Below are 114440 nucleotides of genomic sequence, written 5' to 3' on the forward strand. Positions count from 1 at the left end.
TTTTTTGTTTGTCCAATACTTCACTGTATAGCTCTAAAAGAATGAATTAATCAAATCCAAACAGAGTCAGTCGTTCGCAAATAGTCTATTTTTCTTGAAAAAATAGGCTTTTTTTCTAAAAATCTCTAGTCAAGCGCTTTATTTTTTTGTATAATAGAACTAGCAAAGTATAGATAAGAAGAGAAAAGCATGATTACACTATTTCTATCACCGAGCTGTACTTCATGTCGTAAGGCAAAGGCCTGGTTAGAAAAACATAAGGTTCCCTTTGAGGAACACAATATTATGACCAGTCCTTTAACAAGAAAAGAATTGCAACACATTCTTTCCTTGACCGAAAATGGTACTGATGACATCATTTCAACTCGTTCAAAAATTTTTCAAAAATTAGATATTGATGTAGAAAGTATTTCGGTATCAGAATTGCTTCATTTGATTGAGCAGTATCCTAGTCTTTTGCGTCGTCCAATTATTATCGATGCCAAACGTATGCAGATCGGTTTTAATGAAGATGAGATTCGTGCTTTTCTCCCTCGTAGTTACCGTAAGCAAGAACTAAAAGAAGCAAGAATGAGAGCTGGTATTAGTTAATGAACAAACAGTATAGTTACCCACTAGATTTGTCGTGGAGCACTGAAGAACTTGCTTCAGTGCTTTCTTTTTTTAATGATGTTGAAGCTGCCTATGAGGGCAAGGTAGAGGCTAAAAAGTTACTGGACTCCTATAAGGGATTCAAAGCGGTCGTGCCAAGCAAGAGCGAAGAAAAACGTTTGGGCCGAGAATTTGAAACAGTTAGTGGCTATTCGCTTTATCGAGCAGTTCAGGCGGCTAAGGAAAAAGGGGAAGGAAAGATTTCTCTTGGAAAGTAAATTTGAATTTGCTAAAGAGCTTGTTAAGAAAGCGGGTCAGTACATCCTTGACCATATGCAGGAAGATTTGCAAGTTGAGACCAAAACCTCTCCGACAGACTTGGTGACCAGACTGGACAAGGAAGTTCAGGAGCTCTTGGTGAGTGAGATTTTATCTCGTTATCCTGAGGATAAGATTTGTGCTGAAGAAGGTTGTCTGCGAGCCTCGGTTCAAGAGGGCAAGGTTTGGGTCATTGATCCCATTGATGGTACCAATAATTTTGTAGCCCAGCAGGAAGATTTTGCTGTCATGATGGCTTATTTTGAAAATGGTCAGGGACAGTTTGGTCTGATTTATGATGTGGTCAAAGGGGATTGTTATCACGGTGGTGGAGCCTTTCCAGTTTGTCTAAATGATAGGCCCCTAGCTCCCTTTAAAGCAAAACCACTTGGAGATTTCCTTATTGCAGGGAATAGTGGTATGCTGGAAACCAATGAATGGGGGCTGGCTGATTTGAGTCGAGCCGTACTAGGTGTTCGTGTCTATGGGAGTGCGGCTATTAGTTTTGCCAAGATTTTGTCAGGGCGTTTGTTGACCTATGTCACCTATCTGCAACCATGGGATTATGCTGCGGCTAGTATTTTAGGAGAAAGTCTGGGCTATCGGGTGGTGACCCTTTCTGGTGAAACTCCTGATTTTCAAACCAGACAGCCGGTCATGATGGTGCCTCTTGAGATGCAGGAGGAGATTCAGTCCTATATTTACGAAAGGAAAAGAACTTAAATGCAATTTCCAGAAGGATTTGTTGAAAAATATGCAGAGATACTAGGAGATGAGGCAAGAGATTTTCTTGCCTCTTTTGAGGAGGAAGCGGTTTCGGCCTTTCGGGTCAATCCTTTAAAAGAAGCGCCAGTTTCTTTTCCTGATGCCATTCCTCAAACTCCTTGGGGACATTATGGGAAGGTTTCAGGGAAATCACCTGAGCATGCTACTGGTTTGGTTTATTCGCAAGAACCCGCTGCCCAGATGGTTGCTCAGGTAGCCCAGCCCAGTCCTGGTATGAAGGTCTTGGATTTGGCTGCTGCACCGGGTGGAAAATCCACTCAACTAGCAGCCTATCTAGCAGGGGAGGGGATACTTGTTTCCAATGAAATTTCAAGCAAACGGGCTAAGATTTTGGTTGAAAACATGGAGCGCTTTGGAGCGACAAATGTCGTGGTAACCAATGAATCTGCTGACCGCTTGGCCAAGGTTTTTAAGGGCTATTTTGACCTAATCGTTCTTGATGCCCCTTGCTCTGGTGAAGGAATGTTCCGTAAGCAACCAGATGCTATGGATTATTGGAGCTTAGATTATCCAAGTCAATGTGCTAGCTTGCAAAGAGAAATTCTGGAGGATGCAGTGACCATGCTAGCTGAAGGTGGTCGCTTGGTTTATTCAACCTGTACCTGGGCCCCCGAGGAAAACGAAGAGATTGTCAATTGGCTACTGGAGGAGTATGATTTTGATTTGTTACCAGTAGAGCATATCAATGGAATGGTAGCTGGTATTGACCTGCCAGAAACGGCTCGGATGTATCCTCATCATTTTAAGGGAGAGGGGCAGTTTGTCGCTCATTTACAATTTAAAGGTGACAATTCAGCTCCTAAATGTAAGGCAAGTAAGAGCAATCTCAGCCGAGAACAAGTTACTTTGTGGCAGGAATTTGCCCAAAAACACTTGAAAATCAATCTAAGGGGAATCTTGCAGACTTTTGGTGACCAACTTTATCTCTTGCCAGAATTCTTGCCAGATTTAGGGAAGCTCAAGATTGCTCGCAATGGACTGAATTTGGGTACTTTTAAGAAGAAACGTTTTGAGCCTAGTTTTGCTCTTGGTCTAGCCTTGAAACCGAGTCAGGTCAAGCAGTCGGTTGAAATTGATCAAGAGGAATTTGTAAAGTATGTGGCTGGAGAAACCGTTCAGCTGGCGGAAAGTCTGCCAAATGGTTGGTACCAAGTTTTGGTTCAAGGAAATGGTTTGGGCTTTGGAAAGGTGACTGGAAATGTTTTGAAAAACTATTTTCCAAAAGGTCTCAGATTCAAGTGAAAATGCTAGTCAAAGTAGCTTGTCTATGTTATAGTGGAAGTATGGATTTTTTTCAAATTGTCTTTCATTTTAAGTCAAAATTGGTGGAGACGGCAACTGAGCAAATTTCTAGTAAAATTAAGCTATCAACTTCAGTTTGCTCTCAATTTTAAAAAAGAAAAACATAAATAAATAGTTGAAAAAATTCACAGCATTCACCATTATTTTCAAGGAGAAAAACAGTGAAAAAAAGGAAAAAACTCGCTCTATCCCTTGCGGCTCTTTTGCTAGCAGGTTCTTTGGCGGGATGTGCTAGCTGGATTGATCGTGGGGAATCCATGACAGCTGTTGGCTCAACGGCTCTTCAGCCTTTGGTCGAAGCAGCAGCAGATGAATTTGGCTCTATGCACGTTGGAAAAACAGTCAACGTCCAAGGTGGAGGATCTGGTACAGGTTTGTCTCAGGTTCAGTCTGGAGCCGTTGATGTAGGAAATTCAGACGTATTTGCCGAGGAAAAAGACGGTATCAACGCATCCGCTCTAGTGGACCATAAGGTTGCTGTAGCGGGCTTGGCAGTCATTGTAAACAAGGAAGTTGATGTTGAAAATCTGACAACTGAACAACTCCGTAGCATCTTCACAGGTCAAGTGACCAACTGGAAAGAAGTCGGTGGGAAAGACCTAGCCATTTCCATTATCAATCGTGCGGCAAGTTCGGGTTCACGTGCAACCTTTGATAGTGTTATCATGGATGGTCAATCGGCCGTGCAGAGTCAAGAACAGGATTCAAATGGGATGGTTAAAAACATTGTTTCCCAGACACCAGGAGCCATTTCTTATCTAGCCTTTGCCTATGTGGATGACTCAGTGAAACGTATGAAGTTGAATGGCTATGAGCCGATTGCAGAAAATGTTACAAGCAATAACTGGCCTTTGTGGTCTTATGAACACATGTACACCCTAGGTCAGCCAAACGAATTGGTGGCAGAATTCCTCAACTTTGTCCTCTCTGATGAAGCGCAAAGCGGAATCGTTAAGGGGATGGGCTATATTTCTGTTAAGGAAATGAAGGTTGAAAAAGATGCTGTAGGAACGGTGACAGCACTAGAAGGGAGTCAATAATGAATCAAGAAGAATTAGCTAAAAAATTACTTTCTCCCTCAAAGAACTATCGTCTAGAGAAATTAGGAAAAGGCTTGACCTTTGCCTGCCTGTCTTTGATTGTCATCATTGTGGCCATGATTTTGATTTTCGTAGCCCAAAAAGGCTTGTCGACCTTCTTTGTCAATGGGGTCAACATCTTTGATTTTCTCTTTGGACAAACTTGGAATCCTTCAGGTAAACAATTTGGTGCCCTTCCCATGATTTTGGGTTCCTTTATTGTCACAATCCTATCAGCCCTTATCGCAACTCCTTTTGCCATTGGTGCAGCTGTCTTTATGACCGAGGTCTCACCAAAAGGTGCTAGAATCTTGCAACCAGCCATTGAATTGCTAGTCGGGATTCCTTCAGTCGTCTATGGATTTATTGGTTTGCAGGTCGTAGTTCCTTTTGTCCGTAGTGTCTTTGGTGGAACTGGTTTTGGGATCTTGTCAGGGATTTTCGTTCTCTTTGTCATGATTTTACCGACGGTAACCTTTATGACAACCGATAGTTTGCGTGCGGTGCCTCGTCACTACCGTGAAGCTAGTTTGGCTATGGGAGCCACTCGCTGGCAAACCATCTGGCGCGTGACCTTGAAGGCGGCGCGTTCAGGGATTTTTACTGCGGTGGTCTTTGGGATGGCTCGTGCCTTTGGTGAGGCCTTGGCCATTCAGATGGTGGTCGGAAACTCAGCCGTTGTCCCAACTTCATTGACAACACCTGCTGCGACCTTGACCTCTGTTTTGACCATGGGTATCGGAAATACCGTTATGGGAACAGTTGACAATAACGTTCTCTGGTCATTGGCCTTAGTCTTGCTCTTGATGAGTTTGGCCTTCAATAGTGTGATTAAATTGATTACGAAAGAAAGAGGAAAGAAAAACTATGCACGCTAAGAAATTAGATAAACTTGCAACAGCTGTCCTCTACTCGATTGCAGGAATTATTGTTGCCATCCTGGCATCCTTGATTCTTTATATCTTGGTTCGTGGTTTGCCCCACATCTCTTGGTCTTTCTTGACTGGCAAATCATCTTCTTACCAAGCAGGCGGAGGGATTGGAATTCAGCTCTATAATTCCTTTTTCCTATTAGTTATTACCTTGATTATCTCTGTGCCTTTATCTATGGGAGCTGGGATTTTCCTAGCTGAATATGCTAAAAAAGGTCCTGTGACCAATTTTGTCAGAACCTGTATTGAAATCTTATCTTCACTCCCATCAGTGGTTGTAGGTCTCTTTGGTTACTTGATCTTTGTAGTTCAGTTTGAGTATGGATTTTCAATTATTTCAGGTGCCTTGGCCTTGACAGTCTTTAACTTGCCTCAGATGACTCGTAATGTCGAGGACAGTTTGAAACATGTTCACCATACGCAACGTGAAGCTGGTCTGGCCCTTGGGATTTCTCGTTGGGAGACTGTGGTCCATGTGGTTATTCCAGAAGCCCTACCAGGTATTGTGACGGGTGTTGTCTTGGCCTCTGGTCGTATCTTTGGTGAGGCTGCTGCTTTGATTTATACAGCAGGACAATCCGCTCCAGCCCTTGACTGGTCAAACTGGAACATTCTCAGTGTGACTAGCCCAATCTCCATCTTCCGTCAAGCAGAAACCTTGGCTGTCCACATTTGGAAAGTCAACAGTGAAGGTACCATTCCTGATGGAACTATCGTATCAGCAGGTTCTGCGGCCGTGCTCCTCATCTTTATCCTCATCTTTAACTTTGGAGCCCGCAAACTCGGAAGCTATCTACATAAGAAATTAACCGCTGCCTAAAGGAGAAGCCATGTCAAAATATAATTGGGATGAAAAGTATATCATCACCTTTCCTGAAGAGAAAGTGGCCCTCTCTACTAAGGATTTACATGTTTACTACGGTAAAAATGAATCTATTAAGGGCATCGATATGCAATTTGAAAAAAATAAAATCACAGCCTTAATTGGACCATCTGGATCAGGAAAATCAACCTACCTCCGCAGCCTCAATCGGATGAATGATACGATTGATATTGCCAAGGTAACAGGTCAAATCCTCTACCAAGGGATTGATGTCAACCGTCCAGAAATCAACGTCTATGAGATGCGTAAGCACATTGGAATGGTCTTCCAACGCCCAAATCCCTTTGCCAAGTCTATCTATCGCAATATCACTTTTGCCCATGAACGTGCAGGAGTTAAGGATAAGCAAGTCTTGGATGAAATTGTAGAAACCTCTCTTCGCCAGGCTGCCCTTTGGGATCAGGTAAAAGACGATTTACACAAATCAGCCTTGACTCTATCAGGTGGTCAGCAACAACGTCTCTGTATTGCTCGTGCTATCTCTGTTAAACCAGACATCCTCTTGATGGATGAGCCGGCGTCTGCCTTGGATCCGATTGCGACAGCCCAGCTGGAAGAAACCATGTTGGAATTGAAGAAGGACTTTACCATCATCATCGTGACCCACAGTATGCAGCAGGCTGCGCGTGCTAGTGACTACACAGGATTTTTCTACTTGGGTGACTTGATTGAGTACGATAAGACCTCTAATATTTTCCAAAATGCCAAACTACAGTCAACCAATGACTACGTAACAGGACACTTTGGATAGAAAGGAAACAGTATGAAAGAAGCGATTTTACAGGTATCAGACCTGTCCGTTTACTATAATCAAAAAAAGGCCTTGAATAGTGTTTCCCTATCTTTCCAACCTAAGGAAATTACAGCCTTGATTGGTCCATCTGGATCAGGGAAGTCAACCCTCCTCAAGGCTATCAACCGCATGGGGGATCTCAATCCAGAAGTGACCACAACTGGTTCGGTGGTTTACAACGGCCACAACATTTACAGCCCACGTACAGATACAGTTGAATTGCGGAAGGAAATCGGTATGGTCTTTCAACAACCGAACCCTTTCCCTATGTCTATCTACGAAAATGTTGTTTACGGGCTTCGTATCAATGGAGTTAAGGATAAGCAGGTTCTGGATGAAGCAGTAGAAAAAGCCTTGCAACGAGCTTCTATCTGGGATGAGGTCAAGGATCGCCTGCATGATTCAGCTATCGGGCTTTCAGGTGGACAACAACAACGTGTCTGTGTTGCTCGTGTCTTGGCAACCAGTCCTAAAATCATTCTCTTGGATGAACCGACTTCAGCTCTGGACCCTATCTCGGCTGGTAAGATTGAGGAAACCTTGTATGGTTTAAAAGATAAATACACCATGCTCTTGGTTACGCGTTCCATGCAACAAGCCTCTCGTATTTCTGACAAGACAGGATTTTTCCTAGATGGAGATCTGATCGAGTTTAACGATACCAAGAAGATGTTCCTCAACCCACAACACAAGGAAACAGAAGATTATATTTCAGGAAAATTTGGATAAGGAGATAAATGATGTTACGTTCTCAATTTGAGGAAGATTTAGAGAAATTGCACAACCAGTTCTATGCTATGGGACAAGAAGTGCTATCCCAAATCAATCGGACAGTGCGTGCCTTTGTTACGCATGACCGTGATTTGGCCAAAGAAGTCATCGAAGACGATGCAGAAGTGAACGAATACGAAGTGAAATTGGAGAAGAAATCATTTGAAATGATTGCCCTTCAACAACCGGTTTCTCAAGACTTGCGTACTGTTTTGACAGTCTTGAAGGCTGTATCTGACTTGGAACGTATGGGTGACCATGCCGTTTCCATTGCAAGAGCGGCAATTCGTATGAAAGGGGAGCAACGCATTCCAGCTGTTGAAGAAGAAATCAAGAGAATGGGTCGCGATGTCAAGAACTTCGTCGAAGCAGCCCTTGAACTCTACCTGAATGGTTCAGTTGATCAGGCCTATGAAGTAGCAGCTATGGACGAAAAAATCAACCATTACTTTGATAGCATTCGTGATTTGGCTACAGAAGAAATCAAGAAAAATCCAGATGCTATCGTTACAGGTCGTGATTATTTCCAAGTGATTGCCTTCTTGGAACGTATTGGAGACTATGCCAAGAATATCTGTGAATGGGTTGTTTACTTTGAAACAGGTAAGATTGTCGAACTATAAAGTATTCAAAGGATAAAATTATTGTGAAAGCTTACTTTTTAATACAGTAAGCTTTCATTGTATAGATAGTTTACTTTGTCAGAGGTGAATAATGAACTACATACAGAATATCAGAAAAAAAGTTGGAAAAGATAAAATTATTTTAAATTTTACCTGTGGAATATTAAGTCAATCAGGAAAAATTTTATTACAAAAACGAGCAGATAAAGGAACGTGGGGATTACCAGGTGGTGCTCTTGAATTAGGAGAATCGGCTTTAGAAGCTTTAGTGCGAGAGTTTTATGAAGAAACAGGAGTCGAAGTGAGGGTGGAAAAACTCTTAAATGTTTATACAAAATATTCAGACAGTTATCCGAATGGTGATGAGGCTCAAGTTCTTACAATCTTGTATTTAGTTTCATCTGAAACTTCTATCTCTACAAATTTTTTTACAAGTGATGAAACTTTAGAATTAGGATTTTTTGATCATAGTGACATACAAAATATTGCAATTGTAAACCAGCAGCATCAAGATATGATAAATGATTTTTTTGAAAATAAGTTCCCAATAGATAGATAAACTAACCACTGTATTTCTATTTTTTAGTAAATATATTTTATGAAAATGTAAGAAAAATACTTGACAAGCAACTTGGATAGCGTTATAATTATACAAAATTAACAGAGAGGTTGTTTATTTATGAAATCAAAAAAATGGATATTTGTTTTATGTAGTTTTCTTGCAAGTTTCTTCTTAGTAGCTTGTCAGTCGGGTTCTAATGAGTCTCAGTCAGCTGTTGAGGCCATTAAGCAAAAGGGGAAATTAGTTGTGGCGACTAGTCCTGACTATGCACCTTTTGAATTTCAGTCTTTAGTTGACGGGAAAAATCAGGTAGTCGGTGCGGATATTGACATGGCCCAAGCTATCGCAGATGAACTTGGGGTGAAGTTGGAAATTTCAAGCATGAGTTTTGACAATGTCTTGACCAGTCTTCAAACTGGGAAGGCTGACCTAGCGGTTGCAGGAATTAGCGCTACTGATGAGAGAAAAGAAGTCTTTGATTTTTCAATCCCTTACTATGAAAACAAGATTAGTTTCTTGGTTCGTAAGTCTGATGTAGAAAAATACAAGGATTTAACTAGCCTTGAAAGTGCTAATATTGCAGCCCAAAAAGGGACTGTTCCAGAGTCTATGGTCAAGGAACAATTGCCAAAAGCTCAGCTGACTTCTCTAACTAATATGGGTGAAGCTGTTAATGAATTACAGGCTGGAAAAGTAGATGCTGTTCACATGGATGAGCCTGTTGCCCTTAGCTATGCCGCTAAAAATGCAGACCTAGCTGTCGCAACTGTCAGCTTGAAGATGAAGGACGGCGAAGCCAATGCCGTTGCCCTTAGAAAAAATAGTGCTGATTTGAAAGAAGTGGTGGACAAGGTCATCCAAAAACTTAAGGATGAAGGAACTTACCAAAGTTATCTTGAAAAAGCGGCAACCTTAACAGAAGTTGAACAATAAGAAAAAAGCAGAGTTGGAAGTCATTCCAATTCTGCTTTTAAATAGTTTAAAACATTTTCTAGGTTCTCTAAGGACACCTTGGTAAATTGATAAGGGCAGGTATCCAAGTAAGCTTTCTCAAAGAAGTCCAATTTCAGTTGACTGTGTTTGAGGCTGGCGATTTTAGGATACTGTCTCAGGTCTAGCAATAAACCATCGTGTAGGGGAAAATGAGGAAGGGGACAAGGTGTTTTAGCTAGTCTTTCCTCGATTTGTTTTTGGTAAGCTTCCTGATTGGATAAGCGAGCTAGCCGATTTTTCTCAAATAATTGACTGTCAATATAGAGTGACAGGGCCTTTTGCATGATGAGGTTGCTATCGTAATCTAGGATATTTTTGTAGGCCACAAAGGCTTCCTTGATAGCATTTGGAAGGATGAGTGCTGTTATCCGCAGGGCTGGAAAGAGGCTGGTTGAGAAGGACTTGATATAAATGACGCGCTCCTCTGTATCTAGATAGTGGAAGGTCTGGCCCTTTTTAGAGTCCAAATCCCCCAGATAGTCGTCCTCTACGATATAGACCCCATATTTGGCAGCTAAGTCAAGAATAGCCCGTTTGTCCTGCTCTGAATAGGAATGTCCCAGAGGATAGTGAAAACGAGGAATGGTATAGAAAAACTTAATTTGTCCTGTTTTGAAGTGGCCTTCCAGTTCCTCCAAGTCAATTCCATCAATGCCTCGTTCAATCGTTTGATAGTCCAGACCTTGAGCAATCAAGAGGCGATTCATCCGATGGTAGGTCGGCTGTTCCACCAAGATTTCCTTGGCTTGACTAGGAAAGGAAATTTGAGAGAGGATAAACAAGGCTTGTTGGGTTCCAGAAGTCAATACCAGTTGGTCAGCCTTGCAGTAGAGAGCTTGGTCAAAGAGGAGTTTATGAATGGATTGTCTTAGGTCTTCTAATCCTTCTTGGTTGTCATAGTAGTTAAAAAGGTAGTTTTCCCGGCCAATCAAGGTTTCATTGATACAGAGTCGGAAATCGTCATAGGCACTGGCATGTTCGTCAGTGACTTCGATTTCTAGATCCTGGTGTTGCCCTTGTTCTAGGACATAGTAACCACTCTGGGGCTTAGCATAGAGGTATTGTTCGTGCCGTAATTCCAGCAGGGCTCGTTGGACAGTATCCTTGCTACAGTGAAAGTCAAGGCTCAGTTGACGGATAGAAGGCAGGCGGCTACCCGTCGGAAAGCGTCCAGACTCAATACCGTTTTTCAGATAGGAAACGACCTCTTGGTACTTGCTTTGTTTCTTCATTCCAGACCTCCCTTGATTTTGTTACATTGTACCTTTTTTTTTCCTTCTTGGCAATGTCTAGAGTGTTTCTCTCGTTCACATCTAGGGGCAAATGTGGTATACTTAGGAGTAACATTTATAGAATAATACTCTTCGAAAATCTCTTCAAACCACGTCAGCTTCGCCTTGCCGTAGATATATGTAACTGACTTCGTCAGTCTTATCTACAACCTCAAAGCAGTGCTTTGAGCAGCCTGCGGCTCGCTTCCTAGTTTGCTCTTTGATTTTCATTGAGTATAACAGACAAGAAAGAGAATGGATAAGAACGTGCAGGAACCAGTGAAATTATTTCAATACAATACCCTTGGAGCCTTGATGGCAGGCCTTTATGGTGGTACCATGACAGTAGGAGAATTGCTAGAGCATGGTGACCTTGGTTTGGGAACCTTGGATTCCATTGATGGGGAATTGATTGTTTTGGATGGCAAGGCTTATCAAGCCAAAGGCTCAGGAGAGCAACCGGAAATTGTAGAAGTGTCACCAGATGCCCTTATTCCTTATGCAGCAATAGTACCGCACCAGGCAGAGGTCATTTTCCGCCAGCGGTTTGAGATGACAGACAAGGAATTGGAAGAACGAATCGAGTCTTATTATGATGGGGAAAATCTTTTCCGCTCTATCAAGATTCGTGGGGAATTTTCGCATATGCATGTGCGCATGATTCCCAAGTCGACACCAGATACCAAGTTTGCTGAGGTCGCAACCCATCAACCGGAATATAGTCGTGACAATGTCGCAGGAACCATCGTTGGTTTCTGGACGCCAGAGATTTTTCATGGAGTTAGTGTGGCAGGCTACCATCTGCACTTCATCTCAGATGACTTGACCTTCGGTGGGCATGTCATGGATTTTGTCATAAAAGAAGGAATCATCGAAGTGGGGGCAGTTGACCAATTAGACCAACGTTTCCCAGTTCAAGACCGCCAATACTTGTTTGCCAAGTTCAATGTTGATGAGATGAAAAAAGATATTGAAAAGGCAGAATAGGAGAAGAAAATGAACATTCATATCATTATTACCATTGTGTTTTTGCTGACTTTTCTAATAGGGAGCATTTGGTATGCCAAAAAGAAATACCAGATTAATCTAGCTGTCTTGGGCTTGGGGGCTGTTGCCTTCTTTGTCTCTTCACAGATTTTGGAAAAACTGGTGCATATCTTGGTTTTACATCCTCAAAAAGACGGTAGTATTGCCCTCATGCAAGACCATCCGCTTGTCTATATCATCTATGGCCTAGCCATGGCAGCATTTTTTGAGGAAACTGCTCGTCTTATTTTCTTCAAATGGTTGGAGAAAAAGAGAAGTTTGGAAAAGGCAGATGCCTTGGCTTATGGATTGGGGCATGGTGGCTTGGAGTTGATTTTCCTAGGTCTTACTAGTTTGATTAATCTCTACATCGTTCTCTCAGCAGTTCAAACTCAGAATCCACAGGTTATGCAATTGCTGTCTGAAAATATGTTGAAAACTATCCAGTCGCTATCAGTCTGGCAGATTTATTTGCTTGGTTTTGAGAGAATCTTGGCGCTAGGTTTCCAATTACTCTTGACTGTTTGGGTTTACCAAGCTGTTCGCAAGAAGAAATGGATTTATCTCCTAGCGGCCTATGGACTACATGCCTTCTTTGACCTGGCACCATCTCTTGCCCAAGTTGGCTGGTTGACTAATCCAGTCTTGGTTGAAGTTGTCCTAGCACTTGAACTTGTTCTAGTCGCCTATGGAACCAAGGCAATCTTTTGCAAAAAATCATAAAAAGAGGGGAAACCTCTTTTTTTGTTTAAAATAAGCCCAAGATTTTTTTAGGGTCGTCAAATGGTCTTAAAAATGGTATAATGGAATGAATTTTGTAAAAGGAAGAGTGTCATGTCAGTAAAAGAAAAAATGCTTGAAATCTTAGAAGGGATTGATATCCGTTTCAAGGAACCCTTGCATAGCTATAGTTATACAAAAGTAGGTGGAGAGGCTGATTATCTGGTCTTTCCACGAAATCGTTTTGAGTTGGCTCGCGTTGTTAAATTTGCCAATCAAGAAGACATCCCTTGGATGGTTCTTGGAAATGCCAGCAACATCATTGTTCGTGATGGTGGAATTCGTGGATTTGTCATCTTGTGTGACAAGCTCAATAATGTTTCTGTTGATGGCTATACCATTGAAGCTGAAGCTGGTGCTAACTTGATTGAAACGACACGCATTGCCCTTCGTCATAGTTTGACTGGCTTTGAGTTTGCTTGTGGCATTCCAGGGAGCGTCGGTGGTGCTGTCTTTATGAATGCTGGTGCCTATGGTGGCGAGATTGCCCACATCTTGCAGTCTTGTAAGGTCTTGACCAAGGATGGAGAAATCGAGACCCTGTCTGCCAAAGATTTGGCTTTTGGTTACCGCCAATCAGCCATTCAAGAATCTGGTGCAGTTGTCTTGTCAGCTAAATTTGCCCTTGCTCCAGGAAGCCATCAGGTTATCAAGCAAGAAATGGATCGCTTGACGCATCTACGTGAACTCAAGCAACCTTTAGAATATCCATCTTGTGGTTCGGTCTTTAAGCGTCCAGTAGGTCATTTTGCAGGTCAATTAATTTCAGAAGCTGGCTTAAAAGGCTATCGTATCGGTGGTGTTGAAGTGTCTGAAAAACACGCAGGTTTTATGATTAATGTTGCTGACGGAACGGCTAAAGACTACGAGGACTTGATTGAGTCTGTTATCGAAAAAGTAAAGGAACACTCTGGCGTTACTCTTGAGAGAGAAGTTCGTATCTTGGGTGAAAGCAAGTAGGAAGCTGTATTTGAAAAGCTGCTGCTATGTCATGGAAAGGGGGTGAAAGCCTATCGTTAGTGCAGAAGAATGTAGGCAGTTCAATCTCCTACACGAGGTAGTAGCGGCCTGACAGAGCCTTGATCTGTTAATCTATGAAAAAGAAGGAATAAATGACAATTGAAAAAACCAATTATTGAATTCAAAAACGTCTCTAAAGTTTTTGAAGACAGCAACACCAAGGTTCTCAAAGACATCAACTTTGAGTTGGAAGAAGGGAAGTTCTATACCCTTCTAGGAGCATCTGGGTCAGGAAAATCAACCATCCTAAATATCATTGCTGGTTTACTGGATGCAACGACAGGAGATATTTTACTGGACGGTGTCCGCATCAACGACATCCCAACCAACAAGCGAGACGTCCATACGGTCTTCCAATCCTATGCCTTGTTTCCACATATGAATGTGTTTGAAAATGTTGCCTTTCCACTTCGCTTGCGTAAGATCGACAAGAAAGAAATCGAGAAACGCGTAGCGGAAGTTCTCAAGATGGTTCAGTTGGAAGGGTATGAAAAACGTTCCATCCGCAAACTTTCTGGAGGACAACGCCAGCGTGTGGCTATTGCCCGCGCCATCATTAACCAACCCCGTGTGGTTTTGTTGGACGAGCCTCTGTCAGCGCTGGACTTGAAATTAAGAACAGACATGCAGTACGAACTGCGTGAACTACAACAACGATTGGGTATTACCTTTGTCTTTGTCACTCACGATCAGGAAGAAGCCCTGGCCATGAGTGACTGGATTTTTGTCATGAATGATGGCGAGATTGTCCAGTCTGGAACACCAGTAGATATCTACGATGAGCCGATTAACCACTTTGTTGCCACCTTTATCGGTGAGTCAAATATCTTGCCAGGAACCATGATTGAGGACTACTTAGTTGAGTTTAACGGCAAACGCTTTGAAGCGGTCGATGGCGGGATGAAGCCAAATGAGCCTGTTGAGGTTGTTATTCGTCCAGAGGACTTGCGCATTACTCTTCCTGAAGAAGGCAAGCTCCAAGTTAAGGTCGATACCCAGCTCTTCCGTGGAGTTCACTATGAAATTATCGCCTATGACGAGCTTGGGAATGAATGGATGATCCACTCAACTCGTAAGGCCATCGTGGGTGAGGAAATCGGTCTGGACTTTGAGCCAGAAGACATCCATATCATGCGTCTCAACGAAACCGAAGAAGAGTTCGATGCTCGTATCGAAGAATACGTGGAAATCGAAGAGCAAGAAGCAGGTCTGATCAATGCAATCGAGGAGGAAAGAGATGAAGAAAACAAGCTCTAAACTCTTTGTAGTGCCCTACATGCTCTGGATTGCCCTCTTTGTGTTGGCACCCTTGGTCCTGATTTTCGGTCAATCCTTTTTCAACATTGAAGGCCAGTTTAGTTTAGAAAACTATAAATCTTACTTTGCGTCACAAAACTTGACCTACCTAAAAATGAGTTTCAACTCTGTACTATATGCAGGAATTGTGACCTTTGTGACCTTGCTTATCAGCTATCCAACAGCCCTCTTTTTGACCCGTCTCAAGCACCGTCAACTCTGGCTCATGCTGATTATCCTGCCAACTTGGATCAATTTGCTCCTCAAGGCCTATGCCTTTATCGGAATTTTTGGTCAAAATGGCTCTATTAACCAATTTTTGGAATTTATCGGAATCGGTTCGCAACAGTTGCTCTTTACTGATTTCTCCTTTATTTTTGTCGCAAGCTACATCGAGCTTCCCTTTATGATTTTGCCCATTTTCAATGTCTTGGACGATATGGATAATAACCTCATCAATGCCAGCTACGATCTGGGTGCGACCAAGTGGGAGACCTTCCGCCATGTCATCTTCCCTCTATCGATGAACGGCGTGCGAAGTGGAGTTCAGTCGGTCTTTATTCCAAGCTTGAGTCTCTTCATGCTGACCCGTTTGATTGGTGGGAACCGCGTTATCACCTTGGGGACAGCCATTGAGCAGAACTTCCTGACAAATGACAACTACGGTATGGGTTCTACCATCGGTGTGATTCTCATCCTGACCATGTTCATCACCATGTGGGTGACCAAGGAAAGGAGAGAACGATGAAAAAAATTGCCAATCTTTATCTGGGACTAGTCTTTCTTGTCCTCTACCTGCCGATTTTTTACCTGATTGGCTACGCCTTTAATGCAGGCAACGACATGAATAGCTTTACAGGCTTTAGTTTGAGTCATTTTAAAACCATGTTTAGCGATGGTCGCCTTATGTTAATTGTGACCCAGACCTTTTTCTTGGCCTTTCTGTCAGCATTGATAGCGACCATTATCGGGACTTTCGGTGCTATTTACATCTACCAGTCTCGTAAGAAATACCAAGAAGCCTTTCTATCGCTCAATAATATCCTTATGGTTGCGCCTGACGTTATGATTGGTGCCAGCTTCTTGATTCTCTTTACCCAACTCAAGTTTTCACTTGGCTTTTTGACCGTTCTATCTAGTCACGTGGCGTTTTCCATCCCTATCGTGGTCTTGATGGTCTTGCCTCGTCTTAAGGAAATGAACGGTGACATGATTCATGCGGCCTATGACCTTGGTGCCAGTCAATTTCAGATGTTCAAGGAAATCATGCTTCCTTACCTGACACCGTCTATCATTGCAGGTTATTTCATGGCCTTCACCTATTCGCTAGATGACTTTGCCGTGACCTTCTTTGTAACGGGAAATGGCTTTTCAACCCTGTCAGTCGAGATTTACTCTCGTGCTCGCAAGGGGATTTCGCTAGAGATCAATGCCCTGTCTGCCCTTGTCTTTCTCTTTAGTATTATCCTAGTTGTTGGATATTACTTTATCTCACGTGAGAAGGAGGAGCAAGCATGAAAAAACTCTATTCATTTTTAGCAGGAATTGTAGCCATTATCCTGGTCTTGTGGGGAATTGCGACGCATCTAGACAGTAAAATCAATAGTCGAGATAGTCAAAAACTGGTAATCTACAACTGGGGGGACTATATCGATCCTGAACTCTTGGAGAAATTCACAGAAGAAACAGGAATCCAAGTCCAGTATGAGACTTTTGACTCCAATGAAGCCATGTATACCAAGATCAAGCAGGGTGGAACGACCTACGATATCGCCATCCCTAGTGAATACATGATTAACAAGATGAAGGACGAAGACCTCTTGGTTCCGCTTGACTATTCAAAACTTGAAGGTCTTGAAAATATCGGACCAGAGTTCCTTAACCAGTCCTTTGACCCAGGCAATAAATTCTCTATCCCATATTTCTGGGGAACCTTGGGAATTATTTACAATGAAACCATGGTTGATGAAGCACCTGAGCATTGGGATGACCTCTGGAAGCCAGAGTATAAGAACTCTATCATGCTCTTTGATGGGGCGCGTGAGGTGCTGGGATTGGGGCTCAACTCCCTAGGCTACAGCCTTAACTCCAAGGATCCACAGCAGTTAGAAGAGACAGTGGACAAACTCTATAAGTTGACTCCAAATATCAAGGCCATCGTTGCGGACGAGATGAAGGGCTATATGATTCAGAATAATGCTGCTATCGGCGTGACCTTCTCTGGTGAAGCCAGCCAAATGCTAGAAAAAAATGAAAATCTACGCTATGTGGTACCGACAGAGGCCAGCAACCTTTGGTTTGACAATATGGTCATTCCCAAAACAGTCAAAAACCAAGACGCAGCCTATGCCTTTATCAACTTTATGTTGAAACCCGAAAATGCTCTTAAAAATGCAGAGTATGTCGGCTATTCAACACCAAACCTACCAGCTAAGGAACTGCTCCCAGAGGAGAAAAAAGAAGATAAGGCCTTCTATCCTGATGATGAAACTATGAAACACCTAGAAGTTTATGAAAAATTTGACCATAAATGGACAGGCAAATATAGCGATCTCTTCCTACAGTTTAAAATGTATCGGAAGTAGGAGTTAGCAGTCACGAAACGAATCAGTCAAGCTGGTTCGTTTTTTATGTAAAAGGCAATTTTTGTAATGGTATCTTTTTCTATTCTAGTTGCTTATTTTCTTGCCTAGTAGTATACTAAGCTTAACCTTACAGAAAGCGGTAACAAATCATGAAAATGTCTACTTTTTTCAAAAAAAGTTATTGGCCAACCTTTTTGATTGTTAACGAAACATATATACTATTCTATCTAAAGGATGGTTTGGATCGAAAATACCTAACAACTGAGTCTATATATTTGGTGATAGGAAACTTTATATTTTGGAATATTTTCGTAGCTATTTTTAGCAATTCGAAAATGTGGGATAAAAGTTGGGATAAAAAGAAAAATGGCAGTAAGAAAAAATATATCCTGAAAAAGTAATCGGAGATGTAGGGAATTGGTCTGATTCAATGGAGATCATTTCCAGTTGACGCAAGCTTAAAAAAACGATATAATAAGAAAGTTGAGATTTGATTTTCAGTTGTCTTAGTCCAGAGAAATGGCGGTGCTGCGAGCCATCTAAGCTAGAAAGTCATGCTACTCAATCATACAATTGCATAAGAATAAGAGAATGACAAGTTCATTGAATGAAGGTGGTACCGCGGTTTTTCGCCCTTCGTGATATGAGCTTGTCTTTTAATTTTTGGAGGTGTTGATGAAAACATTTCTTGTCAAACAAAAGTTTCGTCTTGGAGGCGAACGCTTCGCTATCAAGGATGACAGGGGAGAAATCGCCTATCAGGTAGAGGGATCATTTTTTTAAGATTCCCAAAACTTTTACCATCTATGATGCGACTGGTGAACAAGTTAGTCAGATCAGTAAAGAAATCTTGACCTTGCTTCCTCGTTTTGAGATTCAGCTTCGGGATGGCTCGAGTTTTGTCATTCGCAAGAAGTTGACCTTCTGGCGAGATAAGTATGAGTTTGATAATCTGGGGCTTCGTATCGAGGGCAATATCTGGGATTTGAATTTCAAATTGCTGGATGATCGCGATCAGCTGATTGCGGAAATTAAGAAGGAACTCTTCCATCTGACTTCTACCTACACTGTAACGGTTCTTGAAGACGCTTATGCAGACCTAGTCATTTCCCTCTGTGTCGCCATTGACTATGTGGAAATGCTGGAAAGCCAATCACATTAAAGAAGTAAATAAGGAGACAATATGAAACAACTATCTAGTGCACAAGTACGCCAAATGTGGCTTGATTTCTGGGCGACCAAAGGTCACTCTGTAGAACCATCAGTGAGCTTGGTTCCTGTAAATGATCCAACTCTTTTGTGGATCAACTCTGGGGTAGCAACCCTTAAGAAATACTTTGACGGAACCATAATCCCTGAAAATCCACGTATTACCAATGCCCAAAAGGCTATCCGTACCAACGATATTGAAAACGTAGGGAAGACTGCACGTCACCATACCATGTTTGAAATGTTGGGGAACTTCTCTATCGGAGATTACTTCCGTGACGAAGCCATCACTTGGGCTTATGAGCTTTTGACAAGCCCTGAATGGTTTGACTTCCCAGCTGAAAAACTTTACATGACCTACTATCCAGATGATAAAGATTCTTATAACCGCTGGATTGAAGTGGGAGTGGACCCAAGCCACTTAATTCCAATCGAAGATAACTTCTGGGAAATCGGTGCAGGACCTTCTGGACCAGATACAGAGATTTTCTTTGACCGTGGAGAAGCATTTGACCCAGAAAACATCGGTATTCGCTTGCTTGCAGAAGATATCGAAAACGACCGTTATATCGAAATCTGGAATATCGTTTTGTCACAATTTAACGCAGACCCTGCTGTTCCTCGTAGTGAATACAAGGAATTGCCACACAAGAACATTGATACGGGCGCTGGTTTGGAGCGTTTGGTGGCGGTTATCCAAGGGGCTAAGACAAACTTTGAAACTGACCTCTTTATGCCGATTATCCGTGAAGTTGAGAAATTGTCTGGTAAGGTTTATGACCAAGATGGCGACAACATGAGCTTCAAGGTCATCGCTGACCACATCCGTTCTCTTTCATTTGCCATCGGTGATGGTGCCCTTCCAGGAAATGAGGGTCGTGGTTACGTCCTTCGTCGTCTCCTTCGTCGTGCGTCTATGCATGGTCAAAAATTGGGAATCAACGAACCTTTCCTTTACAAATTGGTTCCAACTGTTGGTAAAATCATGGAAAGCTACTACCCAGAAGTGCTTGAAAAACGTGACTTTATCGAAAAAATCGTTAAGAGCGAAGAAGAATCATTTGCTCGTACCCTTCACTCTGGTCAACACTTTGCCCAAGGCATCGTAGCAGACTTGAAAGAAAAAGGACAATCTGTCATTGCTGGTTCAGATGTATTTAAACTTTACGACACTTATGGATTCCCAGTTGAATTGACTGAAGAAATCGCTGAAGAAGCGGGCATGACTGTAGACCGTGAAGGTTTTGAAGCAGCTATGAAAGAACAGCAAGAACGCGCGCGTGCCTCAGCTGTCAAGGGTGGCTCAATGGGTATGCAAAATGAAACCCTTCAAAACATCACAGTGGAAAGTGTCTTCAACTACAATGCTAGCCAATTATCTTCTAAATTGGTGGCTATCGTGGCTGACAATGCAGAAGTAGAAGCTGTATCAGAAGGAACTGCCTCTCTTATCTTTGCGGAAACGCCATTCTATGCTGAAATGGGTGGACAGGTAGCTGACCATGGACAAATCTTGTATGGGTCAGGCAAGGTTGTAGCTACTGTGACAAATGTTCAAAAAGCACCAAACGGACAAGCACTTCACACGGTTGAAGTTCTTGCACCGCTTGCCTTGAACCAAGAATATACCTTGGCAATTGATACAAATCGTCGTCACCGTGTCATGAAAAACCACACTGCGACTCACTTGCTTCACGCTGCCCTTCACAATATCCTTGGAAGCCATGCAACTCAGGCAGGATCTCTTAATGAAGTTGAATTCCTTCGCTTTGACTTTACCCACTTCCAAGCTGTAACTGCTGAAGAATTGCGTGCGATTGAGCAGCAAGTCAACGAAAAAATCTGGGAAGCTCTTGAGGTTAAGACAGTTGAAACGGATATTGACACTGCCAAAGAAATGGGAGCTATGGCTCTCTTTGGTGAGAAATACGGCAAAGAAGTCCGTGTTGTTACTATCGGTGACTACTCTATCGAGCTTTGTGGTGGTACCCACGTTGGCAATACTTCTGAAATTGGCCTCTTCAAGATTGTCAAAGAAGAAGGGATTGGATCAGGAACTCGCCGTATCTTGGCAGTGACTGGTAAGGAAGCCTTTGAAGCCTACCGTGAACAAGAGGACGCTCTTAAAGCTGTCGCAGCGACCTTGAAAGCACCTCAAGTCAAGGAAGTACCTCACAAGGTAGAAGGACTTCAAGAACAACTTCGTCAACTTCAAAAAGAAAATGCTGAATTGAAAGAAAAAGCCGCAGCTGCAGCCGCAGGCGATATCTTCAAGGATGTGAAGGAAGTCAATGGTCACCGTTACATTGCTAGTCAAGTGTCTGTATCAGATGCAGGTGCCCTTCGTACCTTTGCAGATAACTGGAAACAAAAAGACTACTCTGATCTTCTTGTCCTAGTTGCTGCTATCGGTGACAAAGTCAATGTTCTTGTAGCTAGCAAGACAAAAGACCTTCATGCAGGAAACCTTGTCAAAGAATTAGCACCAATCGTCGATGGACGTGGTGGTGGTAAACCAGACATGGCCATGGCAGGAGGAAGCAATCAAGCTAAAATTCAAGAACTCTTGGATGCAGTATCAGGTAAATTGTAAGAAAACAAAGATCTATCCATTAGGGTAGGTTTTTTTTGTGAATACAAAAAAGCCAAATCCGATTGAACCTGGCTTGATAATCATTGGCAATTAGATTGTATTGGCTGCCCAGACACTTACCGAAGCAGTTGAGACTGGAAATTGTCCATAACCTTCCTCATCAATTGTAACTTGACCTAGGTGGTTTTCAAGTAAATCTACAAAGGTTTGGTTAGCCCATTCTTGGCCGACAAACATTGATTTGCTGTTTTCTTGGTCATTTGAAATCAAGACTGCGATTGGGGATTGATTTTCAGCACCTGAGCGTACCCAACCAATACAGTTAGGATCATCAAAGTAGTCATTTTGTTCTCCATAAGCCAAATCTTTTCGGATAGCTAGGAGGCGGTCAAGGACTTCTTTGAAATCTTGCTGAGCATACTGCCCTGAAATACCATAGTAGTCTCCGTAAAAGACACATGGAAGGCCGTCTTGGCGTAATAGAATGAGGGCATAGGCTGCTGGTTTGAACCATTCTTCAACAGTAGACTCAAGAGCCTGACCACGTTGGGTATCGTGGTTGTCGACAAAGGTTACAGCCTTGTAAGGTTTGTCGACAACCAAGCTATCTGTGAAAATACCACGAAGGTCATAGTTTGCGCCAGCTTGACTGGCTTCAAAGAGATTCTGGTGGAGACGAACATCAACAAGGTCGAATCGTTCTTCCGTTTTTTCAAGATAGTCCAGATTGGCTTCCTTGTCAGGATTCCAGAATTCACCAAAAACATAGAAATCCTCACCGTATTTTTCCTTCATATCACGGATAAAATTGCTCATGAAGAAAGAGTCAATGTGTTTAACGGCATCCAAGCGGAAACCAGCTACACCAGTCGTTTCCATGAACCAGTCAGCCCAGTCATAGATATTTTGGATGACTTCAGGATGTTTAAAGTCTAGGTCGGCATACATGAGGTAGTCATAGTTACCGTTTTCATTATCGACCAATTCCTCATTTGCCCACCCCTTGTTGTCTCCTTGAATCAGATAAATCCCAGACTTGCGACGTTTGGCATCATAGTCTGTACCGGTGAAGTGGTACCAGTGCCAGTGGAAGTCATTGTAGGTATCTTGGCGACCATCGAAGGTAAAGCTAGTCCAGCCATTGATGGTGAAGGGTTCCCCAAGTTCAACTGTACGGTCTACAGGATCTACTTCAATAACCTGAAAGGCTTCCATGTGATCAGCAGCAGCCTTGTGATTGAGCACCACATCGGCCATAGGTTGAATTCCCTGTTCTTTTAGAGCTTGAATGGCTTGAAGATAGTCTTCTTTAAAACCATACTTGGTGCGGACAGTACCTTTTTGATTAAACTCTCCTAAGTCGAATAAGTCATAGACCCCATAGCCGACATCTTTTTCATTGGTAGCCTTGAAGGCTGGTGGCATCCAGACATGGCTGATACCGAGATCAGCTAGGTGTGGAGCATCTTCAGCCAGACGCGTCCAGTGCTGGCCGTCATGGGGCAGATACCATTCAAAGTATTGCATGAGTGTTTGATTTTGCATGATGTTTCCTCTTACTTGTCAATCTTGTTCTTTATTCTATCATAAAGTATCGGTTAGCTCAAACGTTTGCGTAAAACTGAATAATAAGTTTTTGACTATTTTATATAAAATGTTGATTTTTAAAATGAAAGCGCTATAATTATAGTAAATTACATAGATAAAGAGAGGAGATTTCTCATGATTGAATTTCAAAATGTTAGTAAGTTGTATGGTGATAAAGAGGCCTTGAGCAATCTCAATCTGCAGATTGAAAATGGGGAGATTATGGGCTTGATTGGCCATAATGGGGCTGGAAAATCAACCACTATAAAATCCTTAGTTAGTATTATTTCACCCAGCAGTGGTCGTATTTTGGTAGATGGTCAGGATTTATCGGAAAATCGTTTAGCTATTAAACGAAAAATTGGCTACGTAGCAGACTCGCCTGACTTATTTTTACGCTTAACAGCCAATGAATTTTGGGAATTGATTGCTTCATCCTATGATCTGACTAGCTCTGACTTGGAAGCTAGTCTAGCTAGGCTATTGAAAATTTTTGATTTTGCTGAAAACCGCTATCAGGTCATTGAAACTTTTTCTCACGGAATGCGTCAGAAAGTCTTTGTCATCGGGGCACTCTTGTCTGATCCTGATATTTGGGTCTTGGACGAACCCTTGACTGGTTTAGATCCCCAGGCTGCCTTTGATTTGAAGCAAATGATGAAGGAACATGCACAAAAAGGCAAGACGGTCTTGTTTTCAACCCATGTTCTAGAGGTGGCCGAGCAAGTCTGTGATCGGATTGCCATTTTGAAAAAAGGGCATTTGATTTATTGTGGTAGCGTAGAGGACTTGAGAAAAGACCATCCAGACCAGTCTTTGGAAAGTATTTACCTTAGCCTTGCTGGTAGAAAAGAGGAGGTTTCAGATGCGTCTCAAGGTCATTAAAAAATTAGTGGATATCAATATCCTCTATTCATCTCAAGAAGCTAATCTGGCTAACCTACGAAAGAAGCAAGCTAAAAATCCTGGGAAAAAAGTAAATGTTTCCGCTAGAGTCCTAGGTTCTTACATTTTTTCCAGTCTCTTGATGCTCATCATGTTTATAAATATAGCCAATCATTTTCCTTTTGATGAAATGCCTGTTTATTTTAGTTTTATGGTTGCTATTTTACTAGTGATTGCCTTTTCAACTTCTTTAACTGCCTTTTACAATGTCTTTTATGAGAGTAAGGACTTGGTATCGTATAGGCCTTATGCCTTTAAAGAATCAGAGATTATAATTGCTAAAGGACTGTCTGTCCTCTTGCCAGCTCTGCCTGGAATTGTACCAATCCTAGCTTATTTTCTAGTCCTCTACATTAGGCTAGCACCTTCTCTTTGGCTGGGCTTGCCTTTGATGCTACTGTCCTTGGCTCTATTATTTGTTTCTGTGGCTCTAGTGATGGTAGTGGCAGTGCATTTCTTGGCTCAAACTGCGCTTTTTAGAAAGTATCAGTCTATTTTTTCGAATGTGATGATTGGGATAGGAGTTCTCACACCTTTAATATTTGTCTTCTTTCTACAGTCGACTTCTAGAGGTATAGGTGATCAGACTAAAGAAATTCCACCTCTTCTTTATCCTATTCATATCTTTTACAAAATAGCAGTGGAGCCTTTTTCGATAGAAGCCATACTGGGTCTACTCGCTTGGATAGCTTTAACTGTTTTCTTGCTTTACCTGACCCAAAAGAAGGTTTTTCCTCATTTTTATGACGTGATTCTTCTTAACAGTGAGGAGAAGGTCAAGAAAGAACGTCGCAGTAAGGAGGGGCTTTCAACTACTAAAAAGGGCTTTTTCCGTATGGTTTTACGCTACCACCTCACCCTTTTGGGACAGGGGACTGGCGTGATTACAGTGCTTTTTACAAGTGCTTTCCTTCCTTATCTCATGATGATCGGTCTGATTTCCAACATCCGAGATTCTCAGATAGTTCCAGACATTCATCCTCCATACTGGTTACCCTTGTTTTTTATAGCTCTCTTTATAGCAGTTGTCAATAACAATATTACCAGCCTGCATTCAATTGCCTTGTCCTTGGAGAGGGAAAATGTTGAGTTTCTTAAGAGTTTACCCTTTGACTTTGCTCGTTATGTGAAAGTGAAATTTTGGATTATATTTGCTGTCCAGTCCTTTTTACCAATTCTGACTTTACTTGGTTTTTCTCTATATCTAGGCTTGCCCATCCTTTCGATGATTTACCTTCTTGTAGTCTGGACCCTTGCCAGTGTCATCCTTTCTTGTCACCATTATTTTAAGGATGTGAAGAATCTGTCAACCAATTGGAGTAGTATTACTGACCTAGTGAATCGTTCAAATGGTATAGTCAAAATTGTTTTACTCTTAATTTATTGTGGTATCTTGTCGATTTCAGCCCTTGTGAGCATATTCTTGGTTCGGTCTCTATCTACTATCCTTGCCATCAGCTTGGGAGTAGGAGCTCTTATCCTCTTACTTGGTCTTGCTATATTTAGCTATCATTACTACCTGTCACGCATATTAGCAGAAGTAGAAAAAAGATGAGCTAGTTGGTCGCTTGCTTGATAAATTTTTAAAAAGAAATGCTCCTCCAAGACGGAAGAGCATTTTTTATTGTGATTTTGATTCGGTTTCTGCCGACTCTGGATGGAGTTCTTGGTAACTTGGTGCCTTGAAAAGGTCAGTACTGGTCTTACCTTGTCGTTGGCTAAAGAGACTGGTTGATTGACTACCTTTTTCCTGCTCAATCTTTTGAAGAATTGGTAAAGAATTGAGGTAAGAAATACTTTCTGTATCAACTTTTCCAAGATGATCTGCTTGGTAGAAACGTATCAAATCGCCAGTTTGAATCTGGTCGCTGATTTTTAGCTGTTGGCTGGCTGCCTGCCGAACGATTTCTAGTTCAGTCTGAGCTTGTTCATCAAGATTACTGATTTCAAGACCGCTTTCAGTATAGTAGGTTCGTCCGTCGTAGCTAGTATATTTGGGTGTGACGAAGGAATTAGCAGTTCGAAAGGCAACGATTTCTTGGTGGTCTGGTGATAGGAGGTCTTGGCCGACTTGAAGGAAGGAGTTGGACTCAATACCAAGGAGGTGTTCGAGAGTCGGTAAGATATCGATTTGTCCACCGTAGGTATTGATGATTTGTCCCTTTTCATAGCCAGGCATGACCACCATAAAAGGCACTCGTTGCAACATGGCATTGTCGTAATTCGACCAGTTCTCAGAAGTCTTTCCAATCAAGGGTGCCAGATCAGGATTTCGGGAGTTGGAAATTCCATAATGGTCTCCGTAGATGACGATGATGGATTTTTCATAGAGGCCACTTTCTTTGAGATAGTCAAAGAAGGCCTTGATAGCACTATCTAGATAGTTAGCTGTTTGGAAGTAGCCATTGATGGTTTCATCTTTGGTTTTAGCCAGTGGGAAACCAAGCTCATCGCCTGTTAGATTGCTAGCATAGGGATAGTGATTGGACACCGTGATATACTTGGCATAAAAAGGCTGCTGCAAGTGCTCTAGATATTGGATAGAATCTTTCATCATGATTTTATCATTTAAACCATATTGGAAAGAGTTGCTACTGTCTTGCTTGGTAAAATAGGAAGCATCAAAGAAGCATTGGTAACCCCATTGTTTATAGGTCGTATTTCGGTTCCAGAAGGTCCCAATGTTACCATGAAAGACTGCACTTGATTGGTAGCCATTTTTTGATAGGATAAAAGGCGCAGCCTGCTGGGTATTGGTACCTCCATAGTTGACCATAAAGGAACCTTGGTCAAGTCCAAACAAACCAGTCTCCAGCATGGTTTCCGCATCTGAGGTCTTACCAGCCTTGACTTGGTTAAAGATATTCGAAAAGGCTAGGGTTGCTTGCGAATGGTAGAGGGAATTAAGGAAGGGAGTGACTTCATGCTCAGTTCCATCTACGTTGAGTTTATAGTCAAGTAGGAACTGCTGAAAACTCTCTAAGTGGAGATAAATAACATTTTTTCCTTTGGCAAGGCCAAAATAGTCTGGATTGGGCTTAGCAGAATGTTCTTGAATATAGTCTGTGATAGGTTGAAGGTCGGTCTCAGAAGCCTTGGCACGTTCTTTGTTGGCGCTGTAGGATTGGTTGGCACTATAGCCCAAAAAGGCTGGCAAACTAAGGGCACGAACAATATAATAATTAGAAAATCCTCGCGATAGGAGATCGGGACGTTCGATTTCAGCCAAGAAAAGATTAGCAGAAAAGAGCAGGGCTGAGAGAGCAGTGATGGCAACACTGGAGCGGAATTTGAAAGGTCTCCTATCCAGCTGGATGAGCTTCTTATAGAGAAGATAAGCCAGCAATGGGAAATCCATAAAATAGATGAAATCCCAAAAGCGCAGTAACTCTAGTTCGGCAGTACCAACAGACACCTTGCTGACCACTTTCATGGTATTGGCCGTGATAAAGTCACTAAATTCTCGATAGTAAAAAATATTAGAATAGAGCCAAATGAATAAAAGGCAGTAAATAGCTATACTAAGACTGTAAAAGGCCTTGGTTGATCGAGCATAGAGGGCTAGAGCCAGCAGGAGGAGTCCCAAAGGAATGGGATTGAAAAAGGCGATAAAGGCAAGGTAATTTCCCTGCAATTTGCCTACTTGAATATCTAAATTGAAGTCAACGGTATAGGCTAATAAGGTTTTGAGCCAATAGAGGATTAAAAGGGTTAGGACAAAACCCAGTCTGGTACCGATGGCTTTTTGGATTTTGTTAAAATTGATTCTCACACAATTACTTCCTAAGTTTTTATTAGTATTAGTATACCATTTTTTAAAACTAGAGTAAAAAAGCAAGGGTAGTTTCTTTTTTGAGAATTGTCACAAAATTTGCTATAATAGGGACTATGAATAAAATAAGAGTCAGCAAAAGGGTTGAAAAAAAGCTTTCAAAGGGACTAGTTTTACTAGAAGCCAGTGATCTTGCAGATGTTCATCTCAAGGATCAGGAAGTAGAAGTTCATAGTCAAGATGGAAACTTTCTTGGTACTGCCTACCTTTCTCAGCAAAACAAGGGCTTGGGCTGGTTTGTTAGCACAGACAAGGTGACCTTCAATCAAGCTTTCTTTGAAGCACTGTTTAGACAAGCTAAAGAAAAGAGAAAAGCCTACTATCAAGACGAATTGACAACTGCCTTTCGTCTCTTCAACCAAGAGGGAGATGGCTTTGGTGGTATGACAGTGGACCTTTATGGCGACTATGCTGTCTTTTCTTGGTATAACTCTTATGTTTATCAGATTCGCAAGGTTATCTCAGAAGCTTTTAGACAGGTTTTTCCTGAGGTGTTAGGGGCCTATGAGAAGATACGCTTTAAGGGTTTGGACTATGAATCTGCCCATGTTTATGGTCAAGAAGCACCTGACTTTTTCACTGTTTTAGAAAATGGTGTCTTGTATCAAGTCTTTATGAACGATGGTTTGATGACAGGGATTTTCCTAGACCAGCACGAGGTTCGTGGTAGTCTAGTGGATGGATTGGCTATGGGCAAATCCTTGCTCAATATGTTTTCCTACACAGCAGCCTTTTCAGTAGCTGCGGCCATGGGAGGAGCAAGCCAGACTACTTCGGTTGACCTAGCTAAACGTTCACGAGAATTGTCTCAAGCGCATTTTCAGGCAAATGCAATCAGCACAGACGACCATCGTTTTATAGTCATGGATGTCTTTGAGTATTTCAAGTATGCCAAGCGAAAAGGCTTGACCTATGATGTGATTGTCCTAGATCCGCCTAGCTTTGCTCGGAACAAAAAACAAACATTTTCTGTGGCTAAGGATTATCACAAGTTGATATCCCAGAGTCTTGAGATTTTAAATCCGGAAGGGATTATCATTGCCAGTACCAATGCTGCCAATGTTTCCCGCCAGAAATTTATAGAACAAATTGATAAAGGCTTTGCAGGAAGAAGTTACCAGATTTTAAACAAATACGGTCTTCCAGCAGATTTCGCCTATAATAAAAAAGATGAAAGTAGTAATTACCTCAAGGTGATTAGTATGAAGGTTAGTAAATGAAATTAATCGTTTCAGTAATGCCAAGAAGTTTAGAGGAGGCCCAGGCTCTGGATGCCACGAGGTACCTGGATGCCGACATCATTGAATGGCGTGCCGACTATCTGCCTAAGGAAGCGATTTTGCAGGTGGCTCCAGCGATTTTTGAAAAATTCGCAGGTCGTGAGTTGGTTTTCACGCTACGAACTCGTTCTGAAGGGGGAGAAATCGACCTTTCTCCAGAAGAATATATCCATCTAATCAAGGAAGTGGCGCAACTCTATCAACCAGACTATATTGATTTTGAGTACTATAGCTACAAGGATGTTTTTGAGGAAATGCTGGACTTCCCAAATCTCGTTTTGAGTTACCATAATTTCCAAGAAACACCTGAGAACATGATGGAAATTTTGTCAGAGTTGACGAGTTTAAATCCAAAACTTGTTAAGGTTGCGGTGATGGCTCACACGGAGCAGGATGTCTTAGACTTGATGAACTATACACGAGGTTTTAAAACCCTCAATCCTGAGCAGGAATATGTAACTATTTCTATGGGCAAGGTGGGTAAGGTCTCTCGTATCACTGCGGATGTGACGGGTTCGAGCTGGTCATTTGCTAGTCTAGATGAGGCCAGTGCCCCAGGTCAGATTTCCCTAGCTAACATGAAAAAAATTCGGGAGATTTTGGATGAAGCTTGATGGCTATACACGTTTAGCTGCCGTTGTTGCCAATCCTATTAAGCATTCTATTTCCCCCTTTATCCACAATAGTGCCTTTGAGGCGACAGCTACCAATGGTGCTTACGTGGCTTGGGAGATTGAAGCGGCTGAATTGGAAGTCACAGTGGCTAATATTCGTCGCTACCAGATGTTTGGAATTAACCTTTCTATGCCCTATAAGGAGCAAGTGATTTCTTATTTGGATGAGCTGAGCGATGAAGCGCGCTTGATTGGTGCGGTTAATACGGTTGTCAATGAGAATGGCAATTTAATTGGATATAATACAGATGGCAAGGGATTTTTTAAGAGCTTGCCTTCTTTTACAATTTCAGGTAAAAAGATGACCCTGCTTGGTGCAGGTGGTGCGGCTAAATCAATCTTGGCACAGGCTATTTTGGATGGTGTCAGTCAGATTTCAGTCTTTGTTCGTTCAGTTTCCATGGAAAAAACAAGACCATACCTAGACAAGTTACAGGAGCAGACAGGTTTTAAGGTGGACCTGTCTGCTTTAGAAGATGTTCCTGAACTGCAAGCAAGGATTGCTGAGTCGGATTTACTGGTCAATGCAACTAGTGTAGGGATGGATGGTCAATCCTCTCCAGTTCCTGAAAGCATAGTCTTACCAGAAACTCTTTTAGTAGCAGATATCATTTACCAACCCTTTGAAACACCATTTTTGAAATGGGCCAGAAGGCAGGGCAATCCAGCGGTCAACGGTCTGGGAATGTTGCTCTATCAAGCTGCAGAAGCTTTTCAACTGTGGACAGGCAAGGAAATGCCGACAGAAGAAATTTGGCAGTCTTTAACAGAAAAATACCAATAAAGAAAGGGAGATTCTCCTATGAAAATCAGAATCGATATTCCTCATCATCCTTATGATATTCAGATTGAAAAAGGTTGTCTGGCTCAGGCTGGTCAATGGTTGCGAGAACTCTGGCAACCACAAAAAGTGGTTATCATAACAGACAACCATGTAGCCTCTCTCTATGCGGAGAAGGTCAAGCTCAGCCTAGAAGATGCTGGTTTTCAGGTAGCAGTTTTTGACTTTTTAGAAGGGGAAGAAAGAAAGAATTTAACCACTGTCCAGAAAGTCTATGAATTTTTAGTCAAGCAAGGTCTGACTCGTAGCGATGGAATCGTGGCTCTTGGTGGTGGTGTCGTTGGGGACCTGGCTGGTTTCGTAGCCTCTACCTATATGCGAGGTATTCATTTTGTTCAGATTCCGACTAGTTTGACAGCCCAAGTGGATTCTTCTATCGGTGGAAAGACAGGTGTCAACACTCCATTTGCTAAAAATATGGTGGGGACCTTTGCCCAACCAGATGGGGTTCTGATCGATCCGCTTGTCCTTGAAACGCTCGGAAAAAGAGAGTTGATTGAAGGGATGGGAGAGGTCATCAAGTACGGCTTGATTGAGGATCCAGAACTGTGGGCTCTCTTGGCAGAGCTGGATGGTTCTGTGGAGAGCATTCTGGAACATGCAGAGACCTTGATTGAACATTCTTGTCAGGTCAAGCGCAAGATGGTAGTTGAGGATGAGTTGGACAATGGTGTTCGCCTTTACCTCAATTTTGGCCACACTATTGGTCATGCTATTGAAGCGACTGCTGGCTATGGTAAAGTCATGCATGGAGAGGCTGTGGCTATGGGAATGGTGCAGATATCCAAGGTTGCTGAGGAAAAAGGCCTCATGCCGGCTGGCATTACCCAATCTATCACAGAGATGTGTCAGAAGTTTGGTTTGCCTGTTGACTATGAAAACTGGGATGTAGATAAGCTTTATCAAGCTTTGACTCATGACAAGAAAGCGCGTGGCAATACCTTGAAGTTGGTCTTGGTACCAGAGCTTGGTTCGGCAACCATTCACCCAGTTTCTCTGGAAGAGATGAAAGACTACTTGGTAAAATAAGGAGAACGTATGAGATATTTAACTGCAGGAGAATCACACGGTCCCCGTCTGACGGCTATTATTGAAGGAATTCCAGCTGGACTACCTTTGACAGCTGAGGATATTAATGGAGACCTTAAACGCCGTCAGGGTGGCTACGGCCGCGGTGGTCGTATGAAGATTGAGAGTGACCAGGTTGTCTTTACTTCGGGCGTGCGCCACGGGAAGACGACAGGAGCTCCCATTACCATGGATGTCATCAATAAGGACCACCAGAAATGGTTGGATATCATGTCTGCAGAGGACATTGAAGAACGCCTTAAAAGCAAACGAAAAATCACCCATCCACGTCCAGGACATGCCGATTTGGTAGGGGGCATCAAGTACCGTTTTGACGATTTGCGAAATTCTTTGGAACGTTCATCAGCTCGTGAAACCACCATGCGAGTGGCAGTCGGGGCTGTAGCCAAACGCCTCTTGGCTGAATTGGATATGGAGATTGCCAACCATGTCGTGGTCTTTGGTGGCAAGGAAATCGATGTACCTGAAAATCTGACAGTGGCTGAGATTAAGGAAAGAGCTGCCCAGTCTGAAGTTTCTATTGTCAACCAAGAACGAGAACAGGAAATCAAGGACTATATTGACCAAATCAAGCGTGATGGAGATACCATCGGTGGGGTTGTCGAGACAGTTGTCGGAGGTGTTCCAGTTGGTCTTGGTTCCTATGTCCAATGGGACAGAAAATTGGATGCCAGACTTGCCCAAGCAGTTGTCTCTATCAATGCCTTTAAAGGGGTTGAATTTGGTCTTGGCTTTGAAGCTGGTTACCGCAAAGGTAGCCAAGTTATGGATGAGATTCTCTGGTCTAAAGAAGACGGCTATATTCGCCGTACTAACAATCTTGGCGGCTTTGAAGGTGGTATGACCAACGGGCAACCGATCGTTGTTCGTGGAGTTATGAAACCTATTCCTACTCTTTATAAGCCTCTTATGAGTGTGGATATCGAAACCCACGAACCTTATAAGGCAACCGTGGAGAGAAGTGATCCGACCGCTCTTCCAGCAGCCGGTGTGGTCATGGAAGCCGTTGTGGCAACGGTTCTGGCACAAGAAATCCTTGAAAAATTCTCATCAGACAATCTAGAGGAATTAAAAGAAGCGGTAGCCAAACACCGAGACTATACAAAGAACTATTAAGGAGTTCCTATGGCAAAAACAGTCTATATCGCAGGTCTTGGTTTGATCGGTGCCTCGATGGCACTTGGTATCAAACGCGATCATCCAGATTATGAAATTTTAGGTTATAATCGCAGTCAAGCTTCGAGAGATATTGCCTTGAAAGAAGGCATGATTGACCGTGCAACGGATGATTTTGCTAGTTTTGCTCCTTTGGCAGATATCATTATTCTCAGTTTGCCAATCAAACAAACCATTTCCTTTATTAAGGAGTTGGCCGACTTGGACTTGAAAGAAGGTGTGATTATTTCAGATGCCGGTTCGACCAAGTCATCCATCGTAGATGCGGCGGAGCAATATTTGGCTGGCAAGCCTGTTCGCTTTGTCGGGGCCCATCCCATGGCTGGTAGTCATAAGACAGGAGCAGCTTCTGCGGATGTCAATCTCTTTGAAAATGCCTATTATATCTTTACACCTTCGAGCCTGACAAGTCCTGATACGCTTGAGGAAATGAAGGATCTGCTTTCAGGTCTCCATGCTCGCTTTATCGAGATTGATGCCAAGGAGCATGATCGGGTGACTTCTCAGATTAGCCATTTTCCTCATATTCTGGCTTCTAGTCTCATGGAGCAGACTGCGGTTTATGCTCAAGAACATGAGATGGCAAGGCGCTTTGCGGCCGGTGGTTTTCGAGATATGACCCGAATTGCGGAAAGCGAGCCGGGCATGTGGACTTCTATTCTCTTGTCTAATCGTGAAACTATTCTGGATCGAATTGAGGATTTCAAGGAGCGCTTAGATGAGGTTAGACAAGCCATCAGCAAGGGAGATGAGGAGCAGATTTGGAACTTTTTCAATCAGGCACGTGAGCAACGTCAGGCCATGGAAATCCATAAACGTGGCGGTGTAGACAGTTCTTACGATCTCTACGTTGATGTTCCCGATGAAGAAGATGTCATCTTGAGGATTTTGGAACTGCTACGTGGAACTTCCTTGGTTAACATCCATATCAACGAGGAAAACCGTGAGGATATTCACGGGATTCTACAAATTTCATTTAAAAACGCTCAAGACTTGGAAAGAGCCGAGCACCTCATAACAGAAAACACCGACTACACAGTCGTTGTCAAATAAGGAGAAAATCATGTCAAATATTTACGATAGTGCAAACGAACTCAGTCGCGGTTTACGCGAATTACCAGAATACAAGGCTGTCAAAGCAGCTAAAGATGCTATTTCAGCAGATGCTGAGGCAAGCAAAATTTTTACAGAATATGTTGCCTTCCAAGAGGAAATTCAAAGATTAGCGCAGACAGGTCAAATGCCAGACGCTTCCTTCCAAGCGAAGATGGAAGGTTTTGGCAAGCAGATTCAGGGGAACAGCCTCTTGTCAGAATTCTTTACCAAGCAACAACAATTGGCAATTTACCTTTCTGACATTGAAAAAATTGTTTTTGAACCAGTTTCAGAATTGCTAAAATAAGAAAAGAACTATCATAAAGTCAGAAATTTTAAGGAATTTCTGGCTTTTTATGATAAAATAAGTAAAAGTATTGCAAGTATGAGGTCCAGTATGAAACTAAAAACAAACATTAGCCACTTACACGGCAGTATCCGAGTTCCAGGTGACAAGTCTATTAGCCATCGGTCCATTATCTTTGGAAGTTTGGCTGAGGGTGAGACCAAGGTTTATGATATATTACGTGGCGAAGACGTCCTTTCGACCATGCAAGTCTTTCGTGCCCTTGGTGTTGAGATTGAGGATAAAGATGGGATTATTACCATTCAAGGTGTGGGCGTGGATGGCTTTAAAGTCCCACAAAATGCCCTTGATATGGGAAATTCTGGCACCTCGATTCGCCTGATTTCAGGTGTTCTTGCTGGTGCAGACTTTGAAGTAGAAATGTTTGGAGATGACAGTCTTTCCAAACGACCTATGGACCGTGTGACTCTTCCACTGAAAAAAATGGGCGTCAGCATTTCGGGACAAACTGAGCGAGACCTTCCTCCCCTTCATTTAAAAGGGACGAAAAACCTAAGACCTATTCATTATGAGTTGCCAATTGCCTCTGCTCAAGTCAAATCAGCCTTGATGTTTGCAGCCTTGCAGGCCCAGGGGGAGTCTGTAATTATCGAAAAAGAGTGCACCCGTAATCATACTGAAGATATGTTGCAACAATTTGGTGGTCATTTAAGTGTGGACGGTAAGAAAATCACAGTCCAAGGGCCACAAAAATTGACAGGACAGAAGGTGGTCGTACCAGGAGATATTTCCAGTGCAGCCTTTTGGTTGGTCGCAGGTTTGATTGTTCCAAATTCTCGTGTAGTGCTGAAGAATGTTGGTATTAACGAAACGCGTACAGGTATCATCGATGTCATTCGTGCTATGGGTGGAAAACTAGAAATAACTGAAATTGACCCAGTCGCTAAATCTGCTACCTTGATTGTTGAGTCTTCTGACTTGAAAGGAACAGAGATTGGTGGCGCTTTGATTCCACGCTTGATTGATGAATTGCCCATTATTGCTCTTCTTGCTACCCAAGCACATGGTGTAACAGTTATCAAGGATGCTGAGGAACTTAAGGTCAAGGAAACAGACCGCATTCAGGTTGTGGCAGACGCTTTAAATAGCATGGGTGCGGATATCACACCTACAGCAGATGGAATGATTATCAAAGGAAAATCAGCCCTTCACGGTGCTAGAGTCAATACTTTTGGAGACCATCGTATCGGCATGATGACAGCTATCGCGGCCCTCTTGGTTGCTGATGGAGAGGTGGAGCTTGACCGTGCTGAAGCTATCAATACCAGCTATCCTAGCTTCTTTGATGATTTGGAGAGCTTGATTCATGGCTAAGGTGTTATTAGGCTTTATGGGGGCTGGAAAATCGACTATTGCAAGAGGATTGGATCCAGATTATCTCGATATGGATGCTCTGATAGAGAAGCGCTTAGGCATGTCCATTGCGGAATTTTTCTCGGAAAAGGGAGAAGAATCCTTTCGTCAGATAGAGTCTGAAGTCCTAGCTGATTTACTACAAAGAGATCAAGTTGTGTCAACTGGTGGAGGAGTGGTTATTTCTCAGAGAAATCGCAACTTACTCAAGACCAATTCTGATAATATCTACCTAAAAGCTGATTTTGAAACCCTCTACCAACGCATAGCAGCTGATAAGGACAATCAGCGCCCGCTTTTTCTAAATAATAGCAAGGAAGAATTAGCAGCTATTTTCCAAGAAAGACAGGCTTGGTATGAGGAAGTGGCTAGTCGAATTTTAGATGTGACCAAGCTAAGCCCAGAGGAAATTATAGAGGAACTGAGATGAAAATTGCTTATCTAGGTCCCAAGGGATCATTTTCACACCACGTTGTGCAGACAGCTTTTCCTCATGAGGAATTGCAGGCCTTTGCCAATATTACAGATGTCATCAAGGCCTATGAGCAAGGCTTGGTGGACTATTCTGTGGTGCCAGTTGAAAATTCTATCGAAGGTAGTGTTCATGAAACCTTGGACTACCTTTTTCATCAGGCTCGCATCCAAGCAGTGGCAGAAATTGTTCAGCCTATTCATCAGCAGTTGATGGTGGTTCCAGGTCATACTAAGATTGAAAAGATTTTTTCTCATCCTCAGGCTTTGGCTCAAGGAAAGAAATTCATCGATGAACAATATCCAGAGGTCCAAATCGAGGTAACAGCTAGTACAGCTTATGCGGCCCGTTTTATTTCCGAACATCCAGACCAGCCTTTTGCAGCAATTGCGCCTAGAAGTTCTGCTGAAGAATATGGCTTGGAACTGATTGCCGAGGATATTCAGGAAATGGAAGCCAATTTCACACGTTTCTGGGTTGTGGGGGCTGAAAAGCCTAGTATTCCCTTGCAAGCACAAACTGAGAAAATGAGTTTGGCCTTGACCTTACCTGACAACCTTCCAGGTGCACTTTATAAGGCCCTGTCGACTTTTGCTTGGCGAGGAATTGACCTGACAAAAATTGAAAGTCGACCACTCAAGACAGCACTGGGTGAATACTTTTTCATTATCGATGTTGATTATGCCGATAAGGACTTGGTCCACTTTGCCCAAAAAGAATTAGAAGCGATTGGAATCCAGTATAAAGTACTGGGTGCCTATCCTATTTATCCAATATCAGACCATGGAAAGGAGAGAAGATGAGCAAAGAAAATCCCTTAAGCCATCACGAGCAGTTGCGTTATGACTATCTTTTTAAGAACATTCATTACCTCAATGAGCGAGAGAAAAAAGAGTTTGCTTACCTGCAAGGTAAGTTAAATATGGCTAGCAGTAGTAAAGCTTCTCCAGAAATTTATAATGAAAATCACGATATGGAAGAGTCTTTCATGGAACCAGTCAATCAGTCTCCTCTTCCATCCTATGGTAACCGTAGTCGTGCAAAAAAATATCAGAAAAGTTATCCTCTTCCAAAGGTTAAGTCCAAAAAACGTAAGATTCGTTGGGGGCGCATTTTTGCAGGATTGCTTGCCCTTCTAGCCTGTGTCGGTTTTGGCATGATTTTTATGTTCCTAAAAGGTTATTCAAATGCGGATCCAAACAAACCTGCCAATGCTAAGGCAGCTCAAGTAGAAGTTTTTCATGGTCAAGATACCAAGGATGGGGTTAATATCTTGATTATGGGAACAGATGGACGGATTGGCCAAAATAGTGCTGAGACGCGAACGGATTCTATTATGGTACTAAATGTTGGTGGCTCAGATAAGAAAATTAAGCTGGTCAGCTTCATGCGTGATAATTTGGTTTATATAGACGGTTATAGCCAAGTCATTAACGGTAGAAAACAATCCGATAATAAATTGAATGTGGCCTATGAACTAGGGGAACAAGAAGGCCAAAAAGGGGCAGAAATGGTTCGCCAAGTATTGAAAGATAATTTTGATTTGGATATTAAATATTACGCTTTGGTAGATTTTCAGGCCTTCGCAACCGCTATTGACACTCTATTTCCTGATGGTGTGACGATTGATGCCAAATTCTCAACCTTAGAAGGTCAACCTTTAACCGAAGCTACAGTCGGAGATGATTTACATGCTACGGAAACAGAGTCACCAACCCAGACTATCAAAGTTGGGAAACAGCAGATGAACGGTTCGACCTTGCTAAATTATGCTCGCTTCCGTGATGATGACGAAGGTGATTATGGTCGTACAAAGAGACAACAGCAAGTGTTGACAGCTGTTCTGCAACAACTCAAGGATCCAACCAAACTCTTTACTGGATCAGAAGCACTTGGTAAGGTCTTTGGCATGACCTCTACGAATGTTCCGTATAGTTTCCTACTGACCAATGGCTTATCCTTCCTAGATGGAGCACAAAATGGCATTGAGAGATTAACAGTTCCAGAACTAGGTGATTGGGTCGATGCCTATGATGTCTATGGAGGACAGGCACTCTTAGTAGACCAAAATAAATATCAAACCAAGCTCGCTCAAATGGGAATGAGATAAGTTAAGACAGAAAAATCAAAGTTTGAAGGCTATGTATATAGCAGTCAGGCTTTGATTTTTTACAGTCTGCAATAGATTTTCATCCCTTATTTGTGGTATAATGGAACGATACGATAGAAAGAATAATGAACAATATGACTGATTTAAAAGCAATTCAGGCTCGTAGTCTGGAGATGGCTGAATATTTTGTTGCCTTTTGCAAGGAACATGATTTACTTTGTTATCTCTGTGGAGGAGGTGCTATTGGTGCCCTTCGAAACAAGGGGTTTATTCCTTGGGACGACGACCTAGACTTTTTTATGCCTCGTAAGGATTATGAGAAATTAGCAGAAATATGGCCTCGTTATGCAGATGAGCGTTATTTCTTGTCAAAGAGTAACAAGGATTTTGTCGATCGTAATCTTTTTATTACCATTCGTGACAAGGAAACCACCTGTATCAAACCTTACCAGCAGGATTTGAATTTACCACATGGTTTGGCCTTGGATGTGTTGCCTTTGGATTATTATCCGAAAAATCCAGCTGAGCGAAAGAAGCAGGTTCGCTGGGCACTGATTTATTCACTCTTTTGTGCGCAAACTATTCCAGAAAAGCATGGCGCACTTATGAAATGGGGAAGTTGCATTTTACTCGGTTTGACGCCAAAATCACTCCGTTATCGCATTTGGAAAAAAGCTGAAAAAGAAATGACCAAGTACAGTCTGGCTGAGAGCGATGGAATCACGGAGTTATGCTCAGGGCCTGGCTACATGAGAAATAAGTACCAAATCGCATCTTTTGAAGATAATCTCTTCTTGCCATTTGAAGAGACAGAGATGCCCATTCCAGTTGGATATGATGCCTATCTAAGCACTGCTTTTGGAGACTACATGACACCTCCACCAGCAGATAAGCAGCTACCACATCATGATGCTGTCATCGCTGATATGGATAAGTCTTATACAGAATACAAGGGAGAATATGGTGGCTAAGAAAAAAATATTATTTTTTATGTGGTCTTTTTCTCTCGGGGGTGGCGCAGAGAAGATTCTATCTACCATTGTTTCAAATCTAGATTCAGAAAAGTATGATATTGATATTCTTGAAATGGAACATTTTGATAAGGGATACGAATCTGTTCCCAAGCATGTACGCATTTTAAAATCCCTTCAGGATTATCGCCAATCCAGATGGATTCGAGCTCTTTTGTGGAGAATGAGAATTTATTTTCCAAGATTGACACGTCGTTTACTGGTGAAAGATGACTATGATGTTGAAGTTTCCTTTACCATTATGAATCCTCCACTTTTGTTCTCTAAAAGAAAAGAAGTCAAGAAAATCTCTTGGATTCATGGAAGTATCGAAGAATTTATTAAGGATAGCTCCAAAAGAGAATCACACAGACGCCAGTTGGATGCTGCGGATACCATTGTAGGAATTTCAAAAAAAACCAGCAATTCTATCAAGGAAGTCTATCCAGATTATGCTTCGAAATTACGGACAGTTTACAATGGATATGATTTTCAGAGTATTCTAGAAAAATCTCAAGAGAAGATCGATATCGAGATTGCGCCTCAAAGTATCTGTACTATCGGACGGATTGAGGAAAATAAGGGTTCTGACCGTGTGGTGGAAGTGATACGATTATTACACCAAGAGGGAAAAAACTATCATCTCTATTTTATCGGGGCTGGGGATATGGAAGAGGAACTGAAAAAACGCGTCAAAGAGTATGGGCTTGAGGACTATGTACATTTCCTTGGTTATCAAAAAAATCCTTATCAGTATTTATCTCAGATGAAAGTTCTCTTGTCTATGTCTAAGCAAGAAGGTTTTCCTGGTGTTTATGTGGAATCTTTGAGCCTTGGAATCCCTTTTGTCTCTACGGATGTTGGAGGGGCTGAGGAATTATCCCAAGAAGGAAGATTTGGACAAATCATTGAGAGCAATCAAGAGGCAGCGCAGGCAATTATGAACTACATGACTTCTGCTTCAAACTTTGATGTTAATGAAGCCAGCCAATTCATTCAACAATTTACAATTGCCAAACAAATCGAACAAGTAGAAAAACTATTAGAGGAGTAGCATGGAAACTGCATTAATTAGTGTCATTGTGCCAGTCTATAATGTGGCGCAGTACCTAGAAAAATCGATAGCTTCCATTCAGAAGCAGACCCATCAAAATCTGGAAATTATTCTTGTCGATGATGGAGCAACAGATGAAAGTGGTCGCTTGTGTGATTTAATCGCTGAACAAGATGATAGGGTGTCAGTGCTTCATAAAAAGAATGAAGGCTTGTCACAAGCGCGAAACGATGGAATGAAGCAGGCTCATGGAGATTATCTGATTTTTATTGACTCAGATGATTATATCCATCCGGAAATGATTCAGAGTTTATATGAGCAATTAATTCAAGAAGATGCGGATGTTTCGAGCTGTGGTGTCATGAATGTCTATGCTAATGATGAAAGCCCACAGTCAGCTAATCAGGATGAGTATTTTGTCTGTGATTCTCAAACATTTCTGAGGGAATACCTCATAGGTGAAAAAATACCTGGAACGATCTGTAATAAGCTAATCAAGAGAGAGATTGCAACTGCCCTATCCTTTCCAAAGGGATTGATTTATGAAGATGCTTATTATCATTTTGATTTGATCAAGTTGGCCAAGAAGTATGTGGTTAATACCAAACCCTATTATTACTATTTCCATAGAGGGGATAGTATTACGACTAAACCTTATGCAGAGAAGGATTTAGCCTATATTGATATCTATCAAAAATTCTATAATGAAGTTATGAAAAACTATCCGGACTTGAAAGATGTTGCTTTTTTCAGATTGGCTTATGCTCATTTCTTTATTCTGGATAAGATGTTGCTAGATGATCAGTATAAACAATTTGAAGCCTATTCCCAGATTCATCGTTTTTTAAAAAGCCATGCCTTTGCTATTGCTAGGAATCCAATTTTCCGTAAGGGGAGAAGAATTAGTGCTTTGGCTCTATTCATAAATATTTCCTTATACCGATTCTTATTACTGAAAAATATTGAAAAATCTAAAAAATTACATTAGAACGGGGGTGAGCAAGTGATTGATGGGAAACGATTATTATTTAGTTTGACCATAGTCAGCTATGCCTTGACGCTAGTAAGTGGAATTGTGTATCTGTTTAATAATAACAATGTTAGCTTGCTTTCTACTTTATTGTTCTTACTGGTTAGTAGCTTAATTGCTTGTTGGAATGATATCAAGTATTACTTAATCCATTTTATTTTCTTTTTAACTATTTTTGTATTTCTGGTATCAAGGCCGACCATTGATTATTTTAGGGATGGTGCTTTGGATACCTATCATCCCATAGCCTATCGTTTTGCCTTTATAGTCGTCATGGTTTCGATATTGGGATTGACCACAGGGGGGCTCCTAGCTCGCTATTTTATAGCTAGAAAGCAAATAAAAGTACCCAAGATAGGAAGTTCTCTAAAAGATGTTTACATCAAGCGGTTGCGCTTTGTATCGCTAGGAGTTTTTCTTCTAACCTATCCTTTCTATTTCATTCGGTTATTTGAACGGCTCCTGTATCGCTTGCAGACTTCCTACTATGCCTACTATGCAAACTTTGAAAGTAAACTACCTTATTTTACCTATATCTTATCAACATTTACGGTCTATGCAATGTGTATGTATTTGGCAACCAAGCCAAAGAAATTGCAGGCAACAGCAGTGCTTGTCTCCTTTATTGCAGCTAATACTATTCATTTGGCAATCGGGACACGCAATCCCTTTATTTTAAGTATTCTATTTGCTTTCGTTTATTACTTTATGCGAGAGCAAACAGAAAAGGGAAAATGGATTGGATTTAAAGAAAAGTTAGCGATTTTTGTAGGTTCTCCTATTCTCATGTTAGCGATGGGAATACTCAATTATGTACGGGATAATGTCCAAGTTTCCCATACAGGTTTCTGGGATATCTTACTTGACTTTATCTATAAACAAGGAACCAGTTTTGGTGTTTTGGCTCGAGGCTTTCTATTTAACAGTAGCCTCCCTTACCGAGATTTACGCAATTTTACTTTTGGTCCTGTTATTGATTATTTTGCAAGGGGAAGTTTAGGGGCTATTTTCGGAGGAAAAGCCTTTGAGCATACAACCAATAGTGTGGAACTAGCTATTGATAGTAATAGTTATGCCCACAATCTATCCTATCTTGTCTTAAACAAGGAATACTTGAAAGGACATGGTATCGGAAGTAGCTATATTATGGAGTTGTATACCGACTATGGTATGATAGGAGTCTTTCTACTTAGTCTCTTGCTAGGTATGTTATTCATAGCCATGCTGCAAGTAGCCTATCGTTCAAGAACAATCCTATTTGCCTTGTCCCTACTTATCTTGAATAATCTATTCTTTATGCCAAGAAGTAGTTTTTCAGAAAGTTTCTTCAATTTATTTACAATGCAATTCTGGGGAATTGTTCTTGTGATTATATTTGTAGCGAAAATGCTTACAAAGGAAAACCAGTATCTACTAAACAAAGGAGAAAAAAATCATGTTTGAACATTATTCAGTAGCTGATTTGTTTGCAAATCTATACAAAAAACGAAAAGCAAATATTCTAGCTCTTATCGCTTTATTTGCTCTCATTGCTGTACCATTTACAATTAAAGCAGTTAAGAATAAAAATACTGTCAAAGACACAACAAGTTATTCAACTTATATCAGCTATAAAATCACCCCTCCAGAAGATTCAGCTAAAACGATTTTGAATCATCAAATTGGTGGTTATAGTGATTTCTACGGGAAATTGATTGATGGGAATTTGAATGGAGCTTATCTTTTCAATGATGTAGAGCCTAGTGAGTTGAAAAAAATTGCCAGTGAATTAGATACGACAGAAACAACCTTGAAAAATTCTACAAGTGACTATTGGTGGAAAAAACTGACTGTCTACTATATGATTGACGATGCAGGGGTTGGTGTGAAAATTTTGACACCAAGTAAAAATGCCAACGACTTGTTAGAGCGAAAAATTGATGGATTGATTGAGAAATTTAAACACACTTATGCAAATGTGAAAATTGAAAAATTGGAAACCATCAACTCTAAAGAATTGAATGCAAATGGTGAGACAGCGCTTGGATTAAACGTCAAGAATCTGATTCTTCGTCTAGCTGTTATTGGAGTAGTTTGTGTGATTTTGGTTGTGATGGGAAATGTATTAGTTTATCTCTTTAATCCAACAATCAATAGAGCAGGTGATTTTTCTCAATATCAAATTGATTTTGTAACAGAGATTACAACAATTGCTAATCTAGCAGATATTCTATCATACAAAAATGCTGGACAAGAATTGACTATCGTTAGCTCAAACAAAGCTATTCTAGATAAATTGAAACAAAATCAAGAGTCTTTAAAAGGAATTCATTTTGTCGATTTACAAGATGTGCCATCTCTTTTAGAAAGAGATACAGTCCTTCTTGTTGAAGAGTACGGAGTGACTCGTTATAAGAAATTTGAGCAAAGTCTTCAAATTCTTAGAAACTTAAATCGTTCTATCCTCGGTGTAGCAACCTTTAAACTATAAGCTTTCTGATGTATTAGGTCTTCAAAGTTGGCTAAGAGCCGATTTTGAAGGCTTTTTCTATTTGTCTGCAGAAATTTTCTCTTATACTCAATGAAAATCAAAAAGCAAACTAGGAAGCTAGCCGCAGGTTGCTCAAAGCACTGCTTTGAGGTTGTAGATAAAGCTGACGTGGTTTGAAGAGATTTTCGAAGAGTATTAGAGTCTTCTACAGAAGTTACCCTATGGAAAATCTATCCCGGCAGAGGAGCCTTCTTTTGATAAAATCGTAAAAATCTAGTATAATAGATAGAACTGAAAGTATGAGGTTACTAGCAATGAAAATGAAACAAATCAGTGATACAACTTTAAAAATCACGATGTCTTTAGAGGATTTGATGGATCGTGGCATGGAGATTGCTGACTTTCTTGTCCCTCAAGAAAAAACAGAAGAGTTCTTTTATGCCATCTTGGATGAGTTAGAGATGCCTGAGAGCTTTTTGGATACAGGTATGTTGAGCTTCCGTGTGACTCCAAAACCTGATAAGGTTGATGTTTTTGTAACCAAATCAAAGATTGACCAAAATCTAGATTTTGAAGATTTATCAGATTTACCAGACATGGAAGAATTGGCTCAAATGTCGCCAGATGAGTTTATTAAAACTTTAGAAAAAAGCATCGCGGACAAAACCAAAGATGATATCGAAGCCATTCAATCTCTAGAGCAAGTTGAAGCCAAGGAAGAAGAGGAAGAGCAGGCTGAACAAGAAGCTGAAAGCAAGAAAGAGCCTTACATCTACTACATCCTTTCTTTTGCTAAGTTGGCTGACTTGGTAGCTTTTGCCAAGACAGTGACTTTTGAGATGGAAACTTCTGAACTCTACAAGATGAACGAGCGCTATTATTTGACTATTCTAGTGGATATTGAAAATCATCCAAGTCCATATCCAGCTTGGCTGTTGGCCCGTATGCGCGAGTTTGCGGACGATAGTGACATCAGTCGCTCAGTTTTGCAAGAGTATGGTCAAGTCTTGATGAATCACGATGCAGTGCTCAATTTGCAAAAGATTGGTTCATAATTTTAAAAATCAATTTTCATCTATCAAGAAAGACGAATCATGGGATTCGTTTTTTCTTTTTATACTGAAATAGTGAATTACTATAATAGGAATTTTCACAAAATTCTGTTATAATGGCTATATTAGAAAATTTCGAGGAGACAAACATGACAGTTAAAATTGCTTTACTAGGATTTGGTACCGTTGCAAGTGGTGTGCCTTTCCTCCTAAAGGAAAATGGAGAAAAAATCAAACAATCAGCACATTCAGAGATTGAAGTTGCTAAGGTATTGGTCAAGGATGAAGATGAAAAGAATCGCTTGCTTGCAGCAGGGAATGACTTTAACTTTGTAACCAATGTGGATGATATTTTGTCAGACCAAGACATTACGATCGTAGTGGAATTGATGGGGCGTATCGAGCCTGCTAAGACCTTTATCACTCGTGCCTTGGAAGCTGGGAAACACGTTGTTACTGCCAACAAGGACCTTTTGGCTGTCCATGGCGCAGAATTGCTAGAAATCGCTAAAGCCAACAAGGTAGCACTTTACTATGAAGCAGCAGTAGCTGGTGGGATTCCAATTCTTCGCACTCTAGCAAATTCATTGGCTTCTGATAAAATCACTCGCGTGCTTGGTGTGGTTAACGGAACTTCTAACTTCATGATGACCAAAATGGTGGAAGAAGGATGGTCTTACGATGATGCTCTTGCGGAAGCTCAAAGACTTGGTTTTGCAGAAAGTGACCCGACAAATGACGTAGATGGGATTGATGCAGCATACAAGATGGTGATTTTGAGCCAATTTGCCTTTGGTATGAAGGTTGCCTTTGACGATGTAGCCCACAAGGGAATCCGCAACATCACACCAGAAGACGTAGCTGTAGCCCAAGATCTTGGCTATGTAGTGAAATTGGTTGGTTCTATCGAGGAAACTCCTTCAGGAATTGCTGCGGAAGTAACTCCAACCTTCCTACCTAAAGCGCACCCACTCGCTAGTGTGAATGGGGTGATGAACGCTGTCTTTGTAGAATCTATTGGTATCGGTGAGTCTATGTACTACGGACCAGGTGCTGGTCAAAAACCAACTGCAACAAGTGTTGTGGCGGATATTGTCCGTATTGTTCGTCGCTTGAATGATGGAACCATCGGTAAAGATTTCAACGAATATAGCCGTGACTTGGTCTTGGCAAATCCAGAAGATGTCAAAGCAAATTACTACTTCTCAATCTTGGCTCCAGACTCAAAAGGTCAAGTCTTGAAATTGGCTGAGATTTTCAACGCTCAAGATATTTCCTTCAAGCAAATCCTCCAAGATGGCAAAGAAGATGACAAGGCGCGTGTTGTGATTATTACACATAAGATCAATAAAGCCCAGCTTGAAAATGTTTCAGCTGAATTGATGAAGGTTTCAGAATTCGACCTCTTGAATACCTTCAAGGTGTTAGGAGAATAAGATGAAGATTATTGTACCTGCAACCAGTGCCAATATCGGGCCAGGTTTTGACTCGGTCGGTGTAGCTGTAACCAAGTATCTTCAAATAGAGGTCTGTGAAGAACGAGATGAGTGGCTGATTGAACACCAGATTGGCAAATGGATTCCACATGACGAGCGCAATCTCTTGCTCAAAATCGCTTTGCAAATTGTACCAGACCTGCAACCAAAACGTTTGAAAATGACCAGTGATGTTCCCTTGGCGCGTGGTTTGGGTTCTTCTAGCTCGGTTATCGTTGCTGGGATTGAACTAGCCAATCAATTGGGTAAGCTCAACTTGACAGACCATGAAAAATTGCAGTTAGCGACAAAGATTGAAGGGCATCCTGACAATGTGGCTCCAGCCATTTATGGTAATCTCGTTATTGCAAGTTCCGTTGAAGGGCAAGTTTCTGCTATCGTAGCAGACTTCCCAGAGTGTGATTTCCTAGCCTACATTCCAAACTATGAATTGCGTACTCGAGACAGCCGTGGCGTCTTGCCTAAGAAATTGTCTTACAAGGAAGCTGTTGCGGCTAGTTCTATCGCCAATGTGGCGGTTGCAGCCTTGTTGGCAGGAGACATGGTGACCGCTGGGCAAGCAATCGAGGGCGACCTCTTCCACGAGCGCTATCGTCAGGACTTGGTGAGAGAATTTGCAACGATTAAGCAAGTAGCCAAAGAAAATGGTGCCTATGCAACCTACCTTTCTGGTGCTGGGCCGACAGTTATGGTTTTGGCTTCTCATGACAAGATGCCAACGATTAAGGCGGAATTGGAAAAGCAACCTTTCAAAGGAAAACTTCATGACTTGAAAGTTGATACCCAAGGTGTCCGTGTCGAAGCAAAATAAAGAATAGAAGATAGGATGGGGAAACTCTTGATCAGAGGGCTTCCTATCCTTTTTTTGAAAAGAAGTTTATACTCAATGAAAATCAAAGAGCAAACTAGGAAGCTAGCCGCAGGCTGCTCAAAACACTGTTTTGAGGCTGCAGATGGAAGCTGACGTGGTTTGAATTTAATTTTCGAAGAGTATTAGTTAAAAACTTGATAAAGGAGAAATAAAGATGGCAGAAATTTATCTAGCAGGTGGTTGTTTTTGGGGTCTAGAGGAATATTTTTCACGAATTTCTGGAGTGCTAACAACCAGTGTTGGCTACGCTAATGGTCAATTCGAAACGACCAATTACCAGTTGCTCAAGGAAACAGACCATGCAGAAACGGTTCAAGTGATTTACGATGAGAAGGCAGTGTCACTCAGAGAGATTTTACTTTATTATTTCCGTGTCATCGACCCTTTATCCATCAATCAACAAGGGAATGACCGTGGTCGCCAATATCGAACTGGGATTTATTACCAGGACGAAGTAGACTTGCCAACTGTCTACACTGTGGTGCAGGAGCAGGAGCGCATGCTGGGTCGAAAGATTGCAGTGGAAGTGGAGAAACTACGTCATTACATTCTGGCTGAAGACTACCACCAAGACTATCTTAAGAAAAATCCTTCAGGTTACTGTCATATCGATGTGACCGATGCTGATAAGCCATTGATTGATGCAGCAAGCTATGAAAAACCTAGTCAAGAGGTGTTAAAGGGCAGTTTATCTGAAGAATCCTATCGTGTTACCCAAGAAGCTGCCACAGAGGCTCCATTTACCAATGCCTATGATCAAACCTTTGAAGAGGGCATTTATGTAGACATTACGACGGGTGAGCCACTCTTCTTTGCTAAGGATAAGTTTGCCTCAGGTTGTGGTTGGCCAAGTTTTAGCCGTCCGATTTCCAAGGAGTTGATTCATTATTACAAAGACTTGAGCCATGGAATGGAGCGAATTGAAGTTCGTTCTCGTTCAGGAAATGCTCACTTGGGTCATGTTTTCACAGATGGACCGCGTGAGTTTGGTGGCCTCCGTTACTGTATCAATTCCGCTTCCTTACGCTTTGTATCCAAGGATGAGATGGACGAAGCAGGATATGGCTATCTATTACCTTACTTAAACAAATAAAATTCAGAGGGTGGGACTTCCCACTTTCTTCATTTTCAGAATAAGAATAGAAGGGATTTATGAAACACTTACTATCTTACTTTAAACCCTACATCAAGGAATCGATTTTGGCACCCTTGTTCAAGCTACTAGAAGCTGTGTTTGAGCTCCTGGTTCCCATGGTGATTGCAGGGATTGTTGACCAATCCTTGCCCCAGAGAGATCAAGGGCATCTATGGATGCAGATTGGCCTACTCCTTATCTTTGCAGTGATTGGCGTTTTAGTGGCCTTGGTAGCCCAGTTTTACTCAGCCAAGGCAGCGGTTGGTTTTACCAAAGAACTGACAGACGACCTTTATCGTCATATTCTTTCCTTACCCAAGTATAGCAGAGATCGTCTGACAACTTCTAGCTTGGTAACTCGCTTGACTTCGGACACCTATCAGATTCAGACTGGTATCAATCAATTCCTGCGTCTCTTTTTGCGAGCGCCTATTATTGTTTTTGGTGCCATTTTTATGGCCTATCGCATCTCGTCTGAGCTGACTTTCTGGTTCTTGGTCATGGTTGTCATTTTGACCATCGTCATTGTAGGTCTTTCTCGATTGGTCAATCCTCTCTACAGCAGTCTCAGAAAGAAAACGGACCAGTTGGTTCAGGAAACGCGCCAGCAATTACAAGGCATGCGGGTTATTCGTGCTTTTGGACAAGAAAAACGAGAATTACATATTTTTCAAACCCTTAACCAAGTCTATGCTAGATTGCAAGAAAAGACGGGTTTCTGGTCTAGTTTATTAACCCCTCTGACTTATCTGATTGTTAATGGAACTCTCCTCGTTATTATCTGGCAGGGCTATATTTCAATTCAAGGAGGTTTACTCAGTCAGGGTGCCCTGATTGCCCTTATCAACTATCTCTTACAAATTTTGGTGGAATTGGTTAAGCTCGCCATGCTGATCAATTCTCTTAACCAGTCCTATATCTCAGCCAAGAGAATCGAGGAAGTCTTTGCTGAAGCTCCAGAGGATATCTACTCAGAGTTAGAACAAAAGCAAGCTACCAGCAATCAGGTTTTACAAGTCCAAGAACTGACCTTTACATATCCAGATGCGGCCCAGCCTTCTCTGAGAGGCATTTCCTTTGATATGAAGCAAGGGCAAATCCTTGGTATCATTGGGGGAACGGGTTCTGGTAAATCAAGCTTGGTGCAAGTCTTACTTGGACTTTACCCAGCAGATAAGGGAAGCATTGACCTTTATCGAAATGGACGTAGTCCTCTTAATCTTGAGCAGTGGCGGTCTTGGATTGCCTATGTGCCCCAAAAGGTCGAACTCTTTAAGGGAACTATTCGTTCCAACTTGACTTTGGGTTTCAATCAAGAAGTATCTGACCAAGAACTCTGGCAGGCCTTGGAAATTGCGCAAGCTAAGGATTTTGTCAGTGAAAAGGAAAGGCTCTTGGATGCAACTGTTGAGGTAGGAGGTCGAAATTTCTCAGGCGGACAAAAACAAAGGCTGTCTATCGCGCGTGCAGTCTTGCGCCAAGCTCCGTTCCTTATCCTAGATGATGCGACCTCGGCCCTTGACACCATCACCGAGTCCAAGCTCTTGAAAGCTATTCGAGAAAATTTGCCAAATACAAGCTTAATCTTGATTTCTCAACGGACTTCGACACTACAGATGGCTGACCAGATTCTCCTCTTGGAAAAAGGTGAGCTCCTAGCTATCGGCAAGCACGAGGACTTGATGAAGACTAGCCAAGTCTATCGTGAAATCAATGCATCCCAACATGGAAAGGAGGACTAGCATGAGACGACAAACTGCAAACCAGACGCTCAAACGTTTGGCAAAAGATTTAGCAAGTCATCCGTTCCTTCTTTTTCTAGCCTTTCTAGGAACTATTGCCCAAGTTGGCTTATCAATTTATTTACCTATCCTGATTGGGCAGGTTATAGATCAAGTCCTAGTGGCTGGATCTTCACCAGTTTTTTGGCAAATTTTTCTCCAGATGCTCTTGGTAGTCATAGGAAATACTCTGGTACAATGGGCCAATCCTCTTCTTTATAATCGTCTAATCTTCTCTTATACCAGAGACTTGCGAGAGCGAATCATCCATAAGCTCCATCGGCTACCGATTGCCTTTGTGGATCGGCAAGGCGGTGGCGAGATGGTCAGTCGTGTAACCACGGACATAGAACAGTTGGCAGCTGGTTTGACCATGATTTTTAACCAATTTTTCATTGGTGTTTTGATGATTTTGGTAAGTATTCTAGCCATGCTTCAAATTCACCTCCTCATGACCCTCTTGGTCTTGTTGCTGACACCACTGTCCATGGTGATTTCACGCTTTATTGCCAAACGCTCTTATCATCTCTTCCAGAAGCAAACAGAGACGAGAGGCATTCAGACTCAGTTGATTGAAGAATCGCTTAGCCAGCAGACGATTATCCAGTCCTTCAATGCTCAGGAAGAGTTTATGAAAAGATTGCATGAGGCGAATGCCAACTACGCAGGCTATTCTCAGTCTGCCATCTTTTATTCTTCAACGGTTAATCCTTCGACTCGCTTTGTCAATGCACTCATTTATGCGCTTTTAGCTGGAGTAGGAGCTTATCGTATCATGATGGGGTCCACCTTGACCATTGGGCGTTTAGTGACTTTTTTGAATTATGTCCAACAGTACACCAAGCCCTTTAACGATATTTCTTCAGTTCTAGCTGAGTTACAAAGTGCGTTAGCTTGTGCAGAGCGCATCTATGCTATCTTAGAAAGTCCTGAAGTGGCTGAAACAGGCAAGGAAGTTTTGACCAGTGACCAGGTTAAGGGGGCTATTTCCTTTAAGCATGTTTCTTTTGGCTACCATCCTGAAAAGATTTTGATTAAGGATTTATCTATTGATATTCCAGCTGGCAGCAAGGTAGCTATTGTTGGTCCGACTGGTGCTGGAAAATCAACCCTTATCAATCTTCTTATGTGTTTTTATCCCATTAACTCGGGAGATATCTTGCTAGACGGACGATCCATTTATGACTATAGTCGTGCCTCTTTACGCCAGCAGTTTGGAATGGTGCTTCAAGAAACCTGGCTCAAGCAAGGGAGCATTCATGACAATATTGCTTTTGGAAATCCTGATGCCAGTAGGGAGCAGGTGATTGCTGCTGCCAAAGCAGCCAATGCAGACTTTTTCATCCAACAGTTGCCGCAGGGATACGATACCAAGTTGGAAAATGCAGGAGAATCTCTCTCTGTCGGTCAGGCTCAACTTTTGACCATTGCGCGTGTCTTTCTGGCTATTCCAAAGATTCTTATCTTAGACGAGGCGACTTCTTCTATCGATACACGGACAGAAGTATTGGTTCAGGATGCCTTTGCCAAGCTCATGAAGGGACGTACAAGTTTTATCATCGCCCACCGCTTGTCAACCATTCAAGATGCGGATTTGATTCTTGTCTTGGTTGATGGTGATATTGTTGAGCATGGTAATCATCAGGAACTCATGGCTAGAAAGGGCAAGTATTACCAAATGCAGCAAGCTGCAGCTTTTAGCTCTGACTAATCATTTCTACTTTAAAATCTTATGGACAAAAAAAGTTGCCTTAGGGTGACTTTTTTGTTACAATAGCTAGAAAAATTATTCACTTTAAATTGTATTTTAGAAAAGGAGCCTATAATGAAAGTCTTTCAGCATGTAAATATCGTGACTTGTGACAAAGATTTCCATGTTTATCTAAATGGAATCTTAGCTGTTAAGGATTCTCAAATCGTCTATGTTGGTCAAGAGAAGTCAGAGATTTTAGAGCAAGCTGAGCAGATTATAGACTATCAGGGAGCCTGGATCATGCCTGGTTTGGTCAATTGCCATACCCATTCTGCTATGACAGGCTTGAGAGGGATTCGAGATGATAGCAATCTCCATGAATGGCTCAATGACTATATCTGGCCAGCAGAAGCTGAGTTTACACCAGATATGACTACCAAGGCGGTCAAAGAAGCGCTGACAGAAATGCTCCAGTCAGGAACAACAACCTTTAACGATATGTATAATCCCAATGGAGTGGAGATTGAGCAGATTTATCAGGCAGTCAAGGCTTCCAAGATGCGTTGTTATTTCTCACCGACCCTCTTTTCTTCAGATACAGAAACAACTGCTGAGACTATAAGCAGAACACGAGCTATTATCGAAACAATCATAGGATATGAAGATCCAAATTTCAAGGTGATGGTGGCACCACATTCTCCCTACAGCTGTAGTAGAGACTTGCTGGAAGAGAGTCTAGATATGGCAAAAGAGCTGAATATTCCCATCCATATCCATGTGGCGGAGACCAAGGAGGAATCAGGAATTATCCTAAAACGATACGGCAAACGCCCCCTCACCTTTCTAGAAGAACTGGGTTACTTAGAGCATCCGTCTGTCTTTGCTCACGGGGTCGAATTAAACGAGCGAGAAATTGAACGCTTAGCAACTTCTCAAGTAGCTGTTGCGCATAATCCTATTAGTAACCTCAAATTGGCATCAGGGATTGCTCCCATCATCCAACTGCAAAAAGCAGGAGTAGCAGTCGGAATTGCGACTGATTCAGTTGCTTCCAACAACAATCTTGATATGTTTGAGGAAGGACGAACAGCAGCTCTCTTACAGAAAATGAAGAGTGGAGATGCCAATCAGTTTCCAATCGAAACAGCCCTCAAAGTTCTAACGATAGAAGGTGCTAAGGTTCTTGGAATGGACGAACAGATAGGAAGTCTGGAAGTTGGCAAGCAAGCAGATTTTCTGGTCATCCAACCACAAGGGAAAATCCATCTTCAACCCCAAGAAAATATGCTCTCTCACCTGGTTTATGCTGTTAAATCCAGTGATGTTGATGATGTCTATATCGCCGGACAACAAGTTGTCAAGCAAGGTCAAGTCCTAACAGTAGAACTTTAAAAGAAAAATCACGAAAAAATTTTTAAAAAAAGTTTGCAAAAATCTTGCATTCTTTTTTTGACTATGCTATACTTATATACGGTTTGAAAAAACTGCCTAAGACAGTAGGGGAGCTCGACTCATAAGGATCCTACCGAGGACAAAACGTATCATGTAAAAAGAAGCGTATTGTACTTTCGTGTCTAGGTTTGGGCGCGTTTTTCTTTTGGAAAAATTCCCCAAGCAAAATAATAACGGAGGTGAACACACTAATGAGTGAAGCAATTATTGCTAAAAAAGCGGAACTAGTTGACGTAGTAGCTGAAAAAATGAAAGCTGCTGCATCTATCGTCGTTGTAGACGCTCGTGGTTTGACAGTTGAGCAAGATACAGTTCTTCGTCGTGAGCTTCGTGGAAGCGAAGTTGAGTACAAAGTGATTAAAAACTCAATCTTGCGTCGTGCAGCTGAAAAAGCTGGTCTTGAAGACCTTGCATCTGTATTTGTTGGACCATCTGCAGTAGCATTTTCTAACGAAGATGTTATCGCACCAGCGAAAATCTTGAACGACTTTTCTAAAAACGCTGAAGCACTTGAAATCAAAGGTGGTGCAATCGAAGGCGCTGTCGCATCTAAAGAAGAGATTCTTGCACTTGCAACTCTTCCAAACCGCGAAGGACTTCTTTCTATGCTCCTTTCTGTACTTCAAGCGCCAGTGCGCAACGTTGCTCTTGCAGTCAAAGCGGTTGCAGACAACAAAGAAGACGCAGCTTAATCTTAAGCTACGCAGCGTAGCCTAGCTACGAAAATCTATTATAAATTTAAAACATATTTGGAGGAAATAACAATGGCATTGAACATTGAAAACATTATTGCTGAAATTAAAGAAGCTTCAATCCTTGAATTGAACGACCTTGTAAAAGCTATCGAAGAAGAATTTGGTGTAACTGCAGCTGCTCCTGTAGCTGTTGCTGCAGCTGGTGCTGCTGACGCTGGTGCTGCTAAAGATTCATTCGACGTTGAATTGACATCTGCAGGCGACAAAAAAGTTGGCGTTATCAAAGTTGTACGTGAAATCACAGGTCTTGGTCTTAAAGAAGCTAAAGAACTTGTTGACGGTGCACCAGCACTTGTTAAAGAAGGCGTTGCAACTGCAGAAGCTGAAGAAATCAAAGCTAAATTGGAAGAAGCTGGAGCTTCAGTTACTCTTAAATAATAGAGCAACTACATTAGTAGCTTAAAAACATGATTAAACCGCTATTCTTAGGACTAGCGGTTTTTCTTTTTATCTGTCATGGGGCAAAAAGGGGGAAAGGAATCTTTAAAAGTGAGGAGAGTTAGATTGAAAGAATCATATTGGTAAATCGAAATGATGGATATTTGTATCATGTCATAAATCGTTATCAAACGATAATATTGATTTTCTTACAAATTAAGAGTATAATTTATAAAAATGAGTGCTCACTCAATTTTTGTGAAATTAAGGAGTAAAGAAAATGGTTGTTGAAGCAATAGAGTACAGTCGTTTCGGTAACGAAGAGGACTTGGATTTGCTGCAGATAGACTCTACAGCCTTGGATGTAAATCAAGTGAGAGTAGAAGTTCATGCTGTTGGTTTAAATCCTATTGATTATAAAACTTTTGAGGGAGCGAAACCCCTTCGATTTCTATCTTTTATAACGAAATTAAGGAAACCAAGTCGTTGGTTTGAATCCAAATCATCTCTATTTCCAAGAGGTGTGGGGAGAGATTTTTCTGGAGTTATTACAGAAGTTGGAAATGAAGTAACTAGGTTTTCAGTAGGAGATAAGGTGTTTGGAACAATGATTAGCGATCCTGGTTTGGGAACTAAGAGGGGAGCTTTAGCAACAGAAATTTGTGTCAATGAATCGGAAATTGTATTCAAACCAGAGATGATCGACATGACTCACGCAGCTACTATGGGAGTAGCTGCTCTAACTGTGGGTGGGGCTTTTAGAAGAATCGGTTTAAATTCAAGAGATACTGTTGTTATTTCAGCTGCAGCAGGAGGTATTGGAAGTATTGCAGTACAGTATGCAGTTGCTAAGGGGGCGACAGTGATTGGAATAGCAAGTAAGAAAAATGCAGAGTATCTGAAGTCTTTAGGTGCCATACCAGTAAGTTACGAAGAGAATATCAAGAAGGCTCTTCTATCAGCTAGTCCAACGCCTATTACAAAATTTTTGGATTGTTATGGATCTGATTATGTTAGATTGGCTTTTAGTTTAGGCTTGAAAGGGACAGCTATTGGGACATTAGTACCTTCGCCCTATGTTATGATAAAAGGTGCTCAGTTTACTGGTCCGAGACATTCCACATATGATGATTTTAGCACTTTAGCTGAAATGGTCTCAGACGGGAAGGTTCAGCTGAAAATTGATCAAGTGTATGACTTTTCTCTAAAGTCAGTTAGAGAAGCCTATCGTAGTCTGAAAATGGGACACAGTCGAGGCAAAAAAGTCGTAAAAGTAAGAGAGTAGAAGAGAGGTGCTAGCGATGGAAAGTTTAGAACAAAAGTATGCTCAGACGTTAGAAGTTAGCAACTTGAGCTTGAAACAACGTCGAGTATTATTATCAAGCTTAAAATTATTCTCAGAAATTGGATTTGAAAATACAACGTCCAGCCTTATTGCCGAACGCGCTGGAGTGTCAGAAGGAACTGTTTTTAGTTACTTTAAAACAAAGGAAGGTATTTTAGAAGCCATTTTATCTACTTTTCTAGAACAGGTTATTCCAGAAGTGATTGCGGATTTCTCAGAAAAAAAATTCACAGTAGATCAAGAAACTTTTCCCTTCTTTTTAAAAAGTATTGTTAAAGATAGGCTCTTTTTCATTCAGGAGAATCAAATGCATGTTAAAATTCTCTTGGGGCGTTCTTTTATTGATAAAAATCTTTCTATCCAGTTAGGAAATATTATTGTTCAATCTATAATAGAACCAATTAGCCCCGTTTTGAATCAATTTAAAGAAAAAGGACTTATTCTAAATTGGTCAAATGAAAGAATTGTTCGTTACATATTAGCATTGAGTTTTTCTTATCTTATTCCAATGATGTTGAATGATGAAGGAACTATAAACATAGATGAAACAGTTGATGAAATTGTTGAATGTTTGTCATCTGCCCTAATGAAAGTAAAATAAATTCTGATGTTAAAACTCACTGTTAATGGTGAGCTTTTTTTGAACCCAATGTAAAAATCCCCAATCAGAGTGATTGAGGATTAAGCAAATGAATCTTAAACAATACCTTGTGCAATCATAGCGTTTGCTACATTTTCAAAGGCAGCAATGTTAGCTCCTGCAAGGTAGTCTTTATCAAGACCGTATGTTTCATGCAGGCGACCCAATCGGTTATGCCGACTTAACAAGCCCCTACTGGCAACAGCATTTAGTGGGAGCAGGACGAATCAAACAATGAGAAAGGAAGATTTAATGATGAAATTTAGAAAAAATCAGAATAAAGAAAAACAGATACCAAAGGAAAAGAAACCTCGTGTCTATAAGGTCAATCCTCATAAAAAGGTTGTGATTGCCTTGTGGGTACTTTTAGGGCTTAGTTTCAGCTTTGCGATATTCAAGCACTTTACAGCTATAGATACTCATACTATTCACGAAACAACTATCATAGAAAAGGAATACGTTGATACTCATCATGTAGAAAATTTTGTAGAGAACTTTGCGAAAGTCTACTATTCATGGGAGCAATCCGATAAGTCCATTGATAATCGAATGGAAAGTCTAAAAGGCTATCTGACAGATGAACTTCAAGCTCTCAATGTTGATACAGTACGCAAAGATATTCCTGTATCGTCTTCTGTAAGAGGATTTCAGATATGGACGGTAGAGCCAACTGGCGACAATGAGTTTAATGTAACCTACAGTGTAGACCAGCTCATTACAGAGGGAGAAAATACAAAGACCGTCCACTCTGCTTATATAGTGAGTGTCTATGTAGATGGTTCTGGAAATATGGTACTGGTTAAGAATCCGACCATTACCAACATACCTAAGAAATCAAGTTATAAACCAAAAGCCATTGAAAGTGAGGGGACGGTTGATTCCATTACAACCAATGAAATCAATGAGTTTTTAACGACGTTCTTCAAGCTCTATCCTACAGCGACAGCCAGTGAACTTTCCTACTATGTGAATGACGGGATATTAAAACCAATCGGAAAAGAGTACATCTTTCAAGAACTGGTAAATCCTATTCACAATCGTAAGGATAATCAAGTCACGGTATCGCTGACAGTGGAGTATATCGACCAGCAGACCAAAGCAACGCAGGTATCTCAATTTGATTTGGTACTTGAAAAGAACGGGAGTAATTGGAAGATTGTAAAATAACAAATATTGGTACATGATTACAGATACTTTGTAATCATGTACTCTTTTTGATAAAAAATTGGAGATTCCTTTACAAATATGCTCTTACGTGCTATAATTTAAGTGACTATTTAAAAGGAGTTAATAAATATGCGGCAAGGTATTCTTAAATAAACTGTCAATTTGATAGCGGGAACAAATAATTAGATGTCCTTTTTTAGGAGGGCTTAGTTTTTTGTACCCAGTTTAAGAATACCTTTATCATGTGATTCTAAAGTATCCAGAGAATATCTGTATGCTTTGTATACCTATGGTTATGCATAAAAATCCCAGTGATAAAAGTATTTATCACTGGGATTTTTATGCCCTTTTGGGTTTTTGAATGGAGGAAAATCACATGAAAATTATTAATATTGGAGTTTTAGCTCATGTTGATGCAGGAAAAACTACCTTAACAGAAAGCTTATTATATAACAGTGGAGCGATTACAGAATTAGGAAGCGTGGACAAAGGTACAACGAGGACGGATAATACGCTTTTAGAACGTCAGAGAGGAATTACAATTCAGACAGGAATAACCTCTTTTCAGTGGGAAAATACGAAGGTGAACATCATAGACACGCCAGGACATATGGATTTCTTAGCAGAAGTATATCGTTCATTATCAGTTTTAGATGGGGCAATTCTACTGATTTCTGCAAAAGATGGCGTACAAGCACAAACTCGTATATTATTTCATGCACTTAGGAAAATGGGGATTCCCACAATCTTTTTTATCAATAAGATTGACCAAAATGGAATTGATTTATCAACGGTTTATCAGGATATTAAAGAGAAACTTTCTGCCGAAATTGTAATCAAACAGAAGGTAGAACTGTATCCTAATATGTGTGTGACGAACTTTACCGAATCTGAACAATGGGATACGGTAATAGAGGGAAACGATGACCTTTTAGAGAAATATATGTCCGGTAAATCATTAGAAGCATTGGAACTCGAACAAGAGGAAAGCATAAGATTTCATAATTGTTCCCTGTTCCCTGTTTATCACGGAAGTGCAAAAAACAATATAGGGATTGATAACCTTATAGAAGTGATTACGAATAAATTTTATTCATCAACACATCGAGGTCAGTCTGAACTTTGCGGAAAAGTTTTCAAAATTGAGTATTCGGAAAAAAGACAGCGTCTTGCATATATACGTCTTTATAGTGGCGTACTGCATTTGCGAGATTCGGTTAGAATATCGGAAAAGGAAAAAATAAAAATTACAGAAATGTATACTTCAATAAATGGTGAATTATGTAAAATCGATAAGGCTTATTCCGGGGAAATTGTTATTTTGCAGAATGAGTTTTTGAAGTTAAATAGTGTTCTTGGAGATACAAAGCTATTGCCACAGAGAGAGAGAATTGAAAATCCCCTCCCTCTGCTGCAAACGACTGTTGAACCGAGCAAACCTCAACAAAGGGAAATGTTACTTGATGCACTTTTAGAAATCTCCGACAGTGACCCGCTTCTGCGATATTATGTGGATTCTGCGACACATGAAATCATACTTTCTTTCTTAGGGAAAGTACAAATGGAAGTGACTTGTGCTCTGCTGCAAGAAAAGTATCATGTGGAGATAGAAATAAAAGAGCCTACAGTCATTTATATGGAAAGACCGTTAAAAAAAGCAGAGTATACCATTCACATCGAAGTTCCACCGAATCCTTTCTGGGCTTCCATTGGTCTATCTGTAGCACAGCTTCCATTAGGGAGCGGAGTACAGTATGAGAGCTCGGTTTCTCTTGGATACTTAAATCAATCGTTTCAAAATGCAGTTATGGAGGGGATACGCTATGGCTGTGAACAAGGATTGTATGGTTGGAATGTGACGGACTGTAAAATCTGTTTTAAGTATGGCTTATACTATAGCCCTGTTAGTACCCCAGCAGATTTTCGGATGCTTGCTCCTATTGTATTGGAACAAGTCTTAAAAAAAGCTGGAACAGAATTGTTAGAGCCATATCTTAGTTTTAAAATTTATGCGCCACAGGAATATCTTTCACGAGCATACAACGATGCTCCTAAATATTGTGCGAACATCGTAGACACTCAATTGAAAAATAATGAGGTCATTCTTAGTGGAGAAATCCCTGCTCGGTGTATTCAAGAATATCGTAGTGATTTAACTTTCTTTACAAATGGACGTAGTGTTTGTTTAACAGAGTTAAAAGGGTACCATGTTACTACCGGTGAACCTGTTTGCCAGCCCCGTCGTCCAAATAGTCGGATAGATAAAGTACGATATATGTTCAATAAAATAACTTAGTGTATTTTATGTTGTTATATAAATATGGTTTCTTGTTAAATAAGATGAAATATTTTTTAATAAAGATTTGAATTAAAGTGTAAAGGAGGAGATAGTTATTATAAACTACAAGTGGATATTGTGTCCTGTATGTGGAAATAAAACACGATTAAAGATAAGGGAAGATACTGAATTAAAAAAATTCCCCCTCTATTGTCCGAAATGCAGACAAGAAAATTTAATTGAAATAAAGCAGTTCAAAGTAACTGTGATTACAGAGCCAGACGCAAAGACGCAGAGCCGATAAAATGAGATTAATACAATCTCATTTTATCGGCTCTTTCCGTTATGTATGGATTCTTTTAATTAGTCTTCGATGTTTCTTGCTTCGTTGATACCGCTGGCTAAAGATTCCATTAAGGATAGTTCTTTGTCTGTAAAGCTATCCATGTATTTCTCTATCTGTAATCGTCGGGTGCTTTTTACCAAGTTATTAGCAGGTAGGGGTCCCGAGCGCCTACGAGGAATTTGTATCGATAAGAAATAGATTTAAAAATTTCGCTGTTATTTTGTACATTTAACTTGACGGTGACATCTCTCTATTGTGAGTTATTAGTGGTACAGTTTTCAACCGTTTTAATTATAAAAAAGTGGTGCATTTTTAAATTGGCACAAACAGGTAACGGTTATTGCAGGTGTATTTCTTATCTATGGGTTTAACATGGATTTTATCATTAAAATCATGAGTATTGTCCGAGAGTGATTGGTCTTGCGTATGGTTAACCCTAAAGTTATGGAAATAAGACTTAGAAGCAAACTTAAGAGTGTGTTGATTGTGCATTATCTTAAAATTTTGTATAATAGGAATTGAAGTTAAATTAGATGCTAAAAATTTGTAATTAAGAAGGAGGGATTCGTCATGTTGGTATTCCAAATGCGTAATGTAGATAAAACATCTACTGTTTTGAAACAGACTAAAAACAGTGATTACACAGATAAATAAATACGTTAGATTAATTCCTACCAGTGACTAATCTTATGACTTTTTAAACAGATAACTAAAATTACAAACAAATCGTTTAACTTCTGTATTTGTTTATAGATGTAATCACTTCAGGAGTGATTACATGAAAAAAAATATAAAATATTCTCAAAACTTTTTAACGAGTGAAAAAGTACTCAACCAAATAATAAAACAATTGAATTTAAAAGAAACCGATACCGTTTACGAAATTGGAACAGGTAAAGGGCATTTAACGACGAAACTGGCTAAAATAAGTAAACAGGTAACGTCTATTGAATTAGACAGTCATCTATTCAACTTATCGTCAGAAAAATTAAAACTGAATACTCGTGTCACTTTAATTCACCAAGATATTCTACAGTTTCAATTCCCTAACAAACAGAGGTATAAAATTGTTGGGAATATTCCTTACCATTTAAGCACACAAATTATTAAAAAAGTGGTTTTTGAAAGCCGTGCGTCTGACATCTATCTGATTGTTGAAGAAGGATTCTACAAGCGTACCTTGGATATTCACCGAACACTAGGGTTGCTCTTGCACACTCAAGTCTCGATTCAGCAATTGCTTAAGCTGCCAGCGGAATGCTTTCATCCTAAACCAAAAGTAAACAGTGTCTTAATAAAACTTACCCGCCATACCACAGATGTTCCAGATAAATATTGGAAGCTATATACGTACTTTGTTTCAAAATGGGTCAATCGAGAATATCGTCAACTGTTTACTAAAAATCAGTTTCATCAAGCAATGAAACACGCCAAAGTAAACAATTTAAGTACCGTTACTTATGAGCAAGTATTGTCTATTTTTAATAGTTATCTATTATTTAACGGGAGGAAATAATTCTATGAGTCGCTTTTGTAAATTTGGAAAGTTACACGTTACTAAAGGGAATGTAGATAAATTATTAGGTATACTACTGACAGCTTCCAAGGAGCTAAAGAGGTCCCTAGCGCCTACGGGGAATTTGTATCGATAAGGAATAGATTTAAAAATTTCGCTGTTATTTTGTACAATAAGGATAAATTTGAATGGTACCATAAACGACCGTTTATGGTACCTTTTCATTTTCCTGCTTTTTCTAAATGTTTTTTAAGTAAATCAAGTACCAAAATCCGTTCCTTTTTCATAGTTCCTATATAGTTATACTTAATGAGTTATGGTACATTTAAATTATAAAATTAAGGAGGTTTTTTTATGATTTTTGGCTATGCTCGAGTGAGTACGGATGATCAAAATCTTAGTTTACAAATTGATGCACTTACTCATTATGGAATTGATAAATTATTTCAAGAAAAAGTAACTGGTGCGAAAAAAGACCGACCGCAATTAGAAGAAATGATCAACCTACTACGTGAAGGAGATTCTGTTGTCATTTACAAGTTAGATCGAATTTCACGATCAACTAAACATTTGATTGAACTTTCTGAATTATTTGAAGAACTTAGTGTCAATTTTATATCTATTCAAGATAACGTAGATACTTCAACGTCTATGGGAAGATTCTTTTTCCGAGTTATGGCTAGTTTAGCAGAACTGGAACGGGATATTATTATTGAACGAACTAACTCTGGTCTTAAGGCAGCCAGAGTCCGAGGAAAAAAAGGGGGCCGTCCAAGTAAAGGTAAGCTATCAATTGATTTAGCTTTAAAAATGTATGACAGCAAAGAGTATTCTATTCGTCAAATTCTTGATGCCTCTAAATTAAGCAAAACAACCTTTTACCGTTACCTCAATAAAAGGAATGCTTAAGATATGGCTATGAAAAGAATTTTAACTACTTCACAGCGTGAACAACTTCTTTCTGTAGACCACTTATCAGAAGAGGATTTTAAAGCGTATTTTAGTTTTTCTGATTATGATCTGGAGGTTATTAATCAACACCGTGGAAAGGTCAATAAACTAGGATTTGCGATACAACTTTGTTTGGCCCGGTATCCTGGGTGTTCTTTAAGTAATTGGCCGATTAAATCAACCAGACTAACTTCTTATGTGAGTCGACAGCTCCATCTTGATGCAATTGATTTAAATTCATATGATCATAGAAATACACGTGCAAATCACTTCAACGAGATCTTAGAAGTATTCAACTATCATCGATTCGGTAGTGCTAATACACAAAAACAGTTAATAGAATATTTAATTGAACTAGCTTTAGAAAATGATGACTCTATCTATCTAATGAAAAAAACAATTGATTTCTTAACTCGAAAAAGAATTATTTTTCCATCTATAGCTACACTTGAAGACATTATAAGCCGCTGTCGAGATAAAGCAGAAAACAACTTATTTTCAATATTACTCTGTTCATTAACAGATATACAAATTGAAAAACTAGAGAGTTTGTTTCAAATTTATGAAGAGACGAAAATAACTAAACTCGCTTGGCTAAAAGACATTCCAGGTAAGGCAAATCCAGAAAGCTTTATGAGTATTTGTAAAAAAGTGGAAGTGATTGCTTCCATGGGACTCGGGACAATTAATGTCTCCCATATTAATCGGAACAGGTTTCTTCAGCTAGCTAGACTAGGGGAAAATTATGATGCATATGACTTCTCCCGTTTTGAGCTTGAAAAAAGATACTCTTTACTTATTGCTTTTTTAGTCAATCATCATCAATATCTGATCGATCAACTGATTGAGATTAATGACCGCATTTTAGCAAGTATTAAACGCAAAGGGACACGTGATTCACAAGAACAGTTAAAAGAAAAAGGAAAATTGGCTACTAAAAAATTGGAACATTATGCTTCTTTAATTGATGCTCTTCACTTTGCAAAAGATAATGATAGTAATCCTTTTGACGAAATTGAACGAATCATGCCTTGGGAAGATTTAGTACAAGATGGAGAAGAAGCTAAAAAAATTACAGGTAATAAAAATCATGGCTATTTAGAAATGGTTCGAAATAAAGCTAATTACCTCCGAAGATACACGCCAATGTTATTGAGGACCCTTTCGTTCAAAGCAACTCCGGCAGCAAATCCAGTCCTCATGGCCCTAACTCAACTAACTGATTTACACAATAGTGGTAAAAGAAAAATACCGGCAGATACTTCTACTGATTTTGTGAGTAAAAAATGGAAAAGCCTTGTTCGGCCAGAAGAGGGGAAAATAGATCGGTCTTACTATGAGTTAGTAGCTTTCACCGAGCTAAAGAACAATATTCGATCAGGAGATATTTCAGTTGAAGGAAGTATGATCCATCGAAATATTGATGATTACTTAGTTGATTTATCTGCTTGTATTGATTCAGAAACTATTCCAGACACGTTTGAGGACTATTTAAAGGATCGGGAAATAATTTTAGATTTACAGCTTCAATTTTATTCGACAGTTGATAAGAGAATTTCAAGAGCAAACCTTAAAAAGTTGGAAAAAGTTACACCTAGCGAAGCAGAAATATATAGAAAAAAACTTTATTCAATAATTCCTAAGATAAGGCTTAGTGATCTTTTAATTGAGGTGGACAGTTGGACCAACTTTTCACAAGAATTTAGTCATGATTCTACAGGGAAACCGCCGAGTGAACAAGAAAGAAAAATTATTTTTGCTGCTTTGCTGGGTTTAGGGATGAATATTGGTCTTGAAAAAATGGCCCAATCAACTCCTGGAATTTCTTATTCTCAGTTAGCCAATGCCAAACAATGGCGCTTTTATAAAGAAGCTCTGACTCGTGCTCAATCTGTTTTGGTTAATTATCAGTTAAAGCTTCCTGTTGCAGACTTTTGGGGTGAAGGAAAAACCACTGCTTCAGACGGAATGCGCGTCCCAGTGGGCGTCTCAGCTCTAAAATCCGATGTTAATCCACATTACAAAAGTATGGAAAAAGGAGCTACAATGATTCGATCAATAAATGATAGGCATACGACTCATCATATCGAGGTTGCTTCAACTAATACAAGGGAAGCTACTCATACCCTTGATGGCCTACTTTATCATGAAACAGATCTAGATATTGAGGAACATTTTACTGATACAAATGGGTATTCTGATCAGGTGTTTGGAATGACCGCATTACTAGGCTTTGATTTTGAACCTCGCATCAGAAATATAAAAAAATCACAATTATTTTCTATCAAATCACCTTCCTACTACCCTAACTTATCAGAAGATATAAGCGGAAAAATCAATGTAAAAATTATTGAAGAAAACTATGATGAAATTAAACGAATCGCCTATTCGATTCAAACAGGAAAAGTATCTAGTTCTTTACTATTAGGAAAGCTAGGCTCATACGCACGTAAGAATAGAGTAGCTCTTGCACTGAGAGAACTAGGTCGCATTGAAAAGAGCATTTTTATGATAGATTATATTACAGATAGTGAGCTACGGCGAAGGATCACTCATGGACTAAATAAGACAGAAGCGATTAATGCTTTAGCTAGAGAACTATTTTTTGGGCGACGCGGAAAATTTATGGAGCGCGATATTCGCCGACAACTTCAAAGTGCTAGTGCGCTTAATGTGTTAATAAATGCAATAAGTATATGGAACGCCGTCTACTTACAAGCAGCTTATAATTATCTCGTCAAAATAGATCCCGAAGTAACTAAGTATATGAAGCATGTATCTCCTATTAATTGGGAGCATATCACTTTTCTTGGAGAGTATAAATTTGACTTGTTATCTATTCCTAAACACTTAAGAGAATTGAATATAAAAAATAAATAGGCCTTGAAACATTGGTTTAGTGGGAATTTGTACCCCTTATCGATACAAATTCCCACTAAGCGCTCGGGACCCCAGGTAAGAAAAATTCATCAACGGAAACATGAAGTAACGATACAAGGTCATAAAGAACTTGTATGCTGGGGTGTTGCCCTTTATTTTCAATATTAGTTAAGTACCGTGGGTCAATTTCAATCAATGCTCCCACTTGTTCACGAGTTAAACCTCGTTTCAATCGAGCTTCTTTAATGGCTAAACCAAAGGCTCTAAAATCATATTTATCTTCTTTTTTACGCATAGTAGACCACCTCTATACATTTTATTGTTCCTACTGAATTAAAAACAGGTATAGAAAAACGTGTTATATGGTTTATAGGTTTATATTTAATAAAAAGCACTACTAAACGCCAATAAAAAAAACCGTTATATGGTAGTGCTATTTACGCTGTTAAAATATTGTATATTACTTCCAAATGGCGGTTTGTTGGAGGTCAACGTCGCCATGAAGTACATCATATACAATAAATTTCCTTACATTGGGTTCTTGTCAAAAAAAGTCGTCTATCTGCAATAGATAAGTACGTCCACCAATGTGGTTTTATAAATCATATAGATAGAATATCAGAAGCATGTAAACAGAGAAATAAATCTGTTTATATGCTTTTTTGGCTATTCAGAACTTTTTTACAAAGTTTATTTATCAGTAATGCAACAAATCCCCCTTTCACATTGGGACTAAGAGTGAAAGGAGATAAACGAGCAAGGCTCACTTCCTTTCCTAGACAGAAAGGGGGTGAGAAACATGAAACCATCTTCTTTTCAGACCACAATAGAAAATCAGTTTGACTATATCTGTAAACGTGCTATGGAAGACGAGCGAAAGAATTATATGCTTTATCTTTCAAGGATTGCAAAGCGTGAGGTGTCCTTTTCGGATGTTGGCGATTATCTTGTTAGCCAGTTTGCGACAACAGATAACTATTCAACTGACTTTCAGATTTTTACACTCAATGGGTTATCAGTAGGCGTTGAAAATGATTTGTTGAGTGAAGCATTACGTGAGTTGCCAGACAAGAAACGTGAAATTCTACTGCTGTTTTACTTTATGGACATGAGCGATTCAGAAATTGCAGACCTGTTGAAATTGAACCGTTCTACTGTCTATCGGCATAGAACCAGTGGACTAGCCTTAATTAAAAAGTTTATGGAGGAATTTGAAGAATGAAAACACAATATCCTATGATTCCCTTTCCTCTCATTGTAAAGGCAACAGATGGCGATACCGAAGCGATTAACCAGATTCTACATCATTACAGAGGGTACATAACGAAGCGTTCCCTACGACTTATGAAAGATGAATATGGCAATCAAAGTATGGTCGTTGATGAAGTCTTACGTGGAAGAATGGAAACCAGACTGATTACAAAGATTTTGTCATTTGAAATTAAGTAATATCCTCTCTCCTTTCGTGGAAGCGTGCTAAACCATTCCACGCTTCCCGAACAGGGAGGTTTGTTATTCCACCAAAGCATATTGAGCTTTCAATGTGTTTTGATAGGCTAACGAGCCATTGTTCTTTGAAAACTGAATAAAAGTAATCGAATACGTTTCGATAAGAAAAGAGCCAACGGAACTAACCGCCATGACCTATCTTATAAAGATAGCGAGCGATTCATGTTAGTGATCCGAGAAGCAATCTTTAGCAGGATTGCCTGCAACGACATTCTTATCGTGATAATGATACTCCCATACAGTCAATAGTCCGAGCGTGATAAAACCGTCGCAGGCAATGAGTATGGCTACATGAGAACCATGCAGGGGTGGAACTCCCGTGAGCTTTGCCAAAGCTGTTCGATTGCTGGTAAAACAACTTTTATGAAATCCAAATAAGTGATTTGGAAAGGAGGATTTTATGAAGCAGACTGACATTCCTATTTGGGAACGTTATACCCTAACCATTGAAGAAGCGTCAAAATATTTTCGTATTGGCGAAAACAAGCTACGACGCTTGGCAGAGGAAAATAAAAATGCAAATTGGCTGATTATGAATGGCAATCGTATTCAGATTAAACGAAAACAATTTGAAAAAATTATAGATACATTGGACGCAATCTAGCGTCGCCAAAGGGTCTTGTATATGATAAAATAGTATTAAGTCGTATCAAGGCTCTTTCCATAAAGGAAAGGAGCAAATGCCATGTCAGAAAAAAGACGTGACAATAAAGGTCGAATCTTAAAGACTGGAGAGAGCCAACGAAAAGACGGAAGATACTTATACAAATATATAGATTCATTTGGAGAACCGCAATTTGTTTACTCGTGGAAACTTGTGGCTACAGACCGAGTACCAGCAGGAAAGCGTGATTGTATCTCACTTAGAGAGAAAATCGCAGAGTTACAGAAAGACATTCATGATGGTATTGATGTTGTAGGAAAGAAAATGACACTCTGCCAGCTTTACGCAAAACAGAACGCTCAAAGACCAAAGGTTAGAAAAAACACTGAAACTGGACGCAAATATCTTATGGATATTTTGAAGAAAGACAAGTTAGGTGTAAGAAGTATTGACAGTATTAAGCCATCAGACGCTAAAGAATGGGCTATTAGAATGAGTGAAAATGGTTATGCTTATCAAACCATCAATAACTACAAACGTTCTTTAAAGGCTTCATTCTATATTGCTATACAAGATGATTGTGTTCGGAAGAATCCATTTGACTTTCAACTGAAAGCAGTTCTTGATGATGATACTGTCCCTAAGACCGTACTAACAGAAGAACAGGAAGAAAAACTGTTAGCCTTTGCAAAAGCTGATAAAACCTACAGCAAAAATTATGATGAAATTCTGATACTCTTAAAAACAGGTCTTCGTATTTCAGAGTTTGGTGGTTTGACACTTCCAGATTTAGATTTTGAGAATCGTCTTGTCAATATAGACCATCAGCTATTGAGAGATACTGAAATTGGGTACTACATTGAAACACCAAAGACCAAAAGTGGCGAACGTCAAGTTCCTATGGTTGAAGAAGCCTATCAAGCATTTAAGCGAGTGTTAGCGAATCGAAAGAATGATAAGCGTGTTGAGATTGATGGATATAGTGATTTCCTCTTTCTTAATAGAAAGAACTATCCAAAAGTGGCAAGTGATTACAACGGCATGATGAAAGGTCTTGTTAAGAAATACAATAAGTATAACGAGGATAAATTGCCACACATCACTCCACATAGTTTGCGACATACATTCTGTACCAACTATGCAAATGCAGGAATGAATCCAAAGGCATTACAGTACATTATGGGACATGCTAATATAGCCATGACGCTGAACTATTACGCACATGCAACATTCGATTCTGCAATGGCAGAAATGAAACGCTTGAATAAAGAGAAGCAACAGGAGCGTCTTGTTGCTTAGTAGTACAAATGAATTTACTACTTATTTACCACTTCTGACAGCTAAGACATGAGGAAATATGCAAAGAAACGTGAAGTATCTTCCTACAGTAAAAATACTCGAAAGCACATAGAATAAGGCTTTACGAGCATTTAAGAAAATATAAAAAGATAATTAGAAATTTATACTTTGTTTATTTTAAAGAAGTGATTCTAATGTACAAGGGTGTAATTTGTTAGAATTTCAAAAATTTAGAGCATTTTTGGCTTAGTAATATGTGTTGAAGGCTCAAAATCTATGGTAAAAAAGTAGCTTTGAAAACGTATTACCTCCAAAGATTTAGTTTAATAATGAATTAACATAAAAAGAAATGATTGAAGTTCTGGAAAGATGTTGTTTCAGTATTGAAATCATTGAGAAAAAGTGGGAAAAATTTGCGATTTTCACAGAGAAAGGAAGAAAAAGTATAGAAATAAGTCTTGAAAAACTGGATTTGAAGAATTATTTTGATTATATTGTTTCGGATGACAATTGCTATTGAAGATTTGTACTCAGGGATACAGGTATCAACTAGTGCTGGTATTGATACTATTGGATATTACGATTACCCATTGCCTTTATTTAATGCTAAGGCAAATTGGAAGGCTGGAAGTATGCAAGAAGTATTGAACGTAATTCAATCACAACATGAGTTTTAAAACGTCTAGACGTACTTAGAAAAATTAAAAATATACTTTTCGGGAATCTGTCCATAGATGAACAAAAGAAGCTTCAAAAAAATGTTTCTAATATTTATTTTAGGTCTATTTGTAGGTCGATTCTTAATCCCATTACTTAGACCACATATAGTTGGTTGGCTAAAAACTATATTTGGTTAATAGTAACGATAACCTTATTTAACAAAAAAGTTTTCCCTTTTATTTTTTAATAGCATTGTTTTGACAAATTAACTTCCACGTTTATTGGCGGTAGAAGTTGGTTTGAGAATTTAGCACTTTGATGACCTTAGATCCTTATAATCCTACACGTACAGGTATGACTTTTAGTTTTAGATATTCTCATTAAATAAGAGGCATATACCAATTAGAATTCGGGATACTATAGTATCAGCCTTTTAGAATCGTGAACACATTTTAGAAACTGATAAATTAATTTAGTTTCCTACCAAAAACCCTACCAAAAATTAATTTGGCAGGGTTTTTCTTTTTAACAAATTTATCGTGGAGAACAATTGAATATTGTTCTCCTTTTTTTATTTTCAGGAGGGAAAATGACAAAAGAATTACAATCATCACGCTATATTGTCATTTCATTTTTAGTACGTGAAATGGGTATTGATATTGTTGAAGCCATCTCTCGTATGGCTGAATTAGAAAAAAGTGGCTTGGTTCGATTGGAATCAAGTGGAGATTTAATACTCAAAGAACTAGGAGGAGCGCTATGAAACGAATTACCGCAAATCAATACCAAACTTCAGAACGGTATTATAAATTACCTAAAATTCTTTTTGAGAATGAGGAGGATAGGAATACTCAACCTATCTTGAAAAGAAAAGTTGAAAAGGTCACATTTCTTTATCATTTTTAACCTTGCTTTACTTGTCTTGGCAGGCTGGGCTGGGCATAAGTGGAAGAAGGGATAGAAAATAATCTGAACAAATTCAAAACGTATTCCGTTTTTTTAGGACATGAAAAATGTTAGAAATTGATTCTTTCTTAAATTTGAATTTCACTAGTAGTGTAAAGATGATTTTTTCTCTGAATAAAATCTGAATTTTCTCTGATACAATCTCAAATGTCAAGGTTCAATAATTGTTGCTTCAGTAGGTGATGAGGGTCTAGATTAAAATAATCAAGAAGCATTGAAACATTACGTTGGAGAACTTAAGGGGGAGGATTATTCACATATAGATGGGAAAGTTATGGTTATTTCTGCTGGATAAGAAATGATATTGATGGCACTCAAATTATATTATTAAATAATACGAATTTTGTTCAAGATAGTGTAAAATAGATTTATACTAGTTTCTAAAAATTTAATTTACATTACAAACTGATGTATTGAGACTATTCTTTGTCAGAAATACGGAGCATTGCAGGTAGTTCTCTAAAATTTTTTGAGGTGATAGAATGTATAAGATATTAGTTGTAGATGACGATTTTGAAATTTTGAAATTGATGCGAACTATTTTAGAGATGAAAAACTATCAGGTAACGACGTATCAAGAAGTGACTGCACCAATCAATATTAATAATTTCAAAGGATTTGATTTGATTTTATTAGATGTAATGATGCCTAATATAGATGGTATGCAAATTTGTAAGCAGATTAGAAATAAAGTAAGCTCCCCTATTATTTTTGTTAGTGCAAAAGACACCGAAGAAGATATAGTATCAGGATTGAATTTAGGAGGAGATGACTATATTACAAAACCTTTCAGCATCAATCAATTAATTGCTAAAGTTGCTGCAAATCTCAAACGAGAAGAACGATACAAACAAGGTGAATTAAGTAATCAAATTGTTCGAGAATTATCTCCAATAACGATTTATTTACAAGAAAAAATTGTTTGTATTAATGGAGATAGTCTTGCCTTTACAAGTAGAGAATATGATATCATAGAGCTATTATCTAGCAATCCAAGAAAAATTTTTACTGTACAAGATATATATGAAAACGTTTATGATGATGATGCTGAAACCCTCTTTCGTTCAATATCTGAGTATATCTATCAAATAAGATTAAAATTCTCATCCTATGGAATTAATCCTATAAAAACAGTTAGAGGTATGGGATACAAGTGGCATGATTAAGAAGAATAGTACAATTAGAGGACGTATAATAAGGACTGTTTTAGAACTAGTAACAGGTACGTTACTGAGTATACTTTTATTTTTTATATTTACTTATTTACTTGTTTTTACAGGACAATTAAATGTATACGACTCTAAAATTGAAATTTCAGTGAGTGATACCAGCAATTTAAGTGATGTAGTTCAAGCAATGAATAACTCTATATTTGACTATGTTGTATTTAATCGCAAGACAGGTACAATTGAAGAGGGTAATTATCAAAAAAAGGATTTGCCTGCCTATCGAGAAGTTTTTGCTAAAAATGAATCTGTAAGTAATAGTGAGGTGTATTATGGGTATTATGCTAATTCAGAGATTGTACTTACTGTCAGGCAACCCATGATACCTGAGTTTGTTAATCCGAATTTGCGTCACATTTCATTTAATCTATTTTCTTATTTATTTTTCTTCGTTTTCGAAACGATTTTACTCATTTGGTCACTTACAAGATTAATAAAAGAATTTTCAAAAAATTTTCTACTTATACAAAAAAAAGCTTTAAACATGGGGCAGTTAACATTTAAAGAAAAAAAGATTCCAGCTCAAATACAAGAGTTCGATGAAATTCTTTCTGTATTATATCAAAAGGACGACGAGTTAACTAATTTACTCAAATCAGAGAGAAGGGAGAAGGAAGATTTATCTTTTCAAGTTGGTGCATTAGCTCATGATGTAAAAACTCCTTTAACAGTACTAAAGGGAAATTTAGAGTTGCTTGAATTAACTAACTTGACTGTTCAACAGAAGGAATACACTCAGTCAATGAATAACAGTATAGTAGTTTTTGAAAGATACTTTAGTTCAATGATTGATTATTCAAGATTACTAATTGAAGATAAAGATTATGGAGAACAGATACATTTATCCGAATTTTTAAGTGAGCTGTCAGTAGAAGCGAAATCTGTAATGAATAATGCAAAGGTTGATTTCAAAATTATTAATACTACAAAATTAATATTTTTTAAGGGAAATCGCTTTAATTTAAATCGGGCATTAATTAACATTTTAGCAAATGCAGCAAGATATAGTTCTGGAGAAAAAAAAGTTACGCTTACTATCATTGAGGAAACAGAGTATATTAATTTTGTAGTGTGGAATAATGGTCTGCCTTTTACTGAACAGTCCTTATTAAATGCAGATAAGTTATTTTATACTGAGAATAAAGGTAGGAATAATAAGCACTATGGTTTAGGGTTAGCATTTGCTAAACAAGTTGCAACTAGACATTTAGGAGAATTGTTTTTATCAAATCCAGATAGAGGTGGCGCTCAAGTGACGTTGCTTATTAAAAAATAATTCTGTAAGGATATATTAGATAGCTTCCATATAATAGTTATGTATAAAAATAGATGGTTTTCTAAATTGAGGACTGTCTATTTTTTTAATTTTGTAAAATTGGAAATTCTGAACAAATTTTGAAAAATAAAGTATAACATACAAGTATAAAACAAGGAGGAATTATAGTTATGAATATACAAGTTCAAAAACTTAGAAAATCATATAAGGATAGAGAAGTACTGAAAAATATTTCTTTTGAAATAAAAGAGGGGAGTATTTGTGGATTATTAGGTATTAATGGTGCAGGAAAATCAACAATTATGAAGATTATTTTTGGTCTTGAAAATGCTGATAGTGGTACGGTTATTTTTAATGGGAAAAAAAATGCGGGTATATATGAGATTGGAGCGCTTATTGAAACTCCTGCTATCTATATGAACTTATCTGCATTTGATAACTTAAAAACAAGAGCATTGTTATATGACATTTCTGACGAACGAATTAATGAAGTATTAAACTTGATTGGGCTATCTAATACGGGAAAGAAAAAAGCAGGGAGCTTTTCTTTAGGTATGAAACAACGTTTGGGATTAGGTATGGCAATAATTACTAGTCCAGATTTGCTCATTTTAGATGAACCTACCAATGGATTGGATCCAGATGGTATAAAGGAATTGTTGAATTTAATGATTTCTTTAAAGAAATCAGGAATGACAATTCTTTTATCTAGCCATCAACTGTATGAAGTTAGTAAAGTGGCAGATAAAGTTGTTATTTTACATGATGGTCAAATTTTTTACGATGGTTCGAATGTTCAAAGTGATGATTTAGAATCTTTATTTATAAGAATTGTTCATGGAGGTGACGCAATATGATAAAAATATTTAAATCAGAATGGTTAAAACAGCGAAAAAATACATCCAAAAAATTCTTGATAATAGCTCCTGGATTGTCGATTTTAATAGCTGTATTACTTGTTGGACCGAGTATTCTAGAAAGTTTTTCAATATATTGGTGGGAAGCCGTCTTTTTGTACACGCTTATTGGATTGTTATTTTTATATGATTATAAAGCAGAAGAAGCTGCAGGAAACTTCCAGAATATATACTTTCGAAATGATAGCATAAAAATATATATCGTAAAGATACTTTTAAAATTAAAAGATTTACTCATTTCGAACGTATGGTTTTTAGCTATATTATTATTTACAAGTAATTTTTTGTATGGCGACTTAATATCATTGAATATAATTGGTGACTTAATTTGTTTAGTACTTATTTCGATAACATCCATATGGGTATTGCCACTCTTGTATCTATTTTCGAAACGGATCAACCCCTATATCTTAGTATCTATTAACTCCTTGATTTGTTTTTTGGTTGCACCTTTTATCGCTCAAAGTAGCTTTTGGTTCTTCTTTCCTTTTACATATCATTATAAAATTGCTTATAGTCTTATGTATATAAAACCGTCAGGAGATTTAGATTTAACAAATCATGTAACAGACGTTAAAATGGTAGTATTTACCGTATTTCTATCATTGATTCTATTTATTGTTTCTTTGTTAATGTTAAATTGGAGGTTAAGTAATGATCCAATTGCTAAAAAGTGAAATGATTAAATTTAAAGGTTCGTATCAACTATACATTATTTTGATTTTGTCTACTATACAACTATTGACAATTCCAATTTACATATTATCTGTAAATAACACAATTGTATTGGAAAATATTATCTTTTTACCCATGTTAGGCTATTGCATGATAACTACGATAATCACTTTATTAGTATCTGAACAAGAAATCAATGCTAATAATTATCAGAATATTAAAGGCTCGAGAAATACAGCCAGTATATGGGGAGCGAAAATTTTTGTGTTAGATTTACTATTATCTTTACTTACTATTCCTTTATGGGTAGTTGTAGGTATAGAGTTAGAACACTTTTCATATTATTTTTACGTAGGAATAGTTAGTTGGTTATTACTAATATTGCTAAATCATTTCCACATGCTATTGACATTGTTTATTGCGAAAGGCGGCAATTTACTTATTGCTGTTGTAGAAAGTTTATTTATATTATTTGCAACAAATAAAGTTTTTCTTAATATTTTTTGGATTCCAGTAATTTTACCAGTTAATATAATTTTAGAAAATAATTTTAGAAACACAACCAATTTATTAGTTTTAACTTTTTATGTTGTATTATTGTTTGTTGCTAATTTAGTAGTTGTAAGCAGAAAAGGTGTTTAATTATATACTATGATTGAAATGAAGGGAGTGTTAAATTTTTGGATGGAAGTTTGGGAATTGTTTTGACTTTACTTCATATCCAAAATAAGTCTGTAAAGACATATTGGAGAGAGGCGTTATTGATTTTTGATAATTTAACTATAGAAAATTAGGAGGAGAACTATGAAATTCAAAAAGATCTATCTTTCCGTAATTTTTTTCTTAAGTTTACTTGGATTGACTGGATGCACATATGAGAAGTATGATGTTAAATTTCTCGACTCAAGTTATAATCGATTTGATTATAAAGGAGAGCATTATGGTGTAACTAATCAATTAATTTTATATGAAGATATTGAAAGTAAAGTAAGCAATCATTATGATATTTATGAAATATCTTACGATGATTCCAATAATGAAATAAAGAATGATTTATTGGAGATTGGTGACTTATATCAGACCAAGAATAGAGAATTTGCCATAAAAATTGATAGTACTTTCTATAAATGTAGACTACTTGATAATATTTCTAAAGAAGAACTACTAAAAGTTTCTGACTTATTTAATGTTCGCTTAGTAGGAGGATTTGCTATCAATGAGCAAGAAGCCAGAGAGTTGAAGGTAGGGGAACAATCGTTTACAATTACTGAAGAAATTATTCCAAAAGAAGAGCTTAGTGCTACAGTTGCTAACTTAGATAATCAAGTGAAGTCTGTCACTAGATTATCAGGGGAGCATGAAAGTTGGAAATATGGAGAAATTTGTTCTTTAAAAAATCAGTCTATCCATGAGAAAGTAGCAGTTAAATTGAATGGAGAATATCATTTGGCTTTCTTTAGAAGTTAAACTGGGCAAAAAGTCTTTAAAAGAAAAAACGCCAAATAATAGAGCAACTACATTAGTAGCTTAAAAACATGATTAAACCGCTATTCTTAGGATTAGCGGTTTTTATTTTTGTTCTAACAGGGACAAAAGGGGGCGAGTAAGTAATTTCCCAACTGTTTAACTCAACATAAAAATCCCCAATCGGAGTGATTGAGGATTAAGCAAATGACTCTTAAACAATACCTTGGGCAATCATAGCGTTTGCTACATTTTCAAAGGCAGCAATGTTAGCTCCTGCAAGGTAGTCTTTATCAAGACCGTATGTTTCTGAAGTTGTTTTAGCTGTGTTGAAGATGTTTGTCATGATGTCTTTGAGACGTCCATCAACTTCTTCACGAGTCCATGAGAGGCGAAGACTGTTTTGGCTCATTTCAAGGGCTGAAACGGCTACACCACCAGCGTTGGCAGCTTTTGCAGGCCCGTAGAAGATACCATTTTCTTTGTAAACTTTGATGGCATCAAGGTCGCTTGGCATGTTGGCACCTTCAGATACACAGATAACTCCTTGAGCAACCAAACGTTTAGCTGCTTCACCGTTGATTTCGTTTTGAGTCGCACATGGAAGAGCGATGTCATAGTTTCCAGCGTAAGTCCATACAGAACCTTCATGATAAGTAGCGGTTGCTTTCTCAGCTGCATACTCAGTCAAACGAGCGCGACGTTTTTCTTTAACGTCAACCAAAAGATCGAAGTCGATACCATTTTCATCGATGACATAACCATTTGAATCAGATACAGAGATAACAGTTGCACCAAGTTCAGTCGCTTTTTGAAGAGCGTATTGAGCAACGTTACCAGAACCTGAAATAACAACTTTCTTACCAGCAAAGCTATTACCGTTAGCTTTGAGCATTTCTTCAGTGTAGTAAACCAAACCGTAACCAGTTGCTTCTGGACGAATCAAGCTACCACCAAATCCAAGAGGCTTACCAGTCAAGACACCAGCATCAAATTGGTTAAGGCGTTTGTATTGACCGTAAAGGTAACCAATCTCACGTCCACCAACACCGATATCACCAGCAGGTACATCAAGTGATGGGCCGATGTATTTTTGCAGTTCAGTCATGAAGCTTTGGCAGAAGCGCATCACTTCAGCATCTGTTTTACCTTTAGGATCGAAGTCTGATCCACCTTTACCTCCACCGATAGGGAGTCCAGTCAAGACGTTTTTAAAGATTTGTTCAAATCCGAGGAATTTCAAAATCCCTTGGTTTACAGTTGGGTGGAAACGAAGTCCGCCTTTGTATGGTCCAACAGCTGAGTTGAATTGAACACGGTAGCCACGGTTTACTTGAACTTTTCCATCACGGTCAACCCAAGGAACACGGAAAGAAATCACGCGTTCTGGCTCAGTGATACGTGCCAAGATATTTTCTTCTATATACTCAGGGTGTTTTTCAAATACAGGTTCTAAAGTGTTGAAAAATTCTTCGACAGCTTGGAGGAATTCAGCCTCGTGCCCGTTACGAGCTTTCACAGTTTCAAACACGCTTTGGATATATTCTTTAGCAGATGTCATATCGTTCTCCTTAAATTCTAATTTAATTATGTGAGTCATTATAGCAGAATTTTTTTAGCTGTAAAGAGAAAAACAAAAATTTTCTAAAAATTCACTCAATTTAGTTTTTCATATTTTTTGAAAGTAGATAAAAAACGAACGTTTTTCTTATAAATGCCTTTCTTAAAGAGAAAATCTGAAAATATGGTATAATATTAGCAATAAAAGGAATCTGGAGGATCAGAATCATGGTATCAACGAAAACGCAAATTGCTGGTTTTGAGTTTGACAATTGTTTGATGAATGCAGCAGGTGTGGCTTGTATGACGATAGCAGAGTTAGAGGGCGTTAAAAACTCAGCGGCAGGAACTTTTGTGACTAAGACAGCAACCTTGGACTTTCGTCAGGGGAATCCTGAGCCACGCTATCAAGATGTTCCACTTGGTTCTATCAACTCTATGGGCTTGCCGAATAAGGGCTTAGATTATTATTTGGACTATCTTTTGGACTTGCAGGAAAAAGAGCCGAACCGGACTTTCTTCTTATCTCTAGTTGGCATGTCTCCAGAGGAAACCCATACTATCTTGAAAAAAGTCCAAGAGAGTGAATTTCGTGGTCTAACAGAGCTAAACCTCTCCTGCCCCAATGTTCCAGGTAAACCTCAGATTGCCTATGATTTTGAGACAACAGACCGGATTTTGACAGAAGTATTTGCCTACTTCACCAAACCTCTGGGAATTAAATTGCCACCATATTTTGATATTGTTCACTTTGACCAAGCGGCAGCTATTTTCAACAAGTACCCGCTCAAGTTTGTCAACTGTGTTAACTCTATCGGAAACGGCCTTTATATAGAAGATGAGTCCGTCGTTATTCGTCCTAAAAATGGTTTTGGGGGGATTGGTGGAGAGTATATCAAACCGACTGCTTTAGCTAATGTTCATGCCTTTTATCAACGCTTAAACCCTCAAATTCAAATTATTGGTACAGGTGGCGTTTTGACTGGTCGTGATGCCTTTGAACATATCCTCTGTGGAGCAAGTATGGTGCAGGTGGGAACCACCCTTCACAAAGAAGGAGTTGGTGCTTTTGATCGTATTACTAATGAACTGAAAGCAATCATGGAGGAAAAAGGGTACGAAAGCCTAGAAGATTTCCGTGGGAAATTGCACTATATTGATTAAATGAACTAAAAAGTTAGAAGAAAGGAGAGAAGATGCTAGCCATTGAAGAAAGTCAGAAGTTGACTTTATCAAATTTACCGAGCCTGAGCCTTTTTACAGGGACAGATCAGGGTCAGTTTGAAGTTATGAAGAGTCAAGTATTGAAACAGATTGGTTATGATTCTGCTGACCTTAACTTTGCCTACTTTGATATGAAAGAAGTAGCTTACAAGGATGTGGAACTGGAGTTGGTCAGCCTTCCTTTCTTTGCAGATGAGAAAATCGTGATATTGGATCATTTTGTCGATATCACAACTGCTAAAAAGCGCTTTTTGACAGATGATGAGCTCAAGTCGTTTGAAGAATACCTTGACAATCCTTCGCCAACAACCAAGTTGTTGATATTTGCGGAAGGAAAGCTGGATAGCAAAAGACGGTTGGTTAAATTACTTAAGCGTGATGCCAAGGTTTTTGATGCAGTAGAAGCTAAAGAACAAGAACTGCGCCAGTATTTTCAAAAGTGGAGCCAGAAACAAGGTCTGCAGTTTGCCGATCATTCTTTTGAAAATCTCCTTATCAAATCTGGTTTTCAATTTAGCGAAATCCAGAAAAATCTCCTCTTTTTACAGTCTTATAAGGCAGATTCTGTTATCGAGGAAGAGGATATTGTTAACGCAATTCCCAAGACCTTACAGGACAATATTTTTGATTTAACTCAGTTTATTCTGACTAAAAAGATGGACCAGGCGCGCGATTTGGTTAGAGACTTGACCTTGCAAGGTGAAGATGAAATCAAACTGATTGCAGTCATGCTAGGACAATTTCGGACTTTTACTCAGGTGAAAATTTTGGCGGAGTCTGGTCAAACAGAATCGCAGATTGCAAGTAGTTTAGGTAGTTTTCTCGGACGCAATCCAAATCCCTATCAGATTAAGTTTGCGCTGAGAGATGCGCGAGGACTTTCCTTGAGCTTTTTGAAGCAAGCTATTTCTTATTTGATTGAGACAGACTATCAGGTTAAGACTGGTCTTTATGAAAAGAATTTCCTTTTTGAAAAGGCACTCTTACAGATTGCTAGTCAGGTCAATTGACATTTTTTTGAAACTACAACCCGCGTCAGGATTATCTTGTCGTGGGTTTCTTAGTGATTTGCTTATTTTATACTCAATGAAAATCAAAGAGCAAACTAGGAAACTAGCCGCAGGTTGCTCAAAGCACTGCTTTGAGGTTGTAGATAAGACTGACGAAGTCAGCTCAAAACACTGTTTTGAGGTTGTAGATAAGACTGACGAAGTCAGCTCAAAACACTGTTTTGAGGTTGTAGATAAGACTGACGAAGTCAGCTCAAAACACTGTTTTGAGGTTGTAGATAAGACTGACGAAGTCAGTAACATATCTACGGCAAGGCGACGTTGACGCGGTTTGAAGAGATTTTCGAAGAGTATTATTAGAAAGTATTTCAGTGATTTCTTCATCTATAAGCAAAAAACTTGAAAAAAGTGAATGTTTGCGTTATCATTTTCATATAGAAAGAAAAAGAGGTATTACAGATGGCTATTATCTTACCAGATCTTCCATATGCATACGACGCTTTGGAACCATACATCGATGCGGAAACAATGCACTTGCACCATGACAAACACCATCAAACTTATGTCAACAATGCTAATGTAGCTCTTGAAAAACACCCTGAAATTGGTGAAGACCTTGAAGCCCTGCTTGCTGATGTAGAATCTATCCCAGCTGATATCCGTCAAGCGCTTATCAACAATGGTGGTGGACACTTGAACCACGCTCTTTTCTGGGAATTGATGACTCCTGAAAAAACAGCTCCATCAGCAGAACTTGCAGCAGCAATCGATGCAACATTTGGTTCATTTGAAGAATTCCAAGCAGCCTTCACTGCAGCAGCAACAACTCGTTTTGGTTCAGGATGGGCATGGTTGGTTGTCAACAAAGAAGGTAAACTTGAAGTGACTTCAACAGCAAACCAAGACACACCAATCTCAGAAGGCAAAAAACCAATCTTGGGCTTGGACGTTTGGGAACATGCTTACTATGTGAAATACCGCAACGTGCGTCCTGACTACATCAAAGCTTTCTTCTCAGTGATCAACTGGAACAAAGTAGATGAATTGTACGCAGCTGCTAAATAATGATAGTTGGAGGGAAGAATTGTTCTTCTCTTTTTAAGGTTATATTATTTTGGTCTGACAAAATCGTCAGACTTTTTTCATTTTTATGAGAAACGTGCTAACTGCTAGAAATTATGGTAGAATAAAGTATTAAGTAATCGTGGAAAAAGGATATCTATGCGAAAAGAAATTGCACCTGAATTATACAACTATAACAAGTTTCCTGGTCCTGAGTTTCATTTACATGGGGACAAGGTCGAAACGGAAGGGATAGCTTTTTCCTTGGTGGAAAATATCAAGGATGCCTTTGATGTGACGGCTTTTAATCAGCGTTTTTCAGAAGTCTTAACCAAGTTTGATTATATCGTGGGAGACTGGAGCAACGAACAGCTTCGCCTACGAGGTTTTTACAAGGATGATCGAACAGAAGAAAAACTTGAAAAAATCAGTCGTTTACAAGACTACCTTTTAGAGTATTGTAGTTATGGTTGTGCCTATTTTGTCTTAGAAAATGAAGCTCCTAAGCGAGCATCATTTGACAAGAAAATGCGTAAGAAGGAAGAAGAAACACCTTCTAAAAAAGGAAAGAAACCGGTTCAAACCAAACGAAAACCGAATGCAGATAAGAAAAATAGACGTCGTCAGAAAGACCAGCATTCTCAGAAAGAGGACAAGGGACAACGTCATTTTGTCATTCGTCAGAAGTGAGTAGAGAATAAGGAGAAGAAATGAAACCGTCAATTTATAGTTTAACACGTCAAACCATGCAGGAATGGGTTTTGGAGCAGGGAGAAAAGAAATTCCGTGCAGATCAAATCTGGGAATGGCTTTACCGTAAACGTGTCCAGTCATTTGAAGAGATGACCAACCTTTCCAAGGATTTGATTGCTAAGCTTAATGACCAGTTTGTGGTCAATCCCTTGAAACAACGTATCGTTCAAGAGTCTGCTGATGGGACAGTTAAATATCTTTTTGAATTGCCAGATGGAATGCTGATTGAGACAGTACTCATGCGTCAACACTACGGTTTATCTGTCTGTGTGACCACTCAGGTAGGCTGTAATATCGGTTGTACCTTCTGTGCCTCTGGTTTGATTAAGAAACAACGTGATCTCAATAACGGTGAAATCGTAGCGCAAATCATGCTGGTTCAGAAATACTTTGATGAGCGTGGTCAGGATGAGCGTGTCAGTCATATCGTTGTCATGGGAATTGGTGAACCATTTGATAATTACAACAATGTCTTGAATTTCGTTCGTACTATCAATGATGACAAGGGAATGGCCATCGGTGCTCGTCACATCACGGTTTCAACTTCAGGTTTGGCTCATAAAATTCGTGATTTTGCTAATGAAGGAGTTCAGGTCAATCTTGCGGTTTCCCTTCACGCACCTAACAATGAATTGCGCTCAAGCATCATGAAGATTAACCGTGCATTTCCGATTGAAAAACTCTTTGCGGCTATTGAGTACTATATTGAGACAACCAACCGTCGTGTGACCTTTGAATACATCATGCTCAATGAAGTTAATGATGGTGTAGAACAAGCCTTGGAATTGGCTGAATTGCTCAAGAATATCAAGAAATTGTCTTATGTAAACTTGATTCCTTATAACCCGGTTAGTGAGCATGACCAATATAGCCGTAGTCCTAAAGAGCGCGTCCTGGCTTTCTATGATACGCTTAAGAAAAAAGGGGTTAACTGTGTTGTTCGTCAAGAACATGGTACTGATATTGATGCAGCTTGTGGACAATTGCGTTCTAATACAATGAAACGTGACCGCCAGAAGGCAGTCGCAGCAGTCAATCCTTAATGATGAAGAAGAGTTATAATCATGTTTTGGTCTGGGGAGTCATTTTCTATAGTATTTGTATCGTTTACTTTTGCTTTACTCCTCAAGAACATTCTCCCGTGGGAGTGGAAACTCCAGGTATTCAGCATCTTGGACGCCTGGTTTTTCTTTTGACTCCTTTCAATTCTCTCTGGAAACTGGGCGAAGTGAGTGATGTAGGACAATTATTTTGGATTTTTTTACAAAATATCCTCAATGTCTTCTTGCTTTTTCCTCTTGTTTTCCAACTCCTTTATCTCCTTCCAAACTTGCGGAAAACAAAAAAGGTGCTACTTTTTAGCTTTCTAGTGAGTCTTGGAATCGAGTGTACGCAGTTAGTCTTGGACTTTTTCTTTGATTTTAATCGCGTCTTTGAAATTGATGATTTGTGGACTAATACCTTGGGTGGCTATCTGGCTTGGCTCCTCTATAACCAATTACATAAAAACAAGATAAGGAATTAAAATGAGTATTTTAGAAGTTAAAAATCTGAGTCACGGTTTTGGTGACCGTGCAATTTTTGAAGATGTGTCCTTCCGTCTTCTCAAAGGAGAACATATCGGTCTTGTCGGTGCCAATGGTGAAGGGAAATCAACCTTTATGAGCATTGTGACTGGTAAAATGCTGCCAGATGAAGGGAAGGTTGAGTGGTCCAAATATGTGACTGCCGGTTACTTGGATCAGCACTCCGTCCTTGCTGAAGGGCAGTCGGTGCGTGATGTTCTCCGTACAGCCTTTGATGAGCTATTCAAAGCTGAAGCTCGTATCAATGACCTTTATATGGAAATGGCTGAAGATGAAGCTGATGTTGATGCTCTCATGGAAGAAGTGGGAGAACTCCAAGACCGTTTGGAGAGTCGTGATTTCTATACCTTGGATGCTAAGATTGACGAAGTTGCGCGTGCCCTTGGTGTCATGGACTTTGGCATGGATACAGATGTAACCTCTTTGTCAGGTGGACAAAGAACCAAGGTGCTTTTGGCTAAACTCCTCCTTGAAAAGCCTGATATCTTGCTGTTGGACGAGCCGACCAACTACTTGGATGCTGAGCATATTGACTGGCTCAAGCGCTATCTCCAAAACTATGAGAATGCCTTTGTTCTTATTTCACACGATATTCCATTCCTGAACGATGTGATTAATATCGTCTATCATGTGGAGAATCAACAGCTGACGCGTTATTCTGGTGACTACTACCAGTTCCAAGAAGTCTATGCTATGAAGAAATCTCAGCTAGAGGCAGCCTACGAACGTCAGCAGAAAGAGATTGCGGACCTCAAGGACTTTGTCGCTCGAAACAAAGCGCGTGTTGCAACACGAAACATGGCCATGTCTCGTCAGAAGAAATTGGATAAGATGGATATTATCGAACTGCAAAGTGAGAAACCAAAACCATCCTTTGATTTCAAACCGGCTCGTACACCAGGGCGCTTTATTTTCCAAGCCAAGGATTTGCAGATTGGATATGAACGTCCTCTGACTAAGCCTTTAAACCTTACCTTTGAACGTAATCAAAAGGTTGCTATTATCGGGGCAAATGGTATCGGGAAAACAACTCTCTTGAAGTCCCTCTTGGGCATTATTCCACCAATCGCTGGAGAGGTTGAACGTGGAGACTACCTAGAACTTGGCTACTTTGAACAGGAAGTAGAAGGAGGCAATCGTCAAACACCTCTTGAAGCTGTCTGGAATGCCTTTCCTGCACTTAACCAAGCAGAAGTTCGTGCAGCCCTTGCCCGCTGTGGTTTGACAACCAAGCATATTGAAAGCCAAATTCAGGTCTTGTCAGGTGGGGAACAAGCCAAGGTTCGTTTCTGTCTCTTGATGAATCGTGAAAACAACGTTTTAGTGCTGGACGAGCCGACCAACCATTTGGATGTGGATGCCAAGGATGAACTCAAACGCGCTCTGAAAGAATACAAAGGGTCTATCCTTATGGTCTGTCACGAACCAGACTTTTATGAAGGCTGGATGGACCAAATCTGGGATTTTAATAATCTAACTTAAAAATGAGGATAAAAGAAATACAGTACCGAATGTGGATACTGTATTTTTTTGGTTTTTAAGATTTAAAATCGTAGTCTTTCACCACTTCGATGCTGTCGATTGTGATAGCAGTAGTTGGCTTGTCTTTTTCATCTTTTTCGGCTTTGGCAATTTTATCTACTACATCCATACCGTCAATCACTTGACCAAAGACTGGGTGTTTGCCATCTAGACTAGGGTTTCCCCCTTCTTTATAGGCCTCGATGATTTTCTTTGGATACTTGCTTGTAGGGAGTTTAGCAGAGGTATCTGTAGAGTTTTGATTGATGAAGAATTGGCTACCATTGGTGTTTGGTTGACCAGTATTAGCCATAGAAAGAGCTCCACGGATGTTATAGAGATAAGGAGTAATCTCGTTCTTGAAACCAGTTCCCTTGTCTTTAGTCTTATCCTTGTCATGCCAGATGGACTGACCACCTGTACCGTCTCCCTTTGGATCTCCAGTTTGAACCATGAAGCCATCGATGACACGGTGGAAGGTAATGCCGTTATAGTAGCCTTCTTTGGCATGAGTGAGGAAGTTTTCAACCGCTAGAGGAGCGAGTTTAGGGAAGAGTTTGATACGGATATCTCCTTGACTTGTGTGTAGAATCACTTCAGCCTCGTCTTCAGCAACTTCTTTAGATAGTTGTGGGAAATTGGCATTTTCGTTTGTTAAAGCATCGTTTAACTCCTTGGCAGATTGGGCAGCTACTTTGGAGCTTTCCTCAGCGGCCAAGCTAGAATCTACATAGTCATCACCACGCAAACTACGTTGGATGCTGCTACATCCAGCTAGGGCTACAGTTGATAGTAAAAGAAGGGTTGCTAGTTTTTTCATTCTGATCCTCTCAAAAATTCATTTCTACCATTGTACCCTAAAAGGAAGTGGATTTCAAATATTAGTGACAAGGTAGTTTTAGAGAAAATCGACCAAAAAATCACTTGATTAGAGATTCTTCTTTGGATGGCGGTTGATAATTCCCTTGTATTGTTCCAGTATCTGCTCCCCTTTGGAGTTAATTTGTAGCCACGAACGGTAAAGTGACTTGCTAATTCTTCTTCTGAAAAGTTGTTATGAAGGGTTTGCTCCAGATCTGCAGCCTTCATCTTAGATAGTCCTGTAATTCCCTTGCTTTTCAGAATATTCTTTTTCATAGTAGCATTGAGATGATCAAGTGAGTCAAAAGCTGTTTCAATGACTGCATAACCTTTTTCCACCAGAGTTTTTAAATGTTTAGGGGCATCAATGTCATAAGTATACTCAAAGTATTTTGGAAACCAGATCTTAAGAAAGCTCGTAAAGCATCACAATTTAGTAAACGTTAATTCGAAAGAATTACTATACTTAAAAAGATTACTTTTTTGGGTGTTCTTTTTTATTTTCTTAAAAAATAATTAACTAGACAATAAATGTCCATCCTTTTTTGTAAAATTAATTTATTATAAAAAGAGGTGAGAGTGAATGAATTACTATCAAGTTGAATTTAAGAATCCTGATGATTTTTTTAAAACTCAGACGAATGATTTTATTACGTCTAATCATTTAATTTTTTTGAAAGAAGGAGAATCATACTATCTTATTTCTCAAGAAAATTACAATGACCAAGAAATTATGAAAAAAATAAATGATTTTTTTGATTATGAGTTCTTACTAGCTAAGGTAGAGCCTTTAATAGAAAGTGATTTTATCAAGAAACTTGGCAGAAGTGATATAGGAGATTTAGTCAAATTCTTACTTAGTGCAGAAAAAGAAAGATTTTCTGAACAATTAAAACCCAATTTAGAAAAGTTGGACGAGTTGAATGATATTATTGCCCTAATTGAATTTAAAGGAGCTATTCGAGAATTCATTGATTATATATCCTTCCAAGAAAAAATAAGCAATAATGAAAATCAACAACATTTTTATATTTTTACTGGTGAGAAAGGAACGGGTAGAAAGTTTGCAATCAAGTTTCTAGAGTCTATCTTTGGTATGAATGCGATATTTGTTAATTGCAATCATTATTTTGTTCCTAAAATGAGTGAAAAATATTTCGCTGTATTAGTTGATTATCTTTCGGCAAGATCAAAAACAAAATCAGATATTTTTGATAATTTTCGACAAAAGAAGGGGAATTCCTTTAATATTATTATTTCTAGAAGCATTCAAGAAGCAGAAGCTATTAGAAAAGAGTTACTCGATGTTTTTAATAAGGTATCAATTATTAATTTCCCCCGGTATGATGAATCAGAGCTTAAAGGAATTGGTATTCAAATGCTAAATCAAAAAGGTGTTCATTTGAGTAACGAAGATTTTGAACGATTAGTAGCTGAAAATCACGTGCTAAAGGATGCCAAAGAAGTTCGCCTTTTTGTTCAAGAGCTTATTGAATTTGCAGTGCAAAATAATTATGATCCTTCAGAAAAAAATGAATTAAATCTCGATGGATTCATTCTCCAAAATAAATCTTCAGTTGAAGATGAAGAAAATGCGGAGAAAAAGCTGAGTGAATTAATTGGTTTAGAAGAAGTGAAAATGGTCCTAAAGCAGCAGTTAGCATATAGTCGAGTTTCTGTAATGCGTCAGGCACATGGATTTAGTAACGAAGTATTAAATCGTCATCTTGTTTTTTCCGGAAATCCTGGGACTGGGAAAACTGTAGTTGCTAGGCTCTTTTCAGAAATTTTATACAACAATAAGATAATTAAAGAGAATAAGTTAGTGGAGGTAGGTAGAACGGAATTAGTTGGTGAATATGTTGGTCAAACTGCTCCAAAAGTAAAAAGAGTTTTTGATGATGCAAGAGGGGGAGTACTCTTTATAGATGAGGCCTATAGTCTTATTCCAAGTAGTGATAGAGATTTCGGACATGAAGCTATTTCAGCGATTATACAGGAAATGGAAAATCGTCGGGATGAGGTTTTGGTTATTTTTGCTGGTTATGAAGAATTGATGGCTCAATTCATTGAAACTAATCCAGGATTATCCTCTAGAATTTCCAGAGAAATAAAATTTTTCGATTATACAATTGATCAACTAATTGCTATTTTAGAATTGATGATAAATAAAAGACATTATCAATTAACCGACGATTGTAAGATGGTACTACGTCAGCATTTTTCAGAAGTTGTAAATTGTAGCAATTTTGGAAATGCTCGATACGTTCGTAAATTAGTAGATGAGATTGTCTTCTGTCAAGCACAACGCGTGGTTGAAGGTGATAAGATTCAATTAGAAGATGAAAACTTTTTAAATCAAATTACATTGACAGATATCAATAAGGCTATTGTAGCTATTGAAGCAAAATCTTCAAAATCAATATCGTTGATAGGATTCGGAAGGTAGAGAAATCTATAGTAGGCTCTAAAAGAAGAAATCGGTGCTTGAAAAAGAGTACTATCAGTAAAAGATTTGAACTAAGAAATTGATTGAATCTGAACCATTGGGAATGCTATAATATTAGTAAAGGATTAGAATTATATGAACGACCAAGAACGCTTATTAACTATATTTTTACGCTTACAGTCTGGCGCGCATTTATCTAAGGCTCAGCTTGCTGATGAATTTGGTGTTAGTGAAAAAACTATACAACGAGATTTTTCTCTCTTGTCTGGTTTCTTAGATACACAACCAATGGTTGCAGCAGAGCTTGCTTATGATGCAAAGCACCATACAAGATACTTAAAAGGAAAATCTTTGTTTAATAAAAAGGATATTCTTGTAATTTCAAAGATTTTACTAGAAAATCGATCTTTGAATAAGGAAGAAAACAAGTCATTACTTGATAGTTTATTAGCACTTATTTCAAAAGATGAGCAAAATGAAGTTTCCAGTATTATTGCAAGTGAGTTGCTAAATTATGCACCATTGTCAGATACACAAAATCGTATTGATAAGGTTTGGGAATGGTCTGAAATGATTCGTAAGGAATTGCTACTAGATATTGAATATCAATCTCCCTATAATACTAAAAAGCATCATACCATTTTCCCGGTATCGCTTTATTATGATACTCATTACTTTTACATAGTAGCTTATAATTTAGTTTTTGATTCTTATATGACCTTGAAACTAGATAGAATTCTTAGTTGGGTAGAATCTAAAGAAAAGAAAAAACCTTCTCTCTCATATGGAAGAAAATTTCGTGATGGAGACATTCGTAATAAACGTGTAGATCCATTCATAGGAAAAGAGTTAAAGATCAGAGTCCTATTTGTCAATGATTCAGCAATTGTTGTTGATCAATTCCCAACAGCAAAAATTATTGAAAAAACATCAAATGGTAATATTATTGAATTTGTGAGTCAGGATACACCAGGGCTGAAGAGGTGGCTATTGGGTCAAGCGGAATCCTTAAGGGTATTGTCTCCACAGTCGTTAATTGATGACATGAAGATTCTTATTAAGAAAATGGAAGAAAATTACATTGACTAGATGTTTGAGAAAGACTGGGAGAAAGTTTTATCTGTTATAAAAGAATACTGTGAATTTCACCAACTAAAGGAGAAGATGAAATGAGTAGAGTTATATATAGAACTCGTCCATTTAGCCCCTACGCTAAGTATAGCAAGTATTGGAACGAATACATTCAAGAGGGTGACGAGATTATTAAGTACGTTTTTAATAAAGTTAAATTTCCCGACAGAGAATTAAGAAATAAAATATACTCAGATGAGAAACAAAGATGGACTATAGGTGATATTAATCTTCCTGATTGGTTATATGGATATGTGGTCAACGCTGATTTATCTGACAATGCCAAAAAAATTGTCAAACAATGGAGATTAGAGAAGTATATTTTTGAGTTAAATAATTACAAAGAAAAAGGCTATTTCATTGATGAAGAAAAGAAAATTGTGATAACGGATCGGGAAATATTAATGTTCCGAGAAGACTCAGAAATACCTTATTGGGATAAAATCACTTCCTTAGTAAAAGAAGCTTATAATCGTATTCGTATTACGCCTCAAATGTTGGAGTTGGTAAAAAAAGATTTTGAGACTCAAACAGTGGATTATGAAATACTTTGTGAAATGGCTGAACAAAATAGGAAGAAAAACGAAGAGAAAGAAAAAGAATTTTTAGCCAAGCAGCAAGAATTACAAGAGAAAAAAGATTACGAAGTAGCTATTCAATTGTTTTTAAGACTACAAAAAAACTTAGTTGATATAAAGCCAAAGTTAAGTGAAGAAGGAAGAAAAGAAATTGATCATCTTCTTAATTTAATCGATGAATCAGAAGTAAGTCGTGTTAGATATGATATTTTACATCAAGCGGGAGTCGAAATAATCTTGAAAGAAAAAAGTAAGAGAGGCTAATTTGAATGGATTATGTGACTAGAATACATTTAAAAAGAGACGATAACATTAGGAAAGAGTTAATTGGCTTCTGTTTAAATAATTCTGAACAGTATCTTGCACTTGGTTGGAGTCGCTTAAGTAGCGATATTCGGGAAGAAGACTTTAATGAATACTATGGACGAATAAAAAAAGAAAGAGGCAGAGCGAATCCAGCAATAAATGTTTTTAAGGATGCTCAGATAGATGATTTATTCTGGACACGAGATTTAAGTGGAAATTATTGGATATGTAAAGCGAAATCTCAAGCCAAAGTAGTTTGTGATACTCATTTGGATATTGGATCAGTTATCCAAGTTGATGCATTTAACGTGGGAATGCAAGTCCCTGGACAGATAAAGTCATCGTTTAATAGACCTCTTGGTGGTACAGTTGAGAGGATACGGGATAAAAGCATAATTGAATATTCAAAATTGATATTTAATAAATTTTCGAAAAAGAATTATTTTGAGGTAACAACCTATAGTGGAGGTCTCCTCGATAATCTACCTGAATTTGATTTAGAAGAACTTGTCATCTCATATCTTCAAATTAAGGAAAACTACTATGTCCTTTCTAATTCAATTGCAAAGAAATCAACTACTATAAAAATTGAATGTGAAATGATTTCAAGAGAAATTGATAACCCGAGAAAAGCAGTAGTTCAAGTGAAAGGAAAGAAAGCAAAGGAACTTGACGCCTTAGAATTTAAACAATACTTAGATGAAGGCTATATAGTATATTTATATGCTCCGAGAGTGATAAATTTAGATAAGATTGAAAATGTAGTTAGGATAGGGGACAACGATTTGTTAGATTTCTATGAGAAGTATAAGTTGATCCTACCAGCATCTATCACTCAGTGGGAAAACTTATTTATTGGGGATTGATAAATGATGAATATGTCGCAATTTCATGAATATATAATTGTATGAACTTTTTAGTAAAATTTAGCTCAATTCGTGTGTTTTTAGGGTGAAATTCACACCATTTAATTGAAAGTTATTCAAATTAGATGAAAATTTGTTTTCTAAAAAAACGAGAAAACGTTGATTTTAAGAGAATTTTGAATCATATTCGAATGGAAATTTTTAAAATCATGTTTCGGTGGTAAAAGTTCCAAAGTGGATTCTCCATAGTAGAATGATATCTCCTGCCAGGAGATTGTCTTTAAGTAGTACCATATTTCGTTTAGGAACGGGCTTGGGATTTAGGAGCCAAGCATCCACATCACGTTCAGGAGAGATAAAGGTTTTGACTTGATGGTCTTTGTAAATGTTCTCTATTGTAGTATTCATAAAGTTTCTCTTTCTAATTTATCTTTATTAGTCTAACCAATTTATAAATGGTGTAAAAATTTTATAGTCTGTCAAGTTTTTTTCTTGACACCTGTCAGGAATCTGATATAATAGAACATGTGCTAAATAGCTCAGCTATTTCACCGAAATAAAAAATAAGAAAAGAGACTTTAAAAATGGCAGTTAAAATCCGTTTGACTCGTATGGGTTCTAAGAAAAAACCTTTCTACCGTATCAACGTAGCAGATTCACGTTCACCACGTGACGGACGTTTCATCGAAACAGTTGGAACTTACAACCCACTTGTTGCTGAAAACCAAGTAACTTTGAAAGAAGACCGCGTTCTTGCATGGTTGGCTGATGGAGCTCAACCTTCAGATACAGTTCGCAACATCCTTTCAAAAGAAGGTGTATTGAAGAAATTCCACGATTCTAAATTCTCAAAATAAATTTAAAGTAGGTTGACAGATGGATACGATTGAAAATCTCATTATTGCGATTGTGAAACCCTTGATTTCACAACCAGATGCCTTAACTATCAAGATTGAAGATACACCAGAGTTTTTGGAATATCATTTGGATCTTGATCAAAGCGATGTGGGTCGTGTAATCGGTCGTAAGGGTCGCACTATTTCTGCGATAAGAACGATTGTCTACTCTGTCCCAACTGAAGACAAAAAAGTAAGAATCGTTATTGACGAAAAATAAGAAGGGCGGGACGAATGTCTCGCTTTTTTTGCAAGGAGAAAGAATGAGAGATTTAACAGTTAGACAACTAGAGGAATATTTACTTGACCATTACCGACAATCTAGAACAGAAGAAGGGCTTTTTATTAAGCTAGTAGAAGAAGTTGGAGAAGTTGCTGAGGTTTTAAATGGACGCTCTGGTCGAAAAGAGGGAGTTCAAGATTCGAACGAGGAACTAGCAAAAGAATTGGCTGATATCATTCACTACACTGTCGCAATTGCGGCCATCAACGACATAGATCTAACCAAGACCATTTTTGAAAAAGACAAAAAGGCGGCTATCAAATATCAGCATGAACGAGATTTGGAAGGCTTTTTGAAAGAAAACTGAAAAAAGAATGAATATTGATTGTGTTTTTAACATAGATTGGTCAATGTATATTGATTGGCTATTACGAATTTTACAAATTGCAACATTTATTGCTGTGATTATAAAGATAACGTTCCAAAATAAGGTTTATATCAATAATATTGAAATCAAGGAAATTAAACCATTCGAGTTTGAATCTTTACATACAAATTTTCACTATATTCATGAATTTACACATAATATAAGTAGCAAACCTTTTAATCATTTGATTTTTTATCCCAAAGAAGTTGATATTGAAATAGTAGAATTTTATTCTTTAAACTATGATTCAAGAAACGATTGTTTGATTGTAAATAATAAACTGCATACAGTTAAAAATTTAAAGAATTATACATGCTTATTGATTCATACAAATTTACCAGAGAATATGCCTAGTTTAAGAATGAAATGGAAAACAAGTCAGGGTGAAATTGGCGAATATACATTTTATAGCAATATGTATAACGGGAATGTAAATATCTCATCTTTCAAATATAAATTAACATTAAAGAGGAAAATATTAGCACTTTTTGGACTATAGCGGGCCCTCTATGTATTTTCCTCTAACTTGTGAAAATCTCTGTAACGTGATAAAATAAAGGATAAGGATTTTTAATAATTCATTATATAGAATGAGTGGATTTCTTTATGAAGAGGTTTGAAGTATCTACAGAAATTGGTAGTCTCTCTGTTACTTATCAAAAGCAAAAGAAAATGCTAGTTTGTTTAAGTGGCGCAGGTTTGCTACCAAGTTATGAAAATTTTTCACTTATACTTGAAAAACTTCCTCCTACAATTGGTTATTTGACTATTGATTTTCCGAACACAGGTAGGAGTCCGATTCATGACCAAGCTGGAAAAAATCTAGATAATCTTGCAGATGCGGTTTATGAAGTATTTGAAGAATTAGGGATTTCTGAATATATACTTTGTGCACATAGTTTGAGTGGAATTTTAGCTTGCAAATTGCTCAACAAACCAATTAAGTGTCATGCTTTAGTAGCAATTGAACCGACAACTAAAAACGTCATGTTTGCTGATTTTTCAGAAAATCCTTATCCAGAAATGGAAGAGCAGATGAGGCTGATTGAGGAGTGTGGTCCTAAACTTTATTTTAAGAACTTAACTCAAGCCACATTTAGCCCTGAAACTAATAAAGAAATCTGGGAATTAATGCAAGAAAAAGGTTCAGAGTTGGAAAATCAAGATACAGGATTTCAGATATCTGGAGAGATTACTGAGGAAGATTTTGAGAATGTATCGATAGAATCTCATGTCCCTGTATTTATTTTTTGTCAGCCTTATAGAGAAAAAGAGTACAGAGAATCAGAATATTGGACTTCCAATACTAAACTCATTTTAGGAGGGAATCACCATTATTTACAATGGTCAGAATCAGAAAAAATTGCGACTATTATTCGAGAATTGTCAGAATAAGATGGAAAGAAATAGACTACAGGAGACAAGATGAACTACTTTAATGTTGGGAAAATCGTCAATACGCAGGGGTTGCAGGGTGAGATGCGAGTCTTGTCTGTGACGGATTTTGCAGAAGAACGGTTTAAAAAAGGGGCTGAGCTGGCTTTGTTTGATGAAAAAGATCAGTTTGTTCAAACAGTGACCATCGCTAGCCACCGTAAACAGAAGAACTTTGACATTATTAAATTCAAAGATATGTACCATATCAACGCTATCGAAAAGTACAAGGGGTACAGTCTCAAGGTCGCTGAGGAAGATTTGAACGATTTAGATGATGGTGAATTCTACTATCATGAGATTATCGGTTTGGAAGTCTATGAGGGAGAGAACCTGATTGGAACCATCAAGGAAATCCTGCAACCAGGTGCCAACGATGTCTGGGTGGTCAAGCGGAAAGGAAAGCGTGATTTATTATTACCTTATATCCCACCAGTGGTTCTCAATGTTGATATTCCTAATAACCGCGTCGATGTGGAAATCTTAGAAGGGTTAGACGATGAAGATTGATATTTTAACCCTCTTTCCAGAGATGTTTTCTCCACTGGAGCACTCAATTGTTGGAAAGGCTCGAGAAAAAGGGCTCTTGGATATCCAGTATCATAATTTTCGAGAATATGCTGAAAAGGCCCGCCATGTCGACGATGAGCCCTACGGAGGAGGTCAGGGGATGTTGCTCCGAGCCCAACCCATTTTCGATGCCTTTGATGCTATTGAAAAGAAAAATCCGCGCGTCATTCTCCTCGATCCTGCTGGAAAGCAGTTTGATCAGGCTTATGCTGAGGATTTGGCTCAAGAGGAAGAGTTAATCTTTATCTGTGGGCACTATGAGGGTTATGATGAGCGTATTAAGACCTTGGTGACAGATGAGATTTCCCTGGGTGACTATGTCTTAACTGGTGGAGAATTGGCGGCCATGACCATGATTGATGCGACGGTTCGCCTGATTCCAGAAGTGATTGGCAAGGAGTCCAGCCACCAAGATGATAGTTTTTCTTCTGGCCTTCTTGAATATCCTCAGTACACACGTCCCTATGATTATCGAGGTATGGTTGTACCAGATGTATTGATGAGTGGTCACCATGAAAAGATTCGTCAGTGGCGATTGTATGAGAGTTTGAAGAAAACCTATGAACGCAGACCGGATTTGCTTGAACATTATCAACTGACAGCAGAAGAAGAAAAAATGCTGGCAGAAATCAAAGAAAACAAAGAATAAAGGAGAAACCTATGCAAGTAATCAAACGTGATGGAGAAATTGCTGAATTTAATCCAGATAAGATTTACCAAGCTATCTTAAAGGCAGCCCAGACTGTCTATGTATTAACAGATGATTTGCGTCAAAACCTTGCACAAGTCACTAAGAAAGTGGTTTTGGATTTGGAAGAAGCCAAGGTAGAACGTGCTACCATTAGCATGATTCAGTCTATGGTTGAACATCGTTTACTGGGTGCAGGTTACATTACCATTGCAGAACACTACATTTCCTATCGTCTACAACGTGACTTGGAAAGAAGTGGTTATGGAGATCATATCGCAGTTCATTTACATTTTGAACAAATTCGCTAAGAAAAAAGAGTGGGATGAAGCAACTACATCTCACTCTTTCTTAAATCTATTTTTTTGGGCTGTTTGGACGGTTGAAGGGACAAATCGCAGGCGTTGAATATCGCTTATGCGGATAATACGGGTCACATTTTTGGCAAAATTTTTCACGATAATTTGCTGGCGTTGCTGATCGTATTTGATGATGTCACCTGTAAAACTTGTCTCTGACAAGATAAGGTGAACAGCGGTTTGTTTCTGGATAGCCTCTTCAATAGTGGCTGTAAGGGAGTTGCTTTCAGTATGGTCAGGTTGATCATGTCCATTTAAAAAGTCATGTATTTTATCTAGAACTTGCTGGAATTTATGTCTCATAGTGGCCTCCCTTCTTTTATATCAATATTATATAAAATTTTCCTAAAATCTACAAGATTTTACGAATAAACTAATGAAAGCTAAAAAAGGAGAAGAAAATGGCAGAATTTACATTTGAAATCGAAGAGCACTTGTTGACTCTTTCTGAAAACGAAAAAGGTTGGACCAAGGAAATCAACCGTGTGAGCTTTAATGGTGCTCCTGCAAAGTTTGATATTCGTGCTTGGAGTCCAGATCATACTAAAATGGGCAAAGGGATTACTCTCTCCAATGAAGAATTTCAAACGATGGTGGATGCCTTTAAAGGCAATTAAGTTTTCAAAATGAAAGAAAAGGATATTGAGTCATGACAACTCGATATCCTTTTTTAGTTAGCAAAGTAAGCCTGATTTTTAAGGCGTTGAAGTAATGGACGGCTAATAAAACTAATAGCAATAATTTTACCAAGGTCTGGGATGATAAAGGGAAATACCCCCACAATAAGAGCTTTTTCAAATGCCATTCCAGCTAGGAAATGTAAGCTGAGAATCCCTCCGACAAAGACAAGGGCATCACCCAAGAGGTTTGCAAGAAAAATATTGACAATCCCACTCTTGCTGTTGGTTAGAGAGGAAGTAAGTCCAGAGTAAATGAGATAAAACCAAAGATAGCCTGCAGTGGGGCCAACTAAAGCCTGAAAACCAGCTCCACCTCCTGCAAAGACAGGAAGACCGATAGCACCTAGAAGAAGATAGAGTCCAACAGAAAGTACAGCCTCTCTCGGTCTGAAGACAGTAGCAATCAAGCCGATTGCAAAGTTTTGAAGAGTGAAGGGGACGGGTCCAATTGGAAGACTGATTTGTGCCAAAACAGCAATGAGAGCAGCCCCAATAGCAGGGATAGCATAAACGTGAGCTTTTTTCAAAATAGTTAACCTCTTTTCTGATGTATAGTAACTATTATACTCGTAGAGTAATTATTGTCAACCAATTTTTTAATACAAGGTAACAAAAACTGTAACGGCCGATTTGCTGACTGGGTAAGTTGTTTTCATCATTTCGTAAAACATCAAAAAAGAAGCAGACACATTTGTATCGGCTTCTTTTTTTTCGATTAACGCATAGTTACAAATTCTTCAGATGCAGTTGGGTGAATCGCCACAGTTGCGTCAAAGTCGGCCTTGGTTGCTCCCATTTTGATAGCAACAGCAAATCCTTGAATCATTTCATCAACACCATAGCCAATTCCATGAAGTCCGACAACTTTTTCTTCTGAACCAGCTGTAATCAATTTGAAACGAGTTTCTTGACGGTTGTCAGTGCAAGCAGAGTACATAGACGTAAAGCTTGATTTGTAAACCTTGATTTGGTCTTGACCGTATTCTTTAATAGCTTGCTCTTCTGTCAAACCAACAGTTCCGATAGCAGGGTGTGAAAAGACGACAGTTGGAATAGTTGAGTAATCCATTTTTGCAGTAGTTTTTCCGTTAAAGAGACGTTCAGATAGGGTACGTCCAGCTTTGATAGCAACTGGAGTTAGTTCTTTTTCACCTGTTACATCACCTAGAGCGTAGATTCCTTCAATAACAGTATTTTGGTATTCATCTACTTGGATAAAGCCACGTTCGTTCAGAGTTACTCCAGCTTTTTCAAGTTGCAAGCCCTTAACGTTTGGACGGCGACCAGTAGCCCAGATAACTTGACTAGCTGTGTGACTAGTACCATCTTCGAAATGAATGGTAATGCCTTCAGCAGTTTTTTCTAACTTAACAGGGACTTTGTGAGTGTGAAGTGGTAAGTTTGTTCTTTCCATTTCCTTGACCAGACCTTCAACGATGTAAGAATCAAAACCACGTAAAGGACGATCACGGCGAACAAAGAGGTCTGTCTTGACACCAAAAGTGTGGAGTACGCCAGCCAATTCAACGGCAATATAACCAGCGCCTAGAATAGCAACTGACTCTGGCAATTCTTCCCAAGCAAATACATCATCAGAAGAGCCACCTAGTTCAGCACCAGGAACGTTTGGAATACTGGGATGGGCACCAGTAGCAATCACGATATGTTTAGCACGAATCAGTTCACCATTTACGCTGACAGTATGAGAATCTACAAATTCAGCATGGCCTTCAATCAAGTCTACTCCGTTGCGTTTAAAACTGCCATCATAAGAAGAACGAGCGCGATCAATATAGGCTTCACGATTGCGACGTAGGGTTGCAAAGTCAAAGTTAAGATCAGTAGTTTTAAAACCGTAGTCTTCTCCAAATTGATGGAAAGTCTCAGCGATTTGCGCCCCGTACCACATGATTTTTTTAGGAACACAACCGACATTGACACATGTTCCGCCTAGTTTCTTTTCCTCAATAACGGCCGCTTTGGCTCCGTGTTCACCAGCACGGTTCATGGTAGCAATTCCTCCGCTACCTCCACCGATAGCAATGATATCATATTCTCTCATTGAAAACTCCTTTATACTCTTTTAAATAGTAGAGTGTCATTTTTTGATAGTCATATTCTATCTTTTTTTTGATGTGATTGCAAAAATCTGCTACGTTCAAAAAAATTAAAGAAAAGGCTTGCAAAAAAGAAAAATAAAGTGTATTATATAACTAGTACAACGATTGTAAAATAAATTCCGAACAATAATTAAATCCTGAAATGTCATTATTTCGTTCTGAAATGTTATTGTTTCAAATTGATAATTTTTGTATAATATTGTTAAGAACTTTAAATCAAAAAGGAGTTTCATTATGAAAAAGAATGGTAAAGCTAAAAAGTGGCAATTGTATGCAGCAATCGGTGCTGCCAGTGTAGTTGTATTAGGTGCTGGGGGCATTTTGCTCTTTAGACAACCATCTCAGACCGCGGTAAAAGATGAGCCTACTCATCTTGTTGTTGCCAAGGAAGGAAGCGTGGCGTCCTCTGTTTTATTGTCAGGGACAGTAACAGCAAAAAATGAACAATATGTTTATTTTGATGCTAGTAAGGGAGATTTAGATGAAATCCTTGTTTCTGTGGGTGATAAGGTCAGCGAAGGGCAGGCTTTAGTTAAGTACAGTAGTTCAGAAGCCCAGGCGACCTATGATTCAGCTAGCCGAGCAGTAGCGAAGGCAGATCGTCATATCAATGAACTCAATCAAGCACGAAATGAAGCTGCTTCAGCTCCGGCTCCACAGTTGCCAACGCCAGCAGGAGGCGAAGGAGCTGCAGGGCAAACTCCAGCTCCAGTCTCAGGAAATGCCGTGTCATCTATTGATGCACAACTAGGTGATGCCCGTGATGCTCGTGCAGATGCAGCAGCACAATTAAGTAAGGCTCAAAGTCAGTTGGATGCCATGACGGTTCTCAGCACTCTAGAAGGAACTGTGGTCGAAGTCAACCACAATGTTTCTAAATCTCCAACTGGAGCTAGCCAGGTGGTAGTTCATGTCGTAAGTAATGAAAACTTGCAAGTTAAGGGGGAACTATCTGAATATAACCTTGCCAACCTCTCTGTAGGACAAGAAGTAACCTTTACTTCTAAAGTTTACCAAGATAAGAGCTGGACTGGTAAGATTAGCTACATTTCTGACTACCCTAAAAACAATGGTGAAGCAGCAAGTACAGCTACTGCCGCAGCAGGTGGTAATTCTGGTTCTAAATATCCATATACCATCGATGTTACAAGTGAAATCGGTGATTTGAAACAAGGATTCTCAGTAAGTGTTGAGGTCAAGAATAAGAGTAAAGCCATTTTGGTTCCTCTAACAAGTGTTGTGACTGAAAATGATAAGAACTATGTCTGGGTACTTGACGAGCAGAAAAAGGCCAAGAAAGTGGAAGTTGGTTTGGGCAATGCTGATGCAGACAACCAAGAAATCACTTCAGGTCTGACAAATGGAGTCAAGGTCATCAGTAACCCAACGTCTTCTCTAGAGGAAGGAAAAGAGGTGAAGGCTGATGAAGCAACTAATTAGTCTAAAAAATATCTGCAGAAGCTACCGTAACGGTGACCAAGAACTGCAGGTTCTCAAAAATATCAACCTAGAAGTGAATGAGGGTGAATTTGTTGCCATCATGGGACCATCCGGTTCAGGTAAGTCAACCCTCATGAACACCATTGGGATGTTGGATACACCAACCAGTGGAGAGTATTATCTTGAAGGCCAAGAAGTGGCTGGACTTGGTGAAAAACAACTAGCCAAAGTTCGAAATCAAGAGATTGGATTTGTTTTTCAACAGTTCTTTCTCTTGTCTAAGCTTAATGCTCTTCAAAATGTAGAATTACCCTTAATTTACGCAGGAGTTTCGGCTTCAAAACGTCGCAAGTTAGCTGAGGAATATCTAGATAAGGTTGAATTGACTGAGCGTAGTCACCATTTACCTTCGGAATTATCTGGTGGTCAAAAGCAACGTGTCGCTATTGCGCGTGCCTTGGTAAACAATCCTTCTATTATCCTAGCGGACGAACCGACAGGAGCCTTGGATACCAAAACAGGTAATCAAATCATGCAACTATTGGTTGAACTAAATAAAGAAGGAACAACCATTATCATGGTAACGCATGAGCCTGAGATCGCTGCTTATGCCAAACGCCAGATTGTCATTCGAGATGGAGTTATTTCATCTGATAGTGCTCAGTTAGAAAAGGAGGAAAACTAAGATGCAGAATCTGAAATTTGCCTTTTCATCCATTATGGCCCACAAGATGCGTTCTTTCTTAACCATGATTGGGATTGTTATCGGTGTTTCCTCAGTTGTTGTGATTATGGCTCTAGGTGATTCCATGTCTCGTCAGGTCAATAAAACCATGACCAAGTCACAGAAGAATATTCATGTTTTTTTCTCGCCAATTAAAAGTAAAGATGGTTCTTTTACCCAAAAACAATCAGCTTTGACAGTTTCTGGGAAAGAAGAGGAAGTTTTTGTTGAACCACCAAAACCTCAAGAAGCTTGGGTCAAGGAAGCTGCTAATCTCAAGGGAGTGGATAGCTACTATTTAACCAACTCGACGAATGTTACCTTAACCTATAAGGATAAAAAGGTCGAACACGCTAACATGACAGGTGGAAATGTCACTTATATGGATGCGGTCGAAAATGAAATCATTGAAGGTCGTGGTCTTAGAGAGCAAGATTATAAAGATTTTGCAAGTGTGATTGTCCTAGATGATGAACTAGCCAAGAGCCTTTTTGGTTCAGCAAAAGATGCACTCAATCAGATTGTTGAAGTAAATGAAATCAGCTACCGTGTTATTGGTGTCTATGAAAGTAAAGAAGCTAAGGCTGCAAAAACCTTTGGAGTCGGAGGACTACCAATTACGACTAATATTTCTCTTGCGGTCAATTTTAACACAGACGAGATTTCAAATATTGTCTTTCGTGTTAACGATACTAGCTTGAGCCAGACTTTGGGGCCAGAGTTGGCAAGAAGAATGACAGAGATTTCAGGTCTCCAACAAGGGGAGTATCAGGTAGCAGATGCAACAGAAGCCTTCAACGAAGTTCAACAAATGTTCGGTTTTATAACTACGATTATTAGTGCCATTGCGGGGATTTCCCTCTTTGTTGGAGGGACTGGTGTTATGAACATTATGCTTGTTTCGGTGACAGAGCGTACCCGTGAGATTGGTCTCCGTAAGGCTTTGGGTGCAACGCGTGCCAATATTTTAATTCAGTTTTTGATTGAATCCATGATTTTGACCTTGCTTGGTGGAGTTATTGGTCTAACCATTGCGACAGGCTTAACCGCTATAGCTGGTCTACTCTTGCAAGGATTGATAGCTGGTATAGAAGTAGGAGTATCAATCCCAGTTGCCCTATTTAGTCTTGCAGTTTCGGCTAGCGTGGGTATGATTTTTGGAGTTTTGCCAGCCAACAAGGCATCGAAACTTGATCCAATTGAAGCCCTTCGTTATGAATAGAATAAACAAGATGGACACTCGTCTATCTTGTTTTTTGTATGGATTTCCCTATCGAAAATCCTTAAAAATGTGATATAATGAAGTGTTAGAAAAACAGGTTTCATTTGCCTGGAAAGGAAAAATTATGTCTGAAAAGAATTTTTATATTACAACGCCGATTTACTATCCATCTGGTAAACTTCATATTGGTTCTGCCTACACAACCATCGCCTGTGATGTCCTAGCCCGTTACAAACGCCTGATGGGTTACGATGTCTTTTATCTGACAGGTCTTGATGAGCATGGTCAGAAAATCCAGCAGAAAGCAGAAGAAGCTGGCATTACACCTCAAGCTTATGTTGATGGGATGGCAGTTGGAGTCAAAGAACTCTGGCAATTACTAGATATCTCATACGATAAATTTATCCGTACAACTGATGACTACCATGAAAAAGTTGTCGCACAGGTCTTTGAGCGCTTACTTGCTCAAGATGATATCTATTTGGGTGAATACTCTGGTTGGTATTCAGTCTCAGATGAGGAATTCTTTACAGAAAGCCAGCTTGCGGAAGTTTTCCGTGATGAAGCTGGAAATGTAACTGGTGGTATTGCTCCATCAGGACACGAGGTTGAATGGGTATCTGAAGAATCATATTTCCTTCGTCTTAGCAAGTACCAAGACCGTTTGGTCGAATTTTTCAAGTCCCATCCTGAATTTATCACTCCAGATGGCCGTCTGAATGAAATGCTGCGCAACTTCATTGAGCCAGGTTTAGAGGATTTGGCGGTATCTCGTACCACATTTACCTGGGGTGTACCAGTCCCATCAAATCCAAAACACGTTGTCTATGTTTGGTTTGATGCTCTACTCAACTATGTGACAGCTCTTGGCTACGATCAAGACGAACACGCTAACTTTGACAAGTTCTGGAACGGAACAGTCTTCCATATGGTTGGAAAAGACATCCTTCGTTTTCACTCAATCTACTGGCCAATCCTTCTTATGATGTTGGATATCAAATTGCCAGAACGTTTGATTGGTCATGGTTGGTTTGTCATGAAAGACGGAAAGATGTCTAAATCTAAAGGGAATGTTGTCTATCCTGAAATGTTGATAGAGCGTTTTGGACTAGATCCACTTCGTTACTACCTCATGCGTAGCCTTCCAGTTGGTTCAGACGGAACCTTCACTCCTGAAGACTATGTTGGCCGTATCAACTATGAATTAGCCAATGACCTTGGAAACCTCCTCAACCGTACGGTTTCTATGATTAACAAGTACTTTGATGGACAAATTCCTGCCTATGAAGAGGGCGTGACAGAATTTGACCATGCTCTTGCTCAAGTAGCTTCTGAATCAATTGCTGACTACCATACACACATGGAAGCAGTTGACTACCCACGTGCGCTTGAAGCAGTCTGGACTCTTATCTCTCGTACTAACAAATACATCGACGAGACAGCTCCATGGGTCTTGGCAAAAGATGAAGCACTCCGTGATCAATTGGCAAGTGTCATGAGCCACTTGGCAGCCAGCCTGCGTGTTGTAGCTCACTTGATTGAGCCATTTATGATGGAAACCAGTCGCGCGGTCTTGACTCAACTTGGCTTGGAAGAAGTAGCAAGCCTTGAGAATTTGAGCTTGGCTGACTTCCCAGCAGATGTGACTGTAGTTGCCAAAGGAACACCAATCTTCCCACGTCTGGATATGGAAGAAGAAATCGCCTATATCAAGGAACAAATGGAAGGCAATAAACCAGCAGTCGAAAAAGAATGGAATCCAGACGAAGTCGAACTCAAACTAAACAAGGATGAAATCAAGTTTGAAGACTTTGACAAGGTTGAAATCCGTGTCGCAGAAGTCAAAGAAGTGTCTAAAGTAGAAGGTTCAGATAAGTTGCTTCAATTCCGCCTAGATGCAGGTGATGGAGAAGATCGTCAAATTCTTTCAGGAATTGCAAAATACTATCCAAACGAACAAGAATTGGTCGGCCAGAAAGTCCAAATCGTTGCTAACCTCAAACCTCGTAAGATGATGAAGAAATATGTCAGTCAAGGGATGATCCTCTCAGCTGAACATGATGGAAAATTAACCCTTCTCACAGTTGATCCAGCTGTACCAAACGGAAGTGTGATTGGATAAAAAGAGACAGGACTAGTTCAGGCTAGTTCTGTTTTTTGTTTATACTCAATGAAAATCAAAGAGCAAACTAGGAAACTAGCCGCAGGTTGCTCAAAGCACTGCTTTGAGGTTGTAGATGAAACTGACAAAGTCAGTTACATATACATACGGTAAGGCGACGCTGACGTTGTTTGAAGAGATTTTCGAAGAGTATTAACTATTATGCTTTACAAACTAGTGTGAAAGTGGTATATTATAAATGAAGTTACTAGTAGGTATTACAAAATAGATTAGAAGGGAGAAGTGATGAAAGAAACTCAGCTATTAAAAGGTGTTCTTGAAGGTTGTGTCTTGGATATGATTGGTCAAAAAGAGCGGTATGGTTATGAGTTGGTTCAGACTTTGCGAGAGGCTGGATTTGACACTATCGTTCCAGGAACTATTTATCCTTTGTTGCAAAAGTTAGAAAAAAATCAATGGATAAGAGGCGACATGCGCCCGTCGTCAGATGGTCCAGATCGGAAGTATTTTTCGTTAACTAAAGAAGGAGAAGAGCGTGTCTCGGTCTTTTGGCAACAATGGGACGATTTGAGTCAAAAAGTAGAAGGAATTAAGAATGGAGGGTAAACCATGAAGAAAATGAAGTATTATGAAGAAACAAGCGCTTTGCTACATGAGTTTTCTGAGGAGAATCAAAAGTATTTTGAGGAACTGTGGGATAGTTTTAATCTTGCTGGATTTCTCTATGATGAGGACTATCTCAGAGAGCAGATCTATTTGATGATGCTAGATTTCTCAGAAGCAGAACGAGACGGGATGAGTGCAGAGGATTATCTAGGTAAGAATCCTAAAACAATAATGAAAGAGATGCTCAAGGAAGCACCTCGCAGTTCTATCAAAGAGTCCCTTTTGACGCCAATTCTTATTTTAGCAGTATTACGCTACTATCAACTATTAGGTGATTTTTCTAAAGGTCCTCTCTTAACAGTCAATTTGCTTACGTTTTTAGGCCAACTTCTTCTTTTTCTGGTCGGATTTGGGCTTGTGGCTACAATTTTACGAAGAAGTTTAGTCCAAGATTCTCCTAAGATGAAAATTGGCACTTATATTGTCGTTGGAAGTCTTGTTCTGCTAGTCGTTCTAGGATATGTAGGAATGGCAAGTTTCATACAAGAAGGGGCCTTTTATCTTCCTGCTCCCTGGGATAGTTTCCTTGTCTTTACGCTTTCTCTAGTCATCAGTATTTGGAATTGGAAAGAAGCGGTCTTTCGTCCCTTTGTCAGTATGATTGTTGCCCATCTTATTGTAGGTTCTCTGCTCCGTTACTATGAGTGGATGGGAATTTCAAATGTTTTTCTTACAAAAGTTATTCCTTTAGCTGTCCTCTTTATTGGAATCTTTGTCTTGTTCCGTGGGTTTAAGAAGATAAAATGGAGTGAAATATAGTCAAAAAGCCGTTGCAAAGCGGTTTTTTGTTATAATTAAATGAAGAATGTAGAATCAAAGGAGAAAAATTTGATGAGATACATAACTCTTGGTCAAGATGACAAAGAATTATCAGAAATTGTTCTCGGAATGATGAGAATAGAAGATGAGTCCGTAAAAGAAGTTGAAGAGCTTGTAGAAACAGCACTTTCTGTTGGAATCAATGCTTTTGACTTGGCTGATATATATGGTCTTGGTCGTTGTGAAGAACTGTTAGGTCTTGTCCTAAAAAATCGTCTAGATTTAAGAGAAAAGATGTGGATTCAGTCAAAATGTGGCATTCGCATTGAAGAATTTATCTATTTTGATTTTTCTAAGGACTATATTATAAAATCAGTAGACGGTATTTTGCAAAGATTGAAGATTGATCATCTAGATAGCTTGCTTCTTCATCGACCAGATGCTTTGATGGAATCTGACCAAGTAGCAGAAGCCTTTGATCTCCTTTATAAACAAGGTAAGGTCCGAAATTTTGGAGTTTCTAATCAAAATCCTATGATGATGGAGTTACTTAAAAAAGATGTCAAGCAGCCGTTAGCTGTTAATCAGCTACAATTGAGTGCGGCTTTTACACCAGGATTCGAATCAGGTTTTCATGTTAATATGGAAGATAGTCAAGCAGCTATGCGAGATGGCAGCATTTTTGAATATTGCCAATTACACGATGTGGTCATTCAAGCATGGTCTGTCTTACAATTCGGGTATTTTAAAGGGAATTTTGTTGGAAATGAGAAATTTCAAGCTTTAAATCAAGTACTTGATCGTTTAGCTATTAAATATGGAGTAACCTCTTCAACTATTGCCATTTCTTGGATATTGCGTTATCCAGCAAAAATGCAGGCAGTCGTAGGTACAACAAATCCTAAGCACTTGAGAGAAGTTAGCCAAGCGGCAAACTTTAGCTTAACAAGAAAAGAATGGTATGAAATTTATCTAGCTGCAGGGAATAATTTGCCGTAAGTAGAAGCAGATGTAAATAAATCACAGTCAAAAAGCCGTTTTAAAGCGGTTTTTTTGTTATAATGAAGGGGAGAATTATTGATATTAAAGGAGAAAAACATGACATTTGAAGAGATCCTGCCTGGCTTAAAGGCTAAGAAAAAATATGTACGAACTGGTTGGGGAGGTGCGGAAAACTATGTCCAACTTTTTGACACCATTGAACAAAACGGGGTTGCACTTGAAGTGACACCTTATTTCCTAATCAACGTGTCTGGAGAAGGAGAAGGTTTTTCCATGTGGAGTCCGACACCTTGTGATGTTTTGGCGATAGATTGGGTAGAAGTGAATGACTAAACGTGTATTGATTACAGGAGTGAGTTCAGGGATTGGTCTGGCTCAAGCTTGCCTCTTTTTAGAGAAGGGCTATCAAGTTTATGGAGTTGACCAAGGTGAAAATCCACTCTTAGAGGGTGATTTTCACTTTTTACAGAGAGATTTGACCTTGGACTTGGAACCTGTTTTTGATTGGTGTCCTCGGGTTGATGTTTTGTGCAATACTGCGGGAGTTTTGGATGATTATAAACCACTTTTGGAACAGACAGCGCAGGAAATTCAAGAAATTTTTGAAATTAACTACGTTACTCCAGTAGAGTTGACTCGCTATTATTTGACGCAAATGTTGGAGAATAAAAAGGGAATCATCATCAATATGTGCTCTATTGCTTCTAGCCTAGCAGGTGGCGGTGGACACGCCTATACTTCTTCGAAGCACGCCTTGGCTGGCTTCACCAAGCAGTTGGCTTTAGACTATGCAGAAGCTGGGATTCAGATCTTTGGTATCGCTCCAGGAGCAGTCAAGACAGCTATGACTGCTGCGGACTTTGAGCCAGGTGGTTTAGCGGACTGGGTGGCTAGTGAAACACCAATCAAGCGTTGGATTAAGCCAGAGGAAATAGCAGAGATTAGCCTTTTCTTAGCAAGTGGAAAAGCAAACACCATGCAGGGACAAATTCTGACAATAGATGGCGGATGGTCTTTGAAGTAGGAGGATCTGATGGAAATCAAAAGACACTTTGGAGTCTACGCTGTTTGCTTTGAAAATGGGAAGTTACTCTGCATTGAAAAAACGAGAAGCCCTTATCAACATCGGTATGATCTACCTGGAGGCAGTCAGCAACTTGGTGAAGGACTGACGGAAACGCTGACTAGAGAAGTTTTGGAAGAGACGGGATACACTGTTAGAAGCTACTCCAATCCTCGAATCTACGATATTTTTGTCAGGGAAGAATTAAAAAATTTTATGGTTCACCATGTCATGGCCTTGTATGATGTTGAAATGAATGAGGAGGCACCTCAAGTTACGATTTCGGAAGCTGTATCTGATGGTGCGAATGATTCGCTGGGATATGTTTGGATGGATATTCAAAAAATCACGGAAGAAAATGCATCGCCATTAGTATTGAAGGTTAAGACTGAATTATTAGGATTTCCAGAATTGGACAAGACCTTGTATATGAATTGGAAGGTGAAGTAGGGGGATAATGGAACTATTTAAAACATGGAAGAAAAATATGGTTCTCTATGGTCTTAAATCTCAAATCGGAACTGTCTACCGAAACAGTGATAGGACAACAAGCTTTTATGATGTTGGGAATTTTCTATACCTAGCAGGGGAGTTGGATTCCAGATTTTGGGAAGATTTTGTTAGGAAATATGGTTTAGATTATAAGATTATTATTTCAGAAAATACCAATTGGCAAGATTTTCTGCATCGGAAAGTGGAGCTAATTTCTTTTACTCGTTATTCTTTTAAAGATAAGGAAAATTTTCAAGTTGAATTTCTAAATAATCTAGTTAGTCAGTTAGAGGAAGATTACAATATTGTGCCTATTGATAATCATATTTATAACTGCTTTTCTGAGGAAGAATGGTCACAAGATTTACAGGGGGATTTTGAGTCCTATCAGGATTTTGTTTTAAAAGGTGGATTTGGCTTTGTGATTCTTAAAAATAATGAACTGATTGCTGGGATTTCCTCAGGGTTAGTTTACCGTGGAGCAGTTGAAGTGGAAGTTGCAACTAGACCAAACGAACAAGGAAATGGATTTGCTAAAAAACTTGGTGCTGCAATGATTCTAGAGAGTTTAAATAGAGATATGTTTCCTATTTGGGATGCTCATAACGAGGCTTCCAAAAAAGTAGCAGAATTTTTAGGATATGAGTTAGTTGAACCTTATGAAGCTTTTGAACTAGAGGAAAGTTTCATATAATGATAATGATATCTGATATTGTATCTTTTAAGACGAGGTGAATGATGAAAAACCAACTTGCTCTTAGTGGCGAAAAACTTGATGAAAAAGTTTACCCACAACTATTTCACCACATTGGAATGATTCGTGGGGAATACTTGTTGAGAGAACTCAACCAAAACATACTACTACCAAGTTGCCAGAAATTTGTGAAAGATTATCTTGATACTATTTGCTCCCTGTACTCAGGTAAGGAAGTTTGGTATCGTTTTTCTGAATTAACGAATACAGAAGCTAATTGTCTAAAGGGGACTAAAGAGTATTTTGATGAAAATCATCCCTTGTTTGGATATAGAGGAACGAGGCGTTTGCTGGCGTGTCCGGATGAATTTCAGGCTGAAGCACATGTCGTTACAGAAGTTTATCAAAACAATCCCAATCTATCTGTTATCTTTCCTTTTGTCAATGATGCTGAGCAGTTAAAGCAAGCTATTACAGTATTGCGTCAGCAGGGTTTTACTGGGAAAATTGCCACGATGATTGAATTACCGTCAGCATATTTTGACTTGGACAGCATACTGGAAGCTGATATTTCAAAGATTGTAGTTGGAATGAATGATTTGACTTCTTTTGTTTTTGCCACTGTGAGAAACAGTCAATGGCATGATATGGAAAGTCCAATTATGTTAGATATGTTAATACAGATGCAGGATAAAGCAAGGATGGAAAAGATTGATTTTGCTGTAGCAGGCTATCTGAATACTTCTTTCATACAAAAAATGAATCAGATGGGTATCGAATGCATTATCCACTATAGTTCTATTCCAGAGATTTTTAATTTAGAGATTGACCATCCAGATCATCTTAAACACATAAAAGAAGAAAGTAAAAAATTACAAAGGAGCACCCATGACACCGCAAGAAATGTGGAATGACTACAAGAAAATTAACCCCTCTATAGGAGATGAAATCGATGCTTGGGCTTTTGGAGTGGAACCAGATCTTTTAGCAGATTTGGTTTTAAAAGGCGAAAAGACTGCAACAGCCTCAGCCTACGACCTCTATGCACTAGAAGCCGAGTCTCTTCCTCAAGAAGGGACCTTTGATGTCATTTTAGACAGTCAAAATCAGGCTGTCTGTATTGTCGAAATTACAAAGGTTTCTGTTGAATCCTTCAATCGAGTGTCAGCTGAACATGCCTATAAGGAAGGTGAGGGAGACAAATCACTTACCTATTGGCGTCAGGTTCATGAGAATTGTTTCGCCGAGTGGCTGAAAGAAGTAGGACTGACTTTTACACCTGAAAGCAAGGTTGTTTTAGAAGAATTTCGCAAGGTCTACCCACTGTAGACTGCAGAAGGAAGAAAGTTTTGGAAATCGCTGTCCAATCCTTTTTTCTTAAGCAAAACATGATATAATAAGTTTGTTTGAAGAAGAGCTCTAGCTCTTAAACTTAGATAGGAGAAAACTATGCAAGCAGTTGAACATTTTATTACGCAATTTGTTCCTGAACATTATGATTTATTTTTAGACTTGAGTCGTGAGACCAAGACGTTTTCAGGGAAAGTGACCATCACTGGTCAAGCACAGAGTGACCGCATCTCCCTCCACCAAAAAGACTTGGAAATCGCTTCTGCAGAAGTTGCAGGTCAAGCTCGTCCATTTACAGTTGACCATGAAAATGAAGCCCTTCATATTGAATTAGCTGAGGCTGGTCAAGTTAAAGTGGCTATCGCTTTCTCAGGAAAAATTACAGACAACATGACAGGGATTTACCCTTCTTATTACACAGTTGATGGAATCAAGAAGGAAGTTTTGTCTACTCAGTTCGAGAGTCATTTTGCGCGCGAAGCCTTTCCATGTGTGGATGAGCCAGAAGCCAAAGCAACTTTTGACCTCTCTCTACGTTTTGACCAAGCAGAAGGTGAAGTGGCCTTGTCTAACATGCCAGAAATCGATGTTGAAAACCGTAAGGAAACAGGTATCTGGAAGTTTGAGACAACACCTCGCATGTCTTCTTACTTGTTAGCCTTTGTTGCGGGTGATTTGCAAGGTGTGACGGCTAAAACTAAAAACGGTACCCTTGTAGGTGTCTACTCAACCAAAGCCCACCCATTATCTAACCTTGATTTCTCACTGGACATCGCTGTTCGCTCAATCGAGTTTTACGAAGATTACTATGGAGTTAAGTATCCAATCCCTCAATCTCTCCATATCGCCCTTCCTGACTTCTCAGCTGGTGCTATGGAAAACTGGGGTCTTGTGACCTACCGTGAAGTTTGCTTAATTGTAGATGAAAACTCTACATTTGCCAGTCGTCAACAAGTTGCCCTTGTTGTGGCCCATGAATTGGCTCACCAATGGTTTGGCAATCTCGTTACTATGAAATGGTGGGATGACCTTTGGCTCAATGAAAGCTTTGCTAACATGATGGAATATGTCTGTGTGGATGCCATTGAGCCAAGCTGGAATATCTTTGAAGATTTCCAAACAGGTGGAGTGCCTCACGCTCTTGAACGAGATGCGACTGATGGTGTTCAGTCTGTCCACGTCGAAGTTAAACATCCAGATGAAATCAATACGCTCTTTGACGGAGCTATCGTCTATGCCAAAGGAAGTCGCCTCATGCACATGCTTCGTCGTTGGCTAGGTGATGCCGATTTTGCCAAAGGTTTGCATGCCTACTTTGAAAAACATCAGTACAGCAATACAATTGGTCGTGACCTTTGGGATGCTCTTGGTCAAGCGTCTGGACGTGATGTCGCAGCCTTTATGGATTCTTGGTTGGAACAGCCTGGTTACCCAGTTCTCACTGTCAAAGTTGAAAATGATGTTTTGAAGATTTCACAAAAACAATTCTTTATCGGTGAGAACGAAGACAAGAACCGTCTCTGGGTTGTGCCACTCAATAGCAACTGGAAAGGCTTGCCTGATACACTTGAAACTGAAAGCATCGAAATTCCAGGCTACGCAGCTCTTCTTGCTGAAAACAAAACAGCACTTCGCCTCAACACAGAAAATACAGCCCACTACATTACAGACTATCAAGGAGACTTGCTAGATGCTATTCTTGCTGACCTAGTTGAACTTGATAACACAAGCAAATTGCAGATTGTTCAAGAACGACGTCTGCTTGCTGAAGCAGGGCACATTTCTTATGCTGACTTGCTTCCAGTCCTTGATAAGCTTGCTAAGGAAGAATCTTACCTTGTCGTTTCAGCTGTCTCTCAAGTAATTTCTGCCCTTGAGCGCTTTATCGATGAAGGAACAGAAGCTGAAAGAGCCTTCAAAGCCTTGGTTGCTAAATTGGCTCGTCACAACTATAACCGTCTTGGTTTTGAAGCTAAAGACGGAGAATCAGATGAGGATGAATTGGTTCGTCAGTTGGCTGTTTCTATGATGATTCGCTCAAATGATGCAGAAGCTAGTCAAGTCGCTAGCCAAATCTTCGCGGCTCACAAGGAGAATCTTGCAGGACTTCCAGCAGCTATTCGCTCACAAGTTCTGATCAATGAGATGAAACATCATGAGACTAAAGACTTGTTAGCACTTTATCTTGATACTTATACTCATGCAACAGATGCTGTCTTTAAACGTCAGTTGGCAGCTGCTCTTGCCTATAGTAAAGATGCGGACAATATCCAAACTTTGATTGCTGCTTGGAAGGACAAATTTGTGGTTAAACCACAAGACTTGTCTGCTTGGTATTACCAATTCCTAGCTCACCAAGTAACTCAGGAAACAGCTTGGTCTTGGGCTCGTGAAAACTGGGCTTGGATTAAGGCAGCCCTTGGAGGAGATATGAGCTTTGATAGCTTTGTTATCCTTCCTGCGCATGTATTTAAGACTCAGCAACGTTTGGCAGAGTACAAGGAATTCTTTGAACCGCAACTTTCTGACCTTGCTCTTAGCCGTAACATCGGTATGGGAATCAAGGAGATTGCAGCGCGTGTTGACTTGATTAACCGTGAAAAAGCTGCAGTGGAAGCAGTCGTTCTTCAGTACGGAAATGCATAAATAAGCCTAAAATAAAAAGAAAACTCAGCTATCTCATGTAAAATGCAGAGAGTTGAGTTTTTTTTAAGGCAAATTTGGTATAATGGTTTTAATAAGGAGGAGTTTCTCATGATAAAAATCTTATTAGTTGAGGATGACCTAGGCCTGTCAAATTCGGTATTTGACTTTTTAGACGATTTTGCGGATGTCATGCAGGTATTTGATGGGGAAGAAGGTCTCTACGAAGCTGAGAGTGGAGTCTATGATTTGATTTTGCTCGATTTGATGTTGCCTGAAAAAAATGGCTTCCAAGTCTTGAAAGAATTGCGCGAAAAGGGGATTACGACTCCAGTTCTGATCATGACTGCCAAGGAAAGTTTGGATGACAAGGGACATGGTTTTGAACTAGGAGCGGATGATTATCTGACCAAACCTTTCTACCTAGAAGAACTCAAAATGCGGATTCAAGCCCTTCTCAAACGTTCAGGTAAGTTTAATGAAAATACCTTGACTTATGGAAATATTGTGGTTAATTTGTCAACCAATACCGTTAAGGTTGAAGATACTCCTGTCGAATTACTGGGGAAAGAGTTTGATTTATTAGTTTATTTCCTTCAAAATCAAAATGTTATTTTACCCAAGACTCAGATTTTTGATCGTCTATGGGGATTTGATAGTGACACAACGATTTCGGTTGTCGAAGTTTATGTTTCAAAAGTCCGTAAGAAATTAAAAGGAACCACTTTTGCAGAGAATTTGCAAACCTTGCGCAGTGTTGGGTATATTTTAAAAGATGTTCAGTAAACTAAAAAAAACATGGTATGCGGATGATTTTAGTTATTTTATCCGCAACTTTGGTGTCTTCACTCTGATTTTCTCTACCATGACTCTGATTATTTTGCAGGTCATGCATTCGAGTCTCTATACTTCGGTGGATGATAAGCTTCATGGGCTGAGTGAAAATCCTCAGGCAGTTATTCAGCTTGCTGTAAATAGGGCAACAGAAGAGATTAAAGACTTAGAGAATGCTACTACAGATTCTAGCAAGACTGAGGTGAAACCAAATGTCAGCTCCAATACGGAGGTTATTCTTTTTGATAAGAATTTTACCCAGCTCCTTTCTGGAAATCGATTTTTGGGATTGGATAAGATTAAGTTAGAGAAGAAAGAACTAGGTCATATCTATCAGATTCAGGTTTTTAATAGCTATGGACAAGAAGAAATCTATCGCATGATTTTGATGGAAACGAATATCAGTTCAGTTTCAACCAATATCAAGTATGCGGCTGTCTTGATTAATACCAGTCAGTTGGAGCAAGCAAGTCAAAAGCATGAGCAATTGATTGTGATTGTGATGGCAAGTTTCTGGATTCTGTCTTTGCTTGCCAGTCTCTATCTGGCTAGGGTCAGTGTTCGTCCTCTTCTTGAGAGCATGCAGAAGCAACAGTCCTTTGTGGAAAATGCCAGTCATGAGTTACGAACTCCACTCGCAGTTTTGCAAAATCGCTTAGAGACCCTTTTTCGCAAGCCAGAGGCAACCATTATGGATGTGAGTGAAAGCATTGCATCGAGTTTGGAAGAAGTCCGAAATATGCGGTTTTTGACGACGAACTTGTTGAATTTAGCTCGTAGAGATGATGGGATTAAGCCGGAACTTGCAGAAGTTCCAACCAGTTTTTTCAATACGACTTTCACAAACTATGAAATGATTGCTTCGGAAAATGACCGTGTCTTCCGTTTTGAAAATCGCATCCATCGAACGATTGTCACAGATCAACTTTTACTAAAACAACTGATGACCATCCTATTTGATAATGCTATCAAATATACTGAGGAGGATGGTGAAA

The 114440-nt window shown here is 39.2% G+C and carries 114 protein-coding genes, 8 pseudogenes and 1 other annotated feature (1 of these 123 running past the window's edge); of the genes and pseudogenes, 109 read left to right on the forward strand and 13 right to left on the reverse strand.

What is annotated here, in order from left to right; translation table 11 throughout:
• Nucleotides 1–189 precede the first annotated feature (189 nt).
• The 12 genes from ACLNCV_RS06240 to ACLNCV_RS06295 all read left to right on the forward strand — a co-directional run bounded on the left by ACLNCV_RS06240 (nt 190) and on the right by ACLNCV_RS06295 (nt 9573).
• Nucleotides 190–591, forward strand: coding sequence for a Spx/MgsR family RNA polymerase-binding regulatory protein (locus tag ACLNCV_RS06240; protein ID WP_000631254.1), 402 nt, complete (start codon nt 190–192; stop codon nt 589–591).
• Complete coding sequence (locus ACLNCV_RS06245) at nt 591–869, forward strand: UPF0223 family protein (RefSeq protein WP_001041974.1); 279 nt, start codon at nt 591–593, stop codon at nt 867–869. The genes ACLNCV_RS06240 and ACLNCV_RS06245 overlap by 1 nt, the downstream gene beginning before the upstream one ends.
• The gene (locus ACLNCV_RS06250; RefSeq protein WP_424845012.1) at nt 859–1632 is read left to right on the forward strand and encodes an inositol monophosphatase family protein; all 774 of its coding nucleotides are present in this window, start codon (nt 859–861) and stop codon (nt 1630–1632) included. Before ACLNCV_RS06245 ends, ACLNCV_RS06250 begins: the two co-directional genes overlap by 11 nt.
• Complete coding sequence (locus ACLNCV_RS06255; protein ID WP_424845013.1) at nt 1633–2937, forward strand: RsmF rRNA methyltransferase first C-terminal domain-containing protein; 1305 nt, start codon at nt 1633–1635, stop codon at nt 2935–2937.
• A gap of 221 nt (nt 2938–3158) precedes the next feature.
• The gene (locus ACLNCV_RS06260; RefSeq protein WP_125393046.1) at nt 3159–4037 is read left to right on the forward strand and encodes a phosphate ABC transporter substrate-binding protein PstS family protein; all 879 of its coding nucleotides are present in this window, start codon (nt 3159–3161) and stop codon (nt 4035–4037) included.
• Nucleotides 4037–4954: a phosphate ABC transporter permease subunit PstC gene (pstC, locus tag ACLNCV_RS06265; protein ID WP_414305293.1), complete on the forward strand. Its 918-nt coding sequence runs from the start codon at nt 4037–4039 to the stop codon at nt 4952–4954. The genes ACLNCV_RS06260 and pstC overlap by 1 nt, the downstream gene beginning before the upstream one ends.
• Nucleotides 4944–5828, forward strand: coding sequence for a phosphate ABC transporter permease PstA (pstA, locus tag ACLNCV_RS06270; RefSeq protein WP_004258489.1), 885 nt, complete (start codon nt 4944–4946; stop codon nt 5826–5828). The genes pstC and pstA overlap by 11 nt, the downstream gene beginning before the upstream one ends.
• A 10-nt stretch (nt 5829–5838) precedes the next feature.
• The gene (gene pstB / locus ACLNCV_RS06275; protein WP_153198745.1) at nt 5839–6642 is read left to right on the forward strand and encodes a phosphate ABC transporter ATP-binding protein PstB; all 804 of its coding nucleotides are present in this window, start codon (nt 5839–5841) and stop codon (nt 6640–6642) included.
• 12 nt (nt 6643–6654) lie between these two features.
• A complete protein-coding gene (pstB, locus tag ACLNCV_RS06280; RefSeq protein WP_060628585.1) occupies nt 6655–7413 on the forward strand; it encodes a phosphate ABC transporter ATP-binding protein PstB in 759 nt (252 codons plus the stop codon).
• 11 nt (nt 7414–7424) lie between these two features.
• Nucleotides 7425–8078, forward strand: coding sequence for a phosphate signaling complex protein PhoU (phoU, locus tag ACLNCV_RS06285; protein ID WP_000946460.1), 654 nt, complete (start codon nt 7425–7427; stop codon nt 8076–8078).
• Between the two features lie 91 nt (nt 8079–8169).
• Nucleotides 8170–8637 carry an NUDIX hydrolase gene (locus ACLNCV_RS06290; RefSeq protein WP_001106783.1) on the forward strand — a complete coding sequence of 156 codons (468 nt, stop codon included), beginning with the start codon at nt 8170–8172 and terminating at the stop codon, nt 8635–8637.
• A 120-nt stretch (nt 8638–8757) separates the two neighbouring features.
• Nucleotides 8758–9573: an ABC transporter substrate-binding protein gene (locus ACLNCV_RS06295; RefSeq protein WP_424845014.1), complete on the forward strand. Its 816-nt coding sequence runs from the start codon at nt 8758–8760 to the stop codon at nt 9571–9573.
• Nucleotides 9574–9593: 20 nt separating this feature from the next.
• Here the strand turns inward: ACLNCV_RS06295 and ACLNCV_RS06300 are convergent, their stop codons facing one another.
• The gene (locus tag ACLNCV_RS06300) at nt 9594–10865 is read right to left on the reverse strand and encodes a PLP-dependent aminotransferase family protein (RefSeq protein WP_424845015.1); all 1272 of its coding nucleotides are present in this window, start codon (nt 10863–10865) and stop codon (nt 9594–9596) included.
• Nucleotides 10866–11159: 294 nt separating this feature from the next.
• Here ACLNCV_RS06300 and budA point away from each other — a divergent pair, with 294 nt between their 5' ends.
• From budA to alaS, 10 genes and pseudogenes are all read left to right on the forward strand, one after another.
• Nucleotides 11160–11891, forward strand: coding sequence for an acetolactate decarboxylase (gene budA, locus ACLNCV_RS06305; protein WP_261073660.1), 732 nt, complete (start codon nt 11160–11162; stop codon nt 11889–11891).
• 9 nt (nt 11892–11900) lie between these two features.
• Nucleotides 11901–12653 carry a YhfC family intramembrane metalloprotease gene (locus ACLNCV_RS06310; protein ID WP_424845016.1) on the forward strand — a complete coding sequence of 251 codons (753 nt, stop codon included), beginning with the start codon at nt 11901–11903 and terminating at the stop codon, nt 12651–12653.
• 111 nt (nt 12654–12764) lie between these two features.
• Nucleotides 12765–13670, forward strand: coding sequence for a UDP-N-acetylmuramate dehydrogenase (murB, locus tag ACLNCV_RS06315; RefSeq protein ID WP_153198749.1), 906 nt, complete (start codon nt 12765–12767; stop codon nt 13668–13670).
• A 159-nt stretch (nt 13671–13829) separates the two neighbouring features.
• Nucleotides 13830–14987, forward strand: a complete 1158-nt coding sequence (locus ACLNCV_RS06320) for an ABC transporter ATP-binding protein (protein ID WP_000742895.1) — start codon at nt 13830–13832, stop codon at nt 14985–14987.
• The gene (locus tag ACLNCV_RS06325; protein ID WP_000753801.1) at nt 14968–15774 is read left to right on the forward strand and encodes an ABC transporter permease; all 807 of its coding nucleotides are present in this window, start codon (nt 14968–14970) and stop codon (nt 15772–15774) included. Before ACLNCV_RS06320 ends, ACLNCV_RS06325 begins: the two co-directional genes overlap by 20 nt.
• Nucleotides 15771–16544: an ABC transporter permease gene (locus ACLNCV_RS06330; RefSeq protein WP_414373985.1), complete on the forward strand. Its 774-nt coding sequence runs from the start codon at nt 15771–15773 to the stop codon at nt 16542–16544. Before ACLNCV_RS06325 ends, ACLNCV_RS06330 begins: the two co-directional genes overlap by 4 nt.
• On the forward strand, nt 16541–17611 hold the full coding sequence (locus ACLNCV_RS06335; RefSeq protein ID WP_424845017.1) for an ABC transporter substrate-binding protein: 1071 nt from the start codon (nt 16541–16543) through the stop codon (nt 17609–17611). The genes ACLNCV_RS06330 and ACLNCV_RS06335 overlap by 4 nt, the downstream gene beginning before the upstream one ends.
• A 149-nt stretch (nt 17612–17760) precedes the next feature.
• Nucleotides 17761–18012, forward strand: coding sequence for a hypothetical protein (locus ACLNCV_RS06340; protein WP_261056095.1), 252 nt, complete (start codon nt 17761–17763; stop codon nt 18010–18012).
• Nucleotides 18013–18286: 274 nt separating this feature from the next.
• A pseudogene (locus tag ACLNCV_RS06345) lies at nt 18287–18773 on the forward strand (LURP-one-related/scramblase family protein).
• A gap of 21 nt (nt 18774–18794) precedes the next feature.
• Entirely contained in the window at nt 18795–21413 is a 2619-nt protein-coding gene (gene alaS, locus ACLNCV_RS06350; RefSeq protein WP_261126378.1) for an alanine--tRNA ligase, read from the forward strand.
• Nucleotides 21414–21503: 90 nt separating this feature from the next.
• Here alaS and ACLNCV_RS06355 read toward each other — a convergent pair whose 3' ends face one another.
• Entirely contained in the window at nt 21504–22958 is a 1455-nt protein-coding gene (locus tag ACLNCV_RS06355; RefSeq protein ID WP_033684912.1) for an alpha-amylase, read from the reverse strand.
• Between the two features lie 177 nt (nt 22959–23135).
• Between ACLNCV_RS06355 and ACLNCV_RS06360 the strand changes: the two genes are divergently transcribed.
• Complete coding sequence (locus tag ACLNCV_RS06360) at nt 23136–23885, forward strand: ABC transporter ATP-binding protein (protein ID WP_033684913.1); 750 nt, start codon at nt 23136–23138, stop codon at nt 23883–23885.
• A complete protein-coding gene (locus ACLNCV_RS06365) occupies nt 23866–25500 on the forward strand; it encodes a hypothetical protein (protein WP_261126380.1) in 1635 nt (544 codons plus the stop codon). Before ACLNCV_RS06360 ends, ACLNCV_RS06365 begins: the two co-directional genes overlap by 20 nt.
• Before the next feature lie 66 nt (nt 25501–25566).
• Here the strand turns inward: ACLNCV_RS06365 and ACLNCV_RS06370 are convergent, their stop codons facing one another.
• The gene (locus ACLNCV_RS06370; RefSeq protein WP_261056749.1) at nt 25567–27717 is read right to left on the reverse strand and encodes an LTA synthase family protein; all 2151 of its coding nucleotides are present in this window, start codon (nt 27715–27717) and stop codon (nt 25567–25569) included.
• A 116-nt stretch (nt 27718–27833) separates the two neighbouring features.
• Between ACLNCV_RS06370 and ACLNCV_RS06375 the strand changes: the two genes are divergently transcribed.
• The 27 genes from ACLNCV_RS06375 to ACLNCV_RS06505 all read left to right on the forward strand — a co-directional run bounded on the left by ACLNCV_RS06375 (nt 27834) and on the right by ACLNCV_RS06505 (nt 56357).
• A complete protein-coding gene (locus tag ACLNCV_RS06375; protein ID WP_084950323.1) occupies nt 27834–28997 on the forward strand; it encodes a class I SAM-dependent rRNA methyltransferase in 1164 nt (387 codons plus the stop codon).
• On the forward strand, nt 28994–29671 hold the full coding sequence (aroD, locus tag ACLNCV_RS06380) for a type I 3-dehydroquinate dehydratase (protein ID WP_000767765.1): 678 nt from the start codon (nt 28994–28996) through the stop codon (nt 29669–29671). Before ACLNCV_RS06375 ends, aroD begins: the two co-directional genes overlap by 4 nt.
• The gene (locus ACLNCV_RS06385; protein WP_261126383.1) at nt 29661–30515 is read left to right on the forward strand and encodes a shikimate dehydrogenase; all 855 of its coding nucleotides are present in this window, start codon (nt 29661–29663) and stop codon (nt 30513–30515) included. The genes aroD and ACLNCV_RS06385 overlap by 11 nt, the downstream gene beginning before the upstream one ends.
• 18 nt (nt 30516–30533) lie before the next feature.
• Complete coding sequence (aroB, locus tag ACLNCV_RS06390; RefSeq protein ID WP_049542903.1) at nt 30534–31601, forward strand: 3-dehydroquinate synthase; 1068 nt, start codon at nt 30534–30536, stop codon at nt 31599–31601.
• Nucleotides 31602–31610: 9 nt separating this feature from the next.
• Nucleotides 31611–32777 (forward strand): chorismate synthase, encoded by a 1167-nt coding sequence (aroC, locus tag ACLNCV_RS06395; RefSeq protein ID WP_261121275.1) that lies wholly within the window; start codon nt 31611–31613, stop codon nt 32775–32777.
• A 9-nt stretch (nt 32778–32786) separates the two neighbouring features.
• A complete protein-coding gene (locus ACLNCV_RS06400) occupies nt 32787–33890 on the forward strand; it encodes a prephenate dehydrogenase (protein ID WP_261126386.1) in 1104 nt (367 codons plus the stop codon).
• 10 nt (nt 33891–33900) lie between these two features.
• On the forward strand, nt 33901–34239 hold the full coding sequence (locus ACLNCV_RS06405; RefSeq protein WP_000065980.1) for a YlbF/YmcA family competence regulator: 339 nt from the start codon (nt 33901–33903) through the stop codon (nt 34237–34239).
• A 90-nt stretch (nt 34240–34329) separates the two neighbouring features.
• Entirely contained in the window at nt 34330–35613 is a 1284-nt protein-coding gene (aroA, locus tag ACLNCV_RS06410; RefSeq protein ID WP_060628569.1) for a 3-phosphoshikimate 1-carboxyvinyltransferase, read from the forward strand.
• Complete coding sequence (locus ACLNCV_RS06415) at nt 35606–36082, forward strand: shikimate kinase (RefSeq protein ID WP_084925799.1); 477 nt, start codon at nt 35606–35608, stop codon at nt 36080–36082. The genes aroA and ACLNCV_RS06415 overlap by 8 nt, the downstream gene beginning before the upstream one ends.
• On the forward strand, nt 36079–36927 hold the full coding sequence (pheA, locus tag ACLNCV_RS06420) for a prephenate dehydratase (protein WP_084925798.1): 849 nt from the start codon (nt 36079–36081) through the stop codon (nt 36925–36927). The genes ACLNCV_RS06415 and pheA overlap by 4 nt, the downstream gene beginning before the upstream one ends.
• Nucleotides 36924–38234 (forward strand): LCP family protein, encoded by a 1311-nt coding sequence (locus tag ACLNCV_RS06425; RefSeq protein ID WP_261028914.1) that lies wholly within the window; start codon nt 36924–36926, stop codon nt 38232–38234. The genes pheA and ACLNCV_RS06425 overlap by 4 nt, the downstream gene beginning before the upstream one ends.
• A gap of 125 nt (nt 38235–38359) precedes the next feature.
• A complete protein-coding gene (locus ACLNCV_RS06430; protein WP_261015250.1) occupies nt 38360–39205 on the forward strand; it encodes a LicD family protein in 846 nt (281 codons plus the stop codon).
• The gene (locus ACLNCV_RS06435) at nt 39195–40298 is read left to right on the forward strand and encodes a glycosyltransferase (protein ID WP_261126394.1); all 1104 of its coding nucleotides are present in this window, start codon (nt 39195–39197) and stop codon (nt 40296–40298) included. The genes ACLNCV_RS06430 and ACLNCV_RS06435 overlap by 11 nt, the downstream gene beginning before the upstream one ends.
• A gap of 1 nt (nt 40299) precedes the next feature.
• Nucleotides 40300–41286 carry a glycosyltransferase gene (locus ACLNCV_RS06440; protein WP_261126395.1) on the forward strand — a complete coding sequence of 329 codons (987 nt, stop codon included), beginning with the start codon at nt 40300–40302 and terminating at the stop codon, nt 41284–41286.
• Between the two features lie 15 nt (nt 41287–41301).
• The gene (locus tag ACLNCV_RS06445; RefSeq protein WP_033684924.1) at nt 41302–42771 is read left to right on the forward strand and encodes an O-antigen polysaccharide polymerase Wzy family protein; all 1470 of its coding nucleotides are present in this window, start codon (nt 41302–41304) and stop codon (nt 42769–42771) included.
• Nucleotides 42764–43798: a prephenate dehydratase gene (locus ACLNCV_RS06450; protein ID WP_261056077.1), complete on the forward strand. Its 1035-nt coding sequence runs from the start codon at nt 42764–42766 to the stop codon at nt 43796–43798. Before ACLNCV_RS06445 ends, ACLNCV_RS06450 begins: the two co-directional genes overlap by 8 nt.
• A 314-nt stretch (nt 43799–44112) precedes the next feature.
• Nucleotides 44113–44853 carry an adaptor protein MecA gene (gene mecA / locus ACLNCV_RS06455; protein WP_173876737.1) on the forward strand — a complete coding sequence of 247 codons (741 nt, stop codon included), beginning with the start codon at nt 44113–44115 and terminating at the stop codon, nt 44851–44853.
• A 146-nt stretch (nt 44854–44999) separates the two neighbouring features.
• The gene (locus ACLNCV_RS06460; protein WP_173876003.1) at nt 45000–46286 is read left to right on the forward strand and encodes a homoserine dehydrogenase; all 1287 of its coding nucleotides are present in this window, start codon (nt 45000–45002) and stop codon (nt 46284–46286) included.
• A gap of 1 nt (nt 46287) precedes the next feature.
• A complete protein-coding gene (gene thrB, locus ACLNCV_RS06465; protein WP_049516101.1) occupies nt 46288–47157 on the forward strand; it encodes a homoserine kinase in 870 nt (289 codons plus the stop codon).
• A 214-nt stretch (nt 47158–47371) separates the two neighbouring features.
• Complete coding sequence (gene msrB / locus ACLNCV_RS06470) at nt 47372–48310, forward strand: peptide-methionine (R)-S-oxide reductase MsrB (RefSeq protein ID WP_261126396.1); 939 nt, start codon at nt 47372–47374, stop codon at nt 48308–48310.
• A gap of 59 nt (nt 48311–48369) precedes the next feature.
• Nucleotides 48370–50094: an ABC transporter ATP-binding protein/permease gene (locus tag ACLNCV_RS06475; RefSeq protein ID WP_261126399.1), complete on the forward strand. Its 1725-nt coding sequence runs from the start codon at nt 48370–48372 to the stop codon at nt 50092–50094.
• 1 nt (nt 50095) lies between these two features.
• On the forward strand, nt 50096–51844 hold the full coding sequence (locus ACLNCV_RS06480; protein ID WP_424845018.1) for an ABC transporter ATP-binding protein: 1749 nt from the start codon (nt 50096–50098) through the stop codon (nt 51842–51844).
• Nucleotides 51845–51958: 114 nt separating this feature from the next.
• Complete coding sequence (locus ACLNCV_RS06485; RefSeq protein WP_261028891.1) at nt 51959–53218, forward strand: TRZ/ATZ family protein; 1260 nt, start codon at nt 51959–51961, stop codon at nt 53216–53218.
• Between the two features lie 77 nt (nt 53219–53295).
• Nucleotides 53296–53431 (forward strand) — a sequence feature (ribosomal protein L10 leader region).
• Between the two features lie 38 nt (nt 53432–53469).
• Entirely contained in the window at nt 53470–53970 is a 501-nt protein-coding gene (gene rplJ, locus ACLNCV_RS06490) for a 50S ribosomal protein L10 (RefSeq protein ID WP_001287277.1), read from the forward strand.
• Between the two features lie 72 nt (nt 53971–54042).
• Nucleotides 54043–54411 carry a 50S ribosomal protein L7/L12 gene (rplL, locus tag ACLNCV_RS06495; protein ID WP_001196965.1) on the forward strand — a complete coding sequence of 123 codons (369 nt, stop codon included), beginning with the start codon at nt 54043–54045 and terminating at the stop codon, nt 54409–54411.
• A 280-nt stretch (nt 54412–54691) separates the two neighbouring features.
• Nucleotides 54692–55696, forward strand: coding sequence for an NADP-dependent oxidoreductase (locus tag ACLNCV_RS06500; protein WP_049542935.1), 1005 nt, complete (start codon nt 54692–54694; stop codon nt 55694–55696).
• A 16-nt stretch (nt 55697–55712) separates the two neighbouring features.
• Nucleotides 55713–56357, forward strand: a complete 645-nt coding sequence (locus ACLNCV_RS06505) for a TetR/AcrR family transcriptional regulator (RefSeq protein ID WP_261116358.1) — start codon at nt 55713–55715, stop codon at nt 56355–56357.
• A 95-nt stretch (nt 56358–56452) separates the two neighbouring features.
• Here the strand turns inward: ACLNCV_RS06505 and ACLNCV_RS06510 are convergent.
• Nucleotides 56453–56548, reverse strand: a pseudogene (locus ACLNCV_RS06510) (NADP oxidoreductase); the annotation flags it as partial.
• Between ACLNCV_RS06510 and ACLNCV_RS06515 the strand changes: the two are divergent.
• The 5 genes and pseudogenes from ACLNCV_RS06515 to ACLNCV_RS06535 all read left to right on the forward strand — a co-directional run.
• Nucleotides 56527–56634 (forward strand): annotated as a pseudogene (locus ACLNCV_RS06515) (peptidase P60); the annotation flags it as partial. The pseudogenes ACLNCV_RS06510 and ACLNCV_RS06515 overlap by 22 nt on opposite strands.
• Nucleotides 56631–57563 (forward strand): conjugal transfer protein, encoded by a 933-nt coding sequence (locus ACLNCV_RS06520; protein WP_001224319.1) that lies wholly within the window; start codon nt 56631–56633, stop codon nt 57561–57563. The pseudogene ACLNCV_RS06515 and the gene ACLNCV_RS06520, both read left to right, overlap by 4 nt.
• 313 nt (nt 57564–57876) lie before the next feature.
• Nucleotides 57877–57924 (forward strand): annotated as a pseudogene (locus ACLNCV_RS06525) (hypothetical protein); the annotation flags it as partial.
• 15 nt (nt 57925–57939) lie between these two features.
• Nucleotides 57940–59859 (forward strand): tetracycline resistance ribosomal protection protein Tet(M), encoded by a 1920-nt coding sequence (gene tet(M), locus ACLNCV_RS06530; RefSeq protein WP_050211189.1) that lies wholly within the window; start codon nt 57940–57942, stop codon nt 59857–59859.
• A 100-nt stretch (nt 59860–59959) separates the two neighbouring features.
• On the forward strand, nt 59960–60145 hold the full coding sequence (locus ACLNCV_RS06535) for a cysteine-rich KTR domain-containing protein (RefSeq protein ID WP_011058338.1): 186 nt from the start codon (nt 59960–59962) through the stop codon (nt 60143–60145).
• A gap of 59 nt (nt 60146–60204) precedes the next feature.
• On the opposite strand, the pseudogene ACLNCV_RS06540 reads toward ACLNCV_RS06535, so the two are convergent.
• Nucleotides 60205–60342: pseudogene (locus ACLNCV_RS06540) on the reverse strand (XRE family transcriptional regulator); the annotation flags it as partial.
• 283 nt (nt 60343–60625) lie between these two features.
• Here ACLNCV_RS06540 and ACLNCV_RS06545 point away from each other — a divergent pair.
• The 5 genes and pseudogenes from ACLNCV_RS06545 to ACLNCV_RS06565 all read left to right on the forward strand — a co-directional run.
• Nucleotides 60626–60709: pseudogene (locus ACLNCV_RS06545) on the forward strand (MLS leader peptide); the annotation flags it as partial.
• A gap of 48 nt (nt 60710–60757) precedes the next feature.
• A complete protein-coding gene (locus ACLNCV_RS06550; RefSeq protein ID WP_001865637.1) occupies nt 60758–60841 on the forward strand; it encodes a 23S rRNA methyltransferase attenuation leader peptide in 84 nt (27 codons plus the stop codon).
• A 124-nt stretch (nt 60842–60965) separates the two neighbouring features.
• Nucleotides 60966–61703, forward strand: coding sequence for a 23S rRNA (adenine(2058)-N(6))-methyltransferase Erm(B) (gene erm(B) / locus ACLNCV_RS06555; RefSeq protein WP_216730757.1), 738 nt, complete (start codon nt 60966–60968; stop codon nt 61701–61703).
• A 354-nt stretch (nt 61704–62057) separates the two neighbouring features.
• Nucleotides 62058–62612: a recombinase family protein gene (locus ACLNCV_RS06560; RefSeq protein ID WP_000576156.1), complete on the forward strand. Its 555-nt coding sequence runs from the start codon at nt 62058–62060 to the stop codon at nt 62610–62612.
• A 3-nt stretch (nt 62613–62615) separates the two neighbouring features.
• Complete coding sequence (locus tag ACLNCV_RS06565; RefSeq protein ID WP_001240982.1) at nt 62616–65534, forward strand: Tn3 family transposase; 2919 nt, start codon at nt 62616–62618, stop codon at nt 65532–65534.
• Nucleotides 65535–65607: 73 nt separating this feature from the next.
• Here ACLNCV_RS06565 and ACLNCV_RS06570 read toward each other — a convergent pair.
• Nucleotides 65608–65829: pseudogene (locus tag ACLNCV_RS06570) on the reverse strand (helix-turn-helix domain-containing protein); the annotation flags it as partial.
• A gap of 504 nt (nt 65830–66333) precedes the next feature.
• On the opposite strand from ACLNCV_RS06570, the gene ACLNCV_RS06575 reads away from it, so the two are divergent.
• The 12 genes and pseudogenes from ACLNCV_RS06575 to ACLNCV_RS06635 all read left to right on the forward strand — a co-directional run bounded on the left by ACLNCV_RS06575 (nt 66334) and on the right by ACLNCV_RS06635 (nt 76133).
• Entirely contained in the window at nt 66334–66756 is a 423-nt protein-coding gene (locus tag ACLNCV_RS06575) for a sigma-70 family RNA polymerase sigma factor (RefSeq protein WP_000804885.1), read from the forward strand.
• A complete protein-coding gene (locus ACLNCV_RS06580; protein WP_000857133.1) occupies nt 66753–66983 on the forward strand; it encodes a helix-turn-helix domain-containing protein in 231 nt (76 codons plus the stop codon). The genes ACLNCV_RS06575 and ACLNCV_RS06580 overlap by 4 nt, the downstream gene beginning before the upstream one ends.
• 460 nt (nt 66984–67443) lie before the next feature.
• Nucleotides 67444–67647, forward strand: coding sequence for an excisionase (locus tag ACLNCV_RS06590; RefSeq protein ID WP_000814511.1), 204 nt, complete (start codon nt 67444–67446; stop codon nt 67645–67647).
• An 81-nt stretch (nt 67648–67728) separates the two neighbouring features.
• Complete coding sequence (locus ACLNCV_RS06595) at nt 67729–68946, forward strand: tyrosine-type recombinase/integrase (protein ID WP_001291561.1); 1218 nt, start codon at nt 67729–67731, stop codon at nt 68944–68946.
• A 1249-nt stretch (nt 68947–70195) separates the two neighbouring features.
• A complete protein-coding gene (locus ACLNCV_RS06600) occupies nt 70196–70369 on the forward strand; it encodes a hypothetical protein (RefSeq protein WP_261078171.1) in 174 nt (57 codons plus the stop codon).
• A pseudogene (locus ACLNCV_RS06605) lies at nt 70366–70443 on the forward strand (replication initiator protein A); the annotation flags it as partial. The gene ACLNCV_RS06600 and the pseudogene ACLNCV_RS06605, both read left to right, overlap by 4 nt.
• Nucleotides 70444–71054: 611 nt before the next feature.
• Nucleotides 71055–71738, forward strand: coding sequence for a response regulator transcription factor (locus tag ACLNCV_RS06610; RefSeq protein WP_049500923.1), 684 nt, complete (start codon nt 71055–71057; stop codon nt 71736–71738).
• A complete protein-coding gene (locus ACLNCV_RS06615; RefSeq protein ID WP_261090318.1) occupies nt 71731–73074 on the forward strand; it encodes a sensor histidine kinase in 1344 nt (447 codons plus the stop codon). The genes ACLNCV_RS06610 and ACLNCV_RS06615 overlap by 8 nt, the downstream gene beginning before the upstream one ends.
• Before the next feature lie 170 nt (nt 73075–73244).
• The gene (locus tag ACLNCV_RS06620; protein ID WP_247952871.1) at nt 73245–73931 is read left to right on the forward strand and encodes an ABC transporter ATP-binding protein; all 687 of its coding nucleotides are present in this window, start codon (nt 73245–73247) and stop codon (nt 73929–73931) included.
• A complete protein-coding gene (locus tag ACLNCV_RS06625; protein WP_000590350.1) occupies nt 73928–74668 on the forward strand; it encodes a hypothetical protein in 741 nt (246 codons plus the stop codon). Before ACLNCV_RS06620 ends, ACLNCV_RS06625 begins: the two co-directional genes overlap by 4 nt.
• Nucleotides 74646–75308: an ABC transporter permease gene (locus ACLNCV_RS06630; RefSeq protein WP_247952872.1), complete on the forward strand. Its 663-nt coding sequence runs from the start codon at nt 74646–74648 to the stop codon at nt 75306–75308. Before ACLNCV_RS06625 ends, ACLNCV_RS06630 begins: the two co-directional genes overlap by 23 nt.
• 162 nt (nt 75309–75470) lie before the next feature.
• On the forward strand, nt 75471–76133 hold the full coding sequence (locus tag ACLNCV_RS06635; RefSeq protein ID WP_424845019.1) for a NisI/SpaI family lantibiotic immunity lipoprotein: 663 nt from the start codon (nt 75471–75473) through the stop codon (nt 76131–76133).
• A 211-nt stretch (nt 76134–76344) separates the two neighbouring features.
• Here the strand turns inward: ACLNCV_RS06635 and gdhA are convergent, their stop codons facing one another.
• A complete protein-coding gene (gene gdhA / locus ACLNCV_RS06640; protein ID WP_000199543.1) occupies nt 76345–77691 on the reverse strand; it encodes an NADP-specific glutamate dehydrogenase in 1347 nt (448 codons plus the stop codon).
• Between the two features lie 227 nt (nt 77692–77918).
• Between gdhA and ACLNCV_RS06645 the strand changes: the two genes are divergently transcribed.
• The 7 genes from ACLNCV_RS06645 (at nt 77919) to ACLNCV_RS06675 (ending at nt 84807) form a co-directional block, all read left to right on the forward strand.
• The gene (locus ACLNCV_RS06645) at nt 77919–78854 is read left to right on the forward strand and encodes a dihydroorotate oxidase (RefSeq protein ID WP_424845020.1); all 936 of its coding nucleotides are present in this window, start codon (nt 77919–77921) and stop codon (nt 78852–78854) included.
• 32 nt (nt 78855–78886) lie between these two features.
• The gene (gene holA, locus ACLNCV_RS06650) at nt 78887–79924 is read left to right on the forward strand and encodes a DNA polymerase III subunit delta (RefSeq protein ID WP_424845021.1); all 1038 of its coding nucleotides are present in this window, start codon (nt 78887–78889) and stop codon (nt 79922–79924) included.
• Between the two features lie 459 nt (nt 79925–80383).
• Nucleotides 80384–80989: a superoxide dismutase SodA gene (sodA, locus tag ACLNCV_RS06655; protein ID WP_049546399.1), complete on the forward strand. Its 606-nt coding sequence runs from the start codon at nt 80384–80386 to the stop codon at nt 80987–80989.
• A gap of 156 nt (nt 80990–81145) precedes the next feature.
• Nucleotides 81146–81676, forward strand: a complete 531-nt coding sequence (locus tag ACLNCV_RS06660; protein WP_049551866.1) for a YutD family protein — start codon at nt 81146–81148, stop codon at nt 81674–81676.
• 20 nt (nt 81677–81696) lie between these two features.
• Nucleotides 81697–82782 carry a 23S rRNA (adenine(2503)-C(2))-methyltransferase RlmN gene (rlmN, locus tag ACLNCV_RS06665; RefSeq protein ID WP_000804760.1) on the forward strand — a complete coding sequence of 362 codons (1086 nt, stop codon included), beginning with the start codon at nt 81697–81699 and terminating at the stop codon, nt 82780–82782.
• Entirely contained in the window at nt 82782–83264 is a 483-nt protein-coding gene (locus ACLNCV_RS06670; protein ID WP_424845022.1) for a VanZ family protein, read from the forward strand. Before rlmN ends, ACLNCV_RS06670 begins: the two co-directional genes overlap by 1 nt.
• Before the next feature lies 1 nt (nt 83265).
• Complete coding sequence (locus ACLNCV_RS06675) at nt 83266–84807, forward strand: ABC-F family ATP-binding cassette domain-containing protein (RefSeq protein WP_424845023.1); 1542 nt, start codon at nt 83266–83268, stop codon at nt 84805–84807.
• 55 nt (nt 84808–84862) lie between these two features.
• Here the strand turns inward: ACLNCV_RS06675 and ACLNCV_RS06680 are convergent, their stop codons facing one another.
• Together ACLNCV_RS06680 and ACLNCV_RS06685 are read right to left on the reverse strand one after the other, a co-directional pair.
• On the reverse strand, nt 84863–85666 hold the full coding sequence (locus ACLNCV_RS06680) for a peptidylprolyl isomerase (protein WP_173213737.1): 804 nt from the start codon (nt 85664–85666) through the stop codon (nt 84863–84865).
• Entirely contained in the window at nt 85663–86046 is a 384-nt protein-coding gene (locus tag ACLNCV_RS06685; protein ID WP_004234198.1) for a hypothetical protein, read from the reverse strand. Before ACLNCV_RS06685 ends, ACLNCV_RS06680 begins: the two co-directional genes overlap by 4 nt.
• Nucleotides 86047–86290: 244 nt before the next feature.
• Between ACLNCV_RS06685 and ACLNCV_RS06690 the strand changes: the two genes are divergently transcribed.
• The 4 genes from ACLNCV_RS06690 (at nt 86291) to ACLNCV_RS06705 (ending at nt 91037) form a co-directional block, all read left to right on the forward strand.
• On the forward strand, nt 86291–88156 hold the full coding sequence (locus tag ACLNCV_RS06690) for an AAA family ATPase (RefSeq protein ID WP_261011202.1): 1866 nt from the start codon (nt 86291–86293) through the stop codon (nt 88154–88156).
• Between the two features lie 135 nt (nt 88157–88291).
• Nucleotides 88292–89245, forward strand: coding sequence for a helix-turn-helix transcriptional regulator (locus ACLNCV_RS06695; protein ID WP_000999613.1), 954 nt, complete (start codon nt 88292–88294; stop codon nt 89243–89245).
• Between the two features lie 80 nt (nt 89246–89325).
• Nucleotides 89326–90129, forward strand: coding sequence for a hypothetical protein (locus ACLNCV_RS06700; RefSeq protein ID WP_000091993.1), 804 nt, complete (start codon nt 89326–89328; stop codon nt 90127–90129).
• 5 nt (nt 90130–90134) lie between these two features.
• The gene (locus tag ACLNCV_RS06705; protein ID WP_000386831.1) at nt 90135–91037 is read left to right on the forward strand and encodes a hypothetical protein; all 903 of its coding nucleotides are present in this window, start codon (nt 90135–90137) and stop codon (nt 91035–91037) included.
• Between the two features lie 207 nt (nt 91038–91244).
• Here ACLNCV_RS06705 and ACLNCV_RS06710 read toward each other — a convergent pair whose 3' ends face one another.
• Nucleotides 91245–91445, reverse strand: a complete 201-nt coding sequence (locus ACLNCV_RS06710; protein WP_001098347.1) for a hypothetical protein — start codon at nt 91443–91445, stop codon at nt 91245–91247.
• Between the two features lie 176 nt (nt 91446–91621).
• Between ACLNCV_RS06710 and rpsP the strand changes: the two genes are divergently transcribed.
• The 8 genes from rpsP to ACLNCV_RS06750 all read left to right on the forward strand — a co-directional run bounded on the left by rpsP (nt 91622) and on the right by ACLNCV_RS06750 (nt 95586).
• Entirely contained in the window at nt 91622–91894 is a 273-nt protein-coding gene (gene rpsP / locus ACLNCV_RS06715) for a 30S ribosomal protein S16 (protein ID WP_000268760.1), read from the forward strand.
• A 19-nt stretch (nt 91895–91913) separates the two neighbouring features.
• Entirely contained in the window at nt 91914–92153 is a 240-nt protein-coding gene (kphA, locus tag ACLNCV_RS06720; protein WP_000379617.1) for an RNA-binding protein KphA, read from the forward strand.
• A gap of 43 nt (nt 92154–92196) precedes the next feature.
• Entirely contained in the window at nt 92197–92523 is a 327-nt protein-coding gene (locus ACLNCV_RS06725; protein WP_033688581.1) for a MazG nucleotide pyrophosphohydrolase domain-containing protein, read from the forward strand.
• 7 nt (nt 92524–92530) lie between these two features.
• The gene (locus ACLNCV_RS06730; RefSeq protein WP_023943056.1) at nt 92531–93082 is read left to right on the forward strand and encodes a hypothetical protein; all 552 of its coding nucleotides are present in this window, start codon (nt 92531–92533) and stop codon (nt 93080–93082) included.
• Between the two features lie 107 nt (nt 93083–93189).
• Nucleotides 93190–93978: an alpha/beta fold hydrolase gene (locus ACLNCV_RS06735; RefSeq protein WP_261033960.1), complete on the forward strand. Its 789-nt coding sequence runs from the start codon at nt 93190–93192 to the stop codon at nt 93976–93978.
• 30 nt (nt 93979–94008) lie between these two features.
• Complete coding sequence (gene rimM / locus ACLNCV_RS06740; protein WP_084926481.1) at nt 94009–94527, forward strand: ribosome maturation factor RimM; 519 nt, start codon at nt 94009–94011, stop codon at nt 94525–94527.
• Nucleotides 94517–95236: a tRNA (guanosine(37)-N1)-methyltransferase TrmD gene (gene trmD, locus ACLNCV_RS06745; RefSeq protein WP_000686933.1), complete on the forward strand. Its 720-nt coding sequence runs from the start codon at nt 94517–94519 to the stop codon at nt 95234–95236. The genes rimM and trmD overlap by 11 nt, the downstream gene beginning before the upstream one ends.
• Before the next feature lie 11 nt (nt 95237–95247).
• Nucleotides 95248–95586: an ATP cone domain-containing protein gene (locus tag ACLNCV_RS06750; RefSeq protein WP_001196040.1), complete on the forward strand. Its 339-nt coding sequence runs from the start codon at nt 95248–95250 to the stop codon at nt 95584–95586.
• Nucleotides 95587–95616: 30 nt separating this feature from the next.
• Here the strand turns inward: ACLNCV_RS06750 and ACLNCV_RS06755 are convergent, their stop codons facing one another.
• The gene (locus ACLNCV_RS06755) at nt 95617–95937 is read right to left on the reverse strand and encodes a hypothetical protein (protein ID WP_084926479.1); all 321 of its coding nucleotides are present in this window, start codon (nt 95935–95937) and stop codon (nt 95617–95619) included.
• Nucleotides 95938–96035: 98 nt separating this feature from the next.
• Here ACLNCV_RS06755 and ACLNCV_RS06760 point away from each other — a divergent pair, with 98 nt between their 5' ends.
• Nucleotides 96036–96251: a YdbC family protein gene (locus ACLNCV_RS06760; protein ID WP_000807422.1), complete on the forward strand. Its 216-nt coding sequence runs from the start codon at nt 96036–96038 to the stop codon at nt 96249–96251.
• A gap of 53 nt (nt 96252–96304) precedes the next feature.
• On the opposite strand, the gene ACLNCV_RS06765 is transcribed toward ACLNCV_RS06760, so the two are convergent.
• On the reverse strand, nt 96305–96841 hold the full coding sequence (locus tag ACLNCV_RS06765) for a biotin transporter BioY (protein WP_173876017.1): 537 nt from the start codon (nt 96839–96841) through the stop codon (nt 96305–96307).
• A gap of 188 nt (nt 96842–97029) precedes the next feature.
• A complete protein-coding gene (gene gor, locus ACLNCV_RS06770) occupies nt 97030–98376 on the reverse strand; it encodes a glutathione-disulfide reductase (RefSeq protein WP_033684941.1) in 1347 nt (448 codons plus the stop codon).
• Nucleotides 98377–98665: 289 nt separating this feature from the next.
• Between gor and ACLNCV_RS06775 the strand changes: the two genes are divergently transcribed.
• The 16 genes from ACLNCV_RS06775 to ciaH form a co-directional block, all read left to right on the forward strand.
• The gene (locus ACLNCV_RS06775; protein ID WP_424845029.1) at nt 98666–99874 is read left to right on the forward strand and encodes an efflux RND transporter periplasmic adaptor subunit; all 1209 of its coding nucleotides are present in this window, start codon (nt 98666–98668) and stop codon (nt 99872–99874) included.
• Nucleotides 99858–100559, forward strand: a complete 702-nt coding sequence (locus tag ACLNCV_RS06780; protein WP_173876019.1) for an ABC transporter ATP-binding protein — start codon at nt 99858–99860, stop codon at nt 100557–100559. Before ACLNCV_RS06775 ends, ACLNCV_RS06780 begins: the two co-directional genes overlap by 17 nt.
• Before the next feature lies 1 nt (nt 100560).
• Nucleotides 100561–101820 carry an ABC transporter permease gene (locus ACLNCV_RS06785; protein WP_261011207.1) on the forward strand — a complete coding sequence of 420 codons (1260 nt, stop codon included), beginning with the start codon at nt 100561–100563 and terminating at the stop codon, nt 101818–101820.
• Between the two features lie 124 nt (nt 101821–101944).
• Entirely contained in the window at nt 101945–103942 is a 1998-nt protein-coding gene (gene metG / locus ACLNCV_RS06790) for a methionine--tRNA ligase (RefSeq protein ID WP_265483262.1), read from the forward strand.
• Nucleotides 103943–104227: 285 nt separating this feature from the next.
• Nucleotides 104228–104548, forward strand: coding sequence for a PadR family transcriptional regulator (locus ACLNCV_RS06795; RefSeq protein WP_045611355.1), 321 nt, complete (start codon nt 104228–104230; stop codon nt 104546–104548).
• A gap of 3 nt (nt 104549–104551) precedes the next feature.
• Nucleotides 104552–105367 (forward strand): hypothetical protein, encoded by an 816-nt coding sequence (locus ACLNCV_RS06800; protein WP_424845024.1) that lies wholly within the window; start codon nt 104552–104554, stop codon nt 105365–105367.
• A gap of 72 nt (nt 105368–105439) precedes the next feature.
• The gene (locus ACLNCV_RS06805) at nt 105440–106366 is read left to right on the forward strand and encodes an aldo/keto reductase (RefSeq protein WP_424845025.1); all 927 of its coding nucleotides are present in this window, start codon (nt 105440–105442) and stop codon (nt 106364–106366) included.
• Nucleotides 106367–106465: 99 nt separating this feature from the next.
• A complete protein-coding gene (locus ACLNCV_RS06810; protein WP_060628540.1) occupies nt 106466–106702 on the forward strand; it encodes a DUF2829 domain-containing protein in 237 nt (78 codons plus the stop codon).
• Nucleotides 106695–107393 (forward strand): 3-oxoacyl-ACP reductase, encoded by a 699-nt coding sequence (locus tag ACLNCV_RS06815; protein WP_424845026.1) that lies wholly within the window; start codon nt 106695–106697, stop codon nt 107391–107393. Before ACLNCV_RS06810 ends, ACLNCV_RS06815 begins: the two co-directional genes overlap by 8 nt.
• A 9-nt stretch (nt 107394–107402) precedes the next feature.
• The gene (locus ACLNCV_RS06820; RefSeq protein ID WP_125454532.1) at nt 107403–107882 is read left to right on the forward strand and encodes an NUDIX hydrolase; all 480 of its coding nucleotides are present in this window, start codon (nt 107403–107405) and stop codon (nt 107880–107882) included.
• A 7-nt stretch (nt 107883–107889) separates the two neighbouring features.
• Complete coding sequence (locus tag ACLNCV_RS06825) at nt 107890–108618, forward strand: GNAT family N-acetyltransferase (protein WP_125454533.1); 729 nt, start codon at nt 107890–107892, stop codon at nt 108616–108618.
• A gap of 44 nt (nt 108619–108662) precedes the next feature.
• On the forward strand, nt 108663–109532 hold the full coding sequence (locus ACLNCV_RS06830) for a putative PEP-binding protein (protein WP_049542977.1): 870 nt from the start codon (nt 108663–108665) through the stop codon (nt 109530–109532).
• Entirely contained in the window at nt 109507–109947 is a 441-nt protein-coding gene (locus tag ACLNCV_RS06835; RefSeq protein ID WP_049542979.1) for an ASCH domain-containing protein, read from the forward strand. Before ACLNCV_RS06830 ends, ACLNCV_RS06835 begins: the two co-directional genes overlap by 26 nt.
• 120 nt (nt 109948–110067) lie before the next feature.
• Nucleotides 110068–112614: a M1 family metallopeptidase gene (locus ACLNCV_RS06840; protein ID WP_424845027.1), complete on the forward strand. Its 2547-nt coding sequence runs from the start codon at nt 110068–110070 to the stop codon at nt 112612–112614.
• Between the two features lie 108 nt (nt 112615–112722).
• Complete coding sequence (ciaR, locus tag ACLNCV_RS06845; protein ID WP_000590639.1) at nt 112723–113397, forward strand: two-component system response regulator CiaR; 675 nt, start codon at nt 112723–112725, stop codon at nt 113395–113397.
• Nucleotides 113387–114440, forward strand: partial view of a two-component system sensor histidine kinase CiaH gene (ciaH, locus tag ACLNCV_RS06850; RefSeq protein ID WP_153198788.1) — the 5' portion only. The gene runs 281 nt beyond the window's last position; the window shows 1054 of its 1335 coding nt (coding positions 1–1054); its start codon is at nt 113387–113389; its stop codon lies beyond the right edge, outside the window. The genes ciaR and ciaH overlap by 11 nt, the downstream gene beginning before the upstream one ends.

The organism is Streptococcus sp. CL5.50 (assembly GCF_049738015.1).
Taxonomy (GTDB): domain Bacteria; phylum Bacillota; class Bacilli; order Lactobacillales; family Streptococcaceae; genus Streptococcus; species Streptococcus mitis_CA.

What these genes read in the sequence shown, in the direction of transcription:
- ACLNCV_RS06240 (WP_000631254.1), top strand. Translation starts at nt 190, where the DNA reads ATGATTACACTATTTCTATCACCGAGCTGTACTTCATGTCGTAAGGCA.
- ACLNCV_RS06245 (WP_001041974.1), top strand. Translation starts at nt 591, where the DNA reads ATGAACAAACAGTATAGTTACCCACTAGATTTGTCGTGGAGCACTGAA.
- ACLNCV_RS06255 (WP_424845013.1), top strand. Translation starts at nt 1,633, where the DNA reads ATGCAATTTCCAGAAGGATTTGTTGAAAAATATGCAGAGATACTAGGA.
- pstC (WP_414305293.1), top strand. Translation starts at nt 4,037, where the DNA reads ATGAATCAAGAAGAATTAGCTAAAAAATTACTTTCTCCCTCAAAGAAC.
- pstA (WP_004258489.1), top strand. Translation starts at nt 4,944, where the DNA reads ATGCACGCTAAGAAATTAGATAAACTTGCAACAGCTGTCCTCTACTCG.
- pstB (WP_153198745.1), top strand. Translation starts at nt 5,839, where the DNA reads ATGTCAAAATATAATTGGGATGAAAAGTATATCATCACCTTTCCTGAA.
- pstB (WP_060628585.1), top strand. Translation starts at nt 6,655, where the DNA reads ATGAAAGAAGCGATTTTACAGGTATCAGACCTGTCCGTTTACTATAAT.
- phoU (WP_000946460.1), top strand. Translation starts at nt 7,425, where the DNA reads ATGTTACGTTCTCAATTTGAGGAAGATTTAGAGAAATTGCACAACCAG.
- ACLNCV_RS06290 (WP_001106783.1), top strand. Translation starts at nt 8,170, where the DNA reads ATGAACTACATACAGAATATCAGAAAAAAAGTTGGAAAAGATAAAATT.
- ACLNCV_RS06295 (WP_424845014.1), top strand. Translation starts at nt 8,758, where the DNA reads ATGAAATCAAAAAAATGGATATTTGTTTTATGTAGTTTTCTTGCAAGT.
- ACLNCV_RS06300 (WP_424845015.1), bottom strand. Translation starts at nt 10,865, where the DNA reads ATGAAGAAACAAAGCAAGTACCAAGAGGTCGTTTCCTATCTGAAAAAC.
- budA (WP_261073660.1), top strand. Translation starts at nt 11,160, where the DNA reads ATGGATAAGAACGTGCAGGAACCAGTGAAATTATTTCAATACAATACC.
- ACLNCV_RS06310 (WP_424845016.1), top strand. Translation starts at nt 11,901, where the DNA reads ATGAACATTCATATCATTATTACCATTGTGTTTTTGCTGACTTTTCTA.
- murB (WP_153198749.1), top strand. Translation starts at nt 12,765, where the DNA reads ATGTCAGTAAAAGAAAAAATGCTTGAAATCTTAGAAGGGATTGATATC.
- ACLNCV_RS06325 (WP_000753801.1), top strand. Translation starts at nt 14,968, where the DNA reads ATGAAGAAAACAAGCTCTAAACTCTTTGTAGTGCCCTACATGCTCTGG.
- ACLNCV_RS06330 (WP_414373985.1), top strand. Translation starts at nt 15,771, where the DNA reads ATGAAAAAAATTGCCAATCTTTATCTGGGACTAGTCTTTCTTGTCCTC.
- ACLNCV_RS06335 (WP_424845017.1), top strand. Translation starts at nt 16,541, where the DNA reads ATGAAAAAACTCTATTCATTTTTAGCAGGAATTGTAGCCATTATCCTG.
- ACLNCV_RS06340 (WP_261056095.1), top strand. Translation starts at nt 17,761, where the DNA reads ATGAAAATGTCTACTTTTTTCAAAAAAAGTTATTGGCCAACCTTTTTG.
- alaS (WP_261126378.1), top strand. Translation starts at nt 18,795, where the DNA reads ATGAAACAACTATCTAGTGCACAAGTACGCCAAATGTGGCTTGATTTC.
- ACLNCV_RS06355 (WP_033684912.1), bottom strand. Translation starts at nt 22,958, where the DNA reads ATGCAAAATCAAACACTCATGCAATACTTTGAATGGTATCTGCCCCAT.
- ACLNCV_RS06360 (WP_033684913.1), top strand. Translation starts at nt 23,136, where the DNA reads ATGATTGAATTTCAAAATGTTAGTAAGTTGTATGGTGATAAAGAGGCC.
- ACLNCV_RS06365 (WP_261126380.1), top strand. Translation starts at nt 23,866, where the DNA reads ATGCGTCTCAAGGTCATTAAAAAATTAGTGGATATCAATATCCTCTAT.
- ACLNCV_RS06375 (WP_084950323.1), top strand. Translation starts at nt 27,834, where the DNA reads ATGAATAAAATAAGAGTCAGCAAAAGGGTTGAAAAAAAGCTTTCAAAG.
- aroD (WP_000767765.1), top strand. Translation starts at nt 28,994, where the DNA reads ATGAAATTAATCGTTTCAGTAATGCCAAGAAGTTTAGAGGAGGCCCAG.
- ACLNCV_RS06385 (WP_261126383.1), top strand. Translation starts at nt 29,661, where the DNA reads ATGAAGCTTGATGGCTATACACGTTTAGCTGCCGTTGTTGCCAATCCT.
- aroB (WP_049542903.1), top strand. Translation starts at nt 30,534, where the DNA reads ATGAAAATCAGAATCGATATTCCTCATCATCCTTATGATATTCAGATT.
- aroC (WP_261121275.1), top strand. Translation starts at nt 31,611, where the DNA reads ATGAGATATTTAACTGCAGGAGAATCACACGGTCCCCGTCTGACGGCT.
- ACLNCV_RS06400 (WP_261126386.1), top strand. Translation starts at nt 32,787, where the DNA reads ATGGCAAAAACAGTCTATATCGCAGGTCTTGGTTTGATCGGTGCCTCG.
- ACLNCV_RS06405 (WP_000065980.1), top strand. Translation starts at nt 33,901, where the DNA reads ATGTCAAATATTTACGATAGTGCAAACGAACTCAGTCGCGGTTTACGC.
- aroA (WP_060628569.1), top strand. Translation starts at nt 34,330, where the DNA reads ATGAAACTAAAAACAAACATTAGCCACTTACACGGCAGTATCCGAGTT.
- ACLNCV_RS06415 (WP_084925799.1), top strand. Translation starts at nt 35,606, where the DNA reads ATGGCTAAGGTGTTATTAGGCTTTATGGGGGCTGGAAAATCGACTATT.
- pheA (WP_084925798.1), top strand. Translation starts at nt 36,079, where the DNA reads ATGAAAATTGCTTATCTAGGTCCCAAGGGATCATTTTCACACCACGTT.
- ACLNCV_RS06425 (WP_261028914.1), top strand. Translation starts at nt 36,924, where the DNA reads ATGAGCAAAGAAAATCCCTTAAGCCATCACGAGCAGTTGCGTTATGAC.
- ACLNCV_RS06430 (WP_261015250.1), top strand. Translation starts at nt 38,360, where the DNA reads ATGAACAATATGACTGATTTAAAAGCAATTCAGGCTCGTAGTCTGGAG.
- ACLNCV_RS06435 (WP_261126394.1), top strand. Translation starts at nt 39,195, where the DNA reads ATGGTGGCTAAGAAAAAAATATTATTTTTTATGTGGTCTTTTTCTCTC.
- ACLNCV_RS06440 (WP_261126395.1), top strand. Translation starts at nt 40,300, where the DNA reads ATGGAAACTGCATTAATTAGTGTCATTGTGCCAGTCTATAATGTGGCG.
- ACLNCV_RS06450 (WP_261056077.1), top strand. Translation starts at nt 42,764, where the DNA reads ATGTTTGAACATTATTCAGTAGCTGATTTGTTTGCAAATCTATACAAA.
- mecA (WP_173876737.1), top strand. Translation starts at nt 44,113, where the DNA reads ATGAAAATGAAACAAATCAGTGATACAACTTTAAAAATCACGATGTCT.
- ACLNCV_RS06460 (WP_173876003.1), top strand. Translation starts at nt 45,000, where the DNA reads ATGACAGTTAAAATTGCTTTACTAGGATTTGGTACCGTTGCAAGTGGT.
- thrB (WP_049516101.1), top strand. Translation starts at nt 46,288, where the DNA reads ATGAAGATTATTGTACCTGCAACCAGTGCCAATATCGGGCCAGGTTTT.
- msrB (WP_261126396.1), top strand. Translation starts at nt 47,372, where the DNA reads ATGGCAGAAATTTATCTAGCAGGTGGTTGTTTTTGGGGTCTAGAGGAA.
- ACLNCV_RS06475 (WP_261126399.1), top strand. Translation starts at nt 48,370, where the DNA reads ATGAAACACTTACTATCTTACTTTAAACCCTACATCAAGGAATCGATT.
- ACLNCV_RS06480 (WP_424845018.1), top strand. Translation starts at nt 50,096, where the DNA reads ATGAGACGACAAACTGCAAACCAGACGCTCAAACGTTTGGCAAAAGAT.
- ACLNCV_RS06485 (WP_261028891.1), top strand. Translation starts at nt 51,959, where the DNA reads ATGAAAGTCTTTCAGCATGTAAATATCGTGACTTGTGACAAAGATTTC.
- rplJ (WP_001287277.1), top strand. Translation starts at nt 53,470, where the DNA reads ATGAGTGAAGCAATTATTGCTAAAAAAGCGGAACTAGTTGACGTAGTA.
- rplL (WP_001196965.1), top strand. Translation starts at nt 54,043, where the DNA reads ATGGCATTGAACATTGAAAACATTATTGCTGAAATTAAAGAAGCTTCA.
- ACLNCV_RS06500 (WP_049542935.1), top strand. Translation starts at nt 54,692, where the DNA reads ATGGTTGTTGAAGCAATAGAGTACAGTCGTTTCGGTAACGAAGAGGAC.
- ACLNCV_RS06505 (WP_261116358.1), top strand. Translation starts at nt 55,713, where the DNA reads ATGGAAAGTTTAGAACAAAAGTATGCTCAGACGTTAGAAGTTAGCAAC.
- ACLNCV_RS06520 (WP_001224319.1), top strand. Translation starts at nt 56,631, where the DNA reads ATGAGAAAGGAAGATTTAATGATGAAATTTAGAAAAAATCAGAATAAA.
- ACLNCV_RS06550 (WP_001865637.1), top strand. Translation starts at nt 60,758, where the DNA reads ATGTTGGTATTCCAAATGCGTAATGTAGATAAAACATCTACTGTTTTG.
- ACLNCV_RS06560 (WP_000576156.1), top strand. Translation starts at nt 62,058, where the DNA reads ATGATTTTTGGCTATGCTCGAGTGAGTACGGATGATCAAAATCTTAGT.
- ACLNCV_RS06565 (WP_001240982.1), top strand. Translation starts at nt 62,616, where the DNA reads ATGGCTATGAAAAGAATTTTAACTACTTCACAGCGTGAACAACTTCTT.
- ACLNCV_RS06575 (WP_000804885.1), top strand. Translation starts at nt 66,334, where the DNA reads ATGAAACCATCTTCTTTTCAGACCACAATAGAAAATCAGTTTGACTAT.
- ACLNCV_RS06580 (WP_000857133.1), top strand. Translation starts at nt 66,753, where the DNA reads ATGAAAACACAATATCCTATGATTCCCTTTCCTCTCATTGTAAAGGCA.
- ACLNCV_RS06590 (WP_000814511.1), top strand. Translation starts at nt 67,444, where the DNA reads ATGAAGCAGACTGACATTCCTATTTGGGAACGTTATACCCTAACCATT.
- ACLNCV_RS06595 (WP_001291561.1), top strand. Translation starts at nt 67,729, where the DNA reads ATGTCAGAAAAAAGACGTGACAATAAAGGTCGAATCTTAAAGACTGGA.
- ACLNCV_RS06600 (WP_261078171.1), top strand. Translation starts at nt 70,196, where the DNA reads ATGACAAAAGAATTACAATCATCACGCTATATTGTCATTTCATTTTTA.
- ACLNCV_RS06610 (WP_049500923.1), top strand. Translation starts at nt 71,055, where the DNA reads ATGTATAAGATATTAGTTGTAGATGACGATTTTGAAATTTTGAAATTG.
- ACLNCV_RS06615 (WP_261090318.1), top strand. Translation starts at nt 71,731, where the DNA reads ATGATTAAGAAGAATAGTACAATTAGAGGACGTATAATAAGGACTGTT.
- ACLNCV_RS06620 (WP_247952871.1), top strand. Translation starts at nt 73,245, where the DNA reads ATGAATATACAAGTTCAAAAACTTAGAAAATCATATAAGGATAGAGAA.
- ACLNCV_RS06625 (WP_000590350.1), top strand. Translation starts at nt 73,928, where the DNA reads ATGATAAAAATATTTAAATCAGAATGGTTAAAACAGCGAAAAAATACA.
- ACLNCV_RS06630 (WP_247952872.1), top strand. Translation starts at nt 74,646, where the DNA reads ATGATCCAATTGCTAAAAAGTGAAATGATTAAATTTAAAGGTTCGTAT.
- ACLNCV_RS06635 (WP_424845019.1), top strand. Translation starts at nt 75,471, where the DNA reads ATGAAATTCAAAAAGATCTATCTTTCCGTAATTTTTTTCTTAAGTTTA.
- gdhA (WP_000199543.1), bottom strand. Translation starts at nt 77,691, where the DNA reads ATGACATCTGCTAAAGAATATATCCAAAGCGTGTTTGAAACTGTGAAA.
- ACLNCV_RS06645 (WP_424845020.1), top strand. Translation starts at nt 77,919, where the DNA reads ATGGTATCAACGAAAACGCAAATTGCTGGTTTTGAGTTTGACAATTGT.
- holA (WP_424845021.1), top strand. Translation starts at nt 78,887, where the DNA reads ATGCTAGCCATTGAAGAAAGTCAGAAGTTGACTTTATCAAATTTACCG.
- sodA (WP_049546399.1), top strand. Translation starts at nt 80,384, where the DNA reads ATGGCTATTATCTTACCAGATCTTCCATATGCATACGACGCTTTGGAA.
- ACLNCV_RS06660 (WP_049551866.1), top strand. Translation starts at nt 81,146, where the DNA reads ATGCGAAAAGAAATTGCACCTGAATTATACAACTATAACAAGTTTCCT.
- rlmN (WP_000804760.1), top strand. Translation starts at nt 81,697, where the DNA reads ATGAAACCGTCAATTTATAGTTTAACACGTCAAACCATGCAGGAATGG.
- ACLNCV_RS06670 (WP_424845022.1), top strand. Translation starts at nt 82,782, where the DNA reads ATGATGAAGAAGAGTTATAATCATGTTTTGGTCTGGGGAGTCATTTTC.
- ACLNCV_RS06675 (WP_424845023.1), top strand. Translation starts at nt 83,266, where the DNA reads ATGAGTATTTTAGAAGTTAAAAATCTGAGTCACGGTTTTGGTGACCGT.
- ACLNCV_RS06680 (WP_173213737.1), bottom strand. Translation starts at nt 85,666, where the DNA reads ATGAAAAAACTAGCAACCCTTCTTTTACTATCAACTGTAGCCCTAGCT.
- ACLNCV_RS06690 (WP_261011202.1), top strand. Translation starts at nt 86,291, where the DNA reads ATGAATTACTATCAAGTTGAATTTAAGAATCCTGATGATTTTTTTAAA.
- ACLNCV_RS06695 (WP_000999613.1), top strand. Translation starts at nt 88,292, where the DNA reads ATGAACGACCAAGAACGCTTATTAACTATATTTTTACGCTTACAGTCT.
- ACLNCV_RS06700 (WP_000091993.1), top strand. Translation starts at nt 89,326, where the DNA reads ATGAGTAGAGTTATATATAGAACTCGTCCATTTAGCCCCTACGCTAAG.
- ACLNCV_RS06705 (WP_000386831.1), top strand. Translation starts at nt 90,135, where the DNA reads ATGGATTATGTGACTAGAATACATTTAAAAAGAGACGATAACATTAGG.
- ACLNCV_RS06710 (WP_001098347.1), bottom strand. Translation starts at nt 91,445, where the DNA reads ATGAATACTACAATAGAGAACATTTACAAAGACCATCAAGTCAAAACC.
- rpsP (WP_000268760.1), top strand. Translation starts at nt 91,622, where the DNA reads ATGGCAGTTAAAATCCGTTTGACTCGTATGGGTTCTAAGAAAAAACCT.
- kphA (WP_000379617.1), top strand. Translation starts at nt 91,914, where the DNA reads ATGGATACGATTGAAAATCTCATTATTGCGATTGTGAAACCCTTGATT.
- ACLNCV_RS06725 (WP_033688581.1), top strand. Translation starts at nt 92,197, where the DNA reads ATGAGAGATTTAACAGTTAGACAACTAGAGGAATATTTACTTGACCAT.
- ACLNCV_RS06730 (WP_023943056.1), top strand. Translation starts at nt 92,531, where the DNA reads ATGAATATTGATTGTGTTTTTAACATAGATTGGTCAATGTATATTGAT.
- ACLNCV_RS06735 (WP_261033960.1), top strand. Translation starts at nt 93,190, where the DNA reads ATGAAGAGGTTTGAAGTATCTACAGAAATTGGTAGTCTCTCTGTTACT.
- rimM (WP_084926481.1), top strand. Translation starts at nt 94,009, where the DNA reads ATGAACTACTTTAATGTTGGGAAAATCGTCAATACGCAGGGGTTGCAG.
- trmD (WP_000686933.1), top strand. Translation starts at nt 94,517, where the DNA reads ATGAAGATTGATATTTTAACCCTCTTTCCAGAGATGTTTTCTCCACTG.
- ACLNCV_RS06750 (WP_001196040.1), top strand. Translation starts at nt 95,248, where the DNA reads ATGCAAGTAATCAAACGTGATGGAGAAATTGCTGAATTTAATCCAGAT.
- ACLNCV_RS06755 (WP_084926479.1), bottom strand. Translation starts at nt 95,937, where the DNA reads ATGAGACATAAATTCCAGCAAGTTCTAGATAAAATACATGACTTTTTA.
- ACLNCV_RS06760 (WP_000807422.1), top strand. Translation starts at nt 96,036, where the DNA reads ATGGCAGAATTTACATTTGAAATCGAAGAGCACTTGTTGACTCTTTCT.
- gor (WP_033684941.1), bottom strand. Translation starts at nt 98,376, where the DNA reads ATGAGAGAATATGATATCATTGCTATCGGTGGAGGTAGCGGAGGAATT.
- ACLNCV_RS06780 (WP_173876019.1), top strand. Translation starts at nt 99,858, where the DNA reads ATGAAGCAACTAATTAGTCTAAAAAATATCTGCAGAAGCTACCGTAAC.
- ACLNCV_RS06785 (WP_261011207.1), top strand. Translation starts at nt 100,561, where the DNA reads ATGCAGAATCTGAAATTTGCCTTTTCATCCATTATGGCCCACAAGATG.
- metG (WP_265483262.1), top strand. Translation starts at nt 101,945, where the DNA reads ATGTCTGAAAAGAATTTTTATATTACAACGCCGATTTACTATCCATCT.
- ACLNCV_RS06795 (WP_045611355.1), top strand. Translation starts at nt 104,228, where the DNA reads ATGAAAGAAACTCAGCTATTAAAAGGTGTTCTTGAAGGTTGTGTCTTG.
- ACLNCV_RS06800 (WP_424845024.1), top strand. Translation starts at nt 104,552, where the DNA reads ATGAAGAAAATGAAGTATTATGAAGAAACAAGCGCTTTGCTACATGAG.
- ACLNCV_RS06805 (WP_424845025.1), top strand. Translation starts at nt 105,440, where the DNA reads ATGAGATACATAACTCTTGGTCAAGATGACAAAGAATTATCAGAAATT.
- ACLNCV_RS06810 (WP_060628540.1), top strand. Translation starts at nt 106,466, where the DNA reads ATGACATTTGAAGAGATCCTGCCTGGCTTAAAGGCTAAGAAAAAATAT.
- ACLNCV_RS06815 (WP_424845026.1), top strand. Translation starts at nt 106,695, where the DNA reads ATGACTAAACGTGTATTGATTACAGGAGTGAGTTCAGGGATTGGTCTG.
- ACLNCV_RS06820 (WP_125454532.1), top strand. Translation starts at nt 107,403, where the DNA reads ATGGAAATCAAAAGACACTTTGGAGTCTACGCTGTTTGCTTTGAAAAT.
- ACLNCV_RS06825 (WP_125454533.1), top strand. Translation starts at nt 107,890, where the DNA reads ATGGAACTATTTAAAACATGGAAGAAAAATATGGTTCTCTATGGTCTT.
- ACLNCV_RS06830 (WP_049542977.1), top strand. Translation starts at nt 108,663, where the DNA reads ATGAAAAACCAACTTGCTCTTAGTGGCGAAAAACTTGATGAAAAAGTT.
- ACLNCV_RS06835 (WP_049542979.1), top strand. Translation starts at nt 109,507, where the DNA reads ATGACACCGCAAGAAATGTGGAATGACTACAAGAAAATTAACCCCTCT.
- ACLNCV_RS06840 (WP_424845027.1), top strand. Translation starts at nt 110,068, where the DNA reads ATGCAAGCAGTTGAACATTTTATTACGCAATTTGTTCCTGAACATTAT.
- ciaR (WP_000590639.1), top strand. Translation starts at nt 112,723, where the DNA reads ATGATAAAAATCTTATTAGTTGAGGATGACCTAGGCCTGTCAAATTCG.